The organism is Massilia sp. H6 (assembly GCF_024802625.1).
Classification (GTDB): Bacteria; Pseudomonadota; Gammaproteobacteria; order Burkholderiales; family Burkholderiaceae_D; genus Telluria.
Window position 1 is genome coordinate 973,050 of sequence record NZ_CP103371.1, and the last position, 113,496, is coordinate 1,086,545.

General features: G+C 64.4%; 103 protein-coding genes and 1 riboswitch (2 of these 104 running past the window's edge). Of the genes, 60 read left to right on the plus strand and 43 right to left on the minus strand.

Translation table 11 applies throughout. The features are described 5' to 3' along the window. Both rodA and NRS07_RS04350 read left to right on the plus strand, forming a co-directional pair. Positions 1 to 639, plus strand: partial view of a rod shape-determining protein RodA gene (rodA, locus tag NRS07_RS04345; protein WP_259211421.1) — the 3' portion only. It extends 477 nt beyond the left edge of the window; the window shows 639 of its 1,116 coding nt (coding positions 478–1,116); the start codon falls outside the window, past its left edge; it ends in the stop codon at positions 637 to 639. A 17-nt stretch (positions 640 to 656) separates the two neighbouring features. After that, positions 657 to 1,664 carry a septal ring lytic transglycosylase RlpA family protein gene (locus NRS07_RS04350; RefSeq protein WP_259211422.1) on the plus strand — a complete coding sequence of 336 codons (1,008 nt, stop codon included), beginning with the start codon at positions 657 to 659 and terminating at the stop codon, positions 1,662 to 1,664. Here NRS07_RS04350 and NRS07_RS04355 read toward each other — a convergent pair. The 6 genes from NRS07_RS04355 to argS form a co-directional block, all read right to left on the minus strand. Continuing rightward, entirely contained in the window at positions 1,661 to 2,359 is a 699-nt protein-coding gene (locus tag NRS07_RS04355) for an SPOR domain-containing protein (protein WP_259211423.1), read from the minus strand. The two genes, NRS07_RS04350 and NRS07_RS04355, sit on opposite strands and share 4 nt — an antisense overlap. Before the next feature lie 16 nt (positions 2,360 to 2,375). Continuing rightward, a complete protein-coding gene (locus tag NRS07_RS04360) occupies positions 2,376 to 3,113 on the minus strand; it encodes a type III pantothenate kinase (RefSeq protein WP_259211424.1) in 738 nt (245 codons plus the stop codon). Then, entirely contained in the window at positions 3,110 to 3,874 is a 765-nt protein-coding gene (locus NRS07_RS04365) for a biotin--[acetyl-CoA-carboxylase] ligase (protein ID WP_259211425.1), read from the minus strand. Before NRS07_RS04365 ends, NRS07_RS04360 begins: the two co-directional genes overlap by 4 nt. After that, positions 3,871 to 4,665: an SDR family oxidoreductase gene (locus NRS07_RS04370; RefSeq protein ID WP_259211426.1), complete on the minus strand. Its 795-nt coding sequence runs from the start codon at positions 4,663 to 4,665 to the stop codon at positions 3,871 to 3,873. Before NRS07_RS04370 ends, NRS07_RS04365 begins: the two co-directional genes overlap by 4 nt. A gap of 73 nt (positions 4,666 to 4,738) precedes the next feature. Next, the gene (locus NRS07_RS04375) at positions 4,739 to 5,434 is read right to left on the minus strand and encodes an SPOR domain-containing protein (RefSeq protein WP_259211427.1); all 696 of its coding nucleotides are present in this window, start codon (positions 5,432 to 5,434) and stop codon (positions 4,739 to 4,741) included. Positions 5,435 to 5,446: 12 nt separating this feature from the next. Then, positions 5,447 to 7,198: an arginine--tRNA ligase gene (argS, locus tag NRS07_RS04380; protein WP_259211428.1), complete on the minus strand. Its 1,752-nt coding sequence runs from the start codon at positions 7,196 to 7,198 to the stop codon at positions 5,447 to 5,449. A gap of 189 nt (positions 7,199 to 7,387) precedes the next feature. On the opposite strand from argS, the gene rsmB reads away from it, so the two are divergent. From rsmB to NRS07_RS04420, 7 genes are all read left to right on the plus strand, one after another. Further along, positions 7,388 to 8,989 carry a 16S rRNA (cytosine(967)-C(5))-methyltransferase RsmB gene (rsmB, locus tag NRS07_RS04385; protein ID WP_259211429.1) on the plus strand — a complete coding sequence of 534 codons (1,602 nt, stop codon included), beginning with the start codon at positions 7,388 to 7,390 and terminating at the stop codon, positions 8,987 to 8,989. Between the two features lie 46 nt (positions 8,990 to 9,035). After that, positions 9,036 to 9,599 carry a DUF4390 domain-containing protein gene (locus NRS07_RS04390; protein WP_259211430.1) on the plus strand — a complete coding sequence of 188 codons (564 nt, stop codon included), beginning with the start codon at positions 9,036 to 9,038 and terminating at the stop codon, positions 9,597 to 9,599. Between the two features lie 4 nt (positions 9,600 to 9,603). Next, positions 9,604 to 11,901 (plus strand): ATP-binding protein, encoded by a 2,298-nt coding sequence (locus NRS07_RS04395; RefSeq protein ID WP_373889867.1) that lies wholly within the window; start codon positions 9,604 to 9,606, stop codon positions 11,899 to 11,901. Between the two features lie 150 nt (positions 11,902 to 12,051). Continuing rightward, positions 12,052 to 12,801 (plus strand): response regulator, encoded by a 750-nt coding sequence (locus NRS07_RS04400; protein WP_259211432.1) that lies wholly within the window; start codon positions 12,052 to 12,054, stop codon positions 12,799 to 12,801. Between the two features lie 529 nt (positions 12,802 to 13,330). Beyond that, the gene (locus NRS07_RS04410; RefSeq protein WP_159696519.1) at positions 13,331 to 13,588 is read left to right on the plus strand and encodes a DUF3567 domain-containing protein; all 258 of its coding nucleotides are present in this window, start codon (positions 13,331 to 13,333) and stop codon (positions 13,586 to 13,588) included. Between the two features lie 72 nt (positions 13,589 to 13,660). Beyond that, positions 13,661 to 14,437, plus strand: coding sequence for a class II glutamine amidotransferase (locus tag NRS07_RS04415; RefSeq protein ID WP_259211434.1), 777 nt, complete (start codon positions 13,661 to 13,663; stop codon positions 14,435 to 14,437). Between the two features lie 110 nt (positions 14,438 to 14,547). Next, positions 14,548 to 15,825: an EAL and HDOD domain-containing protein gene (locus NRS07_RS04420; RefSeq protein WP_259211435.1), complete on the plus strand. Its 1,278-nt coding sequence runs from the start codon at positions 14,548 to 14,550 to the stop codon at positions 15,823 to 15,825. Positions 15,826 to 15,839: 14 nt separating this feature from the next. Here NRS07_RS04420 and NRS07_RS04425 read toward each other — a convergent pair whose 3' ends face one another. Together NRS07_RS04425 and metH are read right to left on the minus strand one after the other, a co-directional pair. Next, positions 15,840 to 16,214: an SPW repeat protein gene (locus tag NRS07_RS04425; protein WP_259211436.1), complete on the minus strand. Its 375-nt coding sequence runs from the start codon at positions 16,212 to 16,214 to the stop codon at positions 15,840 to 15,842. Positions 16,215 to 16,334: 120 nt separating this feature from the next. Further along, positions 16,335 to 20,111, minus strand: coding sequence for a methionine synthase (metH, locus tag NRS07_RS04430; RefSeq protein WP_259211437.1), 3,777 nt, complete (start codon positions 20,109 to 20,111; stop codon positions 16,335 to 16,337). Between the two features lie 258 nt (positions 20,112 to 20,369). On the opposite strand from metH, the gene NRS07_RS04435 reads away from it, so the two are divergent. Beyond that, on the plus strand, positions 20,370 to 20,606 hold the full coding sequence (locus NRS07_RS04435) for a BrnA antitoxin family protein (protein WP_259211438.1): 237 nt from the start codon (positions 20,370 to 20,372) through the stop codon (positions 20,604 to 20,606). Positions 20,607 to 20,665: 59 nt separating this feature from the next. Here the strand turns inward: NRS07_RS04435 and fmt are convergent, their stop codons facing one another. After that, positions 20,666 to 21,616: a methionyl-tRNA formyltransferase gene (gene fmt, locus NRS07_RS04440; protein ID WP_259211439.1), complete on the minus strand. Its 951-nt coding sequence runs from the start codon at positions 21,614 to 21,616 to the stop codon at positions 20,666 to 20,668. A 10-nt stretch (positions 21,617 to 21,626) separates the two neighbouring features. Beyond that, positions 21,627 to 22,172: a peptide deformylase gene (def, locus tag NRS07_RS04445; RefSeq protein WP_259211440.1), complete on the minus strand. Its 546-nt coding sequence runs from the start codon at positions 22,170 to 22,172 to the stop codon at positions 21,627 to 21,629. Positions 22,173 to 22,437: 265 nt separating this feature from the next. Here def and NRS07_RS04450 point away from each other — a divergent pair, with 265 nt between their 5' ends. The 7 genes from NRS07_RS04450 (at position 22,438) to NRS07_RS04485 (ending at position 33,610) form a co-directional block, all read left to right on the plus strand. Further along, entirely contained in the window at positions 22,438 to 23,529 is a 1,092-nt protein-coding gene (locus NRS07_RS04450) for a LysM peptidoglycan-binding domain-containing protein (RefSeq protein ID WP_259211441.1), read from the plus strand. Positions 23,530 to 23,537: 8 nt separating this feature from the next. Further along, complete coding sequence (dprA, locus tag NRS07_RS04455) at positions 23,538 to 24,668, plus strand: DNA-processing protein DprA (RefSeq protein ID WP_259211442.1); 1,131 nt, start codon at positions 23,538 to 23,540, stop codon at positions 24,666 to 24,668. 226 nt (positions 24,669 to 24,894) lie between these two features. Continuing rightward, positions 24,895 to 25,353: a DUF494 family protein gene (locus NRS07_RS04460; RefSeq protein ID WP_259211443.1), complete on the plus strand. Its 459-nt coding sequence runs from the start codon at positions 24,895 to 24,897 to the stop codon at positions 25,351 to 25,353. A 311-nt stretch (positions 25,354 to 25,664) separates the two neighbouring features. Then, positions 25,665 to 28,352: a DNA topoisomerase III gene (locus tag NRS07_RS04465; protein WP_259211444.1), complete on the plus strand. Its 2,688-nt coding sequence runs from the start codon at positions 25,665 to 25,667 to the stop codon at positions 28,350 to 28,352. Between the two features lie 410 nt (positions 28,353 to 28,762). Beyond that, on the plus strand, positions 28,763 to 29,782 hold the full coding sequence (locus tag NRS07_RS04470; protein WP_259211445.1) for an IS110 family transposase: 1,020 nt from the start codon (positions 28,763 to 28,765) through the stop codon (positions 29,780 to 29,782). Positions 29,783 to 30,239: 457 nt separating this feature from the next. Further along, on the plus strand, positions 30,240 to 31,631 hold the full coding sequence (gene ltrA, locus NRS07_RS04475; RefSeq protein ID WP_307729916.1) for a group II intron reverse transcriptase/maturase: 1,392 nt from the start codon (positions 30,240 to 30,242) through the stop codon (positions 31,629 to 31,631). Positions 31,632 to 31,903: 272 nt separating this feature from the next. Next, on the plus strand, positions 31,904 to 33,610 hold the full coding sequence (locus NRS07_RS04485; protein WP_307729917.1) for a methyl-accepting chemotaxis protein: 1,707 nt from the start codon (positions 31,904 to 31,906) through the stop codon (positions 33,608 to 33,610). Positions 33,611 to 33,713: 103 nt separating this feature from the next. Here the strand turns inward: NRS07_RS04485 and NRS07_RS04490 are convergent, their stop codons facing one another. Genes NRS07_RS04490 through NRS07_RS04500 form a run of 3 tightly spaced genes read right to left on the minus strand, consistent with a single transcriptional unit; the run spans position 33,714 to position 38,470 of the window. Beyond that, a complete protein-coding gene (locus tag NRS07_RS04490) occupies positions 33,714 to 33,920 on the minus strand; it encodes an addiction module protein (protein ID WP_259211447.1) in 207 nt (68 codons plus the stop codon). Between the two features lie 42 nt (positions 33,921 to 33,962). Further along, positions 33,963 to 37,559: a M1 family aminopeptidase gene (locus NRS07_RS04495; RefSeq protein ID WP_259211448.1), complete on the minus strand. Its 3,597-nt coding sequence runs from the start codon at positions 37,557 to 37,559 to the stop codon at positions 33,963 to 33,965. A gap of 17 nt (positions 37,560 to 37,576) precedes the next feature. After that, positions 37,577 to 38,470 carry an ABC transporter ATP-binding protein gene (locus NRS07_RS04500; protein ID WP_259211449.1) on the minus strand — a complete coding sequence of 298 codons (894 nt, stop codon included), beginning with the start codon at positions 38,468 to 38,470 and terminating at the stop codon, positions 37,577 to 37,579. Between the two features lie 205 nt (positions 38,471 to 38,675). On the opposite strand from NRS07_RS04500, the gene NRS07_RS04505 reads away from it, so the two are divergent. Both NRS07_RS04505 and coq7 read left to right on the plus strand, forming a co-directional pair. Further along, complete coding sequence (locus NRS07_RS04505) at positions 38,676 to 39,110, plus strand: ThiF family adenylyltransferase (RefSeq protein WP_259211450.1); 435 nt, start codon at positions 38,676 to 38,678, stop codon at positions 39,108 to 39,110. A 79-nt stretch (positions 39,111 to 39,189) separates the two neighbouring features. Then, the gene (coq7, locus tag NRS07_RS04510) at positions 39,190 to 39,834 is read left to right on the plus strand and encodes a 2-polyprenyl-3-methyl-6-methoxy-1,4-benzoquinone monooxygenase (RefSeq protein ID WP_259211451.1); all 645 of its coding nucleotides are present in this window, start codon (positions 39,190 to 39,192) and stop codon (positions 39,832 to 39,834) included. Between the two features lie 94 nt (positions 39,835 to 39,928). Here coq7 and NRS07_RS04515 read toward each other — a convergent pair whose 3' ends face one another. From NRS07_RS04515 to NRS07_RS04530, 4 genes are all read right to left on the minus strand, one after another. Continuing rightward, positions 39,929 to 40,351 carry an OsmC family protein gene (locus tag NRS07_RS04515; protein ID WP_259211452.1) on the minus strand — a complete coding sequence of 141 codons (423 nt, stop codon included), beginning with the start codon at positions 40,349 to 40,351 and terminating at the stop codon, positions 39,929 to 39,931. A gap of 78 nt (positions 40,352 to 40,429) precedes the next feature. Continuing rightward, complete coding sequence (locus NRS07_RS04520; protein WP_259211453.1) at positions 40,430 to 41,614, minus strand: ABC transporter permease; 1,185 nt, start codon at positions 41,612 to 41,614, stop codon at positions 40,430 to 40,432. Further along, positions 41,611 to 42,342 (minus strand): ATP-binding cassette domain-containing protein, encoded by a 732-nt coding sequence (locus NRS07_RS04525; RefSeq protein ID WP_259211454.1) that lies wholly within the window; start codon positions 42,340 to 42,342, stop codon positions 41,611 to 41,613. The genes NRS07_RS04520 and NRS07_RS04525 overlap by 4 nt, the downstream gene beginning before the upstream one ends. Positions 42,343 to 42,352: 10 nt before the next feature. After that, positions 42,353 to 43,780 carry an alpha/beta hydrolase gene (locus NRS07_RS04530; RefSeq protein WP_259211455.1) on the minus strand — a complete coding sequence of 476 codons (1,428 nt, stop codon included), beginning with the start codon at positions 43,778 to 43,780 and terminating at the stop codon, positions 42,353 to 42,355. A gap of 281 nt (positions 43,781 to 44,061) precedes the next feature. Between NRS07_RS04530 and rplM the strand changes: the two genes are divergently transcribed. The 3 genes from rplM (at position 44,062) to argC (ending at position 46,109) form a co-directional block, all read left to right on the plus strand. Next, positions 44,062 to 44,490 (plus strand): 50S ribosomal protein L13, encoded by a 429-nt coding sequence (rplM, locus tag NRS07_RS04535; RefSeq protein ID WP_091874105.1) that lies wholly within the window; start codon positions 44,062 to 44,064, stop codon positions 44,488 to 44,490. Positions 44,491 to 44,499: 9 nt separating this feature from the next. After that, positions 44,500 to 44,892 carry a 30S ribosomal protein S9 gene (gene rpsI, locus NRS07_RS04540; RefSeq protein WP_259211456.1) on the plus strand — a complete coding sequence of 131 codons (393 nt, stop codon included), beginning with the start codon at positions 44,500 to 44,502 and terminating at the stop codon, positions 44,890 to 44,892. 179 nt (positions 44,893 to 45,071) lie between these two features. Further along, positions 45,072 to 46,109 (plus strand): N-acetyl-gamma-glutamyl-phosphate reductase, encoded by a 1,038-nt coding sequence (argC, locus tag NRS07_RS04545; protein WP_259211457.1) that lies wholly within the window; start codon positions 45,072 to 45,074, stop codon positions 46,107 to 46,109. A gap of 41 nt (positions 46,110 to 46,150) precedes the next feature. Here argC and NRS07_RS04550 read toward each other — a convergent pair whose 3' ends face one another. Beyond that, a complete protein-coding gene (locus NRS07_RS04550) occupies positions 46,151 to 46,756 on the minus strand; it encodes a helix-turn-helix domain-containing protein (protein WP_259211458.1) in 606 nt (201 codons plus the stop codon). 103 nt (positions 46,757 to 46,859) lie between these two features. On the opposite strand from NRS07_RS04550, the gene NRS07_RS04555 reads away from it, so the two are divergent. The 3 genes from NRS07_RS04555 to erpA all read left to right on the plus strand — a co-directional run bounded on the left by NRS07_RS04555 (position 46,860) and on the right by erpA (position 49,232). Continuing rightward, positions 46,860 to 48,140 carry a S41 family peptidase gene (locus NRS07_RS04555; RefSeq protein WP_259211459.1) on the plus strand — a complete coding sequence of 427 codons (1,281 nt, stop codon included), beginning with the start codon at positions 46,860 to 46,862 and terminating at the stop codon, positions 48,138 to 48,140. 244 nt (positions 48,141 to 48,384) lie between these two features. Next, positions 48,385 to 48,777: a polymer-forming cytoskeletal protein gene (locus NRS07_RS04560; protein WP_259211460.1), complete on the plus strand. Its 393-nt coding sequence runs from the start codon at positions 48,385 to 48,387 to the stop codon at positions 48,775 to 48,777. Positions 48,778 to 48,863: 86 nt separating this feature from the next. Further along, positions 48,864 to 49,232, plus strand: a complete 369-nt coding sequence (gene erpA, locus NRS07_RS04565) for an iron-sulfur cluster insertion protein ErpA (RefSeq protein ID WP_259211461.1) — start codon at positions 48,864 to 48,866, stop codon at positions 49,230 to 49,232. 79 nt (positions 49,233 to 49,311) lie between these two features. On the opposite strand, the gene NRS07_RS04570 is transcribed toward erpA, so the two are convergent. Continuing rightward, positions 49,312 to 50,409: an anhydro-N-acetylmuramic acid kinase gene (locus NRS07_RS04570; RefSeq protein WP_259211462.1), complete on the minus strand. Its 1,098-nt coding sequence runs from the start codon at positions 50,407 to 50,409 to the stop codon at positions 49,312 to 49,314. 174 nt (positions 50,410 to 50,583) lie between these two features. Between NRS07_RS04570 and NRS07_RS04575 the strand changes: the two genes are divergently transcribed. Beyond that, positions 50,584 to 51,336, plus strand: a complete 753-nt coding sequence (locus NRS07_RS04575; RefSeq protein WP_259211463.1) for a hypothetical protein — start codon at positions 50,584 to 50,586, stop codon at positions 51,334 to 51,336. 76 nt (positions 51,337 to 51,412) lie between these two features. Here NRS07_RS04575 and NRS07_RS04580 read toward each other — a convergent pair whose 3' ends face one another. The 7 genes from NRS07_RS04580 to NRS07_RS04610 all read right to left on the minus strand — a co-directional run bounded on the left by NRS07_RS04580 (position 51,413) and on the right by NRS07_RS04610 (position 59,515). Continuing rightward, the gene (locus tag NRS07_RS04580) at positions 51,413 to 52,579 is read right to left on the minus strand and encodes a sensor histidine kinase (protein WP_259211464.1); all 1,167 of its coding nucleotides are present in this window, start codon (positions 52,577 to 52,579) and stop codon (positions 51,413 to 51,415) included. Further along, positions 52,579 to 52,962 carry a response regulator gene (locus NRS07_RS04585; RefSeq protein WP_259211465.1) on the minus strand — a complete coding sequence of 128 codons (384 nt, stop codon included), beginning with the start codon at positions 52,960 to 52,962 and terminating at the stop codon, positions 52,579 to 52,581. The genes NRS07_RS04580 and NRS07_RS04585 overlap by 1 nt, the downstream gene beginning before the upstream one ends. 75 nt (positions 52,963 to 53,037) lie before the next feature. Next, positions 53,038 to 53,391 (minus strand): collagen-like protein, encoded by a 354-nt coding sequence (locus NRS07_RS04590; protein WP_259211467.1) that lies wholly within the window; start codon positions 53,389 to 53,391, stop codon positions 53,038 to 53,040. 296 nt (positions 53,392 to 53,687) lie between these two features. Further along, positions 53,688 to 54,506 carry a response regulator gene (locus tag NRS07_RS04595; RefSeq protein ID WP_259211468.1) on the minus strand — a complete coding sequence of 273 codons (819 nt, stop codon included), beginning with the start codon at positions 54,504 to 54,506 and terminating at the stop codon, positions 53,688 to 53,690. 24 nt (positions 54,507 to 54,530) lie between these two features. Further along, a complete protein-coding gene (locus NRS07_RS04600; RefSeq protein ID WP_307729918.1) occupies positions 54,531 to 56,822 on the minus strand; it encodes a PAS domain S-box protein in 2,292 nt (763 codons plus the stop codon). A 21-nt stretch (positions 56,823 to 56,843) separates the two neighbouring features. Beyond that, complete coding sequence (locus NRS07_RS04605; protein WP_259213003.1) at positions 56,844 to 57,584, minus strand: Crp/Fnr family transcriptional regulator; 741 nt, start codon at positions 57,582 to 57,584, stop codon at positions 56,844 to 56,846. 566 nt (positions 57,585 to 58,150) lie between these two features. Beyond that, positions 58,151 to 59,515, minus strand: coding sequence for a M23 family metallopeptidase (locus NRS07_RS04610; protein WP_259211469.1), 1,365 nt, complete (start codon positions 59,513 to 59,515; stop codon positions 58,151 to 58,153). Between the two features lie 148 nt (positions 59,516 to 59,663). Between NRS07_RS04610 and tyrS the strand changes: the two genes are divergently transcribed. From tyrS to ruvB, 10 genes are all read left to right on the plus strand, one after another. After that, complete coding sequence (tyrS, locus tag NRS07_RS04615) at positions 59,664 to 60,941, plus strand: tyrosine--tRNA ligase (RefSeq protein WP_259211470.1); 1,278 nt, start codon at positions 59,664 to 59,666, stop codon at positions 60,939 to 60,941. Further along, positions 60,938 to 61,396 carry a D-aminoacyl-tRNA deacylase gene (gene dtd / locus NRS07_RS04620; RefSeq protein ID WP_259211471.1) on the plus strand — a complete coding sequence of 153 codons (459 nt, stop codon included), beginning with the start codon at positions 60,938 to 60,940 and terminating at the stop codon, positions 61,394 to 61,396. The genes tyrS and dtd overlap by 4 nt, the downstream gene beginning before the upstream one ends. Before the next feature lie 56 nt (positions 61,397 to 61,452). After that, a complete protein-coding gene (locus tag NRS07_RS04625) occupies positions 61,453 to 62,154 on the plus strand; it encodes a YbhB/YbcL family Raf kinase inhibitor-like protein (RefSeq protein ID WP_259211472.1) in 702 nt (233 codons plus the stop codon). 29 nt (positions 62,155 to 62,183) lie between these two features. Beyond that, complete coding sequence (locus NRS07_RS04630) at positions 62,184 to 62,861, plus strand: histidine phosphatase family protein (protein ID WP_259211474.1); 678 nt, start codon at positions 62,184 to 62,186, stop codon at positions 62,859 to 62,861. A gap of 196 nt (positions 62,862 to 63,057) precedes the next feature. Continuing rightward, a complete protein-coding gene (gene dusB, locus NRS07_RS04635; RefSeq protein WP_259211475.1) occupies positions 63,058 to 64,119 on the plus strand; it encodes a tRNA dihydrouridine synthase DusB in 1,062 nt (353 codons plus the stop codon). 85 nt (positions 64,120 to 64,204) lie between these two features. Beyond that, complete coding sequence (locus NRS07_RS04640) at positions 64,205 to 64,438, plus strand: helix-turn-helix domain-containing protein (protein ID WP_027865797.1); 234 nt, start codon at positions 64,205 to 64,207, stop codon at positions 64,436 to 64,438. A 90-nt stretch (positions 64,439 to 64,528) separates the two neighbouring features. Beyond that, positions 64,529 to 66,115, plus strand: a complete 1,587-nt coding sequence (purH, locus tag NRS07_RS04645) for a bifunctional phosphoribosylaminoimidazolecarboxamide formyltransferase/IMP cyclohydrolase (protein WP_259211477.1) — start codon at positions 64,529 to 64,531, stop codon at positions 66,113 to 66,115. A gap of 129 nt (positions 66,116 to 66,244) precedes the next feature. Beyond that, positions 66,245 to 66,781 carry a crossover junction endodeoxyribonuclease RuvC gene (gene ruvC, locus NRS07_RS04650; protein WP_259211479.1) on the plus strand — a complete coding sequence of 179 codons (537 nt, stop codon included), beginning with the start codon at positions 66,245 to 66,247 and terminating at the stop codon, positions 66,779 to 66,781. 18 nt (positions 66,782 to 66,799) lie between these two features. Next, a complete protein-coding gene (gene ruvA / locus NRS07_RS04655; RefSeq protein ID WP_259211480.1) occupies positions 66,800 to 67,378 on the plus strand; it encodes a Holliday junction branch migration protein RuvA in 579 nt (192 codons plus the stop codon). A 3-nt stretch (positions 67,379 to 67,381) separates the two neighbouring features. Further along, positions 67,382 to 68,449, plus strand: coding sequence for a Holliday junction branch migration DNA helicase RuvB (gene ruvB / locus NRS07_RS04660; RefSeq protein ID WP_259211481.1), 1,068 nt, complete (start codon positions 67,382 to 67,384; stop codon positions 68,447 to 68,449). 21 nt (positions 68,450 to 68,470) lie between these two features. Here the strand turns inward: ruvB and NRS07_RS04665 are convergent, their stop codons facing one another. Next, complete coding sequence (locus NRS07_RS04665) at positions 68,471 to 69,679, minus strand: acetate/propionate family kinase (protein ID WP_259213005.1); 1,209 nt, start codon at positions 69,677 to 69,679, stop codon at positions 68,471 to 68,473. Positions 69,680 to 69,683: 4 nt separating this feature from the next. Further along, positions 69,684 to 70,625, minus strand: coding sequence for a phosphate acetyltransferase (locus NRS07_RS04670; protein WP_259211482.1), 942 nt, complete (start codon positions 70,623 to 70,625; stop codon positions 69,684 to 69,686). A gap of 205 nt (positions 70,626 to 70,830) precedes the next feature. Between NRS07_RS04670 and NRS07_RS04675 the strand changes: the two genes are divergently transcribed. The 3 genes from NRS07_RS04675 to NRS07_RS04685 are packed head-to-tail and all read left to right on the plus strand — an operon-like array spanning position 70,831 to position 74,370. After that, entirely contained in the window at positions 70,831 to 72,621 is a 1,791-nt protein-coding gene (locus NRS07_RS04675; protein WP_259211483.1) for a CIA30 family protein, read from the plus strand. Between the two features lie 22 nt (positions 72,622 to 72,643). After that, positions 72,644 to 73,768: a sensor histidine kinase gene (locus NRS07_RS04680; RefSeq protein WP_259211484.1), complete on the plus strand. Its 1,125-nt coding sequence runs from the start codon at positions 72,644 to 72,646 to the stop codon at positions 73,766 to 73,768. Beyond that, entirely contained in the window at positions 73,765 to 74,370 is a 606-nt protein-coding gene (locus NRS07_RS04685; protein WP_259211486.1) for a response regulator transcription factor, read from the plus strand. Before NRS07_RS04680 ends, NRS07_RS04685 begins: the two co-directional genes overlap by 4 nt. Here the strand turns inward: NRS07_RS04685 and NRS07_RS04690 are convergent, their stop codons facing one another. From NRS07_RS04690 to NRS07_RS04700, 3 genes are all read right to left on the minus strand, one after another. Continuing rightward, positions 74,371 to 74,796 (minus strand): hypothetical protein, encoded by a 426-nt coding sequence (locus NRS07_RS04690; RefSeq protein ID WP_259211488.1) that lies wholly within the window; start codon positions 74,794 to 74,796, stop codon positions 74,371 to 74,373. Between the two features lie 196 nt (positions 74,797 to 74,992). Then, on the minus strand, positions 74,993 to 75,439 hold the full coding sequence (locus NRS07_RS04695) for a DUF2147 domain-containing protein (RefSeq protein WP_259211490.1): 447 nt from the start codon (positions 75,437 to 75,439) through the stop codon (positions 74,993 to 74,995). Positions 75,440 to 75,624: 185 nt separating this feature from the next. Beyond that, positions 75,625 to 78,417, minus strand: coding sequence for a valine--tRNA ligase (locus tag NRS07_RS04700; protein ID WP_259211491.1), 2,793 nt, complete (start codon positions 78,415 to 78,417; stop codon positions 75,625 to 75,627). A gap of 318 nt (positions 78,418 to 78,735) precedes the next feature. Between NRS07_RS04700 and NRS07_RS04705 the strand changes: the two genes are divergently transcribed. The 9 genes from NRS07_RS04705 (at position 78,736) to NRS07_RS04745 (ending at position 86,634) form a co-directional block, all read left to right on the plus strand. Beyond that, a complete protein-coding gene (locus NRS07_RS04705; RefSeq protein ID WP_259211493.1) occupies positions 78,736 to 80,859 on the plus strand; it encodes a hypothetical protein in 2,124 nt (707 codons plus the stop codon). A gap of 32 nt (positions 80,860 to 80,891) precedes the next feature. Beyond that, a complete protein-coding gene (locus tag NRS07_RS04710) occupies positions 80,892 to 81,185 on the plus strand; it encodes a hypothetical protein (RefSeq protein ID WP_259211495.1) in 294 nt (97 codons plus the stop codon). A gap of 63 nt (positions 81,186 to 81,248) precedes the next feature. Continuing rightward, positions 81,249 to 81,357, plus strand: a riboswitch (TPP riboswitch). Positions 81,358 to 81,425: 68 nt separating this feature from the next. Further along, positions 81,426 to 83,354, plus strand: a complete 1,929-nt coding sequence (gene thiC / locus NRS07_RS04715; RefSeq protein ID WP_259211497.1) for a phosphomethylpyrimidine synthase ThiC — start codon at positions 81,426 to 81,428, stop codon at positions 83,352 to 83,354. Next, the gene (thiS, locus tag NRS07_RS04720) at positions 83,351 to 83,554 is read left to right on the plus strand and encodes a sulfur carrier protein ThiS (RefSeq protein ID WP_259211499.1); all 204 of its coding nucleotides are present in this window, start codon (positions 83,351 to 83,353) and stop codon (positions 83,552 to 83,554) included. Before thiC ends, thiS begins: the two co-directional genes overlap by 4 nt. 48 nt (positions 83,555 to 83,602) lie before the next feature. Further along, positions 83,603 to 84,385, plus strand: a complete 783-nt coding sequence (locus NRS07_RS04725; protein WP_259211500.1) for a thiazole synthase — start codon at positions 83,603 to 83,605, stop codon at positions 84,383 to 84,385. Next, positions 84,385 to 85,128, plus strand: coding sequence for a hydroxymethylpyrimidine/phosphomethylpyrimidine kinase (locus NRS07_RS04730; protein ID WP_259211501.1), 744 nt, complete (start codon positions 84,385 to 84,387; stop codon positions 85,126 to 85,128). The genes NRS07_RS04725 and NRS07_RS04730 overlap by 1 nt, the downstream gene beginning before the upstream one ends. Before the next feature lie 9 nt (positions 85,129 to 85,137). After that, positions 85,138 to 85,767 (plus strand): thiamine phosphate synthase, encoded by a 630-nt coding sequence (thiE, locus tag NRS07_RS04735; RefSeq protein ID WP_259211502.1) that lies wholly within the window; start codon positions 85,138 to 85,140, stop codon positions 85,765 to 85,767. Positions 85,768 to 85,879: 112 nt separating this feature from the next. Then, a complete protein-coding gene (locus tag NRS07_RS04740) occupies positions 85,880 to 86,104 on the plus strand; it encodes a hypothetical protein (protein WP_259211503.1) in 225 nt (74 codons plus the stop codon). 32 nt (positions 86,105 to 86,136) lie between these two features. Further along, positions 86,137 to 86,634, plus strand: a complete 498-nt coding sequence (locus NRS07_RS04745) for a GNAT family N-acetyltransferase (RefSeq protein WP_259211504.1) — start codon at positions 86,137 to 86,139, stop codon at positions 86,632 to 86,634. Between the two features lie 81 nt (positions 86,635 to 86,715). On the opposite strand, the gene NRS07_RS04750 is transcribed toward NRS07_RS04745, so the two are convergent. Continuing rightward, positions 86,716 to 88,236: a S8 family serine peptidase gene (locus NRS07_RS04750; protein ID WP_259211506.1), complete on the minus strand. Its 1,521-nt coding sequence runs from the start codon at positions 88,234 to 88,236 to the stop codon at positions 86,716 to 86,718. A gap of 489 nt (positions 88,237 to 88,725) precedes the next feature. Between NRS07_RS04750 and NRS07_RS04755 the strand changes: the two genes are divergently transcribed. Next, positions 88,726 to 89,832 (plus strand): S-(hydroxymethyl)glutathione dehydrogenase/class III alcohol dehydrogenase, encoded by a 1,107-nt coding sequence (locus tag NRS07_RS04755; RefSeq protein ID WP_259211508.1) that lies wholly within the window; start codon positions 88,726 to 88,728, stop codon positions 89,830 to 89,832. Between the two features lie 184 nt (positions 89,833 to 90,016). On the opposite strand, the gene NRS07_RS04760 is transcribed toward NRS07_RS04755, so the two are convergent. Continuing rightward, on the minus strand, positions 90,017 to 90,562 hold the full coding sequence (locus tag NRS07_RS04760) for an SRPBCC family protein (protein ID WP_259211509.1): 546 nt from the start codon (positions 90,560 to 90,562) through the stop codon (positions 90,017 to 90,019). Between the two features lie 363 nt (positions 90,563 to 90,925). Here NRS07_RS04760 and NRS07_RS04765 point away from each other — a divergent pair, with 363 nt between their 5' ends. Then, on the plus strand, positions 90,926 to 93,247 hold the full coding sequence (locus NRS07_RS04765) for a UvrD-helicase domain-containing protein (RefSeq protein ID WP_259211510.1): 2,322 nt from the start codon (positions 90,926 to 90,928) through the stop codon (positions 93,245 to 93,247). Positions 93,248 to 93,304: 57 nt separating this feature from the next. Here NRS07_RS04765 and NRS07_RS04770 read toward each other — a convergent pair whose 3' ends face one another. From NRS07_RS04770 to NRS07_RS04780, 3 genes are read right to left on the minus strand one after another with little or no spacing between them, the layout of a single operon-like run. Next, the gene (locus NRS07_RS04770; protein WP_259211511.1) at positions 93,305 to 94,084 is read right to left on the minus strand and encodes a BPSS1780 family membrane protein; all 780 of its coding nucleotides are present in this window, start codon (positions 94,082 to 94,084) and stop codon (positions 93,305 to 93,307) included. Beyond that, positions 94,081 to 95,040, minus strand: a complete 960-nt coding sequence (locus tag NRS07_RS04775; RefSeq protein ID WP_259211513.1) for a homoserine kinase — start codon at positions 95,038 to 95,040, stop codon at positions 94,081 to 94,083. The genes NRS07_RS04770 and NRS07_RS04775 overlap by 4 nt, the downstream gene beginning before the upstream one ends. Positions 95,041 to 95,092: 52 nt before the next feature. Beyond that, complete coding sequence (locus tag NRS07_RS04780) at positions 95,093 to 95,587, minus strand: hypothetical protein (protein WP_259211515.1); 495 nt, start codon at positions 95,585 to 95,587, stop codon at positions 95,093 to 95,095. 177 nt (positions 95,588 to 95,764) lie between these two features. On the opposite strand from NRS07_RS04780, the gene polA reads away from it, so the two are divergent. From polA to NRS07_RS04805, 5 genes are all read left to right on the plus strand, one after another. Further along, positions 95,765 to 98,548, plus strand: a complete 2,784-nt coding sequence (polA, locus tag NRS07_RS04785; RefSeq protein ID WP_259211516.1) for a DNA polymerase I — start codon at positions 95,765 to 95,767, stop codon at positions 98,546 to 98,548. 74 nt (positions 98,549 to 98,622) lie between these two features. After that, positions 98,623 to 99,507, plus strand: coding sequence for a dienelactone hydrolase family protein (locus NRS07_RS04790; protein WP_259211517.1), 885 nt, complete (start codon positions 98,623 to 98,625; stop codon positions 99,505 to 99,507). A 99-nt stretch (positions 99,508 to 99,606) separates the two neighbouring features. Beyond that, positions 99,607 to 100,395 (plus strand): ZIP family metal transporter, encoded by a 789-nt coding sequence (locus tag NRS07_RS04795; protein WP_259211518.1) that lies wholly within the window; start codon positions 99,607 to 99,609, stop codon positions 100,393 to 100,395. Positions 100,396 to 100,552: 157 nt separating this feature from the next. Further along, positions 100,553 to 102,631: a TonB-dependent receptor domain-containing protein gene (locus NRS07_RS04800; protein ID WP_259211519.1), complete on the plus strand. Its 2,079-nt coding sequence runs from the start codon at positions 100,553 to 100,555 to the stop codon at positions 102,629 to 102,631. Beyond that, positions 102,631 to 103,029 carry a MerC family mercury resistance protein gene (locus NRS07_RS04805; protein WP_259211520.1) on the plus strand — a complete coding sequence of 133 codons (399 nt, stop codon included), beginning with the start codon at positions 102,631 to 102,633 and terminating at the stop codon, positions 103,027 to 103,029. The genes NRS07_RS04800 and NRS07_RS04805 overlap by 1 nt, the downstream gene beginning before the upstream one ends. Here the strand turns inward: NRS07_RS04805 and NRS07_RS04810 are convergent. From NRS07_RS04810 to NRS07_RS04830, 5 genes are read right to left on the minus strand one after another with little or no spacing between them, the layout of a single operon-like run. Then, positions 103,026 to 103,406, minus strand: coding sequence for a Fur family transcriptional regulator (locus tag NRS07_RS04810; RefSeq protein ID WP_259211521.1), 381 nt, complete (start codon positions 103,404 to 103,406; stop codon positions 103,026 to 103,028). The genes NRS07_RS04805 and NRS07_RS04810 overlap by 4 nt on opposite strands. Before the next feature lie 8 nt (positions 103,407 to 103,414). Next, positions 103,415 to 103,966 carry a hypothetical protein gene (locus NRS07_RS04815; protein ID WP_259211522.1) on the minus strand — a complete coding sequence of 184 codons (552 nt, stop codon included), beginning with the start codon at positions 103,964 to 103,966 and terminating at the stop codon, positions 103,415 to 103,417. A gap of 46 nt (positions 103,967 to 104,012) precedes the next feature. After that, positions 104,013 to 104,867: a sulfurtransferase gene (locus tag NRS07_RS04820; RefSeq protein ID WP_259213006.1), complete on the minus strand. Its 855-nt coding sequence runs from the start codon at positions 104,865 to 104,867 to the stop codon at positions 104,013 to 104,015. Positions 104,868 to 104,887: 20 nt separating this feature from the next. After that, positions 104,888 to 105,811, minus strand: coding sequence for a DMT family transporter (locus tag NRS07_RS04825; RefSeq protein ID WP_259211523.1), 924 nt, complete (start codon positions 105,809 to 105,811; stop codon positions 104,888 to 104,890). Positions 105,812 to 105,814: 3 nt separating this feature from the next. Beyond that, the gene (locus tag NRS07_RS04830) at positions 105,815 to 106,915 is read right to left on the minus strand and encodes an aromatic ring-hydroxylating dioxygenase subunit alpha (protein WP_259211525.1); all 1,101 of its coding nucleotides are present in this window, start codon (positions 106,913 to 106,915) and stop codon (positions 105,815 to 105,817) included. 335 nt (positions 106,916 to 107,250) lie between these two features. Between NRS07_RS04830 and NRS07_RS04835 the strand changes: the two genes are divergently transcribed. Genes NRS07_RS04835 through dxs form a run of 3 tightly spaced genes read left to right on the plus strand, consistent with a single transcriptional unit; the run spans position 107,251 to position 110,288 of the window. Continuing rightward, complete coding sequence (locus NRS07_RS04835) at positions 107,251 to 107,514, plus strand: exodeoxyribonuclease VII small subunit (RefSeq protein WP_259211526.1); 264 nt, start codon at positions 107,251 to 107,253, stop codon at positions 107,512 to 107,514. Next, positions 107,511 to 108,416 (plus strand): polyprenyl synthetase family protein, encoded by a 906-nt coding sequence (locus tag NRS07_RS04840; RefSeq protein WP_259211527.1) that lies wholly within the window; start codon positions 107,511 to 107,513, stop codon positions 108,414 to 108,416. The genes NRS07_RS04835 and NRS07_RS04840 overlap by 4 nt, the downstream gene beginning before the upstream one ends. Then, entirely contained in the window at positions 108,417 to 110,288 is a 1,872-nt protein-coding gene (gene dxs / locus NRS07_RS04845) for a 1-deoxy-D-xylulose-5-phosphate synthase (RefSeq protein ID WP_259211528.1), read from the plus strand. A 49-nt stretch (positions 110,289 to 110,337) separates the two neighbouring features. Here the strand turns inward: dxs and NRS07_RS04850 are convergent, their stop codons facing one another. Continuing rightward, a complete protein-coding gene (locus tag NRS07_RS04850; RefSeq protein WP_259211529.1) occupies positions 110,338 to 111,036 on the minus strand; it encodes a 2OG-Fe(II) oxygenase in 699 nt (232 codons plus the stop codon). A 9-nt stretch (positions 111,037 to 111,045) separates the two neighbouring features. Beyond that, positions 111,046 to 111,600 (minus strand): cob(I)yrinic acid a,c-diamide adenosyltransferase, encoded by a 555-nt coding sequence (locus NRS07_RS04855; RefSeq protein WP_259211531.1) that lies wholly within the window; start codon positions 111,598 to 111,600, stop codon positions 111,046 to 111,048. Positions 111,601 to 111,692: 92 nt separating this feature from the next. Here NRS07_RS04855 and NRS07_RS04860 point away from each other — a divergent pair, with 92 nt between their 5' ends. After that, on the plus strand, positions 111,693 to 113,174 hold the full coding sequence (locus NRS07_RS04860; RefSeq protein WP_259211533.1) for an FAD-linked oxidase C-terminal domain-containing protein: 1,482 nt from the start codon (positions 111,693 to 111,695) through the stop codon (positions 113,172 to 113,174). A gap of 4 nt (positions 113,175 to 113,178) precedes the next feature. Further along, positions 113,179 to 113,496 carry the 5' portion of a glycolate oxidase subunit GlcE gene (gene glcE, locus NRS07_RS04865; protein ID WP_259211534.1) on the plus strand. It continues 729 nt past the right edge of the window, so only the first 318 of its 1,047 coding nucleotides appear in the window; it begins with the start codon at positions 113,179 to 113,181; the stop codon falls past the right edge of the window.

Below are 113,496 nucleotides of genomic sequence, written 5' to 3' on the forward strand. Positions count from 1 at the left end.
AAGCAGCCCGATCTCGGCACCAGCCTGATGGTCGCATCGTCGGGCTTTTACGTGATCTTCTTGGCCGGCCTGCCGTGGAAGGCATTGCTGGGACTGGGCATCGCCGGCGCGGCCGCGCTGCCGATCGGCTGGTCGATGATGCACGACTACCAGCGCGAGCGGGTGATGACCCTGATCGACCCGACCTCCGACCCGCTTGGCAAGGGCTTCCACATCATCCAGTCGGAGATTGCGATCGGCTCCGGCGGCATCCTGGGCAAGGGCTATGGCAAGGGCACGCAAAGCTACCTGGAATTCGTCCCCGAGCAGACCACCGACTTTGTGTTTGCCGTGTATTCGGAAGAGTTCGGGCTGGTTGGCAATCTGTTCCTGTTGCTGGTCTACCTGCTGCTGATCGGGCGCGGGCTGATGATCGCGGCAAATGCAGCCAACACCTTCGGCCGCCTGCTGGCTGGCGCGATCACGATGATGTTCTTCACCTACGCCTTCGTCAACATGGGGATGGTCATCGGCATCCTGCCAGTGGTCGGCGTGCCCTTGCCCTTGATGAGCTATGGCGGAACTGCCTTCATTACCCTCGGACTCGGCGCTGGCATATTGATGAGTATTCAAAGACACCGTAAACTAGTACAGACGTAATTGAACAAGGACTGCGAATGGCCGTTCCAAGAAAACAACTTGTAGCGGTCCTAGCCACCGCAACGCTGCTGCCCATCCTGATGAGCGGTTGCAGCAGCACGGGCGAGCACAAACGCCTGGTGCCGATGCCGTGGGGCCAGCGGCCGGCCGCGAAGCATCCCGAGGCGCCCAAGCTGCCGCCAGCCAATTCTGGCCGCGGCGGCTATTACAAGGACGATGGCCCCGGCACCAATCCGCCGCCCGGCCTGCTCGAGCTGCCGGACGCCATCGTCCGCGCTGAGCCCTATTCGAAGTGGGCCAACCGTCCTTACTCCGTATTCGGGCAGACCTATACCCCGATCACCCACGACGACCCGTTCGTCCAGCGCGGCGTGGCCAGCTGGTACGGCGTCAAGTTTCATGGCCAGAAGACGTCGTCGGGCGAACTCTACGACATGTACAAGATGACGGCCGCGCACCCGACGCTGCCGATTCCCTCGTACGTGCGCGTCACCAGCCTGGACTCGGGTAACGCCGTCATCGTGCGCATCAACGACCGCGGCCCCTTCCATGCCAGCCGCGTGATCGACGTCTCGTACACGGCCGCACTCAAGCTCGGCCTGCTCGGCCGTGGCAGCCACAAGGTCGAGGTCGAGCGCCTGTTCCCCAACGACCCGTCGCGCATCGCCACGCTGCGCCGCGCGCTGACCTCGCAGGCCCAGTCGGCGCCGCCGGAAATCACGGCGCTGATGCTGGAAGATACCGTGCGCTCGGACAGCGCCGCCGTCGCCCAGGTGGTTCCGAAGCTGGTCGCGGCCGGCACCTTCTATGTGCAGCTCGGCTCCTACAGCCGCGCCGGCACCGCCGAAGCGCTGAGCGAACGCCTGGCGCAGGCCGGACTCGCGCTGGGCAGCCTGGAAGTAGTAAAGGCCGGATCGCTCAACCGCCTGCTCGGCGGGCCGTTCGCGAGCCGCGAGGCGGCGATGGAGGCGGCGATGGCGGTGCCATCGTCGTTTGGGTTGAAGCCGATTGTCGTGAAGCGTTAATCGCAGGCGCGCAGCTGCAAGCCCTTGAAATCGTCGGCAATGCCTGCCAGGCGCCGGCGCTCCTCCAACGTCAGGTCGCGAAACTTCCAGCTGGCGCGCGTGCCTTGCGGGCCGCGCGGCAGCACGCGCACGCCGCGTACGCCCTGGCGGCCAAGCGCGGCGGCCAGGTTTTGCGCGGCGGCGTCACTCTTGAACACCCCCAGCGAGATCGCCCACTTGATCGGCGACTCGCCCTGCATCACGAAGAAATTCGTCACGCCGCGTTCTTTCAGTTCTGCCACGCGGCGGTCTGCGCCCTCCTTGCCGCCGCTGGGGGGCAGGTAGACCAGGTGGCTGGTCACTTCCTGGAACGGCACGCTGGTGCGCGACAGGCGCGTGCCCAGTTCCAGGCGCGCGAGGCGCGACTCGAAGCGGCGCGCGTCTCCGGCAGCAAGAGCGCCGGCCTGCATGCAGGCGACGATGTCCGGCGCCGGCGCAGCTGGCGCCGCCGGTTCGGCAGGCAATGCGGCCACCGAGGGTAGGGCGCTGCTGCGGGCCTCGGCCGCGGTCAGCATCACCAGGCGCTCGGCGGCGAGCTGGTTCTTCAGGCGCTGCGGTTCGCGCTCGCCGCCGCCGGCCTGGCCCAGATAACCCTGGCCATAGGCGAACAGCAGGGCGTTGGCGGCCAGCAGCGCCCAGAATACGAATCTCAACAAATGCGCTCTCCCATTGTCAGGCGGCGGCCGCTGCATGCAGGCCGACCAGCACGATATTATCGACCAGGCGGTGGGCCACCTTGAGCGCTGGCGCAATATAGGGCGCCGCGCCGCCCGAGACGATGCAGGCGCTGGCGCCGCGCGTGCCATGTGCGGCGCAGGCGCGCTCGATCGCGCCGGCTTGCGCCGACAGGATGCCCGACACGATCGCGTCGTCGGTATTGTCGCCGAACAGCGGTGGTGGCGCGGCGCCGGGCAGCACCTGGGGCAGCCCGGCGGTATTGCGGGCCAATGAGGTGGCCATCAGCGCCAGGCCGGGCAGGATCATGCCACCGATGAACAGGCCGTCGGCGCGCACCGCATCGATCGTGGTCGCGGTGCCGCAGGTGGCGACGATCAGGTCCTGGCCGGGCGCCAGGGCGCGCGCGCCGATGGCGGCGGCGAAGCGGTCGCAACCCAGCTGGGCCGGGTTGCGGTAGCCGTTGAGCAGGCCGGCGCGCGCGTGGGTCGAGGCAAACCAATCGACCGTGATCGCCTCGGGCAAGGCCTGGGCGATACGCGCGCGCACGTCAGGCCCGGCCACGTTGGCGATGAAGGCGCGGCCGATCCCGGCGCGGCGCCAGGCGGCGGCAATATCGACCAGGTCGGCGTGCGGCGCGGCGTGGCTCGTTTCCCACTCTCCCAGCGCCGCGCCCGGAAGGGCGATCGCCCACTTGATACGCGTATTGCCGGCGTCGATCAGCAGCAGCTTCATGTCTTCACCCGCAGCGAGACGTCGCCCGCCAGCACCGCGACGCGTCCGGCCGCCGTATCGAGCAACAGGCGGCCCGCATCGTCGACGCCGGCGGCAAGGCCTTCTTGTACAACGGCGCCGTTGTCGATGACGGTCACGGTCTCGCCCTGCCAGGCATGGCGCAGGTTCCAGCGCGCGCAGAATGCCCCGAAGCCGCTTCTCGCGAACAGGTGCAGGGCCGCGCTCAAGGCGTCAAGCAGCTTGGCCATCAGTACCTCGCGGTCCATGCGCGCCAGCCAGGGCGCGCCGGCGGCGCTGCGGCCGATGCGTGCTTCCAGGTCGTCAGGCATTGCCAGATTGAGTCCGATGCCGATCACGGCCCAGGTGCCACCATCGGCTGCGCAGCGGGTTTCGACCAGAATGCCGGCCAGCTTGGCGCCGTCCTTGAGCACGTCGTTCGGCCACTTGAGCGCAACCTGCACGCCCAGCAGCCCCAGTGCGTCGCCCAGGGCCACGCCAACCGCCAGCGGCAAGCCGCTGAGCCTGTGCGGGCCGCCGTCGAATCTCCATGCCAGCGAAAAGGTCAGCGAGCCTTCGCTCGAAGACAGCCAGCTGCGCCCGGCGCGGCCACGGCCGGCGCTCTGGTGTTCGGCCACCAGCAGCAGCGGCCCGCACTGCTGCGCGGCACGTGCCAGCAAATCGGCATTGGTCGAGCCGGTCTCGGCCACCACCTCGACGGCGACGCCGGGGCCTGCCAGTGCGGCGATGCGTTCAGCGTTCATGCCTGACCCTGGCCTTGCTTGGTCGGCGCGCGCGAAAACGCAAAGTCGAACAGGGAGTTGGGCATCAGGCGCAGCAGCTTTGCGACCACGCCCATCTGCCAGGGCAGCACGCGGTAGCTGCTGCCGCGCGCGATCGTATCGGCCGCCTGCACCGCGAAACGCGCCACCGGCATCAAAAAGGGCATCGGGAATCGATTCTGGCGCGTCATGGGGGTGTCGATGTAGCCGGGAGCAATGGTCACCACCTTGATGCCGGAGCTGCGCAGGTCCAGGCGCAGCGACTCGCAATAGCTGCGCACCGCCGCCTTCGAGGCGCAATAGGCGCCTGCGCCGCGCATGCCGCGCACGCCGGCCACGCTGCCGATGCCTACCAGCCTGCGCGGGCCGTGCTGCGAACGCATCGTGGCGATAAAGGGTGCAAAGGTGGCGACGGTGGCATTGACGTTGGTTGCGAACACCGCGTCGAATACTTCGAGGTCGCCGCTGCGGTCGGTGAGGGTACCTTGTGAGATCCCGGCGCTGGCTATCACGATGTCGGCGCCGCCATTGGCCGCGATGAAGTCGGCGGCAGCGGCGGCGACGGCCTGGCGGTCGGTGACATCGGCGGCGTAGATGCGGTGGCGTTCGGGATGGGGCAGGCTGGCTAACAGGTCGTCGAGCAGCTCGCGGCGGCGGGCCAGCAGTCCAAGGCAAGCGCCGCGCGCCGCGTATTCGCGCGCCAGCGCCGCGCCGATGCCGCTCGAGGCGCCGGTGATAAAGACCCGGTCCGAGCGGCCTGGCGCCGCGGTCATTCCAGGTCCGCCTTCGCGCGTGCAGCCAGCGCGGCGGTGCAGGGCAGGCGGCGTAGCGGATGCATGCGGTAGCCTAGCGCTGGTTGCGGACGATGGCGACGTCGATGCCGCTGTCGAGCAGCTTGGCGCGCGCCTTGTTCATGGCTTCGACGCCGCCGTAGGGGCCGACGCGCACGCGATGCAGCACGCCGCCATCGGTGCTACGGTCGGTGATCGACGCTTCGAAGCCGAGCAGCGCCAGCTTGGCGCGGGTATTTTCGGCATCCGAGATTTCACGGAAGGCGCCGGCCTGCAGGTAGTAGATGTAGCCGTCGGTGCCCGCGACTGGCGCCGGGGCGGCTGCGGCAGGGGCTGCCGGCGCGGCTGCTGGCGCGGCCGGCGCGGGCGCCGCAACCGGCGCCTGCATGTTGGCGATCGCCTGGCCCAGCGGATCGGCTTCTGCCGCGGCCGCGGCTGGGGTGGGTGCTGGAGCTGCGGCCGGTGCCGCCTTGTCGGCGCCTTCGGCAATCTGGCGGTTCGCTTCGCGCGCGGCGTCGCGGTTGCCGTACAGCGGCTTGTTCGGATCGCTGGCCTGGCTCGGTTCGAGGTCGGCCGGGCGGCCCATCTTGTTGGAGCGGTCGGTGAACGGCGACTGGCCCTTGGTGATCACGAGCGCGACCACCACGGCGATGCCCAGGCCGATGATCAGGCCGACGATGATGCCGGTCAGGGTGCTGCCGCGCTGGCGCAGCGAACGGGGTGTGGACGAGCTGGAACGTTTGGCGGTCATTGCGCTGGCCAATCAGGGTTGCGGTTCGGTTGGCATGTCGGTGGGCGCGCGCTCCATCTTGGCCGGGGCCGACACGCCGATCAGGGCCAGGCCATTGCGCAGCACCTGGCGGGTCGCCGTGGCCAGGGCCAGGCGAGCCAGCTTGAGCGGCTCGTTATCGTCGAGCAGCCACTTGTGCGCGAAATAATAGCTGTGCAGTTCGCCAGCAAGTTCGCGCAGGTAGAACGCGACCTGGTGCGGGCCGAGTTCGAGCTTGGCGCGCGCCAGCACCTCGGGATAGGCGGCCAGTTTCGACAGCAGGCTCGCTTCGTGCGGGGTGTTCAGGGGCGACAGGTCGACCGTGGCCAGCTGCGCTTCGTCGCCGCCCCAGTTGGCCAGGGCCGAGCAGATGCGCGCGTGCGCATATTGCACGTAGTACACCGGGTTTTCTTCGCTGGTGGCCAGCGCGACGTCGACGTCGAACACGAACTCGGTATCGGCCTTGCGCGAGATAAGGAAGAAGCGCACTGCGTCGCGGCCGCGCGTGACGTCGCCATTGCCCGACCATTCGATCAGGTCGCGCACCGTCACGTAGGAGCCGGCGCGCTTGGAGATCTTGACCTCTTCGCCGTTCTTCATCACGGTGACCATCTTGTGCAGCACATAGTCGGGATAGCCCTGCGGAATGCCGATGTTCACCGCCTGCAGGCCGGCGCGCACGCGGGCGATGGTGCCGTGGTGGTCGCTGCCCTGCACATTGATCGCCTGGTCGAAGCCGCGCCGGAATTTCTGCATGTGGTAGGCCACGTCCGGCACGAAATAGGTATAGCTGCCGTCGGACTTGCGCATCACGCGGTCCTTGTCGTCGCCGTAGTCGGTGGTCTTGAGCCACAGCGCGCCGTCCTGCTCGTAGGTCTTGCCGGCGTTGACCAGCGCCTGCACCGCCTGGTCGACCTTGCCGTCCGCGTACAGCGAGGACTCGAGGTAGTAGTTGTCGAACTTGACGCCGAAAGCCTGCAGGTCGATGTCCTGCTCGTTGCGCAGGTAGGCTACCGCGAAACGGCGGATCGAATCGAGGTCTTCGGGCTCGCCGCTGGCGGTGACGGGCTCGCCGTCGCTGGCCGCGACGGTTTTCTTTGCCAGAAAGTCGTCGGCGATGTCCTGGATGTAGTCGCCGTTATAGGCCGACTCGGGCCACTGGGCATCGCCCGGCTTGAAGCCGCGCAGGCGTGCCTGCACCGAGTTGGCGAGGGTGGCGATCTGCACGCCGGCGTCGTTGTAGTAGAACTCGCGGGTCACCTCGATGCCCTGCGACTCGAACAGCGACGACAGTGCGTCGCCCAGCGCGGCCTGGCGGCCGTGGCCCACGTGCAGCGGGCCGGTCGGGTTGGCCGAGACGAATTCGATGATGGCGTGGTGGCCCTGGCCAGCACCGCTCTGGCCGAATGCGGCGCCTTGATCGAGCACGGTCTTGACGACCGACTGCTTGGCGCTGGCGGCCACGCGCAGGTTGATGAAGCCGGGGCCGGCCACGTCGGCCGATTCGACCAGGCCTTGCGCGCCCGGCTCGGCCAGTACGGCGGCGACCAGGCGGGTGGCCAGCTCGCGCGGGTTGGTCTTGAGCTGCTTGGCGAGCTGCATCGCGATATTGCAGGCGATGTCGCCGTGGCTCGGGTCGCGCGGGCGTTCCAGCACCACATTGGGAGCCAGGTCGGTACCGGCAACGATCGGCGCCAGGGCGGCCTGGAACAGGGCAACGATTTCTTGTTTTTGTTGAGCGAGCATGGGGAAGTCGGTCTAAATAAAAGGGCGAACTGCGCAGGCGAGCCTGTGGTCAGGCAAACAGCGGTCATTATACTGGTTTGGGCATGCGCGCAACACGTTCGCCGCCGCAAGCCGTGGCAGCACGAATTAAGTTGTGCCAAAGACTATGCCGTTACAATGAGGGCCTTTTTCGACCGTATCGACCCAGCCATGACCGACAAGCGCCCCACGCTCTCCCTGAAACCCAAAGCCAAGGCGCCCCGCTCCGCGGCCTCGAAGGGCGGGGCACGCCCGGCCTGGCCTGGTGCCAGGCCGGCGCCGGGCCAGGCCAGCGCCCCGGCAGCTGGGCCGGCGCGCAATCCGGGTCAGGACAAGCCGCCCAGGGCGGAACCCTACCGCCCGGCCGCCGAGCGCGGCCAGCCGCCACGCCGCGAGCACGCCGCCAGCAGCGCTGCCGCGCGCGTGCGCGCAAGCCACGAAGTCAAGGTGGCGCCGCAACAGGATTTTCGCACCGACCTGAAGGGCGATTCGCTGGCGCTGGCGCTGCTGGGCGCGGCCAACGCGGTGGCGCGGGTGCGCGGCGGCATGGCGCTGCCGCAAGCCTTGTCGATCGTGTTTTCGGTCTATGACGTGACGCCGCAGGCGCGCGGCGCGATCCAGGACATCGCCTACCGCAGCATGCGCCAGCTCGGGCGCAGCGAGGTCTTGCTCGGCCTGATGACGACCAAGGCGCCGGAGCCGGCCATGCTCGACGGCCTGCTGTGCGCGGCGCTGGCGCTGCTCGATCCGGCGCCTGGCGCGCCCGCGCCCTACGAAGCCTTCACCGTGGTCGACCAGGCAGTCACCGCAGCGGCGCACCATCCGGACTTTGCCCATGCCAAGGCGATGGTCAACGCGGTGCTGCGCCGCTTCCTGCGCGAGCGCGAAGCGCTGAGCGCGCAGGCGCTCAAGCAGCCGCTGGCGCGCTGGAACTATCCGCAGTGGTGGATCGACAGCACCCGCGCGGCCTATCCGCAGAACTGGGAAACGATCCTCGAGGCGGGCAATGTGCATCCGCCGCTGACCCTGCGCGTGAATGCGCGCCGCAGCGACACCGGCAGTTATCTCGCCACCCTGGCCGAGGCCGGTATCGAAGCCACGCGCCTGGGTCCGACCGCGGTGCGGCTGGCGCAACCGGTCAATGTCAGCCAGATTCCCGGCTTTCACGACGGCCTGGTGTCGGTGCAGGATGCCGGCGCCCAGCTGGCGGCGCCGCTGCTCGACCTGAAAGATGGCATGCGCGTGCTCGATGCCTGCGCGGCGCCCGGCGGCAAGAGCGGCCATATCCTGGAATGCGCCGACGTCGAGCTGGTGTCGGTCGATGCCGATCCGCTGCGCCTGGCGCGCGTGAAAGACAACCTGGGCCGGCTCGGCCTGGAGGCGACGCTCATCGCCGCCGAGGCGCAAAACGCCGACTGGTGGGACGGCGTGCCATTCGACCGCATCCTGGCCGACGTGCCATGCACGGCATCGGGCATCGTGCGGCGCCACCCGGACATCCGCTGGTTGCGCCGCAAGTCGGACACACTCCAACTTGCAACACTTTCAAGCAAAATACTCGACAACCTTTGGCAGATGTTGCTGCCCGATGGTAAATTGTTGTTTGTGACATGTTCGCTCTGGCCCCAGGAATCGGAGGCGCAGGCAGCCGCGTTTGCGGCGCGCCACGACGCCATCCGCCTTGACGCGCCGGGCCAGCTGCTGCCAGCCAGCGGTGCCGGGCAAGATCATGACGGCTTGTTCTACGCCCTGTTCCAGAAACGCGCGGCGTAATCGTCATCCCGACATAAATGCTTCAACTTAAGGCTCTGGCTCACCCGTGACGTTACGATTTTTCTGCTTCCTCGCTTGCCAGCTGCTGCTGGTCTTCGCGTGCGCGCAGGCACGGGCGGCCGAGGCAATCGAGGTGACGCAGGCCGAAGTGCAGTTAAGCGAAGAAGGCTACCGCCTGAATACCCGCTTCGCATTCGAGCTGAACCACGAGTTGCAAGAAGCGATCCAGAACGGCATCAAGCTGCATTTCACCACCGAGATCGAAATGACGCGCCCACGCTGGTGGTGGCGCGACGAAAAGGCCGTGCTTGCCAAGCGGACCATCGGCATCTCCTACGACGTGCTCACGCGCCAGTACAACGTGTCGATCGGCGGCAGCGTGCCGCAGAGCTTCACTACCCTCGACGATGCCTTGTCCCTGATCCGGCGCCCCGCGCGCTGGCTGATCGCACCGCGCGGCGCGCTCAAGCAGGGCGAGGTGTACGACGTCTCGGTGCGCATGTACATGGACCGCGATTACCTGTCCAAGCCGCTGCAGGTCAATGCCATCAACGATTCGAGCTGGCGCCTCGCGTCCAACCGCCGGACCTTCGCTTACCGTGCGGGGTAAATCCATCAACCAGGCGCTGCGCTACACGCTGGTGGTAGGCGGCGCCGTTGTGTCGATCCTGTTGTTCCTGCTGGCCGGCGCCTCGGATAATTCCGGCTTCTTCGACCGTTACTACACCTGGCTGCTGGGCGTAAATGCCGGCATGGCCGGGCTGATGCTGGTACTGGTGATCTTCGCGCTGGCGCGCCTGTATTCGCGCTACAAGGCCGGCAAGTTCGGCTCGCGGCTGGTGGCGCGCCTGGTGCTGCTGTTCGCTGGCATCGGCATCCTGCCGGGGCTGGTGATCTTCATGGTCTCGGTGCAGTTCGTGTCGCACTCGATCGACAGCTGGTTCGACGTCAAGATCGAGGCCGCGATCGAATCGGGCCTGAACCTGGGCCGCGCCGCGCTCGACGAGGCGGTGGCCGAACTTGGCGCAACCGGGCAGACCGCGGCCGCCACCCTGGCCGGCCAGGACGCGGTGACAGTGCAGGGCGTGCTGAGCAGCCTGGTGAACGATGTCAGCGGCATGCAAAGCGCGATCCTGCTGGGCGCCGATGGCACCGTACTGGCATCGAGCGCGCAGGACCGCGACGCCAGCCTGGAGCTGGACCGCCCGTCGCCCGACATGCTCAAGTCGGCCGCGCTGCCAGGCGGCTATGCGCGCCCCGAAGGCAGCAGCGAAGGGGTGGCGGTGGGACCGAACGCGCTCGATGCCGCTACCGGCCTGCGCCTGCGCGTGCTGCTGGCGGTGCCCGAGACCTCCGGCATGGAGCCGCGCTACCTGCAGCTGCTGCAGTCGGTGCCGGTGAACCTGGCTTCGAATGCGGTGGTGCTGCGTAGCGCCTCCGACGAATACCGCTCGCGCGCGCAGGCCCGTACCGGCCTGCGCAAGATGTACATCGTCACCCTGACGCTGACGCTGCTGCTGGCGATCTTCGGCGCGATCGGCAGCGCCTTTCTGATCGCCGGCAACCTGGCACAGCCACTGCTGGTGCTGGCCGAAGGCACGCAGGCGGTGGCCGAGGGCGACCTGTCGCCGCGCCCGATCATTGAAACCAACGACGAGCTGGGCACCCTGACGCGCTCGTTCAACGCCATGACCGGCCAGCTGTTCGAGGCGCGCAGCGCCGTCGAGCGCAACCGCACCGCGCTGCAGAACGCCAAGGCCCACCTGGAGTCGGTGCTGGCGAACATGACGGCGGGCGTGATGGTGCTCGACGCCGAAGGCCGGGTGGTGAACTCGAACGATGCGGCTTACCGCATCTTGCAGGTGGAGCCGGGCGCGCTGGCCGGTCCGCTGGCGATGATCGCGGGGCTGGAGACGTTCTCGAACTGCATTACGCGCGCAATCTCGGCGCAGAGCGCGCAAAGCGCGGCCGGCAGCGCCGCCAATGGCGGCAACGGCGACCGGCGCCGGCGCGCCCATTGGCAGCAGCAGATCGAGATTCCGCGTCGCGGCAGCGGCGACGAGCATGACCACGACATCACGCTGCTGGCGCGCGGTTCGCGCCTGCCGGTTGGCAACAGCAACGGCTTCATCGTGGTGTTCGACGATATTTCTGACGTGATCTCGGCCCAGCGCTCGGTGGCCTGGGGCGAAGTGGCGCGCCGGCTGGCGCATGAAATCAAGAACCCGCTCACGCCAATCCAGCTCTCGGCCGAACGCCTGCAGATGAAGCTCGAGGGCTGCCTGCCGGAGCGCGAAGCCGAGCTGCTCAAGAAGAGCACGACCACCATCGTCAATCAGGTCGACGCCATGAAGCGCATGGTCGACGACTTCCGCGACTATGCGCGCACGCCGCCGGCGCTGCTCGAGCCACTCGACCTGAATGCCCTGATCGGCGAGATCCTGCAACTGTACCTGTCCGGCGACGGCACCGACACCATCCATGCCGCGCTGGCACCAGTGCTGCCGCGCGTAATGGGCGACGCGACCCAGTTGCGCCAGGTGATACACAACCTGGTGCAAAATGCCCAGGACGCACTGGCCGACCATGCGAGCGGCGCGGCGCCGCCGCGCGTGGACGTCACCACGGAAACCATCCACTACGAAGGCGCGGATGGCGCCACCGGCACTGCGGTGCGCCTGGCGATCACCGATAACGGCCCGGGTTTCGCGCCGCGCATCCTGGCGCGCGCGTTCGAGCCCTATGTCACCTCGAAGGCGCGCGGCACCGGGTTGGGCCTGCCGATGGTCAAGAAGATCATCGACGAGCATGGCGGCAAGATCGATATCGGCAACCGTGCGGACGGATGTGGCGCGTCGGTATTCATTTTGCTGTTAAAGTTAGCCCCCGAGACGAACTTGTCCGAAATATAATAGGCGCACACACGCTGACTCAAGAGCGTCCGCGCACGCTCCAGAACAAGGGCATTGTCGGGTACAGTAAGCCTTAGGGCGATCCGATTGCCACGTAGTCATGGAGTCTTGGCCGGCGCGCCAGGCAGGTAAGATCAGGAAGGCATACAGATGGCGAATATACTCGTAGTTGATGATGAAATGGGCATCCGGGAATTGCTCTCGGAGATCCTGGGCGACGAAGGCCACGCCATCACCCTGGCGGAGAACGCGCAGCAGGCACGCGAGGCGCGGGCCGCCGGCGCGCCCGACCTGGTGCTGCTCGACATCTGGATGCCCGATACCGATGGCGTTACCCTGCTCAAGGAATGGCAGCGCGACGGCATGCTGACCATGCCGGTCATCATGATGTCCGGCCATGCCACGATCGATACCGCGGTCGAGGCCACCCGCATCGGCGCCATGAATTTCCTCGAAAAGCCGATTGCGCTGCAAAAGCTGCTCAAGGCCGTGCAGCAAGGCCTGAACCGGGCCCAGGAAGTAGCGCGTGCCCCGCTGGCGCCGCCGCGTCCGGTCATGTCCAGCGCCATGCCGATGCTCGATGCCGGCGGCGGCGCCAGCGCAGCCAATACCGCTGTCACGCCAATGTTCGCGCCGCAGCCCGCGCCAATGAGCAACGGCGCGCGCATGGTGCATGCCATCTCGCAAGGCGAGGGCACTGGCTACACGCTGTCGTTCGACCTGCCGCTGCGTGAAGCGCGCGACGCCTTCGAGCGCATGTATTTCGAGCACCACCTTGGGCGCGAAGGCGGCAGCATGACACGCGTTGCCGAGAAGACCGGCCTCGAACGCACCCACCTGTACCGCAAGCTCAAGCAGCTCGGCGTCGAGCCGGGCAAGCTTGCCAAGAAAGGCGCCTGATTGGCAGAAAAGGTCGCGACCGTCCTGGTCACGGGCGCGTCTGCCGCCGCGCGTGAAGCGGCCATCGCCGCGCGGCTTGCGCCAACGCTGCCTGATGGCGCCGATGGCGGCACGCCTTGGGCCGGCGGCTTGAGCGCAGTCATTCTCGAAGGCCTGGCCGCTGGCACCAGTCCGATCCCAGACCATCCCTCCGTAAGACTTGTCCGACTCGCTAGCGGGTGCCCGTGCTGCGCCGGCAACCTGGTTTTGCGTGTAACATTGAATCGCCTGCTACGCCAAGGGCCGCAACGCCTGTTTATCGGTTTGGCCAGCAGCGAACACCTTGATCAGTTGCGATCGTGGTTGCAGGAATCACCATACGATCAGCTGTTGGCACTGGAGCCCTTGGCCCCTACCTGAAGCCGCATACAGGCTTTACGTACTTGAAATTGGCCCAGCCAGCCCCACTTCTTAACCGAAGTGAGCAGCCAGTCGCCCGCCGCCGCGCGGCTGGTACGCACAACCACTCTGATCGAGAGAAGGAGTCACCATGAACATGATCTACAACAGCGAACAGTACAGCGTCGTCGAGTTTGGCGTGGATCGCGAACTCGAAGCGTTGCGCTTCGGCGGCTACGAAATCGTCGACAAGGCCGGGCGGCGCGAAGCATTCATTGGCGGAAAACTGGCGCAGTCGTTCCGGCGCGATGTGAACAACCTGATCGCCAGCGAGCCGACCATGGAAGAGATCGATGACTTCCTGGGTTCCTACGATACCCTGATGAGCCAGCCGGTCGTCCTGCATTGACCCCCTGTCCGCCATTGCCGCTGTCTGCGGCGATGGCGCCCACCATGCCCCGCGCATGGTAAGCTGAGCGCCATGTGCCAGCTTCTCGGAATGAACTGCAACGTCCCCACGGACATCGTCTTCTCTTTCACCGGCTTTGCCCACCGCGGTGGCCGCACCGATACCCACCACGATGGCTGGGGCATCGCCTTCTTCGAAGGTGTAGGCGTGCGCCATTTCGTCGATCACCAGGCCGCAATCGACTCGCCGATCGCCGAATTGATCAAGCGCTATCCGATCAAGTCCACCAATGTCATTGCCCATATCCGCAAGGCCACGCAAGGCCAGGTCGCACTGGAAAATTGCCATCCCTTTGTGCGCGAACTGTGGGGCCGTTATTGGGTCTTCGCCCACAACGGCGACCTCAAGGAATTCGCTCCCCGGCTTGACGGGCCGTTCCAGCCGGTGGGCACCACCGACAGCGAGCTGGCGTTCTGCTGGCTGATGCAAAGCCTGCGCGAGGAATTCGGCGATGGCTTGTCCACGGCGGCGCCGGCGCTGCCCCTGGTGCGTGCGGCGCTCGAACGGCTGGTGGCGCAAGTGGCCGCGCACGGCACCTTCAACATGATGCTGTCGGACGGCACCGCCTTGTTTACGCATTGCTCGACCAAGCTGTGCTACGTGGTGCGGAAATACCCCTTCGTGACCGCCTGCCTGTCGGACGAAGACCTGTCGGTCGACTTCTCGCAGGTGACCACACCCGATGACCGGGTGGCCATCATCGTCACCGAGCCGCTGACCACCAACGAGACCTGGACCCATTTCGCGCCGGGCGAACTGAAGCTGTTCGTGGACGGACTGCCACAGTAATGGCAAGGGATTGTCCGTCAGGTACCATTCTAAGAATTAATTAGTGCCAGAAAGCCACTAAATCTGACGAATACGCTAAAGTAGGGTGTTCGCGAGCCCAACCAGACGACATGACCGATACCGCCAGCCTAGACCAGTCCGCCCAGCCCCTGCGGCTGCGTAATTTCTACCTCGGACGCCAGCCGGTGCTGGATCGTAACCAGGCCTTGTTTGGCTATGAACTGCTGTTCCGCGGCAGTGCCCAAGGGCCGGCACAGATCGCATCCGGGATTTCGGCCAGTGCCAGCGTCATCCACCACGCTTCACAACTGGGCATGGCGCGCGCCATTGGCGACGCCACTGCCTTCCTGAATGTCGATACCGACGTGCTCATGAGCGACATGTTCGCCTTCTTGCCGCGCGAGCGCACCGTGCTCGACATCGTGCGCACGGTGGAGCCGACCGATGCCGTGATTGAGCGCATGACCGAGCTGGCGGCGCATGGCTTTCGCTTCGCGGCCGAGGCGTCGGCGCACGGCGCCGCATTGTCGCGCCTGCTGCCAGTGATCGATTTCGTCAAGATGGACCTGCGCGAACTGCCGGTCGTGACCCTGCTGTCGCTGGCACCGCGCCTGCGCGGCACCGGCAAGCGCCTGGTGGCGGAGAAGGTCGAGACCCATCAAGAGTACCGCACCTGCCTGGATATCGGCTTCGATTACTTCCAGGGCTTTTATTTCGCCAAGCCGACCGTGATCGCCGGGCGCAAGCTCTCGCCCTCGCAGTTGGCGGTGATCGATTTGATGAACCTGGTGACATCGGACGCCGACAACGCCGTGATCGAGCGCGCCATCAAGAAAGACGTCACGCTCGGCCTGAATTTGCTGCGCCTGGTGAACACGCCGGCCGCCGGGGCAGGGCGCCGTGTCGAGTCGGTCAGCCAGGCATTGATGCTGCTCGGTCGCCGCCAGCTACAGCGCTGGCTGCAGATCCTGCTATACGCCGAGCCAGACGTGCACGGTCACAACCAGAGTCCGCTCCTGATGCTGGCTACCACGCGCGCGCGCCTGATGGAGCTGCTCGCAAAGCGCCTGCGTCCGGCGCAGCGCAACGTGTCCGACATCGCGTTCACGGTGGGCATGATGTCCCTGATGGACACGCTGTTCTGCATTCCGATGCAGGACATCGTCGAGCAAATTCCGGTCATCGACGAAGTCCGCCACGCACTACTGGTGCGCAGGGGCTTTTTCGGCGAGTTACTGCGCCTGACCGAATCGATCGAGCGCATGGAAGACAGCGAGGACGAAGTGTTGCCCTCGCTGAAAGAATTGGCGATCGACGGCGATGACCTGGCCGAGCTCGAGGTGTCGGCCTTCGAGTGGAGCGACAAGGTCGTGCGGTACGCCATCTAAGGGGCCGACCCGCCTTAGCCCGCGGCTCCCGAGCGCCACTGACGGTGCAGCTCAGGATCGGTGCGCAACTCCCATAGTCCGAGCACGATGGTCGCGCTGCCTGCGATGACCAGGCTCCAGGTCATGGCCGGATCGTCCAGGGTGCCGACCAGCCAGGGCGAGACCACCGCCCATGCGCCCACCACGATATTGAACAGCACCGCCCAGACATGGGTCTTGACCAGGTCGAACGCGGCCAGGATGCCGATGATGGCGCCGGCCAGTGCGGCGTTCCAGGCTATCGGCGAGCTGGGCGGGTAGGCGAATATCCAGGGTGACACGAACAGCCAGACCCCGATCAGCACCATCAGCTGGTCTTGCCAGCGCCGGGTCGCTAGATGCATTGCCATGATGTCCTCCATTGTCCACAGTCGAACTTTGCAAAGACTTAGACAATACGAATGCGCAGACGTTCGCGAGCACGGCAGGAATAAACCCGCCGCCGGCGTCGCGCCGGCGGCAGCTGGGAGTTACAGGTTGGGCGCCAGGTGGCGTTCGAGCTCGGCTTTGTCCATGCCGCGGCGCTTGGCCATGTCCTCGACCTGGTCGTCACCGATCTTGCCGACCACGAAATACTTCGACTCCGGATGCGCGAGGTAGAACCCGGACACCGCCGCGCCCGGATACATCGCATACGATTCGGTTAGCTGCATGTCGATTTCCTCGGCCTGCAGCGTGCGGAACAGCTCGGCCTTCACGGTATGCTCCGGGCAGGCCGGGTAGCCGGGCGCCGGGCGGATGCCGCTGTAGCTTTCCTTGATGAGCGCTTCGCAAGACAGGTCTTCGCCCGCCGCATAGCCCCACAGGTCGGTGCGCACGCGTTCGTGCAGGTACTCGGCGAACGCCTCGGCCAGGCGGTCGGCCAGGGCCTTGAGCATGATCGACGAGTAATCGTCGTGGGCCGCCTCGAAGCGCTGCTCGTGCTTCTCGATGCCCAGCCCCGCGGTGACGGCGAACATGCCGATGTAGTCAGGCACGCCGGAGTCTTTCGGCGCGATGAAATCGGCCAGGCACTGGTTGGGGCGCTGCACCCCGTCAACCACCGGCTTGACGCCTTGCTGGCGCAGGCCATGCCAGGTAAAGGCGACCTGCGTGCGCGATTCGTCGGTATAGATGTCGATGTCGTCGTCGTTGACCGAGTTTGCCGGCAGCAGCGCGATGGCGCCATTGGCGACCAGCCAGCGGCCGTCGATGATCTTCTTGAGCATGGCCTGCGCTTCTTCGAACACCTTGCTGGCAGCTTCGCCCACGACTTCATCCTGGAGGATGGCCGGATAGGGGCCGGCCAGGTCCCAGGTCTGGAAAAACGGGCCCCAGTCGATGTAACGCGCCAGCGTGCCCAGCTCCACGTTCTTGAATACGCGGCGGCCGATGAACTTCGGCTTGACCGGTGCAAACTCCAGGCGGGCGCGGTTGCCGCGCGCCTGCTCCAGGGTCAGCATCGGCAGCGCCTTCTTGTTGGCGTGCTGCACGCGGATGCGCTCGTAGTCTTGCCCCAGTTCGATGATATAGGCGTCGCGCGTCTCGTCGGTCAGCAGCGACTGGCCCACCGACACCGAGCGCGAGGCGTCCGGCACGTACACCACCGGGCCGTCGTAGTACGGCGCGATCTTGACGGCGGTGTGGGCGCGGCTGGTGGTGGCGCCGCCGATCAGGAGCGGAATCTTCTTGTCGCGGAAATACGGGTCGCGCTGCATCTCGCGCGCGACGTGCGCCATTTCTTCGAGCGAAGGCGTGATCAGGCCCGACAGGCCGACGATGTCGGCGTTTTCTTCCTTGGCCTTGGCCAGGATGTCGGCGCACGGCACCATCACGCCCATGTTCACGATTTCGAAGTTATTACATTGCAGCACCACCGACACGATATTCTTGCCGATGTCGTGCACGTCACCCTTGACGGTGGCGATCACCATCTTGCCCTTCGGCTTGGCGACGATGCCGGTGCGGGCTTCTTCCAGTGCCTTTTCTTCTTCGATGAAGGGCACCAGGTGGGCCACGGCCTGCTTCATGACGCGCGCCGATTTGACCACCTGCGGCAGGAACATCTTGCCCTGTCCGAACAGGTCGCCGACGATGTTCATGCCGTCCATCAGCGGGCCCTCGATCACATGGATCGGGCGGCCATTGGCTGCCAGTACCTGCTGGCGCATCTCTTCGGTGTCTTCCACGATCCACTGCGTGATGCCGTGCACCAGCGCATGCGCCAGGCGCTTCTCGACCGTGTTGTTCCTCCACTCGAGGTTCTGTTCCTGCCGGGCGCCGCCATTCTTGAGGGTGCCGGCGATCTCGATCATGCGCTCGGTGGCATCGCTGCGGCGGTTCAGCACCACGTCTTCGACGCGCTCGCGCAGCTCGGGCGAGAGGTCATCGTAGACGCCGATCATGCCAGCGTTAACGATACCCATGGTCATGCCGGCCTTGATCGCGTGGTACAGGAAGACGGTGTGGATCGCCTCGCGCGCCGGGTCGTTGCCGCGGAAGCTGAACGAGACGTTCGACACGCCGCCCGACACCTTCGCATGCGGCAGGTTGTCACGGATCCAGGCAGTGGCTTCGATGAAGTCGACCGCGTAGTTGTTGTGTTCTTCGATGCCGGTGGCGATTGCGAAGATGTTCGGGTCGAAGATGATGTCTTCGGGCGCGAATCCCACTTGCTCGGTCAAGACCTTGTAGGCGCGGCCGCAGATCTCGGTCTTGCGCGCGAAGGTGTCGGCCTGGCCCTGTTCGTCAAAGGCCATCACGATGACGGCGGCGCCGTAGCGGCGGCACAGGGCAGCCTGGCGGATGAACTCTTCTTCGCCTTCCTTCATCGAGATCGAATTGACGATCGCCTTGCCCTGCACGCATTTCAGGCCGGCTTCGATCACGCTCCATTTCGAGGAGTCGATCATGATCGGCACGCGCGAGATGTCTGGCTCGGAGGCGATCAGGTTCAGGAAACGCGTCATGGCCGCCTGCGAATCGAGCATCGCTTCATCCATGTTGATGTCGATGACCTGGGCGCCGTTCTCGACCTGCTGGCGCGCCACCGACAGCGCCTCGTCGAATTGCTCGTTAAGGATCATGCGGGCGAATGCCTTGGAGCCGGTGACATTGGTGCGCTCGCCGACGTTGACGAACAGCGAGCTGTCGTCAACCGTGAATGGCTCCAGGCCCGACAGGCGCATCGCGACCGGAACGGTGGGCAGCGCGCGCGGCGTGCGCCCTTCGAGCATCTTTGAGATCGCAGCGATATGCTCGGGCGTGGTGCCGCAGCAGCCGCCGGCAATGTTGATAAAGCCGGCGTCGGCGAATTCGCGCAGCAGCGCCGAGGTGTCGGCTGGCAGCTCGTCGAAGCCGGTGTCGCTCATCGGGTTGGGCAGGCCGGCGTTCGGGTAGATGCACACGAAGGTGTCGGCAATCCTGGACAGCTCTTCGGCATAGGGGCGCATCAGGGCTGCGCCCAGCGCGCAGTTCAGCCCGATGGTGAGTGGCTTGGCGTGGCGTACCGAATTCCAGAAAGCCGGCACCGTCTGGCCCGACAGGATGCGGCCCGAGGCGTCGGTGACGGTGCCCGAGATCATGATCGGCAGGCGCGCGATAGCCGGGTGCTCGTCGAAGTACTGGTCGATCGCGAACAGCGCGGCCTTGCAGTTCAGGGTGTCGAAGATGGTCTCGACCAGCAGCACGTCGGCGCCGCCGTCGACCAGGCCGCGCACCTGCTCGTGGTAGCTGGCAACCAATTGGTCGAAGGTGATGTTGCGCGCGGCGGGGTCGCTCACGCTGGGCGAAATCGATGCGGTCTTGGGCGTCGGTCCGAGTGCGCCGGCCACGAAGCGCGGCTTGTCCGGCGTGGAATATTTCGCGCAGGCCGCGCGCGCCAGCCTGGCCGCTTCGACGTTCATCTCATAGGCCAGGTGCGCCATGTGGTAGTCGTCCTGCGCTACCCCGGTGGCGCCGAAGGTATTTGTCTCGAGCAGGTCGGCGCCGGCGGCCAGGTAGCGTTCGTGGATTTCCTGGATGATGTGCGGCTGCGTCAGGGTCAACAGTTCATTGTTGCCCTTGACGAAGAGCTCGCGCGTGCTGGGGTTGGCCAGATCTTGCGGCGCGGTAAAGTTCGCAAACCGCTCGCCACGGTAGGCCGCTTCATCGAGGTGGTATTGCTGGATGATGGTGCCCATCGCGCCATCCAGGATCATGATGCGGCGCGACATAATCTCGCGCAACTGGGCGTCGATCGGGGACAGGGTGGCGTGGGGGGTATGCATATGGGTGACTTTCTCGATAAGCGGCAAGAGGTCTGCGGCAGGCCGTGACTGATGGGCGGTCTGAAATTATACGTCAAGGTGCCGATTTGCTCTGGCGGGGCCAGAACTGCGGCTGACTGTATGTATCTTTTTGTAAGGATGACTTGAACTGATACATTGCGTTACAAAACCCGTCGTATCCGCAATCTTTGCGTTACATACACCAACGACAATTACCTAGTCGACACATCGTTGGCTATGCTTTTAACGGGATAGGGTATGAACAAAGAATATGTGCCGGACTGGGACCACGCGGTGATGCGTGATGAGGAGCCGACCATCGCGTCGAAGCCGCTGTTGGCCAATGGCGTCAAGCAGATCGTGACGATCCGCCTGGACGTGGACATGCTGGAATGGTTCAAGGGTGCGGGCCCGGGCTACCAGACCCGCATCAACCAGGTGCTGCGCGAGCACATGGACGCGCAGCGCGCCGCCGCAGCAAAGTACGACAAGTAATGGCTTGGGGCGCAAGCCCCAGGCCGGGTGGATGAGCGCGGGCGGCTAGCCCGGCCGCGCTACGAAAATCGCATGCCGGCCAACGGCAGGCTTTTCAAAAACTCCGCAGCGGGCAAGCGCTTGCCGCCCGGCTTCTGTAGTTCGGTCAGCCGCAGTGCGCCTTCTGCACACGCCACCACGATACCGTGCTGGCCATCGGCTGACAGCACCTGCCCCGGCGCGCCGCTGCCCGGCGCCAGTTCGGCGTTCCAGATCTTCACCGTCACGTCATCAACCAGCCCGTGCGCACCCGGAAACGGGTTGAACGCGCGTATCCGGCGCCACAATAGCGTAGCCGGCAAGCCGAAATCGAGCTTTGCTTCTTCTTTGCTGATCTTGGCGGCATAGGTCACGCCCTGTTCCGGTTGCGGCACCGCATCGAGCTGCCCTTGCGCCATCTTGCGCAGCGCCTCGACGATCATGTTCGCGCCCAGTTCCGCCAGCGTGTCGTGCAGGCTGCCAGTGGTATCGGTGTCGCCGATCGCAACGCGCTCGATGAGCATCATCGGCCCGGTGTCGAGCCCTTCTTCCATGCCCATGATGGTCACCCCGGTCTCGCGGTCGCCCGCTTCGATGGCGCGGTGAATGGGCGCGGCGCCGCGCCAGCGCGGCAGCAGCGAACCATGGATGTTGATGCAAGGCTTGATATCGAGTGTGGCGCGCGGCAGGATCAGCCCATAGGCCGCCACCACCATCACGTCATAGTCCAGGTCCAGCAGGCGTTGGTGGATGGCCTGCGCCTGTTCGGCGCGTTGCGGGTCCTTGCTGTCCGTGCGCAGCGACAAAGGCTGCGCCACCTCGATGCCGTGCGCCAGCGCATACTGCTTGACCGCGGAAGCCTGCAACTGCATGCCGCGCCCGGCCGGGCGGTCGGGCTGGGTCAGGACCAGGGGGATCTCGAAGCCGGCCTGGTGCAGCGCGCGCAGGGCACTCGCGGCAAACTCGGGGGTGCCGGCAAAAACGACTCGCATCGGCGCCATCTCAGTAGCGGCGGCCGGCGGCCCTGAGCGCAGCCTCGCGTTCCATTCCGCGCTCTTCTTTTTGCAGCTTGGCCTTGATGCGGTTGCGCTTGAGCGGCGACAGGTATTCGACGAAGACCTTGCCGACCAGGTGGTCCATCTCGTGCTGGATGCACACGGCCAGCAGGCCGTCGGCTTCGATCTCGAACTCCTTGCCATCGACATCGCGCGCCTTGCACTTGACGCGCGATGGACGCTCGACGCCGTCGTAGACGCCAGGTACCGACAAACAGCCTTCGTCGTAGACCTGCTTGTCGTCGCTGGACCAGGTGATTTCGGGATTGATCATGACCATGAGCTGGTCGTTGGTTTCCGACACGTCGATCGTGATGACCTGCTCATGCACGTCGACCTGGGAAGCGGCCAGGCCCACGCCCGGGGCGTCGTACATCGTGGCGGCCATGTCCGCGACCAGCTGGCGCAGGCGTTCGGTGCCGAATTCGGTGACCGGGGCGGCGATCTTGTGCAGGCGCGGGTCAGGGTAGCGAAGGATATTCAATAAGGCCATAGTCGGGAAATTCAGGAAGAGGATGGAGTCGGTCGGGATGCGCGTACAACCAAAAATGCAACACTCGACCGGCCTGGCAGGACGCGGTTTGTCTTGCTAGTTCCGGGAATTGTGTGCAGAATTTGATTCAGTACGGCAACCCTTTTACGGACAGGGAGCGACGCATCGTGCGCTTGGCCACCACTTTCGCTGGGGCAGGATGACTCTGGCTGCCAGCTATCCGGTGTAAAAGCCGCAATTTACGGACGCATTAACGGACGTCTCAATGAAAAATTTTAGCACAGTCGTGGCCCGTGCTGCTGCCGTGGCGCTAGTTGCATGTGCCGCCGCCAGCCCGGTCCAGGCCGCCAATTGCGCGTTTCGCCCAAATGCGCCCGACCAGCATGTCGTGGTCAAGGGCGATACCCTCTGGGACATTTCCGGCACATTCTTGCAGAACCCATGGTGCTGGCCCCAGGTGTGGGGCATGAACCGCGATGAAATCCGCAACCCGCACTGGATCTATCCAGGCCAGGTGATCTATTTCGACCGCGCCCGTGGCCGCCTGTCGCTCACCCGCCCGGGTGGCGATGAGCGCAGCGCGCCGCCCACCACCAGATTGTCGCCGCAGGTGCGCACCGAGGCGCTCGACCGCGACGCCCTGCAATCGATCCCGGCCGGCATGATCGAACCTTACCTCACCCAGCCGCTGGTAGTCGAAGGCGACGAACTGGCAGGCGCCCCGCGCATCGTGGCCTCGCAGGAAGGCCGCGTCTATCTCGGCACCGGCGACCGCGTCTATGTCAAAGGCAATGTGCAGGGCGGGGCCAACTTCCAGGTGTTCCGCCCTGGCGGCGTCCTGCGCGACCCGCAAACCGGCAAGGTGCTGGCGCACGAAGCCGCTTATCTGGGCAGTGTTGCACTCGATACCGAAGCCAAGCCGGGCGTCGACGTGCATACCTTCCGCGTCACTGAAACACGGCAGGAAATCGGCGTTGGCGACTTGCTGATCCCGCTGCCGCCTGCGCCGGTGCGCAACTACATGCCGCATGCGCCGCTGCAACCGGTCGATGCGCGCGTGATGTCGATCTACGCGGGCGTGACCTATGCCGGCCAGAGCCAGGTCGTCACTGTCAATCGGGGTTCGCTTGACGGACTCGATGTCGGCTCGGTGCTACAGCTCTATCATCTCGGGAAGACGATCGTCGACCCGGCCCACAAAGGCGTGTTCGGCATCGGCAAACAGCAGATCAAGCTGCCCGACGAGCAATACGGCAGCCTGTTCATTTTCCGCGTGTTCAAGAACGTCTCGTACGGCTTGATCATGCAAGTGACGGCGCCGGTGGAAGTCGGCGACGTGGCCCGCTCACCGGAGTAATCCCACCCGTGCAAGACACGGCCTCCCACCCCACCGGCAGCCTTGCCCTCATCGCCGACTGGATTCGCCTGGAACAGGCGAGCGGGGTGGGGTGCCGCACCGCCAACCTGCTGCTCGGCGCCTTCGGCTCGCCGTCAGCGATCTTGCGTGCCGGTTACACGGCGCTGGCCGCGCAGGTGGCAGCGCCAGTGGCCGCGGCGCTATGCGCACCGGTCTCGCCCGATCTTGCGCAACTGCTTGACGCTACCGCCGACTGGCTGGCCCAGCCCCAGCGCCACATCGTCACGCTGCACGATCCCGAGTATCCCGCGCTGCTGCGCCACATCCCCGACCCGCCCTTGCTGCTCTATATAACAGGGCGGCGCGAACTGCTGGCCGCGCCGATGGTCGCGGTGGTCGGCAGCCGCAATGCCAGTGCCCAGGGCCGCGCCAACGCCGAGGGCTTCGCACAATCCTTGTCCGAGGCCGGGCTATGCGTGGTGTCGGGACTGGCGCTGGGCATCGATACCGCCGCGCACGAAGGCGCCTTGCGCAGTGCGGGCTCGACCATCGCTGTCATCGGCACCGGCATCGACCGCATCTATCCGGCGCGTAACCGCGCGCTTGCGCATCGCATCGCCCAGGCCGGCTGCATCGTCAGCGAATACCCGCTTGGCACGCCGCCGCTGGCCGGCAATTTTCCACGCCGCAACCGGATCATCAGCGGCATGAGCGCGGGAGTACTCGTGATCGAAGCGGCGGCGCAGTCGGGCTCGCTGATCACGGCGCAACTGGCGGCCGAGCAGGGGCGCGAAGTGTTTGCGCTGCCGGGCTCGATTCATTCGGCGCTGGCCAAGGGTTGCCACCAGCTGATCCGCGAAGGCGCCCGGCTGGTCGAGACCGTGGACGAGGTTCTCGAGGCAATCCAGGCTTCGCCCATGGTCGCGCCGCAGCTGCGGCATGCGGCGCAGGACGTGCCAGCCGGCACCGAGGCCTTGCTGGCGGCGCTCGGCCACGACCCGGTCGGACCGGACGAATTGCTGGGCCGCTGGCAGGGCGACGCCGCGTCGCTGGCGAGCGACCTGCTGGCGCTGGAGCTGGCCGGGCTGGTCGAACGCTTGCCAGGCGGCAGGGTACAGCGGGTAGTGCGAACAGCTTGATGCGCAATCGCATGGCGGCTCGCGGCTATGCTTCGTGCATGGGTTCGTGCGAAAAAGCATTCCCTTTTCCAGCGGCTTGGTTGGAATGTACCGCCTTGATTTCATGGAAATAAAAGAAAACTGAATGAACCGACAAGGCCACGAAACAACGCTTTTTACTGGCTGCGCGCGCGCCTGCGAGACACACTTGTGCCGCGACGAGCTTAGCTGCTACAGTAGCGCCACTATGTTCGACATTCTGGTCTACCTCTACGAGACGTACTATCGTCCTGACGCCTGCCCCGAGCCGGCGGCCCTGGCACGCAAGCTGTCCGCCGTCGGTTTCGATGACATCGAAATCTCCGAGGCGCTGGACTGGCTGTCCGGGCTGACCGAAGCGGAAGTTACCGACGCCATCGATGCCTGCACCGGCACCCGGTATTACGTGGACGAGGAATACATCGAGCTCGGTAGTGCGGCGATCGGCTTCATCCAGTTCCTCGAAAGCGCCAAGGTATTGAGCCCGACGCAGCGCGAGATCGTCATCGAGCGCGCGCTGGCCTGCGACGAGTCGCCGGTGGCGCTGGGCAAGCTCAAGATCATCGTGCTGATGGTTTTGTGGAGCCAGGGCAAGGAGCCCGATGCGCTCATGTTCGACGACCTGTTCGGCGACGACGACGACCAGACACCGCGGCTGTTGCACTAGGTTTTCGTCGGCTGCCGAAGCGGGCAGGACGATCCCAGACAAGACGGAGCCGCTGGCTCCGTTTTCCATTTCCGGCGCTGGCCTGGCGCGCGTCGGCCCGGCATCCCGCTTCCGATTGTGCACTTGCGGTATCTGCGCCATCGCGCTTATCATTGGCCGCTCCATCGGGACCGTTAACATACCGACACCAGGGGCCGAATCGCCCCCAGCCCCGCAAGCATGTATGATGCGCGGGGCCGACCAGCCGGACCGAGGCCCACTCCGGGGCCGACATTCCGGGGCCAATACTATATAAGCAAGTACAAGAAACTATGACCAAATCCCTCATCATCGCCGAGAAGCCGTCGGTCGCGAACGACATCGCGAAGACGCTGGGCGGCTTCACCAAGCACGATGAGTACTTCGAATCCGACGAGTACGTGCTGTCGTCGGCGGTCGGCCACCTGCTCGAGATCGCGGTGCCAGAAGAGTTCGACGTCAAGCGCGGCAAGTGGAGCTTCACCCACCTGCCGATGATCCCGCCGTATTTCGCGCTGAACCCGATCGCCAAGACCGAGTCGCGCCTGAAGGTGTTGAACAAGCTGATCAAGCGCAAGGATGTCACCACCCTCATCAACGCATGTGACGCGGGGCGCGAAGGAGAACTGATCTTCCGCCTGATCGCCCAGAATGCGAAGGCGAAACAACCGGTCAAGCGCCTGTGGCTGCAGTCGATGACGGCCAACGCGATCCGCGAAGGCTTCAAGCAGCTGCGCACCGACGAGGAAATGCTGCCGCTGGCCGATGCCGCGCGCTGCCGCTCGGAAGCGGACTGGCTGATCGGCATCAACGGCACCCGCGCCATGACCGCCTTCAACTCGAAAGAGGGCGGCTTCTACCTGACCACCGTGGGCCGGGTGCAGACGCCGACCCTGTCGATCGTGGTCGAGCGCGAAGAGAAGATCAAGAAGTTCGTCTCGCGCGATTTCTGGGAAGTGCGCGCCGAATTCGTGTGCGCGGCCGGCGTCTACGAAGGCCGCTGGCTCGACCAGAAGTTCAAGAAAGACGAGAACGATCCGGAAAAGCGCGCCGAGCGCCTGTGGAGCAAGCTGGCGGCCGATTCGATCGCCACTGCCTGCCGCGGCAAGCCGGGCGTGGTCACCGAAGAATCGAAGCCGACCACCTCGATGGCGCCGGCGCTGTTCGACCTGACCAGCCTGCAGCGCGAGGCCAACGGCCGCTTTGGCTTCTCGGCCAAGAACACGCTGGGCCTGGCGCAGGCGCTGTACGAGAAGCACAAGGTGCTGACCTACCCGCGTACCGATTCGCGCCACCTGCCCGAAGACTACGTACAGACCGTCAAGGACACCATGGGTGCGCTGGCGGAAACGAACAACTACAACCAGTTCGCCAAGCAGGTCACCAAGAACGGCTGGGTCAAGCCGAACAAGCGCATCTTCGACAACACCAAGATCTCGGATCACTTTGCGATCATTCCGACCGGCGTGGTTCCAAAGAACCTGAGCGAGCCGGAACAGAAGCTGTACGACCTGGTCACCCGCCGTTTCCTGGCGGTGTTCTTCCCGCCGGCCGAGTTCCTGGTGACGACCCGCTTCACCGAAGTGTCGGGCCACCAGTTCAAGACCGAAGGCAAGGTCATGACCAACCCGGGCTGGCTTGCCGTGTATGGCAAGGAATCCCAGACCGACGACAAGGACGGCGCCAACCTGGTGCCGGTGCAAAAGGGCGAGAAGGTCCAGACCGAGAAGGTCAGCGCCAATGGCCTGGTGACCAAGCCGCCTGCGCGCTACAGCGAAGCGACGCTGCTGTCGGCAATGGAAGGGGCGGGCAAGCTGCTCGATTCCGACGAACTGCGCGACGCCATGGCTGGCAAGGGCCTGGGCACGCCGGCCACGCGCGCCGCCATCATCGAGGGCTTGCTGAACGAGAAATACCTGATCCGCGAAGGCCGCGAGCTGATCCCGACCGCGAAAGCCGCGCAGCTCATGACGCTGTTGCGCGGCCTGGGCGTGAACGAACTGACCGCCCCCGAACTGACCGGCGAGTGGGAGTTCAAGCTGTCGCAGATGGAAAAGGGCAAGATCTCGCGTGACGAGTTCATGCTCGAGATCCAGCAGATGACGCAGATTATCGTCAAGCGCGCCAAGGAATACAGCAACGATACGATTCCGGGCGATTACGCGACCCTGCAGACGCCATGCCCGAATTGTGGCGGCGTGGTCAAGGAAAACTACCGCCGCTTCGCCTGCACCAAGTGCGAATTCTCGATGTCGAAGACACCGGGCAGCCGCCAGTTCGAGATCAGCGAGGTCGAAGACCTGCTCAAGAACCGCACCATCGGTCCGCTGCAGGGTTTCCGTTCGAAAATGGGCCGGCCGTTCGCGGCCATCCTGCGCATCGTGCGCGACGAAGAAATCAAGAACTTCAAGCTCGAATTCGACTTTGGCCAGGACCAGGACGACGAGAACGCCGAGGGCGTCGACTTTACCGGCCAGACCGCGCTGGGCCCGTGCCCGAAATGCGCCGCTGGCGTGTACGAAATGGGCCTGGCCTATGTGTGCGAGCACAGCGTGGCCAAGCCGAAGACCTGCGACTTCCGCAGCGGCCGGGTGATCCTGCAGCAGGAAATCCTGCCGGAACAGATGGCCAAGCTGCTGGTCGATGGCAAGACCGACCTGTTGCCCGGCTTCGTTTCGCAGCGCACCCGCCGCGCGTTCAAGGCATTTTTGGTGCGCGGCAAGGACGGCAAGGTCAGCTTCGAATTCGAGGAGCGCAAGGCCAAGCCGGGCGCCAAGCCAAAGGCAGCGGCAGCCGAGGGCGCCGAAGATGAGGGCGAGGGCGCAGCACCGGCAAAGACGGCGCGCAAGGCCGCCGCCAAGCCAGCAGCAAAAAAGGCCGCGGCCAAGCCGGCAGCGAAAAAAGCTGCGGCCAAGCCGGCAGCCAAGAAGGCAGCAGTGCGCAAGCCAGCGGCCAAGAAGATTGCAGCGGCAGAGAAATAACACTGCCCTGATCCAAGTAAGAATGAAAACGCGAGCCCGAGGGTTCGCGTTTTTTTTTGGTGCGCCCGGCAGGGCACACTTACTTGGAGGTGAAAGTCCTCTACTCGCCCGACAAGGGGAAGAGTTAGCTGAACGGCAAGGGTGTCGCGGGCGACTGCGAATCTGGAGGAAGCTGAAGGCAAAGCGCTGGCCTGACGAACAGGAAGCGGATACGAGGCGGCGCAGCCGGGTGAGATGTCCAATATCATCAAAGCCCAAAACTTGTACGGAAGGCTGCGACGTAGATCCGACAGGCATAAGCGTGAAGGTGAGTGCGCAATACCCAATGGGATGGACGCCCCCACTCTACGGCATCAAATGTGCCAAAGTGGTGGTGTCGAAACACCACCTGAACGAGAGGGAGCGTCATCATGCAGATTACCGCAATTGGCATCGACCTGGCAAAGAACGTGTTTCAGGTCCACGGCGTCGATAAGGCTGGTAAGCAATGCCTGCGCAAGCAGGTCAAGCGCGACCAGATGGCGAGCTTTTTCGCAAATCTGCAGCCCTGCCTGATCGGCATGGAAGCATGTGGCAGCGCGCACTTCTGGGCGCGTAAGCTCGAGGCGATGGGGCATACGGTCAAGCTGATGGCCCCGCAGTTCGTCAAGCCCTACGTCAAGACCAACAAGAACGACGCGGCAGATGCCGAGGCGATCTGCGAAGCGGTGCAGCGTTCGAACATGCGCTTCGTTCCCATTAAAGACGTCGAGCAGCAGGCGATCCTGGCTGTGCATCGGGCCCGGCAGGGTTTCGTCAAGGCGCGCACCGCGCAAGGCAACCAGATCCGCGGCATGCTGGCTGAGTTCGGACTGATTATTCCCAAGGGTCTGGGTTTTGTCCGCGAGCGAGTACCGCTCTTGCTTGATGAGGCCGGTGAAGAACTTCCTGGAGCGTTCAAGATTCTGATCATGCGACTGCTCGAACAGTTGAAAGAGCTGGACCGTCAGGTTAGCGAACTGGAAGTGCAGATCCAGGCTTGGCATCGTTCCAACGCACTGTCGAAACGACTGGAAAAAATTCCAGGCATCGGGCCGATTACGGCCAGCGCACTCATCGCCTCGGTTGGGGACGCAAAGAACTTCAAGAACGGCCGGCAGCTGGCGGCGTGGCTCGGCCTGGTTCCCAAGCAGCATTCGACAGGAGGAAAGGCCAATCTGCTCGGCATCAGCAAGCGTGGCGACACCTACCTGCGAACGTTGCTGATCCATGGCGCCAGGGCCGTCATCCGCTATGCAGAAGGCAAGCCTAAGCAGGATTGGCTGCATCATCTGCTCGGACGGCGTAACAAGAACGTGGCCGCCGTCGCGTTGGCGAACAAGAACGCCAGGATTGCGTGGGCGCTTCTGGCGCGTGACGTCGAGTTCCGCGCCGATTTCGCTGTCGCGTAATCGGCGCGGTCAATGACCAGTCCCGGCAGGCAGAGAACGATTTCAGTACCCCAGCAGTAGATTCCACCGGTTGCACAGGCGATCAAGGAGTGATGGCAAACAGGTCAGACCGTGGTTGGCATAGCCCGCGACTCCCCAAGCACATCAGTGCGTTTACCCGATCGAGGCGCCGACCAGCTCATCCCATCAGGGACAGTGGCATCAGCCACAGCGAAAGTCCGAATGTACGGGTGCAATCTTTACCTCAACACCATCATGAAAAGAGAGCTTGGCAAAACGGGGGCGTCCATGTACGGGGAGATCTGCATGCGTGCCTTGTGCTACCGACATCGCGAGGTGTCGGGATGCGCATGCAGAAGTCAGCAGAGGGCATAGTAGGTGAGGACGAGGCGACCAGCCGGACGAGCCAAGCCGAAGGCCCGAACATTGAGCAACGCGACTAGGACATTCGACCTCGATGCAAATCGACGACGCAACAAGGCGGGCAACCGCGCCAGGCACGGAAAGAGGCGACCGGATGTCGTCGACGGCTGTGTCCGGAGCCGAGGTGGGCACGGCGGCGGATGGGCAAACGAAAGCGGAAGGACTGCGGCAGATGGACGCCGTAGTGGAACGTAACAACCTTTGGCAAGCGTATGAGCGGGTCATGCGGAACAAGGGCGCGGCGGGAGTCGATGGACTCACCGTGGCTGACTTCAAGGCATGGCTGCAACAGCACTGGCTAGCGGTCCGGGCAGCACTGCTGGCGGGCGGTTACATGCCACGAGCGGTACGCAAGGTGGAAATACCGACGCCGAACGGCGGGGTACGAACGCTGGGCATACCGACGGTGATAGATCGACTGATCCAGCAGGCGCTGCTGCAAGTCTTGCAACCGGAATTCGAATCTGGATTTTCCGAACACAGCTACGGGTTCCGTCCCGGCCGCAATGCATGGCAAGCGGTACAGCGGGCCCAAGGCTATATCCGGGAAGGCCGCCGTTGGGTGGTCGATCTGGATTTGGAGAAGTTCTTTGACCGTGTGAACCACGACATTCTGATGGCGCGCGTCGCACGCAAGGTCAAGGACGAGCGGATCTTGAAACTGATCCGGCGTTACCTCGAAGCGGGCATGATGGCCGACGGGGTCGTCAGCATGAGGACGGAAGGCACGCCGCAAGGTGGCCCTTTATCTCCGCTGCTGTCGAACATCCTGCTGACCGATCTTGACCGTGAACTGGAACGCCGGGGACACCGGTTCTGCCGATACGCCGATGACTGCAATATCTATGTCGGAAGCGAGCAGGCAGGACAACGTGCGATGGCGGCAATCACCGATTACCTGGAGAGCAAGCTCAGGCTTCGGGTCAATCGGGAGAAAAGCGCCGTGGCACGGCCTTGGCAGAGGAAGTTCCTCGGCTACAGCTTCACGTGGCACAAACAGGTGCGTCTGAAAGTCGCCGACAGCAGTATCCAGCGGCTGAGAGACAAGGTAAGGGAAATCGTCGTCGGGAATGCTTCGCGCAACCTCGGCGCCACGATCAACGAACTGAACCCGGTGCTGCGCGGCTGGATGTCGTACTTTCGGCTGACCGAGGTGAAAGGTGTGTTGCAGGACCTGGACGGGTGGATACGTCGCAAGCTGCGGTGCCTGCTATGGCGTCAATGGAAGCATCCTGCGACACGTAACCGGAATCTGCAGCACCGAGGCCTGGATGCGCATCGGGCATGGAAATCGGCAAGCAATGGACGGGGCCCTTGGTGGAACGCCGGCGCAAGCCACATGAACAATGCGTTTCCTAAACGCTTCTTCGACACACTAGGTTTGGTTTCGCTGCCGGATACCCGGCAGCGCTTCCAGTTTGTTTAATGAACCGCCGTATGCGGAACCGCACGTACGGTGGTGTGAGAGGGCGGCGAGGGTGACCTCGCCCCCTACTCGATCAACATCCCCTCATTTTATGCACCATGCAAACAATGCATTCCCTACAACGCCTTGCACTACCATTAAGCAATATTTTTCTTTTCAGTATCAGTTTCTCAAGTAATAATCAGACAAGCCCTTGAGGCTTGAAGTTTCGTCATGTGGTCGTGCCCGCACTCCGGGCATCACTCTACTAACAACTTATCCGTCTGAAACCCATGAAGCTCTCTGACCTGAAAATCGCGACCCGGCTATACCTGGGCTACGGCATCCTGATCGGCATCACCGGCATCGTCGTCGCGTTTGCCTATGCCAATTTCACCGCCCTGGCAGCCGCCAGCGACGCCAACGTACGCAGCTACCAGGCACTGGGCGAGGTCGATGCCGCCATGGCCGCCCTGATGGATATCGAGGCCGGCCAGCGGGCCTATGCCCTGAGCGGCCAGGAAGCCTCGCTCTTGCCTTACACGGCCGGCAAGCAGGTCTTCGGGCAGCACCTTGACCAGGCCGCGGCACTGACTGCCGGCGACGAGACGCAGCAGGCGCGCCTGAAGGAGTTGGCGCAGCGCCAGCTTGCATGGCTCGCGCAGGCGGTCGACCCGATGATCGCACTGCGCCGCGGCGTGCTCGAGGCGGACCTGGCGCAGGTCGTCGCGGCCGAGCAGGAAGGCAAGGGCAAGTCCGGCATGGAGGCGATGCGCGCCTTGATCGAACAGGTCCGGGCAGGTGAAACCATGCGGGCAGCCCAGCTCTCGGCAGAGGTCGCTGCGCTGGAATCGGCCATACAGCGCACCCTGGTGGGCGGCGGCCTGATCGCCGCCGTGCTGGCCGTGTTCATGGCCTATCAGCTCGGCCGCAACATCAGTATTCCGCTGCGCCGCGCTGTCACGCTGGCCGAACAGGTGGCGCGCGGCGACCTGACCACCGAGGTCAAGGTGCGCACCAATGACGAGGCGGGCGAATTGATGGCCGCGCTCAAGGCCATGAACGCCGCGCTGGTGGCGATCGTGTCGAAGGTGCGGGCCGGCACCGGGGCCATCGAAACCGCCGCGCGCGAGATTTCGATCGGCAACCAGGATTTGTCGGCCCGCACCGAGCAGCAGGCCGGCTCGCTGGAGGAAACGGCATCGTCGATGGAAGAACTGACCTCGACCGTCAAGCAAAATGCCGACAACGCGCGCCAGGCCAAGCAGCTGGCCGCCAGTGCCGCAGATACGGCCGCCCGCGGCGGTGAAGTGGTGGCCGAGGTGGTGGTGACGATGGGCTCGATTAACCAGGCCTCGCGCAAGATCGCCGACATCATCACGGTCATTGACGGCATCGCCTTCCAGACCAATATCCTGGCCCTGAACGCGGCGGTCGAGGCAGCGCGCGCCGGAGAGCAGGGGCGCGGCTTTGCGGTGGTGGCGGGCGAGGTGCGTAACCTGGCGCAGCGTTCGGCGGCGGCGGCCAAGGAGATCAAGGCATTGATCGGCGACTCGGTGGCCCGCGTCGAAGCCGGCTCGCGCCTGGTGGACCAGGCCGGGCGCACGATGGACGATGTCGTGGCGAGCGTGCAGCGGGTGTCCGACATCATCGGCGAGATCGCGGCGGCCAGCCAGGAGCAGCGCCACGGCATCGAGCAGGTCAACCAGTCGATCGTGCAGATGGACGGGGTGACGCAGCAGAACGCGGCGCTGGTGGAACAAGCCGCCGCCGCCGCCGCCGCGATGCGCGAGCAGGCAGCCGGTCTGGCGCAACTGGTCGGGATCTTCCAGCTGGCGCAGGCCGCGCAGGCGCTGCCGCACGCACCCCAGGCGCCAGCCAGGATCGCAGGCAAGGCGCCGCACACATGGGCAGGGGAGCGTAGCGGCGCGGTGCCGCAGGATGCCAAAGCGGGCGAAGCGGGCGAAGCGGCCGACGAAGCCGCGCGCATCGCAGCGTAATGGCGTCCTCATGAAAAAACCCCAAAAGTTGGTGTCCAACTTTTGGGGTTCAGTTCACGAACCACGGTTTTTTACGAGGCGCGCATGCCGCGCCGGCCGATGGTCAGTCTTGCCACTCCTGCAGCGCGCGGATCGCCGCTTCGCCATTGTGGATCGCCTTTACACGGCGCACTACTTCGTTGCGCCAGGCTTCGTCCGCATCCTCGTCGGGGCCGTCGATATCCTGGAGCAAAATGCGCACCAGGGCGTGCTTTTCGTCTGCACTCAGCAGCTGGATCTGTTCAGCAATCTCGGCAACCAGGTTCGACATGATGCTCCTTCGAGTAATAGTTTCGAAATAATAACGTGCAAGTTAAAGGTTGTCGACGTGAACCATGTTATCTGTTGGTTTTCTATCAATAAGCTTGTTGTCGGGGTCGATGCCGGCCCGTGCCGGACGCGCGCCCACTACCAGGGTGACGCTCTGGGCCGCCCGGTCGACCAGGCGCCGCTCGCGCGCCAGCGGGTTGCCGTGATGGTCGTCGACGCCGAACTCGATATAGTCTCGCAGTAGCGCCGGCTTCTCGTCGCCCAGCTCGCCCACGCGCACCTTGCCGGCATGGGCCTGGATCGTTACCTCGAACTTGCCGTCCGGGCGCTGGCGCGCGCTGGCGCTGTCGGCGCGGTTCTCGTACAGCACGATCGACTCGAACAGATCGTCGATCAGGTAAGCCTTGTCCGGCGGCGCCACCGCGCGCAGCGCGTCCACCAGCACCGTCACGCCGGGGTAAGGCGCGCCCCTGGAGCCGTGCGTCTCGAGCAGGGTGCGCAGCACGCCATTGACGGTGTCTTCGCCGAGCAAGTCCTGCAACAGGTAGAGCGCCAGGCTGCCCTTGCGGTAATGTATGTAATCCTGGTTCTCGTTCTGCGCCAGCGGCAGCTCCTTGCGCCGCTCCAGCGCGCGGCCCATCAGGTAGGCGTCGAGGTTGTGGCGCAAGAAGCGCCGCATCTTGTGCGCGCCGACGGCGCGCTGCATGACCATCAGCGCCGTGTATTCGGACAGGCTTTCCGACAAGGCGGTGGCGCCGCGCGTGTTGGCGCCCACCAGCTGGTGGCCCCACCACTGGTGCGCCGTTTCGTGCGCGCTGACATAAAACGGGTAATCGATGTCCTTCGCCGAATCGCTGTCGATGCGCGCAATAAAGCCCGTGCTTTCCGAGAACGGGATGGTGCCCGGGAAGGCCTGCGCATGCTTGCTGTAGCGCGGGAATTCGACGATGCGCAGCTCGCGGAACTGGTAGGGGCCGAAGCGGCTCGAGGCGTAGTCCAGGCCGGCCTGGGCGCCGCGGATCATGCGCTCGACGTTGTCGTCGTGGCCTGGATGGTGATACACGTCGATGGTCACGTCCTGCCAGCGGTCATGGCGCACTTCGTAGCGCGCAGACTGGATGGCATAGAAATTCAGGATCGGCTCGTCCATCCGGTAGTGGAAGTAGCGACGTCCCCCCGCCATCCATTCGCGCTCCAGCGTGCCCGGGGCGATTGCGATCTGGTCCGCGCTGGTACTGACCACGGCGTCGAAGCCGATCCAGTCGGCATCGACGGCCAAGCCGTTGTTGGCGCGCCCTTCAGGGTCGTCGCGCGCGGCCATCGGATTTTTTGGCGGCAGGCCGTGGCGCTTGCGGTCGCGCTCGTCGACCAGTTCCCGCGCCGGCTGGTAGCCGATGCGCGGCATGACATCGTTGGTGAAGAAACTGCCGTTGCCGACCACCGGCGTATCGCGGCCGATTCCAAGCAGGCCACCCGGCGCATAGCCAACGCCGAACCCGAGCGCCATGCGCGCGCCCGGTTGCAACGGTGTGGCCAGGCGGTAGCGGTAAAAACCACGTTCCGGGTCAGCCAAAATGGTCCGGGCCGGCTGCGAGAAGCGGGTAGCGAGCGCCGCCCCGCGCTGCTGGTACAGGATGATGTCGGACACCGGTACGCCGCTGCGGTTCTCGAGCTGGTAGACGCCCTGGACGGCCAGCGTGCGCTGCTCGGGATGGATGTTCACGGCGAGGCTGACATCGGCGATGCGCGGCTGCGGCAGTTTTGCATAGCGACGATAGCGTTGTTCGTACTCGGCGCGCGTCTTCTCGAGCTGCACGGTGCTCTGGTAGCCGCCGGCTGCCAGTTCCCAGGCGAGCAGGGCGCCGGTTGCGGCAAACACGGCCAAGCCCGCGCCGAAGCCCAGCAGCACCGCCGGGGACAGATTGCGGCGTGCCAGCTCCAGGCGCTCGCGCCAGCCGCTATCGACGCCGCGCGCCCACAGCACGCGCGCCGCCACCATCAGCATCAGTGCCAGGCCGCCCCAATACAGCTGGAACAGGTGCTCGCGCAACAGATAGTGGCCAAAGCCGTTCATCTCGGAATAGCGGAACGACGGCGTGTACCCGTACAGCAGCATCGGATGGTCCAGCCCATAGCCCTGTGCGGTGCCGGCTATCAGGTACAGCGCGATCAGGATGACATAGGCCAGGTACTTGTTGTTGACGATAACCTGCATGGCAATCGCCGCCACCGCCAGCAGCGCGTACTGCGGCAGCAGCACCGTGAACAGGAAGCGCAGATAGAGGCCTGGCTCAAGCCCGAAATACCCCTTGGACAGCTGGATCAGCATGCCCACCACCATCGCCATTGACAGCAGCAACGCCTGCATGCCGACCAGCGCCAGCGTCTTGCCGGCCAGCGGCAGCCAGCTTGGCGCCGGCAGGGCGTCGAGCATCTGGGCCATGCGGGCTTCGCGCTCGCGCCATACCAATTCGCCGGCGAACAGCGTGGTCACTACCAGGATGTACAGACCGAATACGTCGCGGATCAGTTCCAGCACCAGGTAGGTGACCGGCTCGGTGGTGGTGCCGTAGATGGCGCCGAGGTCGATGGCGCTGGCGGCCAGGATCAGGACGCCGGCCAGGGCCAGCGCCAGAAAATAGATGTTCTTAATGACCTCGCGCAGGTTGTACCAGCTCGACTTGCCAAGCAGGATCGCCAGGCTGCGGTGCGCGAAGTCCGGCGTTTCGCGGGTGTCGCCCGTCACCGGCGACCGCGGCACTGGAGGCGGATCGTCTGCCAGTGCCGCCCCCTTGCCATTGCGCGGGTCGATGCTGCCGGTGGTGTGGAAGCGCCAGTAGCCGAGCAGCAGCACGGTCAGGCCGAAGCCGACCCAGATCAGGCGGTTGACCAGGAACACGCCTTCGAGCAGCACCGGGCGGGTGTTGCGCTCGGCGATAGGCCAGTATTCGGTCAGGCGGATCAGCGCCGTGGTGCCGAACGGGTCGATCAGTGCGGCCAGGGTCTTGTAATCGAGATCGCGCGCCAGCGAGGGTGCGATGATGTAGCCGATCATCATGACGATGCTGGCCACGTACACCGGCAGCATGCGGCGCGACAGCGCAGCGAGCACGAAGAACAGGGCGCCGAAGATGAAGGTGTTGGGCAGTAGTGTAAACAGATAGGGCAGCAGGAAGGTCGAGAGCGGGGCCGGGCCAACGCGGTCGGCTTCGATGCCGGGAATATAGCTGCCCAGCCAGGCGCCGAGCACAATGCTCGACAGGATCACCGCCAGCGTGGCAAAGGCGCCCAGGAAGCGGCCCAGCACGTAGTGGTGCTTGCGGATCGGCGCGCTGTAGAAAAAGTGGTGCATGTCGTACTCGAAGTCTTGCTGCACCGAGCGGCCCATCACGGCGGCCACCACCACTACCCCGAAGCAGCCCAGGAAGGAGGCGGTCAGCGCGACCTGGCGCGGCGCATTGATCAGGACCCGGCCGCCGAAGGTGACCACGGCATCGCGGAACACACCGCCCGCCGCCGCCATCCATAGCAGCGCCAGCGCCAGGAACATGCCGAAATAGACCCAGGTCGAGAGCAGTCGCAGGCGCTGCATCGCCTCGAAACGGGCGATGGCGAAGAGGGGAGCGATCGTGGGACGCATCGTGCCGTTCGCGGTGCTCAGCAATCCACTGCGGCGGCGTTGAAGCGGCCGGCGATGGTGGCGAAGTACACATCGTCCAGGCTGGCGCGCGCCGGCTCGAAGCCGTCGCCCGGGTCGCCCTCGGCATATACGTGGATCAGGGTGCGGCCGGTGAGCAGGCGGGTCGAGATGACCTGGTGGCGTTTCTGGAACAGCGGCAGTTCCTGCTTGGTGACGAAGCGCGCCCAGATATTGTCTTCGACCTCGTAGACCAGGTCTTGCGGGTCGCCGCACAGCAGCACCTGGCCCTTGTTGATGATCGCCATGTTGGCGCACAAATCGGCCACGTCCGACACGATGTGGGTCGACAGGATGACGGTCTTGTCTTCGCCGATCTCGGACAGCAGGTTGTGGAAGCGCACCCGTTCCTGCGGGTCCAGGCCCGCGGTTGGTTCATCGACGATGATCAGGCGCGGGTCGCCCAGCAGCGCCTGGGCGATGCCGAAGCGCTGGCGCATGCCGCCCGAATACGTGCCCATGCGCTGGTTGCGCACTTCCCAGAGATTGGTTTGCTGGAGCAGGCCGTCGACCACTTCGCGCCGCCGCCCCTTGTGCGACAGGCCCTTGAGCTGGGCGAAATGATCGAGCAGTTCGTAAGCGGTCACTTTCGGGTAGACGCCGAAATCCTGCGGCAAGTAGCCAAGCATGCGGCGCACTTCGTCCTTTTCGTCGAGGACATCGATGTCGTCCAGGAAGACCGAGCCGGCATCGCATTCCTGCAGCGTGGCCAGGATCCGCATCAGCGTCGATTTGCCGGCGCCGTTCGGGCCGAGCAGGCCGAACATCCCGGCAGGGATGGTCAGCGTGACACGGTCGAGCGCCACCACGCCATTGGCGTAGGTCTTCGACAGATTGCGGATACGTAATTCCATGCCTGCTCCATGACGACGCGCGACGGCGTACGCGTAAACTTCCTTCAACACTTGCATTGTATTAAATTGTCTCGCCATATGTGCTGTCTCTGCGACGCACGGGCAATCCGACCGACTGGACTGCATAATCCAATGACAGACGCAGCACTAGTTCCTTTAAGAAAACATTGCTCGCATCCGCAGTGGAAATGTGGATAATGGAAGAATGAACAAGCTGATCCAGGACAGGCTGCTGGCATTGATGCGCGAAGGCCGCGACCGCCTTGAAGCGACCGACTGGTTCCGGGTCGGGCTGGGGCTGCATTACCTTGCCGGGTTGATGACCGAGGAGGAAATCGACTTCAAGCTGGTCGACCGCGCGTTCAACCGCTTCATCTATCATACGCTGGGCAAGGGCCATAGCATCGCCAGCGTGCTGCAGTTCATGAGCGGCGAGAAGGTGATGCCAACCGTGGAATGCGCGCGCTTCATGCAGGCCTTGCGCAGCCACTGCCCGGAAATTCCAGTCGAATCGATTCCCTTCCTGCTCGAGCTCAATCTGGGCGTGGCCAAGAACATCTCGGGGCTCGACCCAGATGGTCCGCTGGCCGACTGGGTGGCGCGGCAAAAGGCACTGGCGGCCGGGCCGCACGGCGGCTGAACGGGCGCCGTCAAGCGCGGCGTCCCCGTGCTGGCGCAAGCCCTATAATGGTGTTTTCCGATATCGCATCGATCACACCATGACCGTTCGCCACACCCATTCTCCCCTCGATCGCTTGATTACCGGTTTTGACAAGGCCCTGCGCGTGGTGGGCGGCGTCGCCGCGTCGTCGCGCCCGAATCCTGCCGCCCATGCGACCGACAGCGAATTGAGCGACGAAGAGCGCCGCCACAGTGCGGGCCTGATGCGCGTGAACCACGTCGGCGAAGTGTGCGCCCAGGCGCTGTACGACGCCCAGGCGCGCTTTGGCAGGAGCGACACCATCCGCGCCCAGTTCCGCAAGTCGGCACGCGAAGAAGAAGACCATTTGGCCTGGACCGCCGAGCGCCTGTCGGAGCTGGGTTCGCAGCCGAGCGTGCTCAATCCGCTGTGGTATGCGGGCTCCTATGTGCTCGGCAGCATCGCCGCCAAGCTGGGCGACCAGCACAGCCTGGGCTTCGTGGTCGAGACCGAGCGCCAGGTCGAAGCCCACCTCGGCCAGCATCTGGAGCAGTTGCCGCCGCAAGATGCGCGCTCGCGCGCGATCGTGGAACAGATGCGGGTCGATGAAATCGCCCACGGCGCCTCGGCCCAGGCGCTTGGCGCGAAAGACACGCCCATGCCAGTGAGGCTGGCGATGCAGGCAATGTCGAAGGTGATGACGACGACGGCATACCGGATTTAAGAACGCCGCGGCGGGTACGATGAGAATCATCGCGTGGACGAGCAACTCGTCCACGCGCCGAATCAGCCGACGCGCAAGATTACACTTCCACGATTTACACTTCCACGATTTCGATCGTATGCGTCATCTCTACCGTCTTGGCCAGCATGATCGAGGCCGAGCAGTATTTTTCGTGCGACAGGGTCACGGCGCGTTCCACCGCTGCCGGCTTGAGATTGCGCCCGGTGACCGTGAAGTGAAAGTTAATCTTGGTAAATACCTTGGGGTCGGTGTCGGCGCGCTCGGCCTGCAGCGTCACGTCGCAGCCGCGTATGTCCTCGCGGCCGCGCTTCAGGATCAGCACCACGTCGTAGGCGCTGCAGCCGCCGGTGCCGGCCAGGACCAGTTCCATCGGGCGCGGCGCCAGGTTGTGGCCACCGCCTTCGGGCGCCCCATCCATGGCCACCACGTGGCCGCTGCCGGTTTCGGCACGAAACCCCATGCCCGACGGGCCGTTCCAGATGACTTTGACTTCCATTCGATTTCTCCGCGGTTGATCCGTTACTGACTGGGGTATTGTAAGGCAGCAGCGGCGCCTCTGCCGGCGCGCCCGGCCTTACACGCCCAGCACGTAACGCTCGCTCTTCATGCGCCAGCTGGCAAAGACCGCCACGGCCAGCGCCGGCAGCAGGGCGCACAGGAAGGTCATCAGGAACGGCAGCGCGCCGATGTCGCCGCCCTTGGACAGCTCCTTGACCAGTGTCTGGTTCGATACCATCGGCACCAGGTACATCCACTGCGCGGTCTTGAGGTCGAGGAAGGACAGGACCATGCCCGGTATCAGCGGCACGATCATCACGATGCCCAGCACCGTCTGCGCTTCCTTGAAGGTCTTGGCATTCATCGCCAGGGCCACGTACAGCGCGCCGGCCAGCAGCGACAATGGCACCGTCGCCAGGCACACCAGCGCCAGGTCGCCCCAGCCCAGGCTCCAGGACATGCCAATTTCTTCCAGTGGCAGCCACTTGAGGATCAGGTGCCCCAGGATCAGTTCGAGGGTCACGCCGACGATGCCCAGGATGCTCGCGGCCAGCCATTTGCCGCCCACCAGTTCCCAGGTGTGGAGCGGTTGCGCCATCAGCACCTCGAGCGAACGGCGTTCGCGTTCGCCGGCGGTGCTGTCGACCGCCGCCGACATGCTCAGCATGAAGGCCGGGAAGAACAGGATGCCGATGATGCCGCCAATGATCACCGCCGAGCGCGACGCGTTGGTGCCGGTGTCGTAGCGCTGCACCTGGATCGGCGTGAGCGCGGCGGGCGATACGCCGTGCGCCAGCAGGCGCGCGCTGGCGACGTTGGCGCCGTAGGCTTCCAGCACGTCTTCGACTTCGCGGCGCTGCGGGCCGGACTCGGTCGCCGAGTCGTACCAGACTTCGAGACGGGCCGGACGCAGCGCGTAATAGTTTTCGGCATAGTCGTCGGGCAGGCGCAGCACCGCCGCGACTTTCTTGGTGCGCAGCAGCTCGCCGATGGCGTCTTCGGTCATCGGTTGGGTAGCCTGGACCGTGATGTTCTTTTCGCCCAACTGGGCCATCAGGGTCGGGGCCTTGGCGCCGCCGATCACCGCCAGCTCGACGCCTTCGCGTTCGGTCTTGGTGTTCTTGTCGATCAGCTGGTGCAGCATCAGGCCGATCAGGATCGGGTACAGCAGCGTGAACATCGCGAGCAGGGCAACGGTGCGCTTCTCGCGCAGGGTCTCGCGCAGTTCCTTGCGAAACACGATCAACAGCTTGGATTTCATGCGATTCCTTCTTCGGTGCCGACCAGGCTGACGAAAGCGTCTTCGAGGTTGGAGATGCCGGTGCGCCGGCACAGTTCGTCGGGTGAACCCTGGGCCACGGTGTGGCCGGCGGCGATGACGATCACGTCTTCGCACAGGTGACTCACTTCCTGCATCACATGGGTGGCCATGATCACGCAGCAGCCGTCGGCGCGCAGCGCGCCCAGGGCGGTGCGCAATGCGCGCGTGCTCATCACGTCCAGGCCGCGGCTGGGCTCGTCTAGCAGCAGGTGGCGCGGGCGGTGCAGCAGCGTGCGCGCCAGCGCTACCTTGATGCGCTGGCCTTGCGAGAAGCCCTTGCTGCGGCGCGCCAGGATGTCTTCCATGCCGAGCAGTTCGGACACTTCGTCGATGCGGGCATTGATGGCGGCACGCTCCATGCCATTGAGTTCGCCGAAATAAGTGAGGTATTCGCGGGTGGAGAGGCGCTCGTACAACCCGAACTGGTCGGTCAGGAAACCGATGCTGCGGCGTACCGCCATCGGGTCTTGTTCCGGATCGATGCCGTCGATCGAGATCGTGCCGTGGTCGCGCTTGAGCAGGCCGACCAGGGTGCGCAGCAGGGTAGTCTTGCCGGCGCCGTTAGGGCCGAGCAGGGCGGTGATCTGGCCGTCGCGGGCGGTGAAGCTGACACCGGACAACGCCTTTACGTCGCCGAACTGCTTGCGTACATCGTGGACTTCAATCATGTCTGTCGCCTTATGGTTGCGGACCGGCGCTGCCGAGCTGGAAGGTGGGGGCCGGGATATCGTTCAGGCATTTGGCATCGAGCGCAGCCTGCGGCTTGTCGAGAAATGCGCGCAGCAGGCGCGGCGCGCAGCCAAGCTGCGACACGCCATGACCGGCATTGGCCACCACCACATGCTGGGCGCGCGCCATGTATTTCGCGGCGCTGGCGGCGCGGTGCGGCGGCGTGACCGGGTCCAGCGCGCCCGACAGCAGCAGGGCCGGCACCGTGATCTGCGTCGGCGCGCGCGCGGCCACCGCAGGCACCTTCATCTGCTGGCAGATGGCCGGGATCTTGTCGGCCAGGGTCTTGGTCAGCTGGCCGGCGTCCGCGGCACGCAGCTCGGGCGTGAGGCGCGGAATGTCTTCGGCGCAGACCACCGCCAGGTGCATCAGCATCGCGATATTGCCTTGGACGCCGTAGTCGCTCGCCATGTTCTGGCGCGCCACGAAGGGCTGCCAGCGGCCCTGGGCCGCATTGTGGATCAGGTAGGGCAGGCGGCGCGCATCGGCCGGCGAGTACAGGATGCTGTGCACGGTGCCCAGGAAGCGCTCCGAGCTCATGCTCAGCGTCAGTGGCTGCGCGGTGCGCGGGTTGGTCAGCGACAGCCGGATCGGGCCGGCGGCCAGCTTCGCGGTCAAGCCGTCGAACTCGGCGCGCACGTTCGGGAAGGCCTTGTTGCAGGCGGCATCCTTGGCGCACAGTGCGAAGGTCTTGTCGAGCGCGGCCTGGGCGTCGCGGGCGCCGGCCGGAATTACCTGGTCGGGCGCGGCTACGCCGTCGAGCACCAGGCTGCGCACGCTGGCCGGGTACAGGCGCGCATAGGCCTGGGCCAGGCGCGTGCCATACGAACCACCCCAGACATTCACGGCGCCGTAGCCGAGCTTGCGGCGCACGACTTCGATGTCGCGCGCGGCGGCATCGGTGGTGTAGGCGCCCCATGGCGCCTTGTGGGCGCCGATGCAGGCGCGCAGTTCGGCTTCGAGCTGCTCCTGGCTCATGTGCTCGTATTCGGGCGTGCTCTTGCAATCGAGCTTGCCCGACAGACCGGTGCCGCGCTGGTCGATGAACACGATGTCGCGGGTGGCGCGCACCCGGTTGAAGGCAAGCGACAGCAGCGGCACCACGTCGCTGCCGGCCTCGCCGGGGCCGCCGGCCAGCACGAACAGCGGGTCGCCAATAACGCCGTCACGGTGCGCGGGGGCCACCGTGACATGCAGCTTCAGGCTGCCGGCGCGGGGCTGGGCATGGTCGAGCGGGACATCCAGGGTGACGCAGCGCAGCGTGTCGGTGGCGCCCGGCAGGTGGCAGTTGCGGGTATCCGCGGCGGCGGTCGCCGCCGCGGTGGCCGTGGATGCCATCAGCCACAGGGCGGCGGGCAGGAACGATCTTGTATTCACACAATCTCCTCGAGAGTTGCATGCATAGTAGGTTGTCACTGTTTTGCCGGTCAATCAGTTAGTTGCGCTATCGCACCAGATTATGCAAGGTGGGCGCGATGGGCCGGGATGAAGGCAGCGGCGGTGGAAAATGCGACAGCGGGCGGCGCGTGCATTGACGTGCCTGCCGGGAATCAGCTATCATCGTGGGCTTTCCCTTTGCTCGGGGAAGATAATAAGGCAGAGTCCGCTGCAGCAAGGGCGGAACCACCACAGTGAGCACTTTTAATTAGGAAGTCAACATGAAAACTTTTTCCGCTAAGGGCCATGAAGTCCAGCGCGACTGGTTTGTGATTGACGCGACGGACTTGGTCCTCGGACGTGTTGCCAGCGAAGTGGCACTCCGACTGCGCGGCAAACACAAGCCAGAATTCACTCCGCACGTCGATACCGGTGACTTTATTGTCGTCATCAACGCAGGCAAACTGCGCGTGACCGGCACCAAAGCCACCAACAAGACCTACTACCGTCACTCGGGCTACCCGGGCGGTATCTACGAAACCAACTTCCTGAAAATGCAACAGCGCTTCCCGGGCCGCGCCCTGGAAAAAGCTGTCAAAGGCATGCTGCCAAAGGGCCCGCTGGGCTATGCAATGATCAAGAAGCTGAAAGTGTACGCGGAAGGTTCGCACCCGCACGCAGCACAGCAACCACAAGCACTGACCCTCTAAGGAACTGACATGATCGGTAACTACAACTACGGCACCGGCCGTCGCAAGAGTGCAGTCGCTCGCGTGTTCATCAAAGCGGGCACCGGCCTGATCATCGTGAACGGCAAGCCTGCGAACGAATACTTCTCGCGCGAAACCGGCCTGATGGTCATTCGCCAGCCGCTGGAACTGACCGGCAATGTCGAGCGTTTCGACATCAAGGTCAACGTGCACGGCGGTGGTGAGTCGGGCCAGGCAGGCGCCGTCCGTCACGGCATCACCCGCGCTCTGATCGACTACGACGCAGGCCTCAAGGGTGACCTGGCACGTGCCGGTTTCGTCACCCGTGACGCCCGTGAAGTCGAGCGTAAGAAAGTCGGCCTGCGTAAAGCACGTCGCGCAAAGCAGTTCTCGAAGCGTTAATTCGTTTCCTTGCAGCGCCCCCGGGCGCTGTGGCGAAAGCCGTCCTCCGCAAGGTGGGCGGCTTTTTGTTTTTGGACGTCGCGCGCGCGCGGCCTACCCCTGCCGCACGCATGTTTCATGGCTGTTAAAATGCAGCTTCGTCCTGGAAAGGTCATTCTTACATCACGAAGGAACAGAACATGATCAAAGTTGGCATCGTTGGCGGCACCGGATACACGGGCGTGGAATTGCTGCGGCTGTTGGCCGCGCGTCCCGACGTACAACTGACCGCGATCACCTCGCGCAAGGAAGACGGCCTCTTGGTATCCGACATGTTTCCGTCGCTGCGCGGGGTGGTCGACCTGGCCTTCTCGAGCCCGGACAAAGCCGACCTGACCCAATGCGACGTGGTGTTCTTCGCGACCCCGCACGGCGTCGCCATGGCCCAGGCCCCGGCCTTGCTGGCGGCAGGCGTCAAGGTGATCGACCTGGCGGCCGACTTCCGGCTGAAAGACCAGGCCACGTTCGAGAAGTGGTACAAGATCCCGCATACCGCGCCCGAGCTGATCGAAGAAGCCGTGTACGGCCTGCCTGAGCTGAACCGCGAAGACATCAAGAGCGCGCGCCTGATCGCCAACCCGGGCTGCTACCCGACCACGATGCAACTGGGCTTTTATCCGCTGCTCAAGGCCGGCATCATCGATGCGGGCAACCTGATCGCCGACGCCAAATCCGGCGTCTCTGGCGCCGGTCGCAAGGCCGAGATCGGCACGCTGTTCTCGGAGTCGAGCGACAACTTCAAGGCCTATGGCGTGCACGGTCACCGCCACACGCCGGAAACCTCGGCCCAGCTGGCCCGCTACACCGACCAGAAGGTCGGCCTGGTGTTCACGCCGCACCTGGTACCGATGATCCGCGGCATGCACGCGACCCTGTACGCGCGCCTGACCAAAGAGATCGACGATGCTGCGCTGCAGGCCCTGTTCGAAGATGAATACAAGGACAGCCCGTTCGTGGACGTGATGCCGTTCGGATCGCATCCCGAAACCCGTTCGACCCGCGGCTCGAACATGCTGCGCCTGGCGGTGCACCGCCCGGACGGCGGCAACACGGTCGTGATCCTGGTGGTGCAGGACAATCTGGTGAAAGGCGCTTCCGGCCAGGCCGTGCAGTGCATGAACCTGATGTTCGGCCTCGACGAAACCACGGGCTTGAGGCAGATCGCGCTGCTGCCGTAAGCTTGTCAGGGTGAAGCGGCCGGCGTTCAGACGCGGCCGCTTCACCCTCCATCGGTACTTCCATCGCTCCCCCTGCGCTTCGTACGCGCCAAGTGCGGCGCCAGCACGAACGCACAACTGAGAAGCTGCGTGCGCTCCGGCGTGCGAGGCTGGCTCATCAGGTCGCACAGGCGTTGCAGCAGCGTATTCGCCTCCGCCAGTTCATCTTTACTCAGCCACGCCTTGTTGCGCGCCGCCCATAGCTGGCGCGCGCTGCCGCTCGTGACGACCTCCGGCATGTCCAGCCCGTCATCGAAATCCTGCTGTGCCACTTTCAGCATGGCACGCGCGAACTTGCGCAGTGCATGTTTACCGGGCTCAGTATCGGTGCGGTAGGCGAGCCGCAGCGCTAGCGTACCTGCTCCCGGAAGTGCATAGCGGCGCGCCTCATCTTGATCTGCCATCGACTCCACGACCAATCCGGATTTCGCGAGCAACTTCAGGTGGTAATACAGCCCATCGACATGCCTGCCGAGCTGTAGGGAAAGCTCGGCCGCGCTGACCGGGACGCCAAGCGCGCCCAGGGTGTCGACGATCTCCTGGCGGATAGGCGAGGCAAGCGCCTCGATCAATGCCGGATCGTCGACTTGCCAGTATTCATCCTGCATGATCTTCTCCACGCAATGCGTTGTGTTGAAAAACTAGTATATTATTTCAACGACTTTTCAACAGCAAGAGCGATCAGAGCGAAGGATGATGATGACTGTGCGAATGTGGCTTCTCTCCCTGCTTGCGGTGCTGTGGTCATTCATGCAGGTGCCAACTGCAGCGGCTGACGAGGCCTCACAGACGGTCACTGCCGCCCAGTTCCGCGCCGACCTCGCCTTTATGCGCGAAACGATCGTGCGCATGCATCCTGATCCCGAATTTTCCACGAATAAACGCGCCCTGGACACGGCGTTCGACCGCCTGGGCCAGGATGTGCCGCCGCGACTGACGCGCGACGAGGCATGGCGGCGGCTCGCCTCGCTCAATCCGCTGTTTGCCGATGCCCATTTCTTGGTGGGCTACGCTGACTGGCGAGGCGATACGCTGTCTTGGCTGGCCGGTGGCGGCACCTTGTTTCCGCTAGAGGTGGAGCTCGACGAGGACGCGGAACTGTATGTGCGCCGCGCTACCCCATCGGCTGAGCGGGAGCGCATCGTGTCGATCAACGGGATCGATGCCAGGACGGTAGTGCGCACGCTGTTGGCGAAAACCCACGGCGATACGCCAAGCTTCCGGGCCAGGCTGCTGGCCCAGCGCTGGTGGCTGTTCTACTGGAAGACCTACGGAGCGCCCTTGCAATACCGCCTGGCGCTCGAGAAGGGCGGGCAGGGGCGGATAGTCGACTTGCCCGGCAGTCGCGCCGTACCCGCCTTCATGCGCGATGAAGCACAGTTCGCGCACCAATTCAATCTCGACATCCGCTGTTGCGGCAGCGCCGTGCTCACGGTCGGCAGCTTCAGCGCGTCCGACCCTGCGCCGTTCATGGCCTTCACGCACGACGCCTTCACCAAAATCCGGAATGCGGGCGTGACCTCATTGGTCATCGATATCAGCAACAATGGTGGCGGCGACGACGCGATGTGGCTGGACGGGCTCATGCCCTATCTCGCCACCACGCCCTACCGTACCGGATCGACGTACAGGGCAATGTCGCGCGCTCGGCCGGGCGTCCAGGGCGAGGTGTCGGACGGCGAAATTTCCACATGGCGCCAGCCGCAACTGAACCATCCGCTGCATTTCGGCGGCAAGATAGTTGTGAAGATTGGGCCGGCAACCTATTCTTCGGCCATTCTGTTCGCCAACGTCATGCGCGATTTCGGACTGGCCAAGCTGGTCGGTCGCGGCGGCGCGGCGCGGCGCTCGCAGTCGGGCGGGGTGCGCGGCGTCAGCTTGCCACACACTGGCCTGGTGCTGTCGCTACCGCGCTTTATCCTCGATCCCCCAGCGGGGCGCGTGCCCGGCGCCTTGCTCGAGGCGCAAGCCGCGCAGCCGGGCGAACTGTAAGCATGACGGCCGTAGCAACGCACGACCGGAAAGAGACAAGCTCGGTCGCATAAACGCGAAACAAGGAGCGTATTTTGCGTCCGGTTTCTGCAAACCCCGATCAGGAGAGCGCTTTTCTACCGAGCCGATCTAGATCAAAGTCCCACCTCTTGAGCGCGGTAAATTGACCAATGCACAGGTTGCAATGCACAGGTGAGCAAGCGTCCCGGTAACCGCCGTCGGCGCCATTCATGAGGGGTGGAACATGTTCGGTCGACAAGTAAAAAGCGAGATAGACAGCCTGGTCGGCATCTCGGCCCGGATCGAGGGCGACCTGTGCTTCACCGGGGGGCTGCGCATCGATGGCGAAGTGCATGGCAACGTGCTTGCGGCCGAAGGCGCCGACAGCATGCTGATCGTGTCCGAGCATGCCCGCATCGAAGGCGAGGTACGCTGCGCCAACCTGGTCGTCAACGGCTATATCGCCGGGTCGGTGCATTCGTCGGAACTGCTTGAATTACAGCCGAAAGGCCGCATACATGGTGATGTCCATTACCGTTTGCTCGAAATGCATGGCGGCGCCCTGGTCACCGGGAAACTGACCCATGAACCAGCCGGCGAACCGGTGTTTCATTTGGCCGACGCCGAGGCTGGATAGGCCGCCGGGTTGGCAGCCGGGTTGGCAGCGTGAGTTGCGCCAAGGGTCTATAATGGAGGTAATTTGAAATTCACCAGGAGTTCTCCATGAACGCAGTCGTCGAAGTACAAGACCTTGACACGATCCCCGTCCCGATCAACTTCACCGACAGCGCCGCAGAAAAAGTTGCACAGCTGATCGAAGAAGAGGGCAATCCCGACCTCAAGCTGCGCGTCTTCGTGCAAGGTGGCGGTTGCTCCGGTTTCCAGTATGGCTTCACGTTTGACGAAATCGTCAACGAAGACGACACCACGATGGAAAAGAACGGTGTCCAGCTGCTGATCGACTCGATGAGCTATCAGTACCTGGTCGGCGCCGAGATCGACTATAAAGACGACCTCGAAGGCGCCCAGTTCGTGATCAAGAATCCGAACGCCCAGTCGACCTGCGGCTGCGGTTCTTCGTTCTCCGCCTGAGTTTGCATCCAGGCAGCCCGCATGGCCGGGCAGTCGACGGCCCGGTTGATCCGGGCCGTTTCATTTGGCGCGGCGCTTTTTATGCCGGGTACAGCGCGCCCAGGATGCGCAGCCCACGCGCGCCGGTGACCGCCGGCAGGTTGCCCGGTTCGCGCTGGATGAAGCGGTAGCCGAGCCAGGCAAAGGCCAGCGCCTCGACCCGATTCGGCGCTACGCCCAGCACTTGCGTCGATGCCACCGCAATGCCGCCCAGCGCGCTGCCGATCTCGCGCAGCAGCGTCGCGTTATAGGCGCCGCCGCCGCACACATAGACGGCCTGCAGCGCCGCGCTTTCTTTCCGGATCGCCTCTGCAATCGTGACCGCCGTCAGGCGCGTGAGCGTTGCCATCACATCTTGTGGCGCAAGGCCGCCGAAACCTGCCAGTTTGGCATTGAGCCATTGATCATGAAACAGGTCACGCCCCGTGCTCTTGGGCCCCGGCTGGCGGAAATACGGCTCGTCGAGCAGCGCCTCCAGCAGTGGCGCATGCACCGCGCCGCTGGCGGCCCAGGCGCCGTCCGCGTCATAGGGCTTGCCCTGGTGACGGCCGATCCATAAGTCCATCAAGACATTTCCCGGGCCGGTATCGAAACCGCTGACGCGGCCGTCGCCGTGCAGCACGCTGATGTTGCCGATTCCACCAATATTGACTACCGCGCGCACCGTGCCCGGCTCGCCGAAGGCGGCCTGATGAAAGGCCGGCACCAGCGGCGCACCCTGGCCGCCGGCCGCGATGTCGCGGCTGCGAAAGTCGGCGATGACATCGATGCCGCACAATTCGGCCAGCATGGCCGGATTGTTGGTCTGGCGTGTAAAGCCCCGTTCGGGGCGATGGCGAATGGTCTGGCCGTGCACCGCAATGGCCGCGACCGGCGTTGCGGCGCATGGCAGCAGTTGCCGTACGCAGTCGGCGTAGCACAGCGCCAGGTCATTGGCGGCCAGCGCTTCACGCTCGAGCTCGTTCTCGCTGGCAGCCTGCAGTGCCATCAGTTCGCCCCGCAGTGCGGGAGGGAAGGGTGTAAAGGCGGCCGCAATGGTCTGGATGCTGCCATCGGCAAAGTCGGCCAGTACGCCATCGACGCCGTCCAGGCTGGTGCCGGACATCAGGCCGATATACAGGGTAGGGGTCTGGCTCATCGTCGCTTCCATTTGATTAATTCGGGGCTGAGCAGGCTGGGCCGGCGCTCCTGCATACTAAACGGTGCGCAAGAAAAGCGGAAGGCTGGGCGGGGCAGGTCAGCGGCGTGGTAAAGCGCGCATTTGCGCTGCGGCCGCTCTGTTACCCTGAGCGCTCACTAGCAGGAGTAAACGATGAACAAGATCGGCATGGTCGTCAGTGTTTGCTGGCTGGCGTTGGCTGGCCCGGCGCAAGCCGCGCCGGTGGTCTCGCATTTTCCGCATCAGGGGCTGGGACAGTTTTTGGCGGAACGGTTCGACCTGACGTCGATCCGGAGTTCCTTCGGGCCGCGCCGCACCATGCATCAGCGCAGCTTCGCCGATTTTCAATTGAAGCCGACCAGGGCGACGAATACGCTGGTTGAATTCGCGTATCCGGACTGGTTTTACCGGATGGTGGTGACCGAGCGGCGCGACATTAACAGCGATGGCGTCGAGGATCTGGCCGTGTGTTTTACCGACAAGGCCATGAATGGCGGCAGCTACGCTACGCAACAGAGTCTGCTGGTAACCCGCCTTTCCCCGGATGCCCACGCGATTGCCTTGAGCTTTGACACCAACGCCTGTGACGCCACGGCGGACCACGCACCCGGCAGCAAGCCGGGTGCGGCCGACCCGTCAGCCAGCGACGCGTATTACGAGGCGATCGGTCGCTTCATCTACGGCTTCCACCGAGCAGGTATTTCGCTCACGCAGCTGAACGATCCGGAACTGGCCCGCCGCGGCCCGCCCGAACTGGCCACGCGCGCGCGCAGCATGGCGCAGAAGCTCGACCGGATCCTGCACGGCGAGGTCAAGCCGCCCGAGGCCGAGCTGCAAGAAATACTAGGGGAGTCAGTCGCCATCAGTGCAGAGATTCGTTCGTGGCAGCAGGGCGGCGCCAAGTGAAAGGCCTGCCAAGCGGCAGGCATCAGCGATGAAATTCATGCTGAGCATGCCGGATAAGCCAGGCCGGTGACCAGACTTATCCGGCTGGCGGCGGGTCGTCGTTCCTGCGATTGGGCATCACGCGCGGCAAGCGCGCGGAGAAGATAACGCCGTCGTGTTCGCTCGAGCGTACCGATACCTCGCCTTCGTGGGCAGCGACGATCTGCTTGACCACGTACAGTCCCAGTCCCAGGTTTTGCGTGCGTGTCGCGGCGCGTTCGCTGGCGGGGCGAATCGCAAAACGCTTTACCGGGTCGAACAGGGTGCGCAGCTTGGATGTCGGAATCACGTCGGCATCGTTGCTGACCTCATACACCACTTCGGTCGGCAGGCCGCGCATGGCCACCTTGACCGGGGTTTCCGGGTTGCCGTGCTGAACCGCGTTGGTGATCAGGTTGGAAAACGCCTGCGACATGCGGGCGCCGTCCCAGGCCCCTTTCAGGTCGCCTTCGACCACCAGGTCGATGCGGCGGTCCGGATGGAAAGTCCGGGCTTCTTCGACCACGCCATGGCCGATCTCGGCCAGGTCCACTGTATGTGGATCGACCGGGATGCCGTCGCCCAGGTGCGTTGTGGAAAAATCGAGCAGGTCGCGGACGATTGCATCCATGCGCTTGGAGCTGTTGAAAATGCGCAGGGCGACTTTCAGCACTTTCGATGGCAGACTCTGGTCTTGCATCAATACCTGCGCGCCCATGCTGATGGCGCCGAGCGGGGTACGGACATCGTGGCCAAGAATGGCCAGGAACAGGTTCTGGGCTTCGCGCAGCATTTTTGCATAGCGCGTCATCGATTCAGTCTGGGCCTGGTCGATTGATTCGTTGAAACGGATCATGTCCTGGATGTCGCCGGCGGTCGTGATGTCGACCTGGCGTGCCCACAGGCGCAGCACGCTCGAACGCAGCGCACGGTATTCTGCCATGACATGTTCGCCAGTAAAGCCCGAGGCGACCCGGTCGGCTGCATGGATCTCGGCTGCGGTGTCGTCCGCCGCCTGCGGTCCCTGGCCCTTCGACTTGGCAATGCTTTCGTGCTCGGCCTGTGGCGTATCGAGGTCGTCGGCGACGACTTTCAGCACGGCTGCAGCATGATCACGAAGTTCTTTCTTGTTTGCATCGGCAAGCGGTGCCAGGGTCGACGCGAAGTCTTCCCATTCTTGCAAGATGCATTCAAGATTGTTGCGGATGAAGTCTGATAATTTCATTAATAGCCTGGTTGTACCGATGGGGCACGGGCGCCGTTCGGCAGCAATGTGCGCACGGCGAATAACAACTCTTCTGCAAGAAACGGTTTTCTCAAAAAGGCGTCGTAACTGGTTCCCGGGGCCGCCTTGCATTTCAGCGAGCCGCTCATCAGCAAGATGGGAAGCGGCTTGCACGATGGCCGGGCCTTGAGCTCCTGGCTCAGTTCCAGGCCGGTCATGCCAGGCATGCTGCAATCGGAAATGAGCAGCTCGGGCTCCTGGCTGGAAATAGTTTCCAGCGCTTGGGTTCCACTGGCTACCACGCTGACGTCGTAGCCATGCAGTTCCAGCATCATGGAACAGTTTTCTGCAAAGTCCGAATCATCGTCTGCTATCAGGATCATGCTGTTCTCCCTGTTGTACTCGTTTGTCGGATCATGCGTGCTCGCTGCTGGCGGACTGGCCGCCAGCGCCGGGGTTTAACGCTCAGGCACGACGATCACGGTGTCGCCGGTACGGCCCTTGTCGCCTTTTTCACCGTCATAGCCTTGCGCGCCGGTCGCGCCGGTGTTGCCGGTGTTGCCTTTAGCGCCGTCGTAGCCGGTAGCACCGACCTGGCCCTGGGCGCCTTCAGTGCCGGTGGCACCCGTGGCGCCAGTCGCGCCGGTCGCACCTGGCTGGGCTTCGGCGCCGGTGGCACCGGTAGCGCCGGTGGCGCCAGGCGCGCCGGCAGGACCGGCGACGACCTGCACTACAGGCGGTGGCGCTTCGCGCTGGCAGGCCGACAGGGTGATGGTGGCGGCGAGCGTGAGCAGAATCAGGGAATGTTTCATGGTGAATCCTTTGGTCAGGGAGTGCGGCAGCAGGCAGAACGGCTCGACGGCGTCGGGCACGCGTTCGACATGGCGGTTGGGGGAAATCGGCCGGGAGGCGCTGCCTGGGTCGACTCGACGAAGGCGGTACGGTAGCGGGGAGTGGATGCATCATGCGCTCCGGTTTGCGTTAGTTCCGTTCGGAACCGTACACAGACAGGGAGGGGGGAGGCAGGATGTGCTGGGCCAGCCAGGGGAAGCGGACCGCGATGGGGCGCTGCCGCCGTGCGCGAACGCAGGCGGCAGGCGCGGGTGTATCAGGCGCGCGGCATGCGTTCGGTAATGTCCAGCCCGATACCCCGATAGCCGGTAAACACGCTGGCGCTGTCGAACATGGGTTCGCCGCTCACTTGCAGGTATTGGATCCGTCCATCGGGCAGGGTCCGGCTGTAGACGAAGTCGAGGAAGGGCTGGCGGTTCGCGATCATGGTGTCGAGCGTGCCGCGTTGCTGCACATTCCAGCCGGCCGCAGCCTGTTCCTCGGGCGTTGCGCTGCTGATGCCGAGCATTTCTTCCACCGGACCGGAGAACTGCGTCAATTGTCCATCGGCGTCTTGCTCCCAGTACCAGTCTGACGAGAGTTCGGTAAAGCGCTGGAAACGCGCTTCGCTCTGGCGCAACTCGGCGGTGCGCTCGAGTACGGTCTGCTCGAGCAGGCGGTTGTGGTCGCCCAGCCTGCGGTACAGCAAGCGCACTTCGAGCATGTTGTGGATGCGCGTCTGCACCTCGACGAAGTCAAATGGTTTGCTGACGAAATCCTTCGCTCCCGCTTTCAGGGCGCGCAGTTTGTGTGCAGGCTGGGCCGTGATCACGAGTACCGGCAGGTAGCCACCGGTCTCGATGTGCTTGAGCGCTTCGATCACTTCGAAGCCGTCCATGTCGGGCATGTGCAGATCGAGCAGGATCAGGTCGAAATGGTGCTCCGCGTGCAGTCTGCAGACCTGGCGCGGGTCCTGCGTGGTCGTGATGTGTTGATACCCTTCATTGCGCAGCATCATCTCGAGCAGCATGACGTTCGCTTCCTGGTCATCCACGATCAGGATGGTGGCGTTCAGAATTTCGCTGGGTTCAAGCATGGATTTCCTCGAGAGTGACATCGGCTATTGTTCTTGATCATAGTCAGCCGGCAGTGGCGGACAGGTGCTGGCAGCCTGCACCAGCGCGACGTCAAGGGCATTCATGAACTCATGAACACGGATCGGTTTCGTAAGATACCGGAAGAACCCGGCTTCCAGACCTTTTTCGATATCGCGCGGAACGGCATTGGCCGACAGCGCCATGACCGGGATATGCGCCGTGAGCGGATCTTCGCGCAGGCGCTTGAGTGCCCCGTAGCCGCTCATGCCGGGCAGGTTGATATCCATCAGGATGACGTCGGGCAGGTAGGTGCGTGCCAGTTCGATGCCCAGATGGGCGTCGATCGCCGTCAGCAGTTTCAGGTCGCCGCGGCGCGCGATCAATTGTTCGACCAGCGCAAGATTGGCAGGGTTGTCCTCGACGTACAGCAAGGTCGACTGCTCGCCCAATTCTGGCGACGCCAGGCGCCGTTCGAGCGAATCCTCGTCGATGTTGCTCAGTGCCAGCGTCGGCGCTGCCGATGCCGCGAATTCCACCCAGAACACCGTGCCCTTGCCGACCACGCTGTCGACGCCAATCCGGCCGCCCATCAGTTCGACCAGCTGCTTGGTCACGACCAGTCCGATGCCGGTGCCTTCTTCGATGCTGTCGTGCTGGCCAAGGCGGTTAAATGGCTGGAACAGTTGCGCCAGCTGGTCCGCCGACAGGCCGGCGCCGGAGTCCTCGACGCTGATGCGGACGCGATCGCTGTCGTTGTCCGAGCATTCCACGATCACGCTGCCGCCGATGCCGTTGTATTTGATGGCGTTCGACAACAGGTTGATCATGACCTGCTTGATGCGGGTGCGGTCGGCATGCACATAGAAGATATTGCCGAGCTCGGGGAAGCGCATTGCAATGCCGCGCTTGGTGGCCTGCGGTTCGATCATGCCCTTGCAGTCTTGCAAGACCTCATTGATCGACATCGATTCTTGCGACATCGTCACCTTGCCGGCTTCGATCATCGACAGGTCGAGAATTTCGTTGATCAGGCGCAGCAAATACCATCCGCCCTTGAGGATCTGGTCGATCGAGCGTTGCTGGCGCGGGTCCGGGGCCGGGGTTTCCGATCCCATCAGCTGGGCAAAGCCGAGCACCGCATTGAGCGGGGTGCGCAGCTCGTGGCTCATGCTCGACAAGAATTCGGATTTGGCGCGGTTGGCCTTCTCGGCCGCTTCCCTGGCAGCGTCGAGCTCGATATTGGTTTCCTGCAGCGCGTGTTCGAACTGCTTGCGCTCGGTGACATCGCGCGCCGCGGCGAACACCCCCTGCAACTTGCGGTCGCGGTTGTGGAAGGTGGTTGCATTGAACGAGACCACGGTCTTCTTGCCGTCGCGGGCCAGCGCCGTCAACTCATAATTGGTCAACTTGCCCTCGTGCAGCACGCGGGTGATGGCTTCATCGGCGCGCTCGGGCTCGGTAAAGCAGCTCTTGAATGGTGCGCCGATCAGTTCGTCCCGGGTACGGCCGGTCAGCATCTCGGTCTGCTGGTTGACGTCGCTGATCATGCCGCGCGGGTCGGTCGTAATCAGCGGGTCGATGTTCGATTCGATCAGCGAGCGCGTGTAGAAATGCTGGTCGCGCAGGCGCTGATCAAGCAGGGCCTGTTCGGCTTCGACCTGCTTGCGCGCCGTATTGTCGGTGCCGATCAGCAGGAAACCGATCACTTCCTTGTCGGCGCCGTGCAGGGCGGTCACCGATACCAGCGCCGGAAAGCGGGTGCCGTCGGCGCGGATATAGGTCAGCTCGTAGATGTCCTCGATACCGCGCGTAGCCTTGTAGACCAGCGCGTCGAAGCCAGGACGGATCGGGACGCCGAACTCGCCGCTCAGTGCTGTCGAGCGGTCGATCAGCTCTTGTCCATCCGAAATGCTGGCTGGGGTCAGCTTGTTGACCACGTCCTCGGGTGCATAGCCGAGCATGCGCTGGGCGCCGACGTTAAAGATCTGGATCACTCCCTCGGCATCGGTGGCGATGCTCGAGAAATTGGCGCTGTTGAAGATGGCATCTTGCAGCGCGCCGGCCTTGAGCAAGGGCGCCGAGGCCACCTTTGCCTGGGTGGCGCTGCGCTGGCGCGCTCCCTGGCGGGCCAGCAGCAGCAAGCCTCCCAGCGTGCACAGCAGCAAGCCAAGGCTGGCGCCGATGCGCAGTGCCGCCGGGGCGGTGACCGCACCCTCGTCCAGGGCAATGGCGCTGACCACCACCAGTACAATAAAGGTCGCGGCCAAGGCGCTGGCCAACAGGCGCTCGACGGAAAAATGTCGTTGGTTTTTCATGGGGCTATCCGGTGGCCGCTATCAGGCCGACCGGCTCGCCGCCGATGAAGGCTGGCGTTGACGCACGTCCGACAGCAGCCGCCCGAATTCCTTCTTGACCACGCCATAGCATTCGCAGACATGGCGTTCCAGGCCGGCCCGGTCGATCACGGTGATATGACCGCGCCGCGAGCTGATATAGCCATGCGCCTGCAGCCGGCCGGCCGCTTCGGTGACGCCTTCACGCCGCACGCCGAGCATGTTGGAGATTAATTCCTGCGTCATCGTGAGCTCGCCTGTGCCGAGACGGTCGAGCGTGAGCAGCAGCCAGCGGCACAGCTGCTGTTCCACGGTGTGGTGGCGGTTGCATACCGCGGTCTGCGACATATGGGTCAGCAGGGCCTGGGTGTAGCGCAGCAGCAGGCGCATCGCCGGGCCGAAACGGTCGAATTCCTCGGTCAGGATGCGGGCCGGCAAGCGATAACCGAAGCCGCCGGTCTGGATCACGGCGCGGCTCGGCGTCGTGCTGCCGCCCATGAAGAGTGCAACCCCGAACATCCCCTCGTTACCGACACCGGCAATTTCCGATGAGCCACCGTTTTCCAGCAGGTAGTGAATCGAAATAATCGCCGTCGTCGGGAAGTACACGAAATCGATCTTGGCGCTGGATTCGCACAGCACATCGCCTAGCCTTAGCGGAACTAATTGAAGATGTGGGGCAAGGCGATCGAACTCAGGTTCGAGCAGGGCTGCGAGTAGATGGTTGTGGTTCGGGTCTTGCATGGTCGGCGCGCTGCCTGGTGATGAGAAAACTGCTAGGTCGGAGAGGGTAGCACGCAGGGGGGGATAAAACCTATAAATTTCTAGGATGAAATTTTTACGTTGTTTGAGCGCGGTACCGAACAGAGCTTGCTCATTTAACAGGAGATAGTGCAATACGGAAGCAAAACGCTGGAAACAGATGTGCTGCCGGCATTTCCTTCTCTTGCATGATGTCGTGCCGAAGTATCAGGAAGTGTTTACGGAAAGTCTCGACATGCACCTCATACCAAGCAAGACAAGTTACCCGGGAATCGCCTTCGCTCAATGGCGCCACCCACTATCGTCGCCGGCAATGATGCTGGCGAGCAGCAAGCTCATGGCCCTGGCGTGGGCATTCCAGCAACAGGGATGGGCGGCGTTTATTCCTTGCCTGATGGTGCTGGCAGGACAAATTGCCGGGCTGCGGCGCCGGCATCGGCCCGGGTCGGGCGTAAACCTGTCCAGGGCGCCAGCCCAGGCCCGCGCCCGAACAAAAAACCCCGCGGCATGCACGATGCGGCGGGGCTTTTGGCGTCAGCAAGAGCGGATCAGCGCGCTGCCATGGCATTGCCGCTTGGAGCCAGCAGCGAGAAGCGGTGATTCATGTCGGCGGCGGCCATGCGGAAGCGCTTGAGCTCCGTCGGGCTCAGGGGCTGTTGCGCCAGCGACTTGAACTTGTTCGGATCCTTGGCAGTGCCTGCTACGCGGAACTCGTAGTGCAGGTGCGGGCCGGTCGACCAGCCGGTCGAGCCGACATAGCCGATGACCTGGCCCTGGCTGATCCGGGCGCCCTTGCGCAGGCCAGGAGCGAAGCGGCTCATGTGGGCGTAGGCGGTGCTGTAGTTCGACCAGTGTTTTACAACAACCTGGTTGCCGTAGCCACCGCTATTGCCAGCGAAATCGACCGTACCGTCCGCCACTGCGCGGATCGGGGTGCCCTGTGAGGCGGCGTAGTCGACGCCCTTGTGCGCTTTCCACTTACCCGACAGCGGGTGCACGCGCATCGAGAAGCCCGACGAAATCCGCGAGAATTCCAGCGGCGACTTGAGGAAGGCCTTTTTCAATGCCTTGCCGTCCAGGCTGTAATAGCCGCCCTGTTTGGTCAGCGGATCTTCGTACCAGACCGACTGATAGCTCACGCCGCGGTTGACGAATTCGCCAGCCAGGATGCGGCCGGTCTTGACCAGTTCACCGTCGAGCCAGAAAGTTTCGTAGACGACGCTGAAACGGTCGCCGCGCTTGATGTCCGAGCGGAAGTCGATATTGGTCGAGAACATCTCGACGATCTGGCCGACCACCGAGTCAGGCATGCTGCCACCGTCGACGTTGGAGTCGGTAGCCGAGTACAGCGAGCTCTGGATTTCGCGCGAACGCATCTCGACGCGGCGCTCGAGCTTGGCCGGCGCTTCGATGGCGACGAATGCTTCACCCTTGCGCTCGACCGTCACCTGGCGGGCATCGCCACCCTTGGCATCGGCGATCGTGGCGCGCATCGACAGCAGCAGGCCATTTTCATCGGTTTCAGCCTGGACGCGCTTGCCGGTCTTGAGCGACAGCAGGCGGCGTGCGGTCTTGTCGGTGCGGACGAATTTTTGCGCTTGCGCATCGTCGACGCCAAGGCGATTGAACAGGGAGCCGATCGAATCACCAGGACGGATGCGCTCTTCGTGGACGAAGAGCTGCTCGTTTTGCTGGAGGGCAGCGATCTGGTCTGCCAGGTTCGGCATTTCCAGGTTCTGCTGGATCGATTTCACTTCGACCTCGGACGTGTCGGTAGCGATCGGTGAGACACCAATGGCGCTGAAGGCACACACGCTCAGGAACACAGCGCCGGCGCCGAGGATGCGCGCCTTGCGGGTGACCGGCACCAGTTGGAGCAGGCTTTTAGGGGTAATTTTATGTGTAATGTTCATGCAATCAGTTAAAATTTGCGGCTGAACTTCCAGGATTCCTATTTCTTGTAGATTTGAAAAGTTTTCTACAGGAAATAGAAACGGGATCGGGCATTATACCAAAAGATCTGGTCCTACAACCGCTTTAGCCAATTTCCTACAAGAATTTATGACTTTAATTGTTCCGCCGGGTAACGCTACCCCGGTGAATACTTCCGTTCCGCTGCCACTGACAGACAGGGTGCGTGAGGCGCTGGCCATTACCAAGCGCGGTGTCGATGAACTGCTGATCGAGAGCGAATTTGCCCAGAAACTGGCGCGTTCCGAGCAGACCGGCACGCCCTTGCGCATCAAACTGGGCCTGGACCCGACCGCGCCCGACCTGCATTTGGGTCATACGGTAGTACTGAACAAAATGCGCCAGCTGCAAGACCTGGGCCATCAGGTGATTTTCCTGATCGGCGACTTTACGTCGATGATTGGCGACCCGTCAGGCCGAAACGCTACCCGTCCGCCGCTGACGCGCGAGCAGATCGAGGAAAATGCCATGACCTATTTCCGTCAGGCGTCGCTGGTGCTGGACGCTTCGCGCACGGAAATTCGCTACAACTCAGAGTGGTGCGATCCGCTGGGTGCACGTGGCATGATCCAGCTTGCTTCGCGTTATACAGTTGCTCAGATGATGGAGCGTGATGATTTCACCAAGCGCTACAAGAGTGGGACACCGATTGCGGTCCACGAGTTCCTTTACCCTTTGATGCAGGGCTATGATTCGGTCGCGTTAAAGGCGGATCTCGAACTTGGGGGCACCGACCAGAAATTCAACCTGTTGGTGGGCCGTGTGCTTCAGAAAGACTACGGACAAGAGCAGCAATGCATCTTGACGATGCCGCTGCTCGAGGGCCTGGACGGCGTCGAAAAGATGTCCAAGTCGAAGAATAACTATATTGGTATTACCGAAGCGCCGAACACGATGTTCGGCAAGCTGATGAGTATTTCCGATGACATGATGTGGAAGTACTACAACCTGCTGTCCTTCCGTTCGCTCGCCGAGATCGAGGCGGTCAAGGCCGGGGTGGCGGGCGGCGCCAATCCGCGTGATGCGAAAGTGGCTCTCGGCAAGGAAATCGTGGCGCGCTTTCACTCGGCCCAGGCGGCCGAGGACGCGCTGGCCGACTTCGTCAACCGCTCTAAGGGCGGCATCCCCGACGATGTGCCGGAAATCAGCCTGTCCGGAGCGCCCATGGGCGTGGCGCAATTGCTGAAGCAGGCGGGCCTGTGCGCGTCGACCTCGGAAGCGATGCGCATGATCGACCAGGGCGGGGTGCGCGTCGATGGCGCCGTCATCAGCGACAAGGCGCTCAAGCTCGACGCCGGCACCTTCGTGATGCAAGTGGGTAAGCGCAAGTTTGCCCGTGTGACCTTTGGCGCTGCTCCGGTCGAATGATTGGTCTGCTGCAACGTGTCAGTGAAGCCAGCGTGCGTGTCGATGGCGCCGTGGTTGGCGCCATCGGTGCCGGCCTGATGGTGCTGCTGTGCGCCGAAAAGGGCGATACCGAGCGCGAAGCCGATGCCTTGCTGGCCAAGCTGCTGGGCTACCGGGTGTTTCCGGACGAAGCCGGCAAGATGAACCGCAGCATTACCGACACCGCCGGCGGCTTGCTGCTGGTGCCCCAGTTTACCCTGGCGGCCGACACCCGGTCGGGCACGCGTCCCTCGTTTTCGCCGGCGGCCGCGCCAGAAGACGGGCGGCGTTTGTTTGACCATATCGTGCGCACGGCGCGTCAACGGCATGGCATCGTTGAAACCGGCCAGTTCGGGGCCGACATGAAAGTTGGCCTGGTGAATGACGGGCCGGTGACTTTCTGGCTTCAGGTTGATCCGGTCGGTATCGCGCGTTGAATTGCACCGAAACCGGCGCCCATTGCGCTTGTCAATAGCAATAGGGGGGAGGGCGTATGCGAATCTGGAGCGATTCATTCATCGAAGGCGAGGCAATTGCGCCCGAATGCGCGTTTGCGGTCGTCGATCCGGCCAGGCACCTCAGGCTGTCCAGTAACCGCAGCCCGCATCTTGCCTGGGACGATATTCCGCCCGGCAGCAAGTCGCTGGCCCTGATCTGCCACGACCCCGATGTGCCCGCAAGTAGCGAATTGGTCAACCAAGAGGGCAAGTCTGTTCCTGATACCCTGCCGCGGGTCGACTTTTTTCACTGGACGCTGGTCGACATCCCGGTGGTCATCAAATCCTTCCCGGAAGGTGTGTTCTCCGACATGGTGACTCCCCACGGCAAGCCGGGGCCGCTCGTGCCGTTCACGATCAAGAACGGCACCGAACACCAGTTGCGTCACGGAATCAACGACTACACGGCCTGGTTCGCCAGCGACCCGGACATGGCCGGCGAATATTATGGCTATGACGGGCCTTGCCCCCCCTGGAACGACGAGCGGGTGCATACGTATGTCTTCACCCTGTATGCGCTCGACATTGCGCGCCTGCCGCTCGAAGGCAGCTTTACCGGTGTTCGGCTGCGCCAGGCCATTCGCGGCCACATCCTGGACGAAGCGCGGACCTTCGGCACCTATACGCTTAACCCGGCGCTGCACCCGACGCCCAACCCAGCGCCCGATCCGGCCTTTCCACCTTCCTTCACCACCTGACACACTAATCCGCCCCGAGGTTCGGGCAAATGGACCTCATGCTTTCGAACGACAAGGCGTCACAGCCCACCACCATTTTATTGATCCGTCATGGCGAAACCGCCTGGAACGCCGAGCGGCGGCTCCAGGGTCATCTCGACATTGCCCTGAATGCCGCAGGCGAGCGCCAGGCTGCGCTGCTGGCCGCCGCGCTGGCTCCCGAGCGGATCGATCGCATCATTTCCAGCGACCTGGCCCGGGCGCGCCAGACTGCCGAGGCCATCGCCCGTGAACGCGGCATGGGCGTCGGCACCGATCCGGCGCTGCGCGAGCGCTGTTATGGCGGCTTCGAAGGCATGCTATACAGCGAGATTGCGGCCCGCTTCCCGGTGGAATTCGCGGCCTGGCAGGCCCGTGACGTCGATGGCGTCTTGCCGCCAGGAACAAACCGAGGCGAGAGTTTCCGCCAGTTTTACGACCGGGTAACGGCGGCGATACTGCACCATGCCGCCATGCATCCCGGCCAGACGCTGGCGCTGGTGGCCCACGGCGGGGTACTCGAATGCGCCTACCGCGCGGCTCTGGGCCTGTCGCTGGAAACCGCGCGCGATTTCAAGGTACTCAATGCCAGCGTGAACCGGTTCGCGGTGGAAAAGGGTGAATTGCGGCTGATGAGCTGGGGCGAGGTGGGCCATCTTCAGCCGGCTGTCCTGGATGATTTGACTTAAGTTCTAATTGGACAACGTGCCCGTCTGTATTGGCGCAAACGGCAATCAAGCTGCACCTTGCCAGCTGAAGATCTAGCGCCACCCATCCCTTCTGCCAATATCACACAAACAACACACCCCAAAAATTCTGCCGATAATTTGAGCAGCGAATGAGGTAAAATAATAGGTTCCCCGAGAAACTTCTGAGATTTCCGCTTTGCAAATCGGACCTTATATCCTGCGTAATAACGTCTTCGTCGCTCCCATGGCCGGGGTGACGGACCGGCCGTTTCGCCAACTGTGCAAGCAGCTCGGCGCCGGTTACGCCGTGTCCGAGATGGCGGCGTCGAACCCGCGCCTGTGGGCCAGCGAAAAGACCTCGCGCCGCACCGACCACACCGGGGAAATGGAACCGAAAGCGGTGCAGATTGCCGGTGCCGATCCGAAAGATCTTGCCGATTGCGCAAGGTTCAACGTCGAACGCGGTGCCCAGATCATCGACATCAACATGGGTTGCCCGGTCAAGAAGGTGTGCAACAGCTGGTGCGGCTCCGCGCTGCTGCAGCACGAAGACCTGGTCGAGCGCATCCTGCACGCCGTGGTGGACGCGGTGGACGTGCCGGTCACGCTGAAATTCCGCACCGGCTGGGATCGTCAGAACAAGAATGCACTGCGCATCGCGCGCATTGCGGAACAGGCCGGCATCCAGATGCTGACCCTGCACGGCCGTACCCGCGCCGACGGCTACAAGGGCGACGCCGAATACGACACCATCCGCGCCGTGAAAGCCTCGGTGCGCATACCGGTGGTTGCCAACGGCGACATCACGACGCCGGAAAAGGCGAAATTCGTGCTCGACTACACCGGCGCCGATGCCGTGATGATCGGCCGCGCCGCCCAGGGTCGCCCCTGGATCTGCCGCGAGATCGACCATTACCTGCGCACCGGCGAACACCTGCCGGCGCCGCTGGTAGAAGAAGTGCGCGCGCTGATGAACGAACACTTACCGGCGCATTACGCTTTCTATGGCGACTTTGTCGGCGTACGCTCGGCCCGCAAGCACATCGGCTGGTACGTGCAAGACCTGCCCGGCGGCGAAGATTTCCGCCAGCGCATGAACTTGCTGGAATCGACGGCCGAGCAACTGGCGGCGGTCGATATGTTTTTCAGTTCGCAGCTTGAGCTGGGCGAGCGGTTACAATACCGCCCCGCGCTACGCGACGCGCTACGCGACGCACTAAACGACGCGCTCCCTGCCGATGCGGCAATGGCAGCATGAACAAGCAGTGCATAAAAACAGAATCAACGGGGACACGCTGCGTTAGCAGCGCGAGAACATTAACCAGGATGAAGCAGCAGAGAACATGAGCAAAGAAAGTATCCAGGAAGTTGTCCAGAAAAGCCTCGAGGATTATTTCAACGATTTGGGCGAGCAAAAGCCGACGAACATCTACGACATGATGGTCCTGACGGTGGAAAAACCTGTCCTCGAAGTGGTGATGACGCGCGCCGATGGCAACCAGTCGCACGCGGCGCAGATGCTGGGCATCAACCGGAATACCCTGCGCAAGAAACTCCAGGAGCACGGGCTGCTCTAAGGTATTGCATGGCGTGGGCCGTGCGTTGGGGCGCGGCCGGTACAAGGTCCGCGCGCCCGGACGCACCAATTCTCAACAACAGGCCACACCATGATCAAACAAGCACTCATTTCCGTCTCCGACAAGACTGGCGTCCTCGATTTCGCGAAGGCGCTGGCGACTCTCGGTGTTAACATCCTGTCCACCGGCGGCACCGCCAAGCTGCTGCAAGAAAACGGCGTGCAGGTGACAGAAGTCGCTGACTACACCGGCTTCCCGGAAATGCTCGACGGCCGGGTCAAGACCCTGCACCCAAAGGTACACGGCGGCATCCTGGCGCGCCGCGACTTTCCCGAGCACGTCGCCAAGCTGGAAGAACACGGCATTGGGCAGATCGACATGGTCGTTGTTAACCTGTATCCATTCCAGCAAACCGTCGCCAAGCTCGACTGCTCGTTGGAAGACGCGATCGAAAACATCGACATCGGCGGCCCCACCATGCTGCGCTCGGCCGCCAAGAACCACCGCGACGTGGTCGTGATCTGCGATCCGTCCGACTACGGCGTGGTGTTGGCGGAAATGAAAGGCACGGGCGCCAGTGCCGGACCGGTCAGCACCGAAACCAAATTCCGCCTGGCCAAGAAGGTGTTTGCGCACACCGCGCAATACGATGGCGCCATCACTAACTACCTGACCAGCCTGGGCGACGACCGCCTGCATGCCACCCGCACCAGCTATCCGCAGACCCTGAACATGAGCTTCGAGAAGGTCCAGGACATGCGCTATGGCGAGAACCCGCACCAGGGCGCCGCGTTCTACCGCGACCTGGTGCCGGGCGCCGGTGCCCTGGCCGCGTATACCCAGCTGCAGGGCAAGGAACTGTCGTACAACAACATCGCCGATGCCGATGCGGCCTGGGAATGCGTCAAGTCGCTAGGCGGAATGCAGCAGCCGGCCGGCTGCGTGATCGTCAAGCACGCCAACCCTTGCGGCGTGGCGATCGGCAGCGATGCACTGGACGCCTACGCGCGCGCGCTGCAGACCGATCCAACCTCGGCCTTCGGCGGCATCATCGCCTTCAACGTCGAAGTCGACGCCCGCGCGGCCCAGGCCATCTCCCAGCTGTTCGTCGAGGTGCTGATCGCGCCATCGTTCACCGCCGAAGCGCGCCAGGTGATGGCAGCCAAGCAGAACGTGCGCCTGCTCGAAATCCCGCTGGGCGACAGCCAGAATCCCTACGACGTCAAGCGCGTCGGCGGCGGCCTGCTGGTGCAGGCGCCGGACGCCAAGAACGTGGGCTTGGGCGAACTGCGTGTGGTCAGCAAGAAGCAGCCGACCCAGCAGCAACTGCAAGACATGATGTTCGCCTGGCGCGTGGCCAAGTTCGTGAAATCGAACGCAATTGTGTTCTGCGCCAACGGCATGACGCTCGGCGTGGGCGCCGGCCAGATGAGCCGTATCGACTCGGCCCGCATCGCCTCGATCAAGGCCCAGAATGCTGGCCTGTCGCTGGCCGGTTCGGCTGTAGCCTCGGACGCCTTCTTCCCGTTCCGCGACGGGCTCGACGTGGTGGTCGATGCAGGCGCGACCTGCGTGATCCATCCGGGCGGCTCGATGCGCGACCAGGAAGTGATCGACGCGGCCGATGAGCGCGGCGTTGTGATGTTGTACACGGGCACCCGTCACTTCCGTCATTGATGTTGCAAGGTGGGCGGCGCGTCCGCCCACCTTTGTCCCGATCGCCATCGCAAGCCTCGCCTACCCATCACCTGTGTTTTTACACAGTATTTTTCCCACTAATGCGCTGGCGCCGTATATCATTCCACAATGATTATTCTCGGCATCGACCCTGGCCTGCGCACGACGGGCTTCGGCGTCATTGAAAAACACGGCACGACACTGCGCTATATCGCATCCGGCACCATCAAGACGGGCCTGGAAGGCGCACTGCCGCCGCGGCTCAAGGTCATATTGAAGGGTGTCAGCGAGATCATCGCCGCCTACCAGCCTGGCTGCGCGGCCATTGAAAAAGTGTTTGTGAACGTGAATCCGCAATCGACGCTGCTGCTGGGGCAGGCGCGTGGCGCGGCGATCACGGCCCTGGTTGGCGCCGACCTCGAGGTTGCCGAATACACCGCGGTGCAGGTCAAGCAGGCCGTGGTCGGTACCGGCAGGGCGGCCAAGGCGCAAGTGCAGGACATGGTCGCGCGCCTGCTCAAGTTGCCCGGCCTGCCCGGGAGCGACGCCGCCGACGCGCTCGGCGTGGCCATCTGCCACGCCCACAGCATCGACACCCTGGCCCTGCTCGGCGCGCTCACCGCCAGCACCACCACGCTGCGCATGAAGCGCAGCCGTCTCGTCTAAAAACAAAAGGAAACAGCGATGATCGGTCGAATCGAAGGCATCCTGCTCGAAAAAGCGCCGCCTCACGTGCTGGTAAATTGCAACGGCGTCGGCTATGAAATCGACGTACCGATGAGCACCTTCTACAACCTGCCGCATACCGGCGAACGGGTGGTGCTGTTTACCCACCTGATCGTGCGCGAAGACGCGCACCTGCTGTTCGGCTTCGGCACTGGCTCTGAACGCGCGCTGTTTCGCCAGCTGATCAAGATCACCGGCGTCGGTGCACGCATGGCGCTGTCGATCCTGTCTGGCATGACGGTGGCCGAGCTGTCGCAGGCCGTCACCTTGCAGGAAACCGGGCGCCTGGTGAAGGTGCCGGGCGTGGGCAAGAAGACCGCCGAGCGCCTGCTGCTCGAACTCAAGGGCAAGCTCGGCGCCGACCTTGGCATGGTGGCCGGCGCCGTGCGCGACGACGCCCAGGCCGACGTACTCAATGCGCTGGCCGCGTTGGGGTATTCTGACAAAGAAGCGCTGCTCGCGACCAAGAACATGCCGACAGGCAGCTCAGTTTCCGACGGCATCAAATTTGCGCTCAAGGCGCTCTCCAAAGCATAAGCAATGAGCATCCAGACCGACAATTTCACCGAACAGCGCGTCATCGACGCGGCTCCGGCGTCGCCCAACGAAGAGGCGATCGAACGCGCCTTGCGCCCGAAGCAGCTCGAAGAATACGTTGGCCAGGAAAAGATCCGTGCCCAGCTCGAGATCTTCATCCACGCCGCGCGCAACCGCCGCGAAGCGCTCGACCACACGCTGCTGTTTGGCCCACCTGGCCTGGGCAAGACCACGCTGGCGCACATCATCGCGCGCGAGATGGGCGTCAACCTGCGCCAGACTTCGGGCCCCGTGCTCGAGCGTCCGGGCGACCTGGCAGCGCTGCTGACCAATCTCGAGCGCAACGACGTGCTGTTCATCGACGAGATCCACCGCCTGTCGCCGGTGGTCGAAGAGATTTTGTACCCGGCGCTAGAGGACTACCAGATCGACATCATGATCGGCGAAGGCCCGGCCGCGCGTTCGGTGAAACTCGACCTGCAGCCGTTCACGCTGGTCGGCGCCACCACCCGCGCCGGCATGCTGACCAACCCGCTGCGCGACCGCTTCGGCATCGTCGCCCGGCTCGAGTTCTACAACGTCGACGAGCTGACCAAGATCGTTACCCGCAGCGCAGCGCTGCTGGGCGCCCCGATCGACCGCGACGGCGCCCACGAAGTGGCCCTCCGCGCGCGCGGCACGCCGCGGATTGCCAACCGCCTGCTGCGGCGCGTGCGCGACTATGCCGAAGTCAAGGGTAACGGCGAGATCACCAAGTCGGTCGCCGACCTGGCGCTGAAGATGCTCGACGTCGATTCGGTCGGCTTCGACGTGATGGACCGTAAGCTGCTCGAAGCGGTGCTGTTCAAGTTCGGCGGCGGGCCGGTTGGCATCGGCAACCTGGCGGCGGCCATCGGCGAAGCGGCCGACACCATCGAAGACGTGCTCGAACCCTTCCTGATCCAGCAAGGCTATTTGCAGCGCACCCCGCGCGGGCGCATCGCCACCCCGCTGGCCTACCGGCACTTCGGCGTAGCCGCCCCGCGCATCAGCCCGACGGGCGATTTGTGGGACAGCCTGCCGCCGGCGTAAGGACAGCGGCGGCGCTGCGCGTCAGGACTGCTCGACGATGTCCAGCGTGTGGCGGGCAATCATCAACTCTTCGTTCGCGGGCACCACCCACACCGATACCGCGCTTGCCGCCGCGCTGATGCGCACCACGCTCTTGCCGGGGGCGGCATTGGCTTGCGCATCGATCTGCACGCCCAGCCAGTCCGCGGCGCGGCACACGGCGGCGCGCAGTGCGACGCTGTTTTCGCCGATTCCACCCGAAAACACCAGGGCGTCGATGCCGCCGAGCGCCGCCGCCATCGAACCGAGCTCGCGTCCGATCCGGTACACCATCAGGTCGATCGCCAGCTGCGCGCGCGGCGCCTCGCTGGCCTCGAGCGTGCGCATGTCGGACGAGATCCCGGACACCCCCAGCAGGCCGGATTGCAGGTAAAGCAGATCCTGGACCGCCGCCACATCCATTCCGAGCTGGTCGATCAGGTAGAGCACCACGCCCGGATCGAGCGCCCCGCAGCGGGTCCCCATCGGCAAGCCGTCGATGGCGGTAAAGCCCATCGAACTCGCCACGCTGCGCCCGGCATGCATCGCGCACATGCTGGCGCCGTTGCCGAGGTGCGCCGCCACTACCCTGGCGCCGGCCAGCGCCGGTTCGGCCTGCGGCAGGCGACTGGCGATGTATTCGTACGACAGGCCGTGGAAGCCATAGCGGTGGATGCCAAGCTCGGTGATCTCGGGCGGCAGCGCAAACGCTTGCGCCAGTGCGGGTTGCGAACGGTGGAAAGCGGTATCGAAGCAGGCAACCTGCATTACGCCCGGCGCCATCTGCATCGCCGCCCGCACCGCGGCCAGGTTATGCGGCAGGTGCAAGGGCGCCAGCGGTACCAGCTTGTCGAGCTCGGCCAATACCGCTTCGCTTACGCGTACCGGTCCGCTGTACAGCGCGCCGCCATGCACGATGCGGTGCCCGACCGCGCGCAAGCCTTGGTCGCCGCCGCCGCCGCCGCTGCGGCTACTGCTATCGAGAAAGGCGAGCAGGGCCTGCATGCCCGCCGCATGATCGAGCGCCTGCGGCCACGACTGTTCGTGCACGGTGTCATGCGCCGCATCCTGCACCAGGAACCGCGTCGGCCCAGTCTGCAGGTTCTCGACCAGCCCCTTGAGCAGCAAGTCGGCGGCCCCGCTCTCGTACAGCGAAAACTTGATGCTCGACGAGCCCGTGTTCAGGACCAGGATCTGGCCGGTGGACGCCATCGGCTCAAGCCCCCAGCAGGCGTTCACCGGCCAGCTTTCGATGCGCGACCAGCACCGCCACCGCGCACGAAGCAAGGCGCGCTTCTACCGAATCCGAGCGGCTGGTCAGGATGATCGGCACCCGGGCGCCGAGCACGATGCCGGCGGCCCCGGCTCCCGCCATGAAGCTCAGGCTCTTGGCCAGCATGTTGCCTGCCTCCAGGTCGGGGGTGACCAGCACGTTGGCGCGCCCGGCCACCGGCGAAACCAGGTTTTTCATCGCCGCCGCTTCCGGGTCGATCGCATTGTCCATCGCCAGCGGCCCGTCGAGCAGGGCGCCGGTGATCTGGCCACGGTCTGCCATCTTGCACAGCGCCGCAGCGTCGATCGTGGCTGGCATCTTGGGGTTGACCGTTTCCACTGCTGCCAATATGGCGACCCGCACTTCTTCAAAATCCAGCACGTGCGCGAGGTCGATGGCGTTTTGCACGATGTCGACCTTGTCGGCCAGGGTTGGAATGATATTGACCGCGGCATCGGTGATGATCAGGGGTTCGGGGTGTCCCGGCACCTCCATCACGAAGCAATGGCTCAAGCGCCTGGCGGTGCGCAGGCCGGTAACGCCATTGATCACGGCGCCCATGAGCTCATCGGTATGCAGGCTGCCCTTCATGAGTGCCTCCACCTGGCCCGCCCGCACCAGTTCGACGCCGCGCGCGGCCGAGGCATGACTATGCGGCGTGTCGATCAATTCGAGCATGCCGATATCGAGCTCGCCCTCGTCCGCGGTGCGCAGGATGCGGCTGCGCGGCCCGATCAGGACCGGAACGATCAGCCCGATCTTGAAGGCGTCCAGCGCAGCTTCGAGCGACGAGCGGTCGCATGGGTGCGCCACGGCGACCCGCACGGGCCCGACGCGGCGGGCGGCGTCGATCAACCGGTCGAACTGTGGATGCGGCGTGGTCATGGCTCCTCCCAAAGGTAACAGCGGCGAGCATAGCAGTAATGCTGGAGCGGACGCGGACGCGTGCGCGGGCATGGCTGCGGTGTGCCGCAGGTTGCCAGTAAAGTGGCCGTTATGACAAATGTCACCCCAAACTGATGGCGCCTGCTTCTATCGGCGCCCCCGCCTTGTCCGCATACTGGCTACACACCCACGAAGCGAGGAAAGCATGAACACCACCTTGAAAGTCCTGTCCGCCGCCGCCGCACTCTGCCTGGCAAGTGCCGCCGCCGCCGCCCCCACCCTGGTGCAGGACGTGCGCGTGTTCGACGGCGAGCGCGTGATCGAACGCCGCTCGGTGCTGTTCGACCAGGGCGTCATCGTCGATGCGAATTTCCGCGGCGCGGTGCCGAAAGGCACGCGGGTGGTGAACGGCGCGGGCCGCACCCTGCTGCCCGGCCTGATCGACTCGCACACCCACGCTTTCCGTTACCTCGAGCTGCCGGTGCTGTTCGGCGTGACCACCCAGGTCGACATGTTCACCGACGTGGCGATGATGAAGGCCGCCAAGAAGGCCATGCGCGCAGGCGGCAAGCACCAGCACGCCGACCTGTTCTCGGCCGGCACATTGGTGACTGCGCCGAACGGGCATGGCACCCAGTTTGGCATTGCCATCCCGACCTTGAGCAAGCCGGAAGACGCGCAGGCCTTCGTCGATGCCCGCATCGCCGAAGGATCGGATTTCATCAAGATCGTGATGGAGACGGGTTACGGGTTCAAGTCGCTCGACCTGGCAACGACGAAAGCCGTGATCGAGGCGGCGCACAAGCGCGGCAAGCTGGCGGTGGTCCATATCGGCAACGAGCAGGATGCGCGCGCGGTACTGGAGGCCGGCGCCGACGGCCTGGTGCACCTGTTCCCAGGGACCTCGAGCGATGCCAAGGGGCTGGCCAAGCTGGCTGCCAGCAAGAAAGCCTTTATCATTCCCACCTTCGCCGTGCTCGAGAGCATGGCGGGCTGGCGCGGCGACGACCTGCTCGCTACTGCCGACTTTGCCGGCCTGCTCGACAAGGATGCCCAGGCGCCGCTCAAGGCAAGCTACAGTGCCAGCGCGCATCCCGAAAAACTCATCGCACCGAAGGCGGTGGCCGCCGCGATGGTCGCGGCAGGGGTGCCGGTGCTGGCCGGGACCGACGCGGGCAACCCCGGCACGCAGTACGGCGTGAGCATGCATCGTGAACTGAAGGCGCTGGTCGAAGCGGGGCTCACTCCGGTGCAGGCGCTGGCGGCGGCAACCAGCGTGCCGGCGAAAGCGTTCAGGCTCGGGCAGCGCGGCCGCATCGAGAACGGTTACAAGGCCGACCTGTTGCTGGTCGATGGCAACCCGGCAGCGGACATCCTGGCCACGCGCCGGATCGTCGAAGTGTGGAAGGATGGCGAGAGCGCGAACGCCCTGCGCGTGGCCCAGCGCGAGCGGGTGGCAAAAGCCGTGCAGCCCGGTAAACAGCCCTTGGCGTTGCCCGCAGACGGGCGCATCAGCCAGTTCAGCGAACAACGCCTGGCCAGCCCCTTCGGCATGGGGTGGGGGCCGTCGACCGACGGCTTTGCGGGCGGCAAATCGACCGTCGCCCTGGCCGCCGGTCTCGCGTTAACGGGAGGCGAAGTACCGCTCGCGGTCGAGGCGAAAGTGGCGCCAGGGCTGCCGTTCGCCTGGGCCGGTGTGGCCTTCATGCCGGGCGCCGCACCGATGCAGGCGGTCGACCTTTCCGCTGCCAGGCTGGTGCGGTTTAAAACGCGCGGAGACGGCAAGCGTTACCAGGTGATCGCGATGTCGCAGGGGGTGAGCATACCCGGTGCCAAGTCCTTTACCGCCGGGCCGGAGTGGACCGAGGTGACGGTGCCCTTCAGTGAGCTCAAGGGCATCGATCCGGCAGCCATGACCATGTTAGGATTCAACGCCGGTCCACAGCCGGGCGACTACCGCTTCGAGATCGCCGACGTGCGTCTGCTGGCCCAATAAGAACATTAACAACGGAAGCGTGATGAACAGGATCAGGCAGGGGCTCGACAGGGTGCTGGCAGGGCCGTGGATTCCGCCCGAGCACGGCAAGCTGCCGTATTTCTGGCTGCTCAGCCTTGGCTATATGGGCTGGAAGTATTTCTACGTGCCGCCGAGCGCGCTGGAAGCGGCGCTGCTGGTGCTGACCCTGGTGGTATTCGTCGCGCTGTATTGCGCCAGCTTCTGGGCGCGCGGCTGGCAGGTTCTCGCCTGCATGTTGGCGTGCTGCCTGATCGGCGCGCTCTGGGTGCGCTGGAACGTCGGCGCCGCGACCTTCTTCATCTTTGCCTGCGCCGCCGCCGCCGGGATATTGCGCCTGCGGCGCGCCGTGCTGGCGATCGCGGGGGTGATCGTATTGGCCCTGCTTACCTCGCTGCTGATCGCCGATACCCGCATGCGTTTCCTGTTCCTGATGCCGATCCTGACCATCAGCCTGCCGGTGGGCGTGGGCTCGGTGATGGATGCACGCCTGCGCCGCTCGCGCCAGGCCTTGGTGCGCAAGCAGGAAGAAGTCGAGCACCTGGCCACCATCGCCGAGCGCGAACGCATCTCGCGCGACCTGCACGACCTGCTTGGGCATTCGCTGTCGCTGATCGCGCTCAAGGCCGAACTGGCGCGCAAACTCGTGCACCGCGATGCCGAGTCCTGCGCCCGCGAGATCGCCGACATCGAAACCAGCGCGCGCCAGGCCCTGGCCGAAGTGCGCGCCGCCGTCAGCGGCTACCGCGAGAGCGGCCTGGCCCATGCACTGGCCAGTGCCCGTGCCAGCCTGGCCGCCGCCGATGTGCAGCTGCACGAGCAGGTCGAGCGCTTCGCGCTTGCGCCAGCCGCCGAGAACGTGGTGGCGCTGGCACTGCGCGAGGCCGTGACCAACGTGGTCCGGCATGCCGGTGCAACGCGCTGCAGCGTGTCGCTCGCGCTCGAACACGGCGTGGCCGTGCTGCGCATCGCCGACGATGGACAGGCGCGCAGCCCAGCCGATATCCGCCATGGCAACGGCCTGTCCGGCATGCGCGAACGCGTGGCTGCGGTCGGCGGCAAGCTCGCCCTGCGCGCATGCGCCGGCCTCGAACTCGAATTGCGCATTCCCGCCGGAGCCGCGACATGATCCGCATCCTGCTGGCCGAAGACCAGAACCTGGTCCTGGGTGCCATGGCCGCACTGCTGCGGCTAGAGCCCGATTTCGAGGTGGTCGGTGCCGCCACCAACGGCAGGCAGGCGCTGGCGCTGTGCGAAGACCTGGCGCCAGACATCGTCCTGACCGACATCGAGATGCCCCAGATGACCGGGCTTGAACTGGCGGCCCAGATCAAGCAGCAGCGCCTGGCTGCAAAAGTGATCGTGGTAACCACTTTCGGGCGCAGCGGCTACCTGCGGCGGGCAATGGAAGCGGGCGTGCGCGGTTACCTGCTCAAGGATGCGCCGGTCGATGCGCTGGCTGCGGCAATCCGCGCGGTGCACGGGGGCGGGCGGGCGATCGCGCCCGAGCTGGCGATGGAAAGCTGGAGCGGGGGCAGCGACCCGCTCACCGAGCGCGAACGCCAGGTATTGCGCCTGGCCGGCGAAGGGCGCGCCAGCGCCGACATCGCACGCCAGGTGCATTTGTCGGAAGGCACCGTGCGCAATTACTTGTCCGAGGCGATCAGCAAGCTTGGTGCGGCCAACCGGGTCGAAGCCTACCGGATGGCGCGCGACGCTGGCTGGCTGTAGTCATGCCTGGTACAGCATCGGCTCGCGCCGGCCGCGGCGGCCATCGCGGGCGCGCAGGCGCGCTGCACTCGGACCCGTGAGCAGTGGATACACCAGGACCAGCAAGACAATCAGCGTGAGGCCGAGCAGCATGGCGCTCATCCACAGGGTGGTCGGGTCAGTGCCGAGCCACAGGGTCACGACACCAAGCAGCAGGGGCGCGCCCAGCAGCATGGCGCCCAGGCGGCGCAGCGCGGGCTCGCGCCTGATCCGGTGTCCTGTAATGGCGATGAAGAAGAACCCCGCCGACGCCAGCAGCAAAAGCATGACGATTGCGGCGGTCAAGGCCAGGTTTGGAGACAGTGCGCCAGCGGGGAACAACACGACCGGTGGAGCCACCAGCACCATGACCCCGATTAGCAGGCAGGCAAGACGCAGGAAGATCATCGGCGTCCTCCGCGGGACGGCTTCGATTGCAACATGGGGCTAATCCTCGTTTCAGTAATGTGGTGTGCAAGAGCTGCAGCAAGTGCAAACCTTACCAAAAAACCAATTTTACTGGCGCGCGGATGGCTGGCCCATAGAGGGGAAGAGGGCGGTGAAGGCGGTGAGGGGGACGGGCGGCCGTCCCCCGTTCAGGCTGTTACTGGTCGCGCACCCAGGTCTGCGAACGGCCGAACATCGGCGCGCCGATATAGCCGCGCACTTCGAGCTTGGTGCCGTTGTCCTTGAGCTGCGCCTTGCTTTTGTAGGTCTTGCCCTTGGCCGGATCGATGATCTCGCCACCGGTGTATTCGTTGCCGTCTTTCTTCAGGCCCGACAGGATCGTCATGCCGATCAAGGGCTGGTCCTTGCGCGTACCTTCGCAGGCGGTGCATTTCGGATTCTGGTCCTGGTCGGCAGGACGGTACAGCTTCTCGATCTTGCCAGTCAGGACGCCGCCTTCGTCGGTGATGCGCACCAGCGACTTCGGCTTGCCGGTTTCGTCATCGATCGTTTTCCACATACCCGCCGGCGAGGCGTTTTGCGCCATCGCCGCAGGAACAGCGACCAGCATGGCAATCAGGCTTGCCCCAATCAGTTTACGCATTGTCAGTCTCCAGTGTTGTTATCAAGCGGGGTCAGTGTAGCAAACTGTGTTGACAGTGGGGTGATCGGAAACTGAGGAAGCATTCCAATCCGGGCGCGCGCGAAGCGCCCCATCGTCAAGCTGCCATCCAATAAAAAACGCGGCCACTGGCCGCGTTGTGCTCGAGCCGGGCGGCTTATGCCAGCTTATGCCAGTTTGCCCAGCTGCTCGCGCATTTTGTCGAGCGTCGCCGAGAAGTTCGCCAGACGTTCTTTTTCCTGTGCCACCACCGCGGCCGGTGCGCGCGCCACGAAGCTTTCGCTCGACAGCTTGCCATTGGCCTTGGTGATCTCGCTTTCGATGCGGGCGATTTCCTTCGACAGGCGCTCGCGCTCGGCGCCGACGTCGATCTCGACTTTCAGCATCAGCTTGGTGGTGCCGACGATCGACACCGCCGCTGGCGACTCCGGCAGGGCCTCGACGATCTGCACTTCGAGCAGCTTGCCGAGCGACTGGATATAGGGCGCGAAACCGGCCATGTTGGCGCGGTCCGCCGCGTTGCCCGGCTCGACGATCAGCGGCACGCGTACCGACGGCGACAGCTTCATCTCGCCACGCAGGTTGCGGGTGGCATTGGTCAGGTCCTTGAGCTGGGCCATCCAGCCTTCGGCGGCTTCGTCGATCTGCGTTTCGTCGGCGATCGGGTAGGGCTGCAGCATGATGCTGTCCCCGGTTTTGCCGGCCAGCGGCGCGATCGCCTGCCACAGCGCTTCGGTCACGAACGGAATGATCGGATGCGCCAGGCGCAGGATCACTTCCAGCACGCGCAGCAAGGTGTGGCGGGTGGCGCGCTGCTGCGCTTCGGTTCCCTGCTGGACCGAGACCTTGGCTACTTCAAGGTACCAGTCGCAATACTCGTCCCACACGAATTTGTAGATGCTGCTTGCGATATTGTCGAAGCGGTAGTCGGCGAAACCCTTGGCTACGTCGAGTTCGGCGCGGTTCATCAGGGAGATGATCCAGCGGTCGGCCTGCGACAGGTCGGCGGGGTCGGGCTGGCCGCAATCCTTGCCTTCGGTGTTCATCATCACGAAGCGCGTCGCATTCCACATCTTGTTGCAGAAATTGCGGTAGCCTTCGCAGCGGCCCAGGTCGAAGTTGATGTTGCGGCCCAGCGAAGCATAGCTTGCCATGGTAAAGCGCACGGCATCGCTGCCAAAGGCCGGAATCCCGTCCGGGAATTCCTTGCGGGTGGCCTTCGCGATCTTTTCTGCAGCGCGCGGGTCCATCAGGCCGGTGGTGCGCTTGGCCACCAGCGCATCGAGGCCGATGCCGTCGATCAGGTCGATCGGATCGAGCGTATTGCCCTTCGACTTCGACATCTTCTGGCCCTGCGAGTCGCGCACCAGGCCGTGCACGTACACGGTCTCGAACGGCACCTTGCCGGTGAAGTGGGTCGTCATCATTACCATGCGCGCGACCCAGAAGAAGATGATGTCAAAGCCGGTCACCAGCACCGACGAGGGCAGGAACATCGACATGTCGCGCGTTTCTTCCGGCCAGCCCATGGTCGAGAAGGGCACCAGCGCCGACGAGAACCAGGTGTCGAGCACGTCGTCGTCGCGGCGCAGCAGGCCGGTAATGCCGGCCGCCTGCGCCTTGGCCTGCGCTTCTTCTTCGGTGCGGGCGACCACGATCTGGCCGTCGGGCGCATACCAGGCCGGAATGCGGTGACCCCACCATAGCTGGCGCGAGATGCACCAGTCCTGGATGTTGCCCAGCCACTGGTTGTAGGTCGTGGTCCAGTTCTCGGGCACGAACTTGACCTCGCCGCTGGCGACTTTTTCCATTGCCACTTCGGTAATCGACTTGCCCGGATTGAAGCTGCCTTCCGGCGCCGGTTTGCTCATGGCGACGAACCACTGGTCGGTCAGCATGGGCTCGATGACCACGCCGGTGCGGTCGCCGCGCGGCACCATCAGCTTGTGCGGCTTGACCTGCTCGAGCAGGCCCTGCGCATCGAGGTCGGCCACGATCTGCTTGCGCGCGGCGAAGCGGTCCAGGCCCTGGTACTGGCTCGGGGCGTTCTCGTTGATCCTGGCGTCGAGCGTCATGATGGTGATCGGCGCCAGTCCGGCGCGCTGGCCGACGGCATAATCGTTGAAGTCGTGGCCGGGCGTGATCTTGACGCAGCCGGTGCCGAATTCCTTGTCGACATAGCTGTCGGCGATCACCGGGATCTGGCGCCCGGTGAGCGGCAGGGTCAGCATCTTGCCGTGCAAATGGGTGTAACGTTCGTCGGTCGGGTCGACCGCCACGGCGACGTCGCCGAGCATGGTTTCAGGACGGGTGGTGGCTACCGTCAGGTGACCGGAACCATCGCTCAGGGGATACTGGATGTACCACATCGAGCCGTCTTCTTCCTGCGAATCGACTTCCAGGTCGGAGACGGCGGTGCCCAGCACCGGGTCCCAGTTGACCAATCGCTTGCCGCGGTAGATCAGGCCCTGCTCGTACAGGCGCACGAACACTTCCGAGACGACCTTCGAGCGGGTTTCGTCCATCGTGAAGTATTCGCGCTGCCAGTCGGGCGAGGTGCCCATGCGGCGCATCTGGCCGGTAATGGTATTGCCCGACTTTTCCTTCCATTCCCAGACCTTTTCGACAAAGGCTTCGCGGCCCAGGTCGTGGCGCGAGATCTTTTGCGCGTCGAGCTGGCGCTCGACCACGATCTGGGTGGCGATGCCGGCGTGGTCGGTGCCCGGGATCCAGGCGGTGTTATGGCCGCGCATGCGGTAGTAGCGCGTCAGGCCATCCATCACGGTCTGGTTAAAGGCGTGGCCCATGTGCAGCGTGCCGGTCACGTTCGGCGGCGGCAGCTGGATGCTGAACGACGGCTTGCCGTCTTCCATGGTGGCGGCGAAGTAACCGCGCTTTTCCCACTCGGTGCGCCAATGTTGTTCAATATCGGCGGGCTCGAAAGACTTGGCTAATTCCATAATATGCAGGCGGTTGAATTTGAGAAAAAAACCATTATAGGTCACCTTCCAGCGCCCGCCTATCCTGGCTGCGGCAGTGCAGCACGGACCCCTTCCGTGCCGCCGGCACATGGCACCAAAGGTAATCCGGATTTTCAACCGGAGACTGTTTGATCCACGTCAGTTTGGATGCCAAATCTTCTCCAATCTATGCGGCTTCGACGAATCATCTGCTCGGTTTTCCGGTCAAAAAGGATAGTCATTCCAAACAAACCGTGCCGTTTCGCAGAAACTGCCGGCCGGGTCCGCGCCGACAGGCAAGTCGTCAAGGAGAACACCATGTCACAATTCGATCCCACCGGCCCGGAGTCCGCCACGGACGAGCGGCCGGCCGCGAGCGCCGGCGCTGAGCTCACCTACGAAGAGATATCCGGCCTGAGCAACGGCGAACTGGGCCTGGCCGACCTGTCTGCCGCGGCGTCCGCTGCTGCCGGCAGCGCGCCGGCAAGCACCGCGCCCGAGATCTTGCCCCAAGTGGGGGCGCCGATATCGGGCCTGCATCTGCCTGGCATCCGCAAGGCGGTCAGCGGATGCTATGCCGGCAGCGCTGGCGCCTTCCAGGTCGAGCTGCGCGTCGATATCGACCGCACCCGGCCAATGAAGCGAATCAGCGGCGACTTTTTCCAGCGCACCGGCAAGACCCTGTCCTATGTCGGGTCCTTCGTGGTGGATGCACCGGTGGTCACGGCGAGCGCTTCCCAGTACGTGGTCAAGGGAAAAGGCCGCTTTACCTTTGCCAGCAGCGCGCCGACGGTCCAGGTAACGGTGCCGCGGGTGCAGCTGTTCCAGCCGCAGGCAGCGGCCACGCTACAGTTCTTTACCGCAGCCAATGCCCCTGGCGCGACCTACCATTGCTCCTTCCAGTCCGGTTACTTCCGCACGGTGCGGATCGAAACCGACAGCGTGTCCGACCTTGGCACGCCGCTGCTGAGCAGCTATGACACCGGCACCCTGCCGTCGGGCGGGAGCGGGCGCTCGCTGGGCGTCGTCTCGGCATTTGCCGAAGCCGGCATTGCAATGGCGCCAACCGCCGGTGGCAACGTGATCGATGTCAGCGACGCCGGGGGCGATGCCAGCTGGAGCGACGCCGAGCTGCACGCCTCGATGCAACGCCATTTTTCGCTGTGGGCCGACTTGCCGCAATGGTGCGTCTGGCAGGTGGCCGCGCAGTTGCACGATGAAGGACCGCTCTTGTACGGCATCATGTTCGACCTTGCCGGCAAGGAGCGCCAGGGCTGCGCCGTGTTCCATGCCGGTATCGGCGGCAGCTCGGCCGACAAGCAGCGCGAGCAGCTCTACACCTATGTGCACGAGCTCGGGCACTGCTTCAACCTGCTGCATTCGTGGCAAAAGCACCTGGCCTCGCCGCCGGCGACGAGCCGGCCCGAATCGCTGTCCTGGATGAACTACCCCTGGAAGTACCCGAAGGGGGGCGCCGCCGGCTACTGGAGCAATTTCGATTTCCGCTTCGACGATGAAGAACTGATCCACCTGCGCCACGGCTTTCGCAACGACATCATCATGGGTGGTGGCGGCTTCGGGGCTGGCGCCGCACTCGGCCGCGACATACTGGCCGACCCGATCGAGGACGAATCGGGCTTGAGGCTGGACATTTCCACGCACCAGAACAGTTTCGCGCTGGGCGAGCCGGTGGTGCTGGAACTGCGCCTGCGCGCCACCGATACCCGCGGTCGCCGCGCCCATACCTGGCTGCACCCGAATCACGGCCTGGTGCATATCGTCATCAGCAAGCCGGGCGGCGCAGTCGTCGCCTACGAACCACTGATCGACCATCTGGTCGGCGACCGCCAGAGCGTGCTTGGCGCCGATGACACCATCCAGGAAAGCGCGTACATCGGCTTTGGCAAGGGGGGCTTCTATTTCGAGCAGCCGGGCCAATACCGTGTGCGCGCCGCGTATTCGGCACTGGACGGCTCGCAGGTGCTGTCGGATATTCTTACGGTGCGCGTGCGCTATCCGGTCAGCCCGGCCGACGACACGCTGGCCGACTTGTTCATGGGTGACGACCAGGGAGCGCTGCTCTACCTGCTGGGATCGGACAGCCAGAGCCTGCGCTCGGGTAATGCCGCCTTCGACGAAGTTCTCGACCGGTATGGCGAGCATCCGCTGGCGAACTACGCACGGCTGGTCAAGGGCGTCAATGCTGCGCGTACCTTCAAGACCATCAGGGCGCACGACCCGACCCGGATCGACGTGCGCGGCGCCAGGCCCGAGGAAAGCGTCGCGCTGCTCTCTACCGCGGCCGAGGCGCGCGTGCTCGATCCGGTCACTACCGGCACGGCACTGCAATGCCTGGCCACGTCGCAGGCCCGGATCGGCGACGAGGACGGCGCCCGGTCGACGTTGCAGACGTATTCGGCGTTGTCGATCAAGAGACCGTAAGGGGTGCAGTCAACCAGAAAGAGAGGACGGTCATGGCATTACGGGTAAGGCTCGGCGACGGTTTCGACAACGATACCGTCAGCCTGCGGGTCAATGGCCAGCAGGTGTTCCACAAATCCGGGGTCACCACCGACCTGCGGATTTCGCGCGCCGACAGTGTCGACGTGCCGGTCGGGAGCTCGCCCGTGCGACTTGAAATCTCCGTGGACGGCGGGCCGAGCGCGGTCAAGGAGATCACGCCTGCCGTCACGCCTTTCGTCGATGCGAACCTGGTCGAGGGCAGGCTCGAACTGCAGGCACTGCCAAGGGAGACGCCGATGCTGTGACGGCGCGCCACGATGCAACCGTGACGGCACATGGGCTATAATCCGCTCCGTTGCCGCAATGGCAGCACACGCTAGGGGTCCTGCGCATGCATATCGATGCATGCGCGGGTGAGAAATACCCTCCGAACCTGATCTGGATAATGCCAGCGAAGGGAAGCAGTCGGTTAGTCAGCCTTGCGGTTCCCGCATTGGCCGTCGTCTCCGTCGTCTCCTTTGCTGGCTCCTGCGCAAAGGAGCCACATGAACGCACTACTCAAGAGCACGCAAGTGTTCGACGCCGAGACCGCCACGGTCGACGGCGCAGCAATCGTACCCTTCCCGAACTCCCGCAAGGTCTATATCGCAGGCAGCCGTCCCGATATCCGCGTGCCGATGCGCGAAATCGCGCAGTCGCCTACGCCGGGAAGCTTTGGCGGCGAGCCCAATCCGCCGCTGTTTGTCTACGACACCTCGGGTCCCTACACCGACCCGGCTGCCACCATCGACGTGCGCTGCGGCTTGGCGACGCCCCGCCTGCCCTGGATTCGCGAACGCGCCGACACCGAAGAGCTGCCGGGGCCGAGCTCGGAATATGGACAGGCACGGCTGGGCGATCCGGCGCTCGCCGCGCTGCGCTTCAAGCTGCAGCGCGCGCCGCGCCGCGCACTGCCTGGCCGCAACGTCACGCAAATGCATTACGCGCGCCAGGGCATCATCACGCCCGAAATGGAATTCGTGGCCCTGCGCGAGAACCTGCGCCGCCGCGAATATCTTGCCTCGTTGGTGGAATCGGGCCCGATGGGCGCGCGGCTCGCCGGCGTGCTGGGGCGCCAGCATCCGGGCCAGTCGTTCGGCGCCAGCATCCCGCCCGAGATCACCCCCGAATTCGTGCGCAGCGAACTGGCGCGCGGGCGCGCCATCATCCCGGCCAATATCAATCACCCGGAAGTCGAGCCGATGATCATTGGCCGCAATTTCCTGGTAAAGATCAACGCCAACATCGGCAACTCGGCTGTCACCTCGTCGATCGGCGAAGAGGTGGAAAAGATGACCTGGGCGATCCGCTGGGGCGCCGATAACGTGATGGACCTGTCCACCGGCAAGCATATCCACGAGACGCGTGAATGGATCATCCGCAACTCGCCAGTACCGATCGGCACGGTGCCGCTCTACCAGGCGCTGGAAAAAGTTGGCGGCAAGGCCGAGGATCTCACCTGGGAGATCTACCGCGACACGCTCATCGAGCAGGCGGAGCAGGGCGTCGATTACTTCACCATCCACGCCGGCGTGCGCCTGGCCTATGTGCCAATGACGGCCAAGCGCCTGACCGGCATCGTCTCGCGCGGCGGCTCGATCATGGCCAAGTGGTGCCTGGCCCACCACCGCGAATCCTTCCTGTACACCCATTTCGAGGATATCTGCGACATCATGAAGGCCTACGACGTGTCGTTCAGCCTGGGCGACGGCCTGCGCCCGGGATCGATCTACGACGCCAACGACGAAGCCCAGCTGGCCGAGCTCAAGACCCTGGGCGAACTGACCCAGGTCGCCTGGAAGCACGACGTGCAGACCATGATCGAAGGCCCCGGCCATGTGCCGCTGCATCTGATCAAGGAAAACATGGACCTGCAGCTGGAGCAGTGCAGCGAAGCGCCGTTCTATACGCTCGGCCCGCTCACTACCGACATCGCGCCCGGCTACGACCATATCACCTCGGGCATCGGCGCCGCCACCATCGGCTGGTATGGCACCGCCATGCTGTGCTACGTCACGCCCAAGGAACACCTTGGCCTGCCCGACAAGGCCGATGTCAAGGACGGAATCATCACCTACAAGATCGCGGCCCACGCCGCCGACCTGGCCAAGGGCCACCCGGGCGCGCAGATGCGCGACAACGCGCTGTCCAAGGCCCGCTTCGAGTTTCGCTGGGACGACCAGTTCAACCTGGGCCTGGATCCCGACAAGGCGCGCGCCTTCCATGACGAGACACTGCCCAAGGAGTCGAGCAAGGTCGCGCATTTCTGTTCGATGTGCGGTCCGCATTTCTGCTCGATGAAGATCACCCAGGAAGTGCGCGCCTACGCGGCCGCGCAGGGCATTGGCGAACAGGCCGCGCTGGAGCAGGGCATGCAGGAAAAGGCGGTCGAGTTCGTCAAGGGCGGTGCCCGTCTTTACCGCGAGGCGCCATGACCAGGATCGAGTTGAATGGAGAACCGTTTGAGGTGCCGTGCGGACAGTCGCTGCAGGAGCTCGCCAGCCAGATCGGCGTGGCCGGGCAGGCGGTGGCGGTGGCGGTCAACCGCGAAATCGTGCCGCGCGAGCGATGGCCGGCGCGGCGCCTGCTTGCCAGCGACAAGGTAGATATCGTGCGCGCCATCGGCGGCGGCTAATCACATTACGCGGGGTGGTCGGACGCTGCCCCGCAAGAAAGGACAACCATGAACCAGGATTTCCTGACCATCGCCGGCCGCAGCTACGGTTCGCGCCTGCTGGTCGGCAGCGGCAAATACCGCGACCTCGCCCAGACCCGCGAAGCGACGCTGGCCGCCGGCGCCGAGATCGTCACGGTGGCGATCCGGCGCGTCAACATCGGGCAGGACCGCAATGCCCCGAGCCTGCTCGACGTGCTGCCACCGAACGAATTTACCATCTTGCCCAACACGGCCGGCTGCTACACAGCGCAGGACGCCATCTATACGCTGCAGATGGCGCGCGAACTGTTAGATGGGCGCAAGCTGGTCAAGCTCGAAGTGCTGGGCGACGAAGGGACCCTGTTCCCGCACATGCCGGAAACCATCAAGGCGCTTGAAGTTCTGGTGCGCGACGGCTTCGACGTGATGGTGTATTGCAGCGACGATCCGGTGCAGGCGCGCATCCTGCAAGAGATCGGCTGCGTCGCGGTAATGCCGCTGGCCTCGCTGATCGGCTCGGGCATGGGCATCCTGAACCCGTGGAACCTGGGCCTGATCATCGAACAGGCCACCGTGCCGGTGCTGGTCGACGCCGGGGTCGGCACGGCCTCGGACGCGGCCATCGCGATGGAGCTGGGCTGCGACGGCGTGTTGATGAACACCGCCATTGCTGGTGCGCGCGATCCGGTGCGCATGGCGCGCGCCATGCGTCATGCCGTGCTGGCCGGGCGCGACGCGCACCTGGCCGGGCGCATGCCCAAGCGCTTTGCCGCCGCGCCTTCTTCGCCGCGAGAAGGGGTTATCGCCTGATGGTGCCGACCGTGCTGGTGTTCGGCGGACTCGATCCCAGCGGCGGCGCGGGCCTGGCGGCGGACATCGCCGCCATCGGCGCGCTCGGCGCACATGCGCTGCCGGTGGCGACCGCGCTTACCGTGCAGGACAATAACCGGGTGTACGAGGTGCAGCCGGTCGATGCTGCTTTTGTCGTGCGCCAGGCCGCTGCGCTGATCGACACCTGCGACATCCATGCGGTGAAGATCGGCATTCCGGGTAGCCGCGACAACGCGGCGGCAATTGCCGCGCTGCTGGGCCGGCTGCGCGCGCGCTTGCCCGCGCTGCCGGTGGTGCTCGACCCGGTACTGGCCAGCGGCCATGGCGATCCGCTCGGGCGGGGCAATGCGCTGCAAGCCCTGGCCCCACTGCTGCCGCTGGCAACCGTGCTGGTGCCCAACCTGCCGGAAGCGCTGGCCCTTGGTAGCGTCTCCTGTGAGCACGTGCTGGTCACTGGCGGCCATGGTGATGGCGACCTGGTCGTGAACCGCTGGCTGCGCGGGGGCATCGTGCAGCGCTCCTGGCAGCTGCCGCGCCTGCCGCATGCCTATCACGGCAGCGGCTGCACCCTGGCGTCGGCCATCGCGGCGCGGCTGGCGCTGGGCGACCCGGTCGAACCGGCGCTCGAGCGCGCGCAGCACTACTGCCACCAGACGCTGGCGCACGCCTTCCAGGTGGCACCCGGACAACGCATTCCGCGCCGCATTTTTCAACCGCATTGAAAGAACCGCATGAACCACTCCCAACTTCGAGGGCTGTACCTGGTGACGCCCGACTGGCTTGATACCGCCCGCCTGCTGGCGGTGACCGACCGCGCGCTGGCCGCCGGCGCGGCACTGGTGCAATACCGCCACAAGAGCGCCAGCCACGCGCTGCGCGTGGAGCAGGGCGCCGCGCTGCTGGCCCTGTGCCGCCGCCATGGCCGACCGCTGGTCATCAACGACCATGTGGACCTGTGCTGCGAGCTTGGCGCCGACGGCGTGCACCTGGGCGGCAGCGACGCCCCGGTTGCGCAGGCGCGCGCGCGGCTCGGCGCCGATGCAATCATCGGCGCCTCCTGTTACGGCGAGCTGGCACTGGCCGAGGCGGCGCAGGCAGCCGGCGCCAGCTATGTCGCTTTCGGTGGCTTTTATCCTTCGCCGGTAAAAAAATACACGTTTGTCACGCCACCGCAACTGGTCGATGCCTGGGGTGAGCGCGTCGGCTTGCCGATGGTGGTGATCGGTGGCATGACGCCCGAGAATGCCGGTCCGCTGGTCCAGCGTGGAGCGACGATGGTGGCGGCCATCACGAGCGTGTATGCGGCGGACAATCCGGCGCTGGCGGTGGCCCAGTTCCGCGCGCTGTTCGGAGCTGCCTGAACCTGCAACGGCGGGGCAGGGTTGCCTGTTCAAGCGTGCATGGGGGCGCATTGACCACCCGGCGCGGCACATGCGATATTGCCATTCTCGCCATTTGAACGAAAGCCTTCGCATGCGTTTCTACGTCACCGCCCTGGCCAGTGCCGGTTGCGCCCAGGTCCCGACGCCCGCCGCCATCTCCCCGGGGGCGCTGCGCAGTCACGTTTCCTTCCTGTCGTCCGACCTGCTCGAGGGCCAGTTCTGCGGGGCGGGCCTGGAACCGGCCGGCGACGACGGCTATTTCCAGAGCGCGCACTGGCAGTACGCCAAGGGCCGGGCACTGAATGCGGCGCCATGAGTACGGCGCCGCTAGCAGCTGGGCCGGGGTACGTGATTCGCACACTGCAGTGCGAGCAATGGCAAGCCTACCGCGCGATTCGCCTGCGCGCGTTGCTGGAAGCGCCGGACGCCTTCGGTAGCACGCTGGCGCGCGAAGAGGCGCTGGCGCTGCATGTCTGGGAGGCGCGGGTCGCGCAGTCGGTGGTGTCCGGCATCGACTGCCCGCTGGTGGCCGACGCCGGCGGCGAGTTCGTCGCACTCGCCTGGGTCAAGGTGGATGCGGACGATCCCGGCATCGTCAACCTGTTCCAGATGTGGGTGGCGCCGGCTTGGCGCGGCAAGGGCGTGGCGCAGGCGTTGCTGCGGCAGGCGACTGGCTGGGCCGTGGAGCGCCGCGCGCAGGCGCTCCAGTTGGGCGTCAATTGTGCGAATGGCGCTGCGATGTCGCTGTACGCGCGCACCGGATTCGTCGCGGTCGGCGTGCCGGTTCCGATGCGCGACGGAGCGGCGCTGATGGAACAGACCATGCGACTGCAACTAAGCCGGTGACCTTGCCCCCGCTACGGGAGTGCGATCGACCTCAAGTAAAAAGGGACGCCGAAGCGTCCCTTTCTTCATACACCTTGCAGCTTAGTTACCGCAGCCCAGCGAGGCGATGCGATCGCGTGCGGCCTTGGCCTGCACCAGGCCGAAACCGTACTTGGTGTCGCGGCCGGGAGCGCCCAGGTCGAGCGCGCTCTTGGTGAGCGAGGCGCGCATCTGAGCGGCGGTACAGGTTGGGAAGTAGCTCCACACCAGGGCGGCGACGGCCGACACGTGCGGGGTTGCCATCGAGGTACCGTCGAAGTAGGCGTAGTTGCTGGCCTTGATGCCGACCGTGGCGCTCTGGCCCAGCTGGCCTTTCATGGCATTGCCATCGACGTCGGTGGCGGTCACCGACGGGATGTTGGTCACGGTCGTGCCCAGCGTGCCGCCGAAGGCGCCGGCCACGTTGTTGTACACGATGGCGCCTACGCCGCCGCTGTTCTGGCAGTTCGAGACCTTGGTCGCGAAGTCGACAGTACCGCGCTGGATCAGGCAGACCTTGCCCGAGACGGCGGCGTTGACCGTGTCACCGATGCCGAAGTCGGCCAGTGGCGCGGTGGCGGTTGCGACCGGCGAGCCCTCCATCGAGCCGGCGGTATAGGTGGCCGCGCCGACGGTCAGGATGCTTTCCTGGCCGGTGCCGGTTGGCACGGTGGACAGCACGCTCACGCCAGGGCCAGCCAGCTCGACCTGGGAGTTATATTGCGAGAAGGTGGCCCAGGCCTTGTTTTCGTCGACCGCGCCGACCATCACCACGTTGTTGTAGCCCGCCGGATAGGAGATCACGGTATTGCCGTCATTGCCGGCCGCGGCGATACTGAGCACGCCATTGTTGTACAGGGTGTCGAAGGCTTTCCCTTCGGTGACGCTCTTGCGCCCGCCGCCCAGCGACATGCTGATCACGTTCGCGCCGGCGGCGCCGCACTTGTTGGCGGCCGAGGTCAGGGTCGACGAATAAGCCCAGCCGTTCGCTCCGAACACCTTGACGATGTGCAGCTTGAGCATCTTGTTGGCGGCAACGCCCACGACGCCGGTACCGCTGTTGTTGATCGCGGCGATGGTGCCGGCCACGTGGGTGCCGTGGCTGTTTTCGTCGGTGTACCACCAGCCGGTGCCGGCATCGTATTCACCCGTGGCCGGATTGGCCGACAGGTCTTCGTGGTTGCGGTCGTAGCCCGAGTCGATGATGCAGACCATGCGGTTGCCGGCGGCGCTGTCCGAGAGCAGGTCGGCCTGCACTTGCTTGATACCGTACGGAACTTGCTGGCCAGTCAGGTAGGGCGTGCCGGTCGACGGCGTCGTCAGGGCGAACGGCTTGCGGATCACGTCTTCTTCGATGTATTCGACGTTCGGGTTGTTTTCCAGACCCTTGAGCGCGGCAGCCGGGACTTCGACGGCCATGGCGTTCATGCCGAAGATTTCGTGCTTGACCGAGCCCTTGGATGCGGCAACAACCGATTTCACCGCGCTTGCAGCTCCCGGTTTGAAGGCCACGATGACGCGGGTGGTGCTCGGTGGCGCCGCCTGCGCAGTGCCGACGATGCCGGCAGCGACCAGGGCTGCCATGCAGACCCGAAGAGAGATTGCGCGAGTGTTTTTGTCTACCATTGATATTCTCCGTTTGAAAGCAATAGGTGTCGCCTCGGCTCTACTGGCCTCGTGCGCATGTCGCTTGTCCGCATATTGACGCGGCAATAAAGTCTAGTTCAAAAATACGTTTGTATGCATAGTAAATTCAACTGTGCGTAGGAAACATTTGCGATGCCGCAATGCAGCATGATTTTATGTGTGATGGGTATCAAAACCTGTGCTATCGTTTATCCAAACGTCTGCATGGCTGAGTTCAGAGCCGGTCTGCTGCCGCCCGCTTTATTTGCCCTTGCGCCCTGATTCACTGTCTGTCCCGAGCTCTTCGCGAGTGCCCCGCGCTAGCGCGCACATGGATGCGCGCAGCTTGCTATCATTGCTACCCTCATGCCTCCGCTTGCGCGGCGGCTCCGACGTTTGCGCACGGATTGCACGCCATCCATGCGCCCATGAATCAGGAAGGGAAACATGAAAACCAAGGCAGCAGTTGCATGGAAAGCGGGCCAGCCGCTCACGATCGAGGAAGTCGACCTTGAAGGTCCCAAGGCGGGCGAAGTGCTGGTTGAAATCAAGGCCACAGGCATCTGCCACACCGACTACTACACGCTGTCTGGCGCCGACCCCGAAGGCCTGTTCCCGGCCATCCTGGGTCATGAAGGCGCGGGGGTGGTGGTCGATGTCGGTCCCGGCGTGACCACCCTGCGCAAGGACGACCACGTCATTCCGCTGTACACGCCCGAATGCCGGCAGTGCAAATTCTGCCTGTCGCAAAAAACCAACTTGTGCCAGGCGATCCGCTCGACCCAGGGCCGCGGCCTGATGCCCGACGCTACCTCGCGTTTCTCGCTCGATGGCGCGCCGCTGTTCCACTATATGGGCACATCCACCTTCTCGAACTACATCGTGGTGCCCGAGATTGCGCTGGCCAAGGTGCGTTCGGATGCCCCCTTCGACAAGATTTGCTACATCGGCTGCGGCGTCACGACCGGGGTCGGCGCGGTGATCTTTACGGCCAAGGTGGAAGCCGGCGCCAATGTGGTCGTCTTCGGGCTGGGCGGCATCGGCCTGAACGTGATCCAGGCCGCCCGCATGGTCGGCGCCGACAAGATCATCGGGGTCGACCTGAACCCGGAGCGCGAAGCGATGGCGCGCAAGTTCGGCATGACCCACTTCATCAACCCGAACCAGGTCGAGAATGTCGTCGACAGCATCGTTCAACTCACCGACGGCGGCGCCGACTATAGCTTCGAGTGCGTGGGCAATGTCAACACCATGCGCCAGGCGCTGGAGTGCTGCCACAAGGGCTGGGGCCAGTCGATCATCATCGGCGTGGCGGCGGCAGGCCAGGAAATTGCGACCCGGCCGTTCCAGCTGGTGACTGGGCGGGTCTGGAAAGGCTCGGCCTTCGGCGGCGCGCGCGGGCGTACCGATGTGCCGAAGATCGTCGACTGGTACATGGAAAACAAGATCAATATCGACGATTTGATCACCCACCACCTGCCGCTCGAACGCATCAACGAAGGTTTCGACCTGATGAAGTCGGGCGAGTCGATCCGCTCCGTCGTCATGTTCTGATCGTCCGGGCAGGCCGGCCTGCTCGATCCACGCCGGTGATTCACTGTATGTATTGCAGTGAATCAATCGATATGCGGTGCATATCACCGGGACGGCAGGTCTATGTAGCTTCGACAAAAAACGGCCCGGTTGCACAGGCAACCGGGCCGTTCTTTGTCTAAGCATCTATGCCGCTAGAACCCGCTTATTGCTGCGCGATATTGCCGCGCCATGCGCCGGTTTCCGAACCGCGCTTCTCGAGCATTTCCTTGAAGTTCGTGAGGTTGCCACGCAGTTCCATGCGCACCGCGCCCATGGCGTCGCCCAGAGTTTCAAGGGCGCCGTTCGGCTCATAATCCATTTGCACCATGACCCGGCAGCAGGTATCCGAAATCTTGTGGAAGGTGGCCACGCCGCCATTCTTCACGCCGGTAATGCTGCGCCAGGCGATACGCTTGTCCGGGATCTGCTCGGTGATCTCGACATCCCAAGCCTTGGTTTCGCCGGCCACGTCGGCGACCCAGTGCAGGTGCTTGTTGTCGAGCTGGCGAATTTCCTTCACGCTCTTCATGAATTGCGGAAAGTCTTCGAACTGCGTCCACTGGTTATAGGCCGATTTGACCGGAACATTGATCTCGATCGATTCGGCGACCGACGAGCTGGCACCGAAGCCACGATTGTTTTTCAGTTTCTTCGACAGCATCATGCCGCCGACCGCAAGTGCAGCAACAGTAACTACGCGATTGAGCATTTTTAATCTCCTATTGGGTGGGAAAGCCAGTGTGCATGCAGGGTAAATATTGGCCCATGCCACATGCATGCGAACGAGGGGCTGGTTCAAGCAAAGTAGGTCGGGCCACGCGATCTAGCATGCATCTCCAGTTAAAATAAGCGAAATGACAATTGTGCGGCGCGCGAATGAGCGCGCCGCGGCGGCGCTTTCAGGCTGACACAGAGTTTGTTTCCAGCCCGAAAGTAGTAGGGTAGGGGCTTGTGGCGAGGGTGTTTCTGCGGTGCAGTAAAGTATCCGCTCGCGGTCGCGATTTTCAGCGCTAACTTGCGCCATCGGGCAGGGCTGGATGGGCATACAGTAAACCCGGCGGTATAATGGGGTATGCAGAACCTCCTTCATAACCTTAATCCTGAGCAACTTGCCGCCGTTACCCTGCCATCGCAGAGCGCGCTGATTCTTGCGGGCGCCGGTTCCGGCAAGACCCGCGTGCTGACGACGCGCATTGCCTGGCTGGTCCAGACCGGTCAGGTCTCGCCCGCGGGCATCATGGCGGTCACGTTCACGAACAAGGCGGCCAAGGAAATGCTCACCCGTCTGTCGTCGATGTTGCCAATTAATACGCGCGGCATGTGGATCGGCACCTTCCACGGCCTGTGCAACCGGCTGTTGCGCACGCACTACAAAGACGCGGCGCTGCCGCAGACCTTCCAGATTCTCGACTCGCAAGACCAGCTCTCGCTCATCAAGCGCATGCTCAAGGCCGCGAACGTCGACGACGAGAAGTATCCGGCCAAGAATTTGATGTACTTCATCAATAATGCAAAGGACCAGGGCTTGCGTGCGGGCGCCGTCGAAGCCTACGATCCGATCGAGCGCCGCATGGTCGAGCTCTACGAGCTCTACGACCAGCAATGCCAGCGCGAGGGCGTGGTCGATTTTGCCGAGCTGCTGCTGCGCTCGTACGAACTGCTGGCGCGTAACGGACCGCTGCGCCACCATTACCAGATGCGCTTCCGCCACATCCTGGTCGACGAGTTCCAGGATACCAACGACCTGCAATACAACCTGCTCAAGCTGCTCGCCGGCCACGACCAGGAAGGCGGCGGCGCCATCTTCGCCGTCGGCGACGACGACCAGAGCATCTATGCCTTCCGCGGCGCCAACGTCGGCAACATGCAGGCTTTCGAGCGCGATTTCCGGGTCCAGAATTTGATCAAGCTGGAGCAGAACTACCGCTCGCACGGCCACATCCTGGACAGCGCCAACTTCCTGATCGCCAATAACACCAAGCGCCTGGGCAAGAACTTGCGTACCGATGCAGGGCAGGGCGAGCAGGTGCGCATCTACGAAGCGTCGAGCGACCTCGAAGAAGCACAGTGGATCATCGAAGAAACCAAGAGCCTCATGAACGAGGGCCTGGCGCGCAGCGAGATCGCGGTCCTGTACCGCTCCAACGCGCAAAGCCGCGTGATCGAGCATGCGCTGTTCGCGGCCGGGCTGCCCTATACCGTCTACGGCGGCCTGCGCTACTTCCAGCGCGCCGAGGTCAAGCACGCGATCGCTTACCTGCAGCTGATGGACAACCCGCACAACGATTCGGCCTTCTTGCGCGTGGTGAATTTCCCTACCCGCGGCATCGGCGTGCGCTCGATCGAGCAGTTGCAGATGGCGGCCGACAGCTATGGCGTGTCGCTGTTCGCGGCGGTACCCTACATGACCGGCAAGGCCGGCACTTCGCTGGGCAATTTCGTCAAGCTGATCGAATCGGCGCGCTTCGAGACCCAGCAACTGGCGCTGCCCGAGATGGTGCGCGTGGTGCTCGAGCGCAGCACCCTGCTCGATTTCTATGCCAAGGAAAAAGAAGGCGCCGACCGCATCGAAAACCTCGAGCAGATGGTCAACGCCGCCACCCAGTTCGTGCAAGAAGAAGGCTTCGGCCAGTTCGCCCCGGCCCACCTCGGCCCGCAGGCGCTGCCGCAGGCTGGCGAGGCGGTGATCTATCAAGACGGCATCGAAGTGTTCGAGGCCGATGCGCCGCTGGCAACCGTCATGTCGCCGTTGTCGGCCTTCCTGTCGCATGCCTCGCTCGAGGCGGGCGGCACCCAGGCCGAGGCGGGCCAGGATGCACTGCAGCTCATGACGGTGCACTCGGCCAAGGGCCTGGAGTTCGACGCCGTGTTCATTACCGGCCTCGAAGAAGGTTTGTTCCCGCACGAAAGCAGTGCCCGCGAACTCGATGGCGTCGACGAAGAACGGCGCCTGATGTACGTGGCGATCACGCGCGCGCGCCGCCGTTTGTACATGAGTTTTACCCAGCAGCGCATGCTGCACGGGCAAACCCGCTTCAACATGAAGTCGCGTTTCTTCGAAGAGCTGCCCGAGGAAGCCCTCAAATGGCTGTCGCCGCGGGTGCAGGCCAACTGGTTCGCCGGGCGCAAATCCACCACGGCCTGGGACGACGCCGCCTTCCGCGATGGCGGCAGCGACAACCGCATCGCGCAGCAGATCACGCAGAAATCGGCCAACGGCCACAGCTCCGGCTGGCGCGTGGGCGAATCGGTGGCGCATGCCAAGTTCGGCGAAGGCGTGATCGTGAATATCGAAGGCGGGGCAGGAGCCGCGCGCGCCCAGATCAATTTTGGGTCGGCAGGAATGAAGGTACTCGATCTGTCGGTGGCCAAGCTCGAGCGCCTGGGGCGCTAACATCCTGGACGGTGGCTCACCACCGTCCGCACTTGCTGGTTGGGCGTCGTTGCGCCCTTATTTGTCCAGGCTGACCTTGCCGGCGCCGCCATCGGCCGGCTTGCCGAAGATCTGGCGGTAGCCCGCATACATCGCGCACTGCAGCAGCAAGATGAACAAGAAGATCAGCCACATGATCACCACCCGCGTGATGTTCGAGGTGCCCAGCAGCAGCGTGACCACCATGCAGATCCCGAAGAAGATCGCGAACCATGCCAGCAGCAGCACAATGAACACGCGGGCGCTGCGCACCACGGCGAAGAAGCTGTAGAAGACCGCCTTGCCCGGTCCCATTTTCTGCCAGTAGGTGAGCGGGGCGGCGAAGCACAGCGCCATCAGCGCCGCCACGTCCAGCCCGAAGATCGCGAACATGGCCAGCACGTCGGAGCCGGCCACCTGCGGCTGGCCGCCCTCGCGGCCCTGGCGCGCCACCTGTTCCCAAAAGCCCGGGTCGACCGCAAAGCGGGTGACCAGCGCCATCAACAGCGACACGCCCAGGTAGATCAGGCCGACCTTGCACAAATCCAGCACCACCGGCTTGCGAAAACCCGTCAGCAGCACCGCGGGCGAGACCCGTTCGCCGTTCTCGATCATCAGGCACGCCTTCATGAAGGCCATCGAGAACGAGGGAATCAGGACCACCGCGACCATGGGCCCAAGCAGGGGTACGGCGCTGATGCCGATGCTGACCAGGATATTCGCGAACAGCAGCGTGGTCAGCGCGGCCGGTTGTTTGCGGAATAGTCCGGCGCCTTGCTTGAGCCAGAGCCAGCCAGTGATTGCAGGAAGTGAGTTCATACGGGAAGCTCCGGCGCGCCGCTTGCGATACGCTCGCGCAGGATGCGTTCAAAATGGGTGGGGTCGTGGGGCGTGAGCAGTTCGGCTGCACGCGGCAAATGAAGATCGTACAGGCGCGAAAGCCAGAAGCGCAGCGCGCCGGCGCGCAGCAGCGGCTGCCACGCGCGGTGTTCGTGCGGCGTAAACGGACGCACCGCATGGTAGGCGTCGAGCAGGGCTTGCACGCGCGCCGCATCGAGCCTGCCCGTGGCCAGGTCGATGCACCAGTCGTTGACGGTGACGGCGACGTCGAACAGCCAGGTATCGACGCCGGCGAAATAAAAATCGAAGCAGCCGGTCAGGCGTTCGCCTTCGAACATGACGTTATTGCGAAACAGGTCGGCGTGCACCGGTCCACGGGTCAGCGCGGCATAGTTCGCGGTCGCGGCAAATGCGCGCTGGTAGGCTAGCTCGGTGCGTAGCAGCGCAGCCTCGCTGCCGGAAAGGAAGGGCAGCACCTGCGGGGCGGTGGCCACCACCCAGTCGAGACCGCGCAGGTTCGGCTGCACCATCGGAAAGTCTTGTCCGGCCAGGTGCATGCGCGCCAGCATGGTGCCAACTTCGGCGCAGTGCACCGGCTGCGGATCCATTTGCGATGCCCCGCTCAGGCGGCTGACGATGATGGCCGGCTTGCCTTGCAGCGTGACCACCAGCTCGCCGTCCAGGTTCGCCACCGGCGCCGGCACCGGAATGCCGCGCTCGGACAAATGCCGCATCAACTGTACGTAGAAGGGCAGTTGTTCGATGCCGAGGTTCTCGAAGATCGTCAGGACAAACTCGCCACGCTCGCAGGTGAGAAAGAAATTGCTGTTGTCGATGCCGGAAGAAATGCCCTGGAGCGCGAGGGCGCGGCCTAGGGGGAACTGCTTGATCCACTGGGAAAGGTCGTCCAGCGAAACCGCGGTGAAAACTGCCATGTGCCTAGCAACAAAGGTGAAGGTCGGCTGCCGCGCGCGGCAGCGCCAGGGATTATTTTTTCTCGACGACTTGCAGCGGCGGCGGGGGCGGCGCGTCGGCGCGGGGCGGCACACCCGCCTTGGCTGGCGCTGGCGCGGTTGCCGACGGATCGGGGGGCGCCTCTTTCTTCGGATTGCCAAAGTCAAATTCCAGGACCTGCCATTGCGGCGCGCGGATCGCGCTGCTTTGGGCATCGCCGGGTTGGGCATTTCCTGCAGGCACGTGAGGCTTCATGATGTAGCGGCTTTTGCCGCTTTGCACTTCTACTTCTTTGACCGTGCCATCGTTGCCGCGCCGCTCGATAATGCGGGTGCGCTCGCGCGGCGGGATGGTAGTGGTCGGGGTATCGCTGCCTGGCTCGATGCGATCGAGTCGCGGCGGGGTCTGGGCCGGCCGCTGCTGTGCTGATTGCTGCTGGGTTGGCTGTTGCGCCTGGGCCGATACCGCTCCGGCATGGGCAAGCAGGCACAGCGACAGGAGTTTCAGGCAGGAAGAAGTGCGCAACATGGTGGTCACCCTGGTATCGTTTGGTTCATTGTAACAAACACGGTCGCTTCCCTGTGAAAAGTGTGTGCCGATCCATGGTGGCGCCCGCCATGGTCCGTGCGTTGCCGAGGCTGATTCTGCGATAATGCCGGACACCTTGGCGCGGCCGCGCCGGCTCTCTACTTATTATGTCGCCCCATGGAAAATACCCTGCTGCTTGTTGACGGTTCCAGTTATCTCTACCGTGCCTTCCACGCGCTGCCCGACCTGCGTAGCCCGGACGGATTCCCGACCGGCGCCATGCACGGCATGGTCAACATGCTGCGGCGCCTGCGTGCAGATTTTCCAGCGGCATATATCGCCTGTGTGTTCGATGCCAAGGGCAAGACTTTCCGTGACGACCTTTACCCAGAGTACAAGGCGACGCGCGCCTCGATGCCGGAAGACCTGGGCCGGCAAATCGAGCCGATCCACGAAGTCGTGCGCCACATGGGCTGGCCGATCTTGATGGTCGACGGCGTCGAGGCCGACGATGTGATCGGCACGCTGGCAGTGCAGGCAAGCGCGCGCGGCATGAAGACCGTGATCTCCACCGGCGACAAGGATCTGGCGCAGCTGGTTAACGACAAGGTCATGCTGATCAATACGATGAGCAACGAAAAGCTCGACGAAGCCGGCGTGATCGCCAAGTTCGGCGTGCCGCCGAACCGCATCATCGACTACCTGACCCTGGTTGGCGACACGGTCGACAACGTGCCTGGCGTGAGCAAATGCGGCCCGAAAACCGCGGTCAAGTGGCTGTCCCTGCACGGCTCGCTCGACGGCGTGCTGGAAAACGCCCATGCCATCGGCGGCGCGGTCGGCGAGAACCTGCGCGCCGCGCTCGAGTGGCTGCCGAAGGGCCGCGAGCTGATCACCGTGAAAACCGACTGCGACCTGGTGAGCCACGTGATCTCGTTCGAAGAGACCCTGGTGGGCCGCCCCGAAAATGCCGATGCCCTGCGCGAGTTCTTCCAGCGCTACGGTTTCAAGACCATGCTGCGCGACCTGGGCGGTGCCGCACGCGCCGATGGCGCCGTGGCGCCGGCCCGTGGCGCCGGCCCCGGCGGCGCCGCGCTCAACTCGCCCGAAGGTGCGTCCGGTACTGCCGCAACGCTGCCAGGCCTGGCGATCGTCAAGGGCGAGTACGAAACCGTGCTCACCATTGAAGCGCTCGACAAATGGCTGGCGCTGGTCGGTGCCGCCGAACTCACTTCGGTCGATACCGAAACCACCTCGCTCGACCCGCTCACCGCCGAGATGGTCGGCATTTCGCTGTCGGTAGAGGCCGGCAAGGGCGCCTATATTCCGCTGGCACACCGCTATGCCGGCGTGCCCGAGCAGCTCGGGCGCGAGCACGTGCTCGAGCGCATGCGCCCCTGGCTCGAAAACCCGGCCAAGCCCAAGCTCGGGCAGAATCTGAAGTACGACATGCACATCTTCGAAAACCATGGGATCAAGCTCAAGGGTATCGTGCATGACACGCTGCTGCAGTCGTATGTCTTCGAGTCGCACAAGCCGCACGACATGGACACCATGGCGATGCGCCACCTCGGCTACACCACGATTCCTTTTGCGGATGTATGCGGCAAAGGCGTCAACATGATCTGCTTCGACCAGGTCGAACTCGGACGCGCCACCGAATACGCCGCCGAGGATTCCGACATCACGCTGCGGCTGCACGGGGCGATGCTGGGCCATGTCGAAGCCGACCAGGGCCTGGCTTATATCTACCGCAATATCGAGATGCCGACCATGGAAGTGCTGCAGAAGATCGAGCGCAACGGCGTGCTGATCGACGCGGCACTGCTGCAGGTGCAGTCGGCAGAGCTGGGTGCGCGCATCATGGAACTCGAGCAGCAGGCCTACGAGCTGGCCGGCGGCCCGTTCAACCTCGGTTCGCCCAAGCAGATCGGCGAAATTTTCTTCGGCAAGCTTGGCCTGCCGGTGGTCAAGAAGACCGCCACCGGCGCGCCATCCACCGACGAAGAAGTGCTGCAGAAGCTGGCCGAGGATTATCCGCTGCCAAAGATCCTGCTCGAATACCGCGGCATGTCCAAGCTCAAGTCGACCTATACCGACAAGCTGCCAAAAATGGTCAATGCCAGGACCGGCCGCGTGCATACCAATTATGCGCAGGCCGTGGCGATCACCGGGCGCCTGTCCTCGAACGAGCCGAACCTGCAGAACATCCCGGTGCGCACCGCTGAGGGGCGCCGCATCCGCGAAGCCTTCATCGCGCCGCCCGGCAGCCGGATCGTCTCGGCCGACTATTCGCAAATCGAGCTGCGCATCATGGCGCATATCTCGGGTGACCCGGCCATGCTGAAAGCCTTTGCCGATGGCGAAGACATCCACAAGGCCACCGCCGCCGAGATCTTCGGTATCAACCCAAGCGAGGTGCAGAGCGAGCAGCGCCGCTACGCCAAGGTGATCAACTTCGGCCTGATCTATGGCATGAGCGCCTTCGGCCTGGCCCAGAACCTTGGCATCGAGCGCGCCGCCGCGGCCAGCTACATCGACCGCTATTTCGCCCGCTTCGCCGGCGTCAAGCAGTACATGGACGAGACCCGGCTGCAGGCCAAGGCGCGCGGCTACGTGGAGACCGTGTTCGGCCGCCGCCTGTGGCTGCCCGAGATTAACTCTCCCAACGGCCCGCGCCGCGCCGGCGCCGAACGCGCGGCGATCAATGCGCCGATGCAGGGCACTGCGGCCGACCTGATCAAGCTGGCCATGATCGCGGTGCAGGGCTGGCTCGAGGCCGATGGACTGGCCACCCGCATGATCATGCAGGTGCACGACGAACTGGTGCTCGAGGTGCCTGAAAGCGAACTGGAACTGGTGCGGGTAAAGCTGCCGGAGCTGATGGCGAAGGTGGCGACCCTGAAGGTGCCGCTGCTGGCCGAGACCGGAGTGGGGCCGAACTGGGAGCAGGCGCACTAGAAAATGCGCGCCGGCCCGCACGTGGTGGCGACTTTGCTACTATTGCAAGCCTGTCCAACTACACCGGGGTGCCCATGAAAGATCTCATCAGCGATGCCGAAAGCCTGGTGCCTGCCAGCGCGTTCGGCGACGGCGTCGACCGCCGCGTCTTTTTAAAGGCTGCCCTGGGCAGCGGCTTTGCCGTGGCCGCGCTGCCGGTGGTGGCCCAGACCCAGATCCAGACCTCGACCGAGGGCCTGGACGCGGCCGATCACATCATCGTGATCAATGGCCAGGACGTGCCAGTCTATCGCGCCCAGCCCAAGGACCGCAGCAAGCTGCCGGTGGTGCTGGTGATCTCCGAGATCTTCGGCGTGCACGAACACATCAAGGACGTGGCGCGCCGTTTGGCCAGGGCCGGCTACATGGCCGTCGCGCCGGACCTGTTCGTGCGCCAGGGCGACGCGGCCAAGGCGCCCGATGTCGCTACCCTGATCAAGGAGATCGTCGCCAGGACCCCGGACGCGCAGGTCATGTCCGACCTCGATACGGTCGTTGCCTGGGCCAGGCAGCGCGGCGGCAATACCGACAAGCTGGGCATCACCGGATTTTGCTGGGGCGGCCGCATCACCTGGCTGTATGCGGCGCACAATCCGAACGTCAAGGCCGGCGTGGCCTGGTATGGCCGCCTGGTGGGCGAGGCCAACGCGCTCCAGACCCGGCACCCGATCGACATCGCCCAGGCGCTGAAGGTGCCGGTGCTCGGCCTGTACGGTGCCAAGGACGGCGGCATCCCGCTGGAATCGGTCGAGCGCATGCGCCAGGCGCTCGATACCGGCAACAGCAAGTCGATGATCCATGTGTATCCGAATTCGGGCCATGCCTTCCATGCCGATTACCGTCCCAGCTTCAATGCCATTGACGCGCAGGACGGCTGGGCCAAGGCACTGAACTGGTTCGCCAGGCACGGCGTGGCCTGATCCCGCACGGACGTACAGCCGGGCAGGTTACAATGCCCGGTTTGCGGCCCAGGTCCTGGGTTGTGAGTCAGACCAGAACAATAAGCTTGACCCGACCCGATGCCCGACCTGTCTTTCGACCCGATACTTAGTTCCATCCTGCTGGCGACCGTGATCGCCGGCGCCGTCAGCATCACGGGCGCTGCCATCTTCTCGTTCACGCTGCTGTCAAAAGTGGTGGAGCGCATGGTCAGCCTGTCGGTCGGCATCATGCTCGCCACTTCGCTGCTGCACGCGCTGCCCGAAGCCTTCGAATCCGGTGCCGACCCGCGCAGCCTGTTCGCTACGCTGCTCGGCGGCCTACTGGCCTTTTTCGTGCTCGAGAAGCTGGCCATCCTGCGCCACTCGCACCACCACGAAGGCGACGGCCATCACCATGCGCACGGCCACGACGCGCACCAGGCGGGCAAGTCGGGCTGGATGATCCTGCTTGGCGACTCCATGCACAACTTCACCGACGGCATCCTGATCGCCGCCGCCTTTTTGGCCAACCCGGAGCTGGGCATCCTTACCGCGCTGGCCATCGTCGCGCACGAGATCCCGCAGGAGATCGGCGACTTCATCGTGCTGCTCAATGCCGGCTTCTCGCGCACGCGCGCCTATGTCTTCAACCTGCTCAGCAGCGTGATGGCGGTGCTCGGCGGCCTGCTCGGCTATTTCACGCTCGACCAGGCCAGCGGCCTGATTCCCTACGTGCTGGTGTTCGCCTCGTCGGGCTTCATCTATATTGCGGTGAGCGACCTGATGCCCCAGATGCAGCGCCGCGCCACCGTCAGGGAGTCGGTTCCGCAATTGGTGCTGATCGCCCTCGGCGTGGCCATCGTGCTGGCCTTGAACCACGCCTATTGAGCGCGCGGCCGCGCCAGGTTCTACTCTGGCCCGCCCGATTACCCTGGATGTGAGCAGCGTCGCGCAGCATCGGTTGAGCTTTTAATGATAATGGCTTATCATTACCAAAAGCGGGCGCACTGGCCCGATGCTCAACCACGATCAAGGAAGCCGCACCATGTCCCCGACCTTTCACCGCACGCCGCTCGCGCTGGCGATCCTATTTGCTTTCAACGCCGCGCAGGCGCAAGCCGTGTCGGGCCGCATGCACGCCGACCCGGACAGCGTGCCGACGGTGGTGATCTCGGCATCAGCCCTTGGCCTGCTGGGCGACGACATGATCACGCCGGTCACCACGCTCGCGGGCGGAGAACTGGTGCGGGTGCGCGAGTCGACGCTGGGTGAGACCCTCAACAACCAGCCCGGCATCACTTCCAGCCACTTCGGCGCCGGCGCCAGCCGCCCGGTGATCCGCGGCATGGACGGCCCGCGCGTCAAGATCTTGTCGGATGGCGCCGAGATCCAGGACGCGTCCACCGTCAGTCCCGACCACGCGGTGGCCTTCGAGCCGGTGCTGGCCGAACGCATCGAAGTGCTGCGCGGACCGTCGGCGCTGGCCTACGGCGGCGGGGCGGTGGGGGGCGTGGTCAATATTCTGGACCGCAAGATCCCAACCCGGATGCCGGTCGAACCGATCGAGGGCAGCATGGAACTGCGCGCCAATTCGACGGCGCGCGAAAAAACCGGCGCCTTTGAACTGACTGGCGGCGCAGGCAACGTCGCGGTCCATGCCGAAGGCGTCAAGCGCGATGCCGGGCATTACCGCGTCGGCAAGGGCTGGGCCGGGGGCGCGCGCGTGCCCGGCAGCGCCAGAGACAGCCAGACTGGCAGCGTCGGCCTGTCCTGGGTAGGCGAGCGCGGCTATCTCGGGGCGGCGTACACCGAGGAGCGCGCCGATTACGGTGTGCCCGGCCACGGCCACGAAGCCGGTAGCTGCCATCCGCACGGCGCGCACCTGCATTGCGGCGGCCATGATGAAGACGGTGAACAACACGGGCGCGAGCACGCGCACGGCGACGAGCCGGTGCCGGTCGTGAAGCTCGACAGCGACCGCTGGGACGTGCGCGGCGAAGTCCGCAACCCGGTGGCCGGCATTGCCAAGGCCCGCCTGCGCGCCGCGTTCACCGATTACCGCCACGACGAACTGGAAGAGGGCGTGGTCGCCACCAGCTTCCACAACCAGGGACACGACCTGCGGGTGGAGCTCGAACATGCGCCGCTCGGCTTCATGCCTGGCGTGCGCGGGGTGGTCGGCCTGCAAACCACGCGGCGCGATTTCCAGACCGAGGGCGAAGAAGCCTATGTGCCGCCCACCGTCACGAAGAAGCACGCCGTGTTCGCGACCGAAGAAGTCAAGCTGGGCAACTGGCGCTTCGAAGCCGGCGCCCGCCATGAGTGGCAGCAGATCGCCGTCGACCGCGCGGGCCAGCCCGACACCCACGCCCGCGGCACCTCGGCCGCCCTGGGCGCGGTCTGGAAGTTCCAGCCCGCGTATTCGCTGCGCGCCGGCCTGTCGCGTAGCCACCGCCTGCCGAGCGCCGAAGAACTGTATGCCGACGGCGTGCACCTGGCCACCGCAACCTACGAAATCGGCAACGCCGGCCTGGGCAAGGAAACCTCGAACAACCTCGACCTTACCCTGCGCAAGTTCGAGGGCCGGACCACCTGGTCGCTCAGCGCCTTCCGCAACCGGGTCGCCAACTACATCTACGCCAATACCCTGGACAGCCACGAGGGCTTCCAGCTGGTCGAATACGCGCAGCGCGACGCGCTCTTCACCGGCCTGGAAGGGGAGCTGCGCCACACATTCTCGGCCCGCCTGGAAGGGACCGTGTTCGGCGATTTGGTGCGGGCCCGCTTCGACGCAGGAGCGGGCAGCCGCAACCTGCCGCGCATTCCGGCGCACCGTATCGGCGCGCGCGTTAATGCACACTATCAAGCCTGGCATGGCATGCTGGAAGTGGTCCGGGTCGGCAAGCAGGACAAGCTGGCCGCATTCGAGGAAGCGACCGGCGGCCATACGCTGCTCAACCTCGGCACGCATGTCAGCACGCGCATCGGCGGGGTGCCGGCCCAGCTCTATGCGCGCATCAATAACCTGACCGACGAGCTGGCGTTGAGCCATACCTCCTTCATCAAGTCGGCCGCGCCGCTTCAGGGCCGCAACCTGACGGCGGGCCTGCGCCTGATCTTCTGATGAAGGGCTTGATCCGCTGCGCCGATGTTGCGGGCTTGGCAGCGTCGGCCCTGTGCCTGGCGCATTGCCTGGCGCTGCCGCTGCTGCTCGCCGCTTTTCCGCTGCTCGGGCTCGGTGCTGAGCACCATGCCTTGCACGAAGCCTTGCTGGTGGGGGTGACGCTGCCGGCGTTGCTGGCGCTGGTGCCGGGGTATGTCAAGCATCGCGATGCGCTTGCCTTGCTGCTGGGCGTGGCGGGGCTCGGGGCCTTGCTGCTAGCGGTGCTGGTGGTTGCCGCGCGGATGGGCGAGCTGGCCGAGACGGTGGGGGCGGTAGTCAGCAGCGTGCTGCTGCTGGCGGCGCATTGGCGTAACTACCGTTACTGCAGCGGGCACCAGGGCGACGCTTGCCTGCGCTAGGATGCCGCACTGCGGCACTGGCTGCACAATCCGTACAGCGTCAACTCATGCGATTCGAGCAAAAACCCTTCCGGCGCCAGCTTGCGCATGTCTCCCGGGCAGGCATGTACCTCGAACACGCGGTCGCAGGTGCGGCAATGGAAATGGTGATGGTGCCCGTGTCCGGATAATTCGTAGCGGTCGCCGCTGCCCGGCAGCGACACGGTCGTGATCTCGCCCGCTTCGAGCATCGACTTGATGTTGCGGTAGATCGTCGCCAGGCCGATGCCGGGCACCACGCCCTGGGCGTGTTCCAGCAGTTCCTGGGGGCTCAGCGGACGGCCGGCGTCGGTGATGCACTGGTGGATGGCCTTGCGCTGTCGCGTATTGCGTTCCATGGGGGGGCTTATTTCTTCCCGCGCAGCGTTTCCAGCTCGGCGCGCAGCGCACTGCGTTCGGCATAGGATTTGTCGAGCTGGCCGCGCAGGGTACGGACTTCGGCTTCGAAGTTATCGCGCGCGGTGGTGGCGCCGACCAGTTCCATCTCGGCCGCCAGGCGGGCGTCGGATTCCGAGCCCTGCGCCGCCACGTTGCGTTCGAGCTGGGTTCGCAGGTCGGCCAGCTGGCGGTCCTTGCCGTCGATCGCCAGCTGGTCTTTCGCCTTGCTGACCAGCGCCTCGGTGGCCAGCTTGCGCGCGTCGCGCAGTTCGACCGTCAGGCGTTCGATTTCTGCCTGGTGCTCGCTCGATGCAGCCAGCGCCTGGTCGCGCGCCGCTTCCAGCTCGGCGCCGGTGTCGCGCAGCTCGGCCGCTTCGCTTTCGAGTTGCTCCAGCGCTGCGCGCACCGGGCCGGCGGTCTGTTCGGCGACCTGCTGCACCCAGCCGCTCAGGGCGGCGGCAACCGATTCAGGGATCTCCAGCCCTGGCATGGCTGCGTGCGGGGTGTCTTGGTCTAGCATCGGTGTGTTTTCCTTCGGTGTGTTTTTTTTCATGGTCTGTTTCGCTTCAAGCGTCGCCCCTGGCGACTGGGCGGGTGGCATCGGCCACCCATTCGCTCCACGAGCCCGGATAGAGGGCCGCCCCCGGCATCTGCGCCACTTCCAGCGCCAGCAGGTTGTGGCAGGCCGTCACGCCCGAGCCGCATTGCATGATGGCCCGGGCCGGGTCGGGAACCAGCGGCGCCAGTTCGGCGCGCAGGGTGGACGCGTCCTTGAAGCGCCCATCCGGCTGCAGGTTGTCCTTGAAGAAGCGGTTTTTCGCACCCGGGATATGGCCGCCGACCGGGTCGATGGTTTCGTTCTCGCCGCGGAAGCGGTCGGCGGCGCGCGCATCGATCACGCTGCGCTCGCCTGTTTCAATATTGTCCATGACATCGCGTAGCGTCACGGTCGAGACCAGGGGTGCGCCGCTAGCGATGGTGCCGCGCGCCCTGGACGGCACCTCGGTGCTCAAGGGCTGGCCGAGCGACTGCCAGGCCGCCATGCCGCCATCGAGCACGGCCACTGCCTCGTGGCCGAGCCAGCGCAGCAGCCACCACAGGCGCGCCGCGAACATGCCGCCGTGCGCGTCGTAGGCCACCACCTGCGAGTTGTCGTTCACGCCCAGGGCGCGCAGCGTCTCGAGCAGCGCCTGCTTGTCCGGCAGCGGGTGGCGGCCGCGGAACTCGCCGTCCGGTCCCAGCTTGGCGCCGGACAGATCGGTATCGAGATTGGCAAACACCGCTCCCGGCAGATGGCCGATGGCATAGCCGTCGCGGCCGGCCGCGGGATCGGCCAGGTCATGGCGGCAATCGACCACGACCCAGTCGGGCTGGTCGATGTGCCGGGCCAGGTCGGTGGCCGAAATCAGGGTCTGGTACATGGTGTTGTACATGGTGTTCCTCAGGCTTCGCTGGCGATCGGGTCGGTGTCCTTGACCACGGCGGCTTTCCTTGCCGTGCTCCTGGTATTGTAGAACGTCGCGGCCACGCCCGACGCCAGAATGACGGCAATGCCCAGCCAGACGTGCCAGTCGAAGCGGTCGCCCCACAGCGCCAGTCCCCACAGGCTGGAGAACACAATGCCGGTGTACTGCAGATTGGCCACCACCAGCACCTTGCCGACGCGGTAGGCGCGGGTCATGGCGATCTGCGCCAGCAGGGCCGCCAGTCCCAGCCCCAGCAGCAGCGCGGCGCTATACGGGGTATGGCTGTGGAAGGCCGCGCCGCGCGGGCCGTCGCCGAGCAGGGTGCCGGCCAGGCCCACCAGCGTGGTGGTGAGCGAAAAGTAGAACACCACCCGGTATTCGGGTTCGCCCATCTGGCCGAGTTTGCGCACCTGCATGTAGGCCATGGCCGAGATCACCGATGAGCACAGGCCGGCCAGGCCGCCGAGCCACTGGTTGCTCGCCACGGCTGGCTGCAGCACCAGCGTGACGCCCAGGAAGCTCATGGCAATGGCCAGCACCAGCGGCCATTCGGCCACCTTGGTGGCGGTCCACCAGCCGGTGGCGAACATCCAGGCGGCGATCCAGATCGGCGCCATGTAGTTGAGGGTGACGGCGGTGGCCAGCGGCAGGCGCGTGATGGCGAAGAACCATAGCCAGAGCGAGGTGACGCCCACGACACTGCGCCACAGATGGGCGCGGGGGAAAGCGGTCTGGAAGGTGCCGCCGTGCTGGCGCACGGCCAGCAACAGCACCAGCGTGCCGATCAGGCCACGGTACATCAGCAATTCGGAGGTGGAATAGAACTCGGACGCCAGCTTCACGCCCGCGCCCATGGCAGCGAACGCAAAGCTGGCAAACAGCATCCAGAGCGAAGGCATCGCCTACAGTGCCAGCTTGCTGCGGTACCACTCGTGGAAATGCTGCATCCCGTCTTCCATCGGCGACTGATAGGGGCCGACCTCGTTGACGCCGCGCTCGACCAGGATCTTGCGGCCGGCATCCATGCGCAGCGCGATCTCATCGTCTTCGACCGCGGTTTCCATATAGGCGGCGCGCTCGGCTTCGACGAACTCGCGCTCGAACAGCACGATCTCTTCTGGATAGTAGAACTCGACCACGTTGCGGGTCTTTTGCGGCCCGATCGGCCACAGGGTCGACACCACCAGCACGTTCGGGTACCACTCGACCATGATGTTCGGGTAGAGCGTGAGCCAGATGGCGCCGAACTTCGGCGGCTGGCCGTTGCTGAACTTCAGGATCTGTTCCTGCCACTTCTTGTAGGCCGGCGAACCGGCCTTTTGCAGCGCCCGGTTCACGCCCACGGTCTGCACGCTGTAGTCGCGGCCGAATTCCCAGGTCAGGTCGTCGCACGAGACGAAATTGCCCAGGCCCGGATGGAAGGGCTCGACGTGGTAATCCTCCAGGTAGACCTCGATGAAGGTCTTCCAGTTGTAGTCGCACTCGTGGATCTCGACGTGGTCGAACATATAGCCCGTGAAATCGAGGTCGCGGGTGGCCTCCATGTGCTTGAGCTTGTCCATCACGTCGTAACCGTTCTGTTCGAACAGCAGGCCGTTCCAGTTCTGCAGCGGCGTCTTCGACAGGTTCAGGCAGGGCGTTTCGGCGAAATGCGGCGCGCCGATCAGCTGGCCCTTCAGGTCATAGGTCCAGCGATGCAGCGGACATACAATGGTATTGGCGTTGCCGCGCCCATTGAACATCAGCGCCTGGCGGTGACGGCAGACATTGGAGAGCACTTCGATGCCGCCCGCGTTGCGTACCAGCATGCGGCCTTCGTTTTCGGCGGGGAGGGTCGCAAAATCGCCCGTCTCCGGCACCATCAACTCGTGCCCGACATAACGCGGGCCGTTGTGAAACAACTGCTGCAGCTCGCGCTGCATCAGCGCGTTGTCGAAGTAGACATTTACCGGAAGCTGAGCGCACGAAGCAGCCAGCTTGGCCTGGGTAGCCAGATCGGACATCCCCACCCCCTTGTAATCAAAACCGCCAAAGAAGAGAAAGAATCCAAAGACCAGTATCGATGTGAAGGAATACGGTATTTCGGACGGAACCGTCGATTATACCGTGGAACAAGCTCTACAGTCCTGGACCGTCGCGCACTTGTGGCGTCTGTGCGCCAAGAAAATGTACTGTCGACAATGTTTTCATGGAGGGGGAGGGCAGTGAGCCGGAATGTGGTCGTGCAGGCAAGTTGCGGTTGGTGCAATGCGCGCCCCCTCGTCGAGAAGGATTGATCTAAAATACGCGATTGGATTGACTTGCGGCGCACTTTTGCGTCGCCTTCACGCTAGCTACCATGTCAAATAATACTAATGCGGCGCTCCCTGCGAATGCGCCGGACTCGTTCGAAGGCGCGATGGCCGAGCTGGCCCAGCTCGTGACGCAGATGGAATCGGGCCAGCTGCCGCTGGAAGCCTCGGTCGCCGCCTATGCGCGCGGTTCCGAACTGGTCAAGTACTGCGCCGCCCAGCTGGAAAAAGTCGAATCCCAGGTCAAGGTGCTCGAGGGCGACATGCTCAGGCCGTTCTCGGCCGAGAGTGGCGACGAGGGCGGGCAATGACGGCACCGGCACGGGTTGACGATTTCAGCGCCTGGATGCACGAGGTCCAGCGCGAGGTCGAGTATGCGCTCGACGCCAGCCTGCCCGCGGCCGGCGCCGTGCCGCACAAGCTGCACGAAGCGATGCGCTACACCGCGCTGGGCGGTGGCAAGCGGGTACGCCCCCTGCTGGCCTATGCCAGTGGCGCCCTGTTCGGCGGCGACCGGCAGGCGTTGGCGCGGGTGGCCAGCGCGGTCGAGATGATCCACGTCTATTCGCTGGTGCACGACGACATGCCCTGCATGGACGACGACGATCTGCGCCGCGGCAAGCCGACGGTGCATGTGGCCTACGACGAAGCCACCGCGCTGCTGGTCGGCGACGCGCTGCAGGCCCAGGCTTTCCAGGTGCTGGCCGGGATCGATACGCTGCCCCCCGGCCGCCAGCTGGCCATGCTGCGCCTGCTGGCCGAAGCGGCCGGCTCGAGCGGCATGTGCGGCGGCCAGGCGATCGACCTCGACAGCGTTGGGCTGGCGCTCGAACGCGACCAGCTCGAGCGCATGCACCAGCTCAAGACCGGCGCCATGCTGCGCGTGTCGGTGATCCTGGGCGCGCTGTGCGGCAAGGACCTGCGGCCCGACGAGATGGCCGCGCTGAGCGACTATTCGCGGGCGATCGGCCTGGCCTTCCAGGTGGTAGACGATGTGCTCGACGCCACCGCCGATTCGGCCACGCTGGGCAAGACCGCGGGCAAGGACGCGGCAGACAACAAACCGACCTATGTGTCGATTCTTGGGCTGGAACCATCGAAGGAACTGGCCGAGCAATTGCGGCGTGAAGCGCACCAAGCGCTGGCGCCATTCGGAGAACAAGCACTGCGGCTGCGCGAACTCGCGGACCTGATCGTGCAGCGGAAGGCCTAAATGACACTGTTAGAGACCATCAACGACCCTGCGGACCTGCGCCAGCTTGGCCGGACCCAACTGACCCCGCTCGCGACCGAACTGCGCCAGTTCCTGCTCGACTCGGTGTCCAAGACCGGCGGCCACCTGTCGTCGAACCTGGGCACGGTGGAACTGACCATCGCGCTGCACTATGTATTTAACACGCCCTACGACCGCATCGTCTGGGACGTGGGCCACCAGACCTATTCGCACAAGATTCTCACCGGCCGCCGCGAGCGCATGCCGACCTTGCGCCAGCTTAATGGACTGTCGGGCTTCCCGAAGCGCGATGAAAGCGACTACGACACCTTCGGCACCGCGCACTCGTCGACCTCGATCTCGGCGGCACTGGGCATGGCTACCGCCGCCAAGATCAAGGGCGAGGACCGGCATGCCATCGCCGTGATCGGCGACGGCTCCATGACCGCCGGCATGGCCTTCGAGGCGCTCAACAATGGCGGTATCGACGAAGACGTCAACCTGCTGGTGGTCCTGAACGACAACGACATGTCGATCTCGCCGCCGGTGGGCGCGCTCAACCGCTACCTGGCGCGCCTGATGAGCGGCCAGTTCTATGCCGCCGCCAAGAACGTCGGTAAAAGCGTGCTGCCCGGCCCCATGCTCGACCTGGCGCGCAAGATCGAGGAACATGCCAAGGGCATGGTGGTACCGGCCACGATGTTCGAAGAATTCGGCTTCAACTACATCGGCCCGATCGACGGCCATGACCTGGAGTCCTTGATCCCGACGCTGGAGAACATCAAGAAGCTCAAGGGCCCGCAGTTCCTGCATGTGGTGACCAAGAAGGGCCAGGGCTACAAGCTGGCCGAGGCCGAGCCGATCCTGTACCACGGCACCGGCAAGTTCAACCCGCTCGAGGGAATCAAGCCGGCCGGCGCCCCGGGCAAGATCACCTACACCGAAGTATTCGGCAACTGGTTGTGCGACATGGCCGCGGCGGACAAGCGGCTGGTCGGCATCACGCCGGCGATGCGCGAAGGCTCGGGCATGGTGCGCTTCCACCAGCAGTACCCGGAACGCTATTTCGACGTCGGCATCGCCGAGCAGCACTCGGTGACGTTTGCCGGCGGTATCGCCACCGAAGGCATGAAGCCGGTGGTGGCGATCTACTCCACCTTCCTGCAACGCGCCTACGACCAGCTGATCCACGACGTGGCGCTGCAGAACCTGGACGTGACCTTCGCGCTCGACCGCGCGGGCCTGGTGGGCGCCGACGGCGCCACCCATGCCGGCAACTACGACCTGGCCTATTTGCGCTGCATTCCGAACATGGTGGTCATGGCCGCATCCGACGAGAACGAGTGCCGCCAGATGCTCACCACCGCCTATCACTTCCCCGGCCCGGCCGCGGTGCGCTATCCGCGCGGCGCCGGCATCGGCGCGGCGCTGTCGCCAGAGCTGACCTCGATCGAGATCGGCAAGGGCCTGGTGGCGCGCCAAGGCAGAAGCGTGGCGATCCTGGCCTTCGGGTCGATGGTGGCGCCAAGCCTGGCTGCGGGTGCCGAGCTCGATGCCACGGTCGCCAACATGCGCTTCGTGAAACCGCTGGATATCGAACTGGTCAAGCGCCTGGCGCAGGACCACGACTATTTCGTGACGGTCGAAGAGGGCTGCATCATGGGCGGCGCCGGCAGTGCGGTGGCAGAGGCGCTGGCAGCCGAGGGCTTGCACAAGCCGATGCTGATGCTGGGCTTGCCCGACAAGTTCATCGACCAGGGCGACCCGGCGGCGCTGCTGGCATCTGTTGGCCTGGATGCCAAGGGCATCGCGGCGTCGATCCGCCAGCGCTTTGCGGCCGCCGAGCCGCGGCTGGTGGTCAACAACACCTGACCCGGCCGCACATCGTCAGCCCTGGCCTGGACAACAAAATTCGCCCAGGCTAGGGCTGACCGAACAAGGCCTCGGCCCGCTGGTACAAGATCCACGAGGTTGCAATGTATTTGTCGCCACTACGCGCCACATGCCCCTTGTGCGTATGCGTGAATCCCGCCGGTGCAATGACCAGGCGGCCCTTGCGGGCCTCGACCTTGCGCCCCTGGTACAAGAACTCGGTCTCGCCGCCATCGTCGACATCGTTCAGGTAGAACTGCCATAGCAGCACCCGGTGCAGCGTCTCGCAGCTGGCGTTTTGCGGGTAGATCTCGGAATGCCAGTGGTGGTAGCCGCCCGAATCCTTCATGTATTTCTGCAGGTTGATATGCCCGCAGCGGTAGATCGACTGCAGCAGCTCGACCACGTTGGGCGAGCCGAATTTGTCGAAATTATCCAGCGACAGCGTCACCGCCTCGCCGGTTTCCGGATGCGCCACCGCCGGCGACAGCGCGCCGATCAGGAGCATGCGGTACTTGTCCATGTAGCTGGCCAGGTGCCTGGCCATGGCGCCGGTGAGCATGGCGCCGACGTCGTTCCATTCGGGGTGCGCATTGATGGTCAGGTCGTAGCTGTCTTTCTTGCTCACGTCGACCCCGTTGCCGGTGCGCCCGCGCGCCACCTTGCTGCTAGCGTCGAACCGCGCGCGGATCGCATCGCACTGCTGCGCAGTGAGGGCGTTGTCGTAGATGCCGATGAAGTCGTCCATGCGCCGTCCTTAACCGCGCTTGCGTTCGTGCTGCCACAGCACGTCGCTGCCGCCCGCATGCCGGTTCAGCACGCGCGCCAGCACGAACATCAGGTCCGACAGGCGGTTGACGTATTGGCGCGGGTGCGGGCGAATGCTTTCGGCATGCGACAGCGCCACGATGCTGCGCTCGGCGCGGCGGCACACGGTACGGCACACGTGGGCCGTCGATGCCGCGCGCGAGCCGGCCGGCAGGATGAATTCCTTGAGCACCGGCAGGTCGGCGTTGTATTTCTCCAGCAGGCCGTCCAGGCGCGCCACGTGGTCGTCCTTGATCAGCTCGAAGCCGGGAATGCATAGCTCGCCCCCCAGGTCGAACAGGTCGTGCTGGATCGTGACCAGTTCTTCACGCAGGTCGCCCGGCATGTCTTCGCACAGCAGCAGGCCGACGAACGAGTTGAGCTCGTCGACCTCGCCCAGGCAGTCGATGCGCGCGCTGTCCTTCTGGGTGCGGCTGCCGTCGCCCAGGCCAGTGCTGCCGTCGTCGCCGGTGCGGGTGGAGATCTTCGAGAGTCTGTTGCCCATGATGGTGCCTTATGCAAGATAGTAGAAAAACGATAGGGCGAGGATACGACAAAACACGGCAAGTGTGCTTAAATCAAAGCATGTCAGCGCCCATGCCCATTCCCACCTCCCAACTGCCTGAGCGGCGCCGCCAGGTCGTCGCCGCGCTGCGCGCACGCCTGCCCGAACGCTGCGTGCTGTCCGACCCCGAAGACACGCGTCCCTACGAATGCGACGGCCTGGCCGCCTACCGCCAGCTGCCCATGATCGTGACGCTGCCCGACAGCGAAGAACAGGTGCTGGCGATCCTGGATGTGTGCCGCGAACTCGGGGTGCCGATCGTGCCGCGCGGCGCCGGTACCGGCCTGTCGGGCGGCGCGCTGCCAATCGCGCACGGCGTGGTGCTCTCCACCGCGCGCATGAACCGCATCGCGCGGGTAGATGCCTACGCGCGCACCGCCGTGGTGCAGCCGGGCGTGCGCAACCTGGCGATCTCCGAGGCGGCCGCGCAGTTCGGCCTGTATTACGCACCCGACCCGTCCTCGCAGATCGCCTGCACCATCGGCGGCAACGTGGCCGAGAACTCGGGGGGCGTGCACTGCCTTAAATATGGCCTGACGATCCACAACGTGCTGCGCGTGCGGGTGGCCACCATCGATGGCGAGATCATCGAGCTGGGCAGCGAAGCGCTGGACGCGCCGGGGCTGGACCTGCTGGCGGTGTTCATCGGTTCCGAAGGCATGCTCGGCATCGTCACCGAGGTCACCGTCAAGCTGGTGCCCAAGCCGTCCGTGGCCCAGGTCATCATGGCCTCGTTCGGCGACGTGCTCACCGCCGGCAACGCGGTGGCCAATGTCATTGCCGCCGGCATCATCCCGGCCGGGCTCGAAATGATGGACCGCACCTCGGTGCGCATGGTCGAGCCGTTCGTCCAGGCCGGCTACGATCTCGACGCCGCCGCCATCTTGCTGTGCGAAGCCGATGGCACGGTGCTCGAGGTGGCCGAGGAAATCGCGCGCATGCAGGCTGTGTTCGAGGGCGCCGGCGCCACCGCCATCACGGTGTCGCAATCCGAGCCCGATCGTCTGCGCTTCTGGTCGGGCCGCAAGAACGCCTTCCCGGCCGCGGGGCGTATTTCGCCCGACTATTACTGCATGGACGGCACCATCCCGCGCAAGAAGCTGGCCCAGGTATTGAAAGCGATCGAGGCCATGGAAACGACCTTCGGGCTGCGCTGCGCCAACGTGTTCCATGCGGGCGACGGCAACATGCATCCCTTGATCCTGTTCGATGCCAACCAGCCGGGAGAATTCGACCGCGCCGAAGCCTTTGGCGCCGCGATCCTTGCGCTGTGCGTCGAAGTGGGCGGCACCATTACCGGCGAACATGGCGTGGGCATGGAAAAAATCAACTCCATGTGCGTGCAGTTCAAGCGCCAGGAGCTCGATGCGTTCTTCGCGGTCAAGCGCGCTTTTGATGCGCCAATGCTGCTCAACCCCGACAAGGCGATCCCGACGCTGCAGCGCTGCGCCGAATTCGGCAAGCTGCACGTGCATGGCGGCGCCATGCCTTTCCCCGACCTTCCGCGCTTCTAGAACCATGCCATCCATCGACTATTTTCAGGAACGGGTACAGGCGGCGGCCGCCGACAAGAAGCCGCTGCGCATTCGTGGCGGCGGCACTAAGGACTGGTACGGCCAGCGCTTTGATGGCGAGATCCTCGACACGCGCGGCTACAGCGGCATTGTCGACTACGAGCCGACCGAACTGGTGATCACGGCGCGCTGCGGCACGCCGCTGGCCGAGATCGAGGCGCGGCTGGCCGAGCGCCAGCAGATGCTGGCCTTCGAGCCGCCGCATTTCGGGCCGGGCGCCACCCTGGGCGGCGCCATCGCCGCCGGCCTGGCCGGCCCGCGC

Excerpts from the sequence above, each read along its gene's own strand:
- NRS07_RS04350 (WP_259211422.1), top strand. The coding sequence starts at position 657 with ATGGCCGTTCCAAGAAAACAACTTGTAGCGGTCCTAGCCACCGCAACG.
- NRS07_RS04360 (WP_259211424.1), bottom strand. The coding sequence starts at position 3,113 with ATGAAGCTGCTGCTGATCGACGCCGGCAATACGCGTATCAAGTGGGCG.
- NRS07_RS04365 (WP_259211425.1), bottom strand. The coding sequence starts at position 3,874 with ATGAACGCTGAACGCATCGCCGCACTGGCAGGCCCCGGCGTCGCCGTC.
- NRS07_RS04370 (WP_259211426.1), bottom strand. The coding sequence starts at position 4,665 with ATGACCGCGGCGCCAGGCCGCTCGGACCGGGTCTTTATCACCGGCGCC.
- NRS07_RS04375 (WP_259211427.1), bottom strand. The coding sequence starts at position 5,434 with ATGACCGCCAAACGTTCCAGCTCGTCCACACCCCGTTCGCTGCGCCAG.
- argS (WP_259211428.1), bottom strand. The coding sequence starts at position 7,198 with ATGCTCGCTCAACAAAAACAAGAAATCGTTGCCCTGTTCCAGGCCGCC.
- rsmB (WP_259211429.1), top strand. The coding sequence starts at position 7,388 with ATGACCGACAAGCGCCCCACGCTCTCCCTGAAACCCAAAGCCAAGGCG.
- NRS07_RS04400 (WP_259211432.1), top strand. The coding sequence starts at position 12,052 with ATGGCGAATATACTCGTAGTTGATGATGAAATGGGCATCCGGGAATTG.
- NRS07_RS04410 (WP_159696519.1), top strand. The coding sequence starts at position 13,331 with ATGAACATGATCTACAACAGCGAACAGTACAGCGTCGTCGAGTTTGGC.
- NRS07_RS04415 (WP_259211434.1), top strand. The coding sequence starts at position 13,661 with ATGTGCCAGCTTCTCGGAATGAACTGCAACGTCCCCACGGACATCGTC.
- NRS07_RS04420 (WP_259211435.1), top strand. The coding sequence starts at position 14,548 with ATGACCGATACCGCCAGCCTAGACCAGTCCGCCCAGCCCCTGCGGCTG.
- NRS07_RS04425 (WP_259211436.1), bottom strand. The coding sequence starts at position 16,214 with ATGGCAATGCATCTAGCGACCCGGCGCTGGCAAGACCAGCTGATGGTG.
- metH (WP_259211437.1), bottom strand. The coding sequence starts at position 20,111 with ATGCATACCCCCCACGCCACCCTGTCCCCGATCGACGCCCAGTTGCGC.
- NRS07_RS04435 (WP_259211438.1), top strand. The coding sequence starts at position 20,370 with ATGAACAAAGAATATGTGCCGGACTGGGACCACGCGGTGATGCGTGAT.
- fmt (WP_259211439.1), bottom strand. The coding sequence starts at position 21,616 with ATGCGAGTCGTTTTTGCCGGCACCCCCGAGTTTGCCGCGAGTGCCCTG.
- def (WP_259211440.1), bottom strand. The coding sequence starts at position 22,172 with ATGGCCTTATTGAATATCCTTCGCTACCCTGACCCGCGCCTGCACAAG.
- NRS07_RS04450 (WP_259211441.1), top strand. The coding sequence starts at position 22,438 with ATGAAAAATTTTAGCACAGTCGTGGCCCGTGCTGCTGCCGTGGCGCTA.
- NRS07_RS04460 (WP_259211443.1), top strand. The coding sequence starts at position 24,895 with ATGTTCGACATTCTGGTCTACCTCTACGAGACGTACTATCGTCCTGAC.
- NRS07_RS04465 (WP_259211444.1), top strand. The coding sequence starts at position 25,665 with ATGACCAAATCCCTCATCATCGCCGAGAAGCCGTCGGTCGCGAACGAC.
- NRS07_RS04470 (WP_259211445.1), top strand. The coding sequence starts at position 28,763 with ATGCAGATTACCGCAATTGGCATCGACCTGGCAAAGAACGTGTTTCAG.
- ltrA (WP_307729916.1), top strand. The coding sequence starts at position 30,240 with ATGCAAATCGACGACGCAACAAGGCGGGCAACCGCGCCAGGCACGGAA.
- NRS07_RS04485 (WP_307729917.1), top strand. The coding sequence starts at position 31,904 with ATGAAGCTCTCTGACCTGAAAATCGCGACCCGGCTATACCTGGGCTAC.
- NRS07_RS04490 (WP_259211447.1), bottom strand. The coding sequence starts at position 33,920 with ATGTCGAACCTGGTTGCCGAGATTGCTGAACAGATCCAGCTGCTGAGT.
- NRS07_RS04495 (WP_259211448.1), bottom strand. The coding sequence starts at position 37,559 with ATGCGTCCCACGATCGCTCCCCTCTTCGCCATCGCCCGTTTCGAGGCG.
- NRS07_RS04500 (WP_259211449.1), bottom strand. The coding sequence starts at position 38,470 with ATGGAATTACGTATCCGCAATCTGTCGAAGACCTACGCCAATGGCGTG.
- NRS07_RS04505 (WP_259211450.1), top strand. The coding sequence starts at position 38,676 with ATGAACAAGCTGATCCAGGACAGGCTGCTGGCATTGATGCGCGAAGGC.
- coq7 (WP_259211451.1), top strand. The coding sequence starts at position 39,190 with ATGACCGTTCGCCACACCCATTCTCCCCTCGATCGCTTGATTACCGGT.
- NRS07_RS04515 (WP_259211452.1), bottom strand. The coding sequence starts at position 40,351 with ATGGAAGTCAAAGTCATCTGGAACGGCCCGTCGGGCATGGGGTTTCGT.
- NRS07_RS04520 (WP_259211453.1), bottom strand. The coding sequence starts at position 41,614 with ATGAAATCCAAGCTGTTGATCGTGTTTCGCAAGGAACTGCGCGAGACC.
- NRS07_RS04525 (WP_259211454.1), bottom strand. The coding sequence starts at position 42,342 with ATGATTGAAGTCCACGATGTACGCAAGCAGTTCGGCGACGTAAAGGCG.
- rplM (WP_091874105.1), top strand. The coding sequence starts at position 44,062 with ATGAAAACTTTTTCCGCTAAGGGCCATGAAGTCCAGCGCGACTGGTTT.
- rpsI (WP_259211456.1), top strand. The coding sequence starts at position 44,500 with ATGATCGGTAACTACAACTACGGCACCGGCCGTCGCAAGAGTGCAGTC.
- argC (WP_259211457.1), top strand. The coding sequence starts at position 45,072 with ATGATCAAAGTTGGCATCGTTGGCGGCACCGGATACACGGGCGTGGAA.
- NRS07_RS04550 (WP_259211458.1), bottom strand. The coding sequence starts at position 46,756 with ATGCAGGATGAATACTGGCAAGTCGACGATCCGGCATTGATCGAGGCG.
- NRS07_RS04555 (WP_259211459.1), top strand. The coding sequence starts at position 46,860 with ATGTGGCTTCTCTCCCTGCTTGCGGTGCTGTGGTCATTCATGCAGGTG.
- NRS07_RS04560 (WP_259211460.1), top strand. The coding sequence starts at position 48,385 with ATGTTCGGTCGACAAGTAAAAAGCGAGATAGACAGCCTGGTCGGCATC.
- erpA (WP_259211461.1), top strand. The coding sequence starts at position 48,864 with ATGAACGCAGTCGTCGAAGTACAAGACCTTGACACGATCCCCGTCCCG.
- NRS07_RS04570 (WP_259211462.1), bottom strand. The coding sequence starts at position 50,409 with ATGAGCCAGACCCCTACCCTGTATATCGGCCTGATGTCCGGCACCAGC.
- NRS07_RS04575 (WP_259211463.1), top strand. The coding sequence starts at position 50,584 with ATGAACAAGATCGGCATGGTCGTCAGTGTTTGCTGGCTGGCGTTGGCT.
- NRS07_RS04580 (WP_259211464.1), bottom strand. The coding sequence starts at position 52,579 with ATGAAATTATCAGACTTCATCCGCAACAATCTTGAATGCATCTTGCAA.
- NRS07_RS04585 (WP_259211465.1), bottom strand. The coding sequence starts at position 52,962 with ATGATCCTGATAGCAGACGATGATTCGGACTTTGCAGAAAACTGTTCC.
- NRS07_RS04590 (WP_259211467.1), bottom strand. The coding sequence starts at position 53,391 with ATGAAACATTCCCTGATTCTGCTCACGCTCGCCGCCACCATCACCCTG.
- NRS07_RS04595 (WP_259211468.1), bottom strand. The coding sequence starts at position 54,506 with ATGCTTGAACCCAGCGAAATTCTGAACGCCACCATCCTGATCGTGGAT.
- NRS07_RS04600 (WP_307729918.1), bottom strand. The coding sequence starts at position 56,822 with ATGAAAAACCAACGACATTTTTCCGTCGAGCGCCTGTTGGCCAGCGCC.
- NRS07_RS04605 (WP_259213003.1), bottom strand. The coding sequence starts at position 57,584 with ATGCAAGACCCGAACCACAACCATCTACTCGCAGCCCTGCTCGAACCT.
- NRS07_RS04610 (WP_259211469.1), bottom strand. The coding sequence starts at position 59,515 with ATGAACATTACACATAAAATTACCCCTAAAAGCCTGCTCCAACTGGTG.
- tyrS (WP_259211470.1), top strand. The coding sequence starts at position 59,664 with ATGACTTTAATTGTTCCGCCGGGTAACGCTACCCCGGTGAATACTTCC.
- dtd (WP_259211471.1), top strand. The coding sequence starts at position 60,938 with ATGATTGGTCTGCTGCAACGTGTCAGTGAAGCCAGCGTGCGTGTCGAT.
- NRS07_RS04625 (WP_259211472.1), top strand. The coding sequence starts at position 61,453 with ATGCGAATCTGGAGCGATTCATTCATCGAAGGCGAGGCAATTGCGCCC.
- NRS07_RS04630 (WP_259211474.1), top strand. The coding sequence starts at position 62,184 with ATGGACCTCATGCTTTCGAACGACAAGGCGTCACAGCCCACCACCATT.
- NRS07_RS04640 (WP_027865797.1), top strand. The coding sequence starts at position 64,205 with ATGAGCAAAGAAAGTATCCAGGAAGTTGTCCAGAAAAGCCTCGAGGAT.
- purH (WP_259211477.1), top strand. The coding sequence starts at position 64,529 with ATGATCAAACAAGCACTCATTTCCGTCTCCGACAAGACTGGCGTCCTC.
- ruvC (WP_259211479.1), top strand. The coding sequence starts at position 66,245 with ATGATTATTCTCGGCATCGACCCTGGCCTGCGCACGACGGGCTTCGGC.
- ruvA (WP_259211480.1), top strand. The coding sequence starts at position 66,800 with ATGATCGGTCGAATCGAAGGCATCCTGCTCGAAAAAGCGCCGCCTCAC.
- ruvB (WP_259211481.1), top strand. The coding sequence starts at position 67,382 with ATGAGCATCCAGACCGACAATTTCACCGAACAGCGCGTCATCGACGCG.
- NRS07_RS04665 (WP_259213005.1), bottom strand. The coding sequence starts at position 69,679 with ATGGCGTCCACCGGCCAGATCCTGGTCCTGAACACGGGCTCGTCGAGC.
- NRS07_RS04670 (WP_259211482.1), bottom strand. The coding sequence starts at position 70,625 with ATGACCACGCCGCATCCACAGTTCGACCGGTTGATCGACGCCGCCCGC.
- NRS07_RS04675 (WP_259211483.1), top strand. The coding sequence starts at position 70,831 with ATGAACACCACCTTGAAAGTCCTGTCCGCCGCCGCCGCACTCTGCCTG.
- NRS07_RS04680 (WP_259211484.1), top strand. The coding sequence starts at position 72,644 with ATGAACAGGATCAGGCAGGGGCTCGACAGGGTGCTGGCAGGGCCGTGG.
- NRS07_RS04685 (WP_259211486.1), top strand. The coding sequence starts at position 73,765 with ATGATCCGCATCCTGCTGGCCGAAGACCAGAACCTGGTCCTGGGTGCC.
- NRS07_RS04690 (WP_259211488.1), bottom strand. The coding sequence starts at position 74,796 with ATGATCTTCCTGCGTCTTGCCTGCCTGCTAATCGGGGTCATGGTGCTG.
- NRS07_RS04695 (WP_259211490.1), bottom strand. The coding sequence starts at position 75,439 with ATGCGTAAACTGATTGGGGCAAGCCTGATTGCCATGCTGGTCGCTGTT.
- NRS07_RS04700 (WP_259211491.1), bottom strand. The coding sequence starts at position 78,417 with ATGGAATTAGCCAAGTCTTTCGAGCCCGCCGATATTGAACAACATTGG.
- NRS07_RS04705 (WP_259211493.1), top strand. The coding sequence starts at position 78,736 with ATGTCACAATTCGATCCCACCGGCCCGGAGTCCGCCACGGACGAGCGG.
- NRS07_RS04710 (WP_259211495.1), top strand. The coding sequence starts at position 80,892 with ATGGCATTACGGGTAAGGCTCGGCGACGGTTTCGACAACGATACCGTC.
- thiC (WP_259211497.1), top strand. The coding sequence starts at position 81,426 with ATGAACGCACTACTCAAGAGCACGCAAGTGTTCGACGCCGAGACCGCC.
- thiS (WP_259211499.1), top strand. The coding sequence starts at position 83,351 with ATGACCAGGATCGAGTTGAATGGAGAACCGTTTGAGGTGCCGTGCGGA.
- NRS07_RS04725 (WP_259211500.1), top strand. The coding sequence starts at position 83,603 with ATGAACCAGGATTTCCTGACCATCGCCGGCCGCAGCTACGGTTCGCGC.
- NRS07_RS04730 (WP_259211501.1), top strand. The coding sequence starts at position 84,385 with ATGGTGCCGACCGTGCTGGTGTTCGGCGGACTCGATCCCAGCGGCGGC.
- thiE (WP_259211502.1), top strand. The coding sequence starts at position 85,138 with ATGAACCACTCCCAACTTCGAGGGCTGTACCTGGTGACGCCCGACTGG.
- NRS07_RS04740 (WP_259211503.1), top strand. The coding sequence starts at position 85,880 with ATGCGTTTCTACGTCACCGCCCTGGCCAGTGCCGGTTGCGCCCAGGTC.
- NRS07_RS04750 (WP_259211506.1), bottom strand. The coding sequence starts at position 88,236 with ATGGCAGCCCTGGTCGCTGCCGGCATCGTCGGCACTGCGCAGGCGGCG.
- NRS07_RS04755 (WP_259211508.1), top strand. The coding sequence starts at position 88,726 with ATGAAAACCAAGGCAGCAGTTGCATGGAAAGCGGGCCAGCCGCTCACG.
- NRS07_RS04760 (WP_259211509.1), bottom strand. The coding sequence starts at position 90,562 with ATGCTCAATCGCGTAGTTACTGTTGCTGCACTTGCGGTCGGCGGCATG.
- NRS07_RS04765 (WP_259211510.1), top strand. The coding sequence starts at position 90,926 with ATGCAGAACCTCCTTCATAACCTTAATCCTGAGCAACTTGCCGCCGTT.
- NRS07_RS04770 (WP_259211511.1), bottom strand. The coding sequence starts at position 94,084 with ATGAACTCACTTCCTGCAATCACTGGCTGGCTCTGGCTCAAGCAAGGC.
- NRS07_RS04775 (WP_259211513.1), bottom strand. The coding sequence starts at position 95,040 with ATGGCAGTTTTCACCGCGGTTTCGCTGGACGACCTTTCCCAGTGGATC.
- NRS07_RS04780 (WP_259211515.1), bottom strand. The coding sequence starts at position 95,587 with ATGTTGCGCACTTCTTCCTGCCTGAAACTCCTGTCGCTGTGCCTGCTT.
- polA (WP_259211516.1), top strand. The coding sequence starts at position 95,765 with ATGGAAAATACCCTGCTGCTTGTTGACGGTTCCAGTTATCTCTACCGT.
- NRS07_RS04790 (WP_259211517.1), top strand. The coding sequence starts at position 98,623 with ATGAAAGATCTCATCAGCGATGCCGAAAGCCTGGTGCCTGCCAGCGCG.
- NRS07_RS04795 (WP_259211518.1), top strand. The coding sequence starts at position 99,607 with ATGCCCGACCTGTCTTTCGACCCGATACTTAGTTCCATCCTGCTGGCG.
- NRS07_RS04800 (WP_259211519.1), top strand. The coding sequence starts at position 100,553 with ATGTCCCCGACCTTTCACCGCACGCCGCTCGCGCTGGCGATCCTATTT.
- NRS07_RS04805 (WP_259211520.1), top strand. The coding sequence starts at position 102,631 with ATGAAGGGCTTGATCCGCTGCGCCGATGTTGCGGGCTTGGCAGCGTCG.
- NRS07_RS04810 (WP_259211521.1), bottom strand. The coding sequence starts at position 103,406 with ATGGAACGCAATACGCGACAGCGCAAGGCCATCCACCAGTGCATCACC.
- NRS07_RS04815 (WP_259211522.1), bottom strand. The coding sequence starts at position 103,966 with ATGCTAGACCAAGACACCCCGCACGCAGCCATGCCAGGGCTGGAGATC.
- NRS07_RS04820 (WP_259213006.1), bottom strand. The coding sequence starts at position 104,867 with ATGTACCAGACCCTGATTTCGGCCACCGACCTGGCCCGGCACATCGAC.
- NRS07_RS04825 (WP_259211523.1), bottom strand. The coding sequence starts at position 105,811 with ATGCCTTCGCTCTGGATGCTGTTTGCCAGCTTTGCGTTCGCTGCCATG.
- NRS07_RS04830 (WP_259211525.1), bottom strand. The coding sequence starts at position 106,915 with ATGTCCGATCTGGCTACCCAGGCCAAGCTGGCTGCTTCGTGCGCTCAG.
- NRS07_RS04835 (WP_259211526.1), top strand. The coding sequence starts at position 107,251 with ATGTCAAATAATACTAATGCGGCGCTCCCTGCGAATGCGCCGGACTCG.
- NRS07_RS04840 (WP_259211527.1), top strand. The coding sequence starts at position 107,511 with ATGACGGCACCGGCACGGGTTGACGATTTCAGCGCCTGGATGCACGAG.
- dxs (WP_259211528.1), top strand. The coding sequence starts at position 108,417 with ATGACACTGTTAGAGACCATCAACGACCCTGCGGACCTGCGCCAGCTT.
- NRS07_RS04850 (WP_259211529.1), bottom strand. The coding sequence starts at position 111,036 with ATGGACGACTTCATCGGCATCTACGACAACGCCCTCACTGCGCAGCAG.
- NRS07_RS04855 (WP_259211531.1), bottom strand. The coding sequence starts at position 111,600 with ATGGGCAACAGACTCTCGAAGATCTCCACCCGCACCGGCGACGACGGC.
- NRS07_RS04860 (WP_259211533.1), top strand. The coding sequence starts at position 111,693 with ATGCCCATTCCCACCTCCCAACTGCCTGAGCGGCGCCGCCAGGTCGTC.